General features: G+C 68.3%; 100 protein-coding genes and 1 tRNA gene (2 of these 101 cut by a window edge). 48 read left to right on the top strand and 53 right to left on the bottom strand.

The window, feature by feature from the left end; all coding sequences use genetic code 11:
• The 7 genes from ACVN9Z_RS04370 to ACVN9Z_RS04340 form a co-directional block, all read right to left on the bottom strand.
• Positions 1-631 carry the 5' end (the start) of an ABC transporter permease subunit gene (locus ACVN9Z_RS04370; RefSeq protein WP_150101193.1) on the bottom strand. 830 nt of this gene lie to the left of the window's left edge, so 631 of the gene's 1,461 nt are visible here — the first part of the coding sequence; it begins with the start codon at positions 629-631; its stop codon lies beyond the left edge, outside the window.
• A gap of 10 nt (positions 632-641) precedes the next feature.
• Positions 642-2,030 (bottom strand): ABC transporter permease subunit, encoded by a 1,389-nt coding sequence (locus tag ACVN9Z_RS04365; protein WP_006385729.1) that lies wholly within the window; start codon positions 2,028-2,030, stop codon positions 642-644.
• Positions 2,027-2,737: an ABC transporter ATP-binding protein gene (locus ACVN9Z_RS04360; RefSeq protein ID WP_006385730.1), complete on the bottom strand. Its 711-nt coding sequence runs from the start codon at positions 2,735-2,737 to the stop codon at positions 2,027-2,029. The genes ACVN9Z_RS04365 and ACVN9Z_RS04360 overlap by 4 nt, the downstream gene beginning before the upstream one ends.
• A 232-nt stretch (positions 2,738-2,969) precedes the next feature.
• Positions 2,970-4,280, bottom strand: a complete 1,311-nt coding sequence (locus ACVN9Z_RS04355) for an MFS transporter (RefSeq protein ID WP_064527571.1) — start codon at positions 4,278-4,280, stop codon at positions 2,970-2,972.
• Between the two features lie 32 nt (positions 4,281-4,312).
• Positions 4,313-5,461 carry a galactonate dehydratase gene (gene dgoD, locus ACVN9Z_RS04350; protein ID WP_006391563.1) on the bottom strand — a complete coding sequence of 383 codons (1,149 nt, stop codon included), beginning with the start codon at positions 5,459-5,461 and terminating at the stop codon, positions 4,313-4,315.
• Positions 5,458-6,111, bottom strand: a complete 654-nt coding sequence (locus tag ACVN9Z_RS04345) for a 2-dehydro-3-deoxy-6-phosphogalactonate aldolase (protein ID WP_024070515.1) — start codon at positions 6,109-6,111, stop codon at positions 5,458-5,460. Before ACVN9Z_RS04345 ends, dgoD begins: the two co-directional genes overlap by 4 nt.
• Entirely contained in the window at positions 6,108-7,124 is a 1,017-nt protein-coding gene (locus ACVN9Z_RS04340; RefSeq protein WP_006385734.1) for a 2-dehydro-3-deoxygalactonokinase, read from the bottom strand. Before ACVN9Z_RS04340 ends, ACVN9Z_RS04345 begins: the two co-directional genes overlap by 4 nt.
• 256 nt (positions 7,125-7,380) lie before the next feature.
• On the opposite strand from ACVN9Z_RS04340, the gene ACVN9Z_RS04335 reads away from it, so the two are divergent.
• From ACVN9Z_RS04335 to ACVN9Z_RS04300, 8 genes are all read left to right on the top strand, one after another.
• On the top strand, positions 7,381-8,220 hold the full coding sequence (locus tag ACVN9Z_RS04335) for an IclR family transcriptional regulator (protein ID WP_054439240.1): 840 nt from the start codon (positions 7,381-7,383) through the stop codon (positions 8,218-8,220).
• A 191-nt stretch (positions 8,221-8,411) separates the two neighbouring features.
• Positions 8,412-8,918, top strand: coding sequence for an RNA polymerase sigma factor (locus ACVN9Z_RS04330; protein WP_006385736.1), 507 nt, complete (start codon positions 8,412-8,414; stop codon positions 8,916-8,918).
• On the top strand, positions 8,919-10,010 hold the full coding sequence (locus ACVN9Z_RS04325) for a FecR family protein (protein ID WP_458213163.1): 1,092 nt from the start codon (positions 8,919-8,921) through the stop codon (positions 10,008-10,010).
• A 258-nt stretch (positions 10,011-10,268) separates the two neighbouring features.
• A complete protein-coding gene (locus ACVN9Z_RS04320) occupies positions 10,269-13,535 on the top strand; it encodes a TonB-dependent hemoglobin/transferrin/lactoferrin family receptor (protein ID WP_458213162.1) in 3,267 nt (1,088 codons plus the stop codon).
• Positions 13,536-13,674: 139 nt separating this feature from the next.
• On the top strand, positions 13,675-14,283 hold the full coding sequence (locus ACVN9Z_RS04315) for a heme acquisition protein HasA (protein ID WP_241122934.1): 609 nt from the start codon (positions 13,675-13,677) through the stop codon (positions 14,281-14,283).
• Positions 14,284-14,414: 131 nt separating this feature from the next.
• Positions 14,415-16,337 (top strand): type I secretion system permease/ATPase, encoded by a 1,923-nt coding sequence (locus ACVN9Z_RS04310; RefSeq protein WP_458213161.1) that lies wholly within the window; start codon positions 14,415-14,417, stop codon positions 16,335-16,337.
• Positions 16,334-17,680: an HlyD family type I secretion periplasmic adaptor subunit gene (locus ACVN9Z_RS04305; protein WP_458213160.1), complete on the top strand. Its 1,347-nt coding sequence runs from the start codon at positions 16,334-16,336 to the stop codon at positions 17,678-17,680. Before ACVN9Z_RS04310 ends, ACVN9Z_RS04305 begins: the two co-directional genes overlap by 4 nt.
• Positions 17,677-19,035 (top strand): TolC family outer membrane protein, encoded by a 1,359-nt coding sequence (locus ACVN9Z_RS04300; protein WP_054439189.1) that lies wholly within the window; start codon positions 17,677-17,679, stop codon positions 19,033-19,035. The genes ACVN9Z_RS04305 and ACVN9Z_RS04300 overlap by 4 nt, the downstream gene beginning before the upstream one ends.
• A 130-nt stretch (positions 19,036-19,165) precedes the next feature.
• Here the strand turns inward: ACVN9Z_RS04300 and ACVN9Z_RS04295 are convergent, their stop codons facing one another.
• Positions 19,166-20,101 (bottom strand): LysR family transcriptional regulator, encoded by a 936-nt coding sequence (locus ACVN9Z_RS04295; RefSeq protein ID WP_006385745.1) that lies wholly within the window; start codon positions 20,099-20,101, stop codon positions 19,166-19,168.
• Positions 20,102-20,199: 98 nt separating this feature from the next.
• Here ACVN9Z_RS04295 and ACVN9Z_RS04290 point away from each other — a divergent pair, with 98 nt between their 5' ends.
• From ACVN9Z_RS04290 to ACVN9Z_RS04275, 4 genes are all read left to right on the top strand, one after another.
• Positions 20,200-21,675, top strand: coding sequence for an aldehyde dehydrogenase (locus tag ACVN9Z_RS04290; protein ID WP_458213159.1), 1,476 nt, complete (start codon positions 20,200-20,202; stop codon positions 21,673-21,675).
• Between the two features lie 5 nt (positions 21,676-21,680).
• The gene (locus ACVN9Z_RS04285) at positions 21,681-22,712 is read left to right on the top strand and encodes an NAD-dependent epimerase/dehydratase family protein (protein ID WP_049055069.1); all 1,032 of its coding nucleotides are present in this window, start codon (positions 21,681-21,683) and stop codon (positions 22,710-22,712) included.
• A gap of 107 nt (positions 22,713-22,819) precedes the next feature.
• Positions 22,820-23,779, top strand: a complete 960-nt coding sequence (locus ACVN9Z_RS04280; protein WP_054518149.1) for a tripartite tricarboxylate transporter substrate binding protein — start codon at positions 22,820-22,822, stop codon at positions 23,777-23,779.
• Between the two features lie 188 nt (positions 23,780-23,967).
• Positions 23,968-25,992, top strand: a complete 2,025-nt coding sequence (locus ACVN9Z_RS04275) for a hypothetical protein (protein WP_051429143.1) — start codon at positions 23,968-23,970, stop codon at positions 25,990-25,992.
• Between the two features lie 68 nt (positions 25,993-26,060).
• On the opposite strand, the gene ACVN9Z_RS04270 is transcribed toward ACVN9Z_RS04275, so the two are convergent.
• The 4 genes from ACVN9Z_RS04270 to ACVN9Z_RS04255 form a co-directional block, all read right to left on the bottom strand.
• Complete coding sequence (locus tag ACVN9Z_RS04270) at positions 26,061-26,681, bottom strand: glutathione S-transferase family protein (protein WP_024070498.1); 621 nt, start codon at positions 26,679-26,681, stop codon at positions 26,061-26,063.
• 17 nt (positions 26,682-26,698) lie between these two features.
• Positions 26,699-27,277: a 1,6-anhydro-N-acetylmuramyl-L-alanine amidase AmpD gene (ampD, locus tag ACVN9Z_RS04265; protein ID WP_006385752.1), complete on the bottom strand. Its 579-nt coding sequence runs from the start codon at positions 27,275-27,277 to the stop codon at positions 26,699-26,701.
• Between the two features lie 210 nt (positions 27,278-27,487).
• Positions 27,488-27,754 (bottom strand): PP0621 family protein, encoded by a 267-nt coding sequence (locus tag ACVN9Z_RS04260; protein ID WP_054439198.1) that lies wholly within the window; start codon positions 27,752-27,754, stop codon positions 27,488-27,490.
• A 1-nt stretch (position 27,755) separates the two neighbouring features.
• Positions 27,756-28,598: a cytochrome C assembly family protein gene (locus ACVN9Z_RS04255; RefSeq protein WP_006385753.1), complete on the bottom strand. Its 843-nt coding sequence runs from the start codon at positions 28,596-28,598 to the stop codon at positions 27,756-27,758.
• Between the two features lie 106 nt (positions 28,599-28,704).
• On the opposite strand from ACVN9Z_RS04255, the gene ffh reads away from it, so the two are divergent.
• Positions 28,705-30,111 (top strand): signal recognition particle protein, encoded by a 1,407-nt coding sequence (gene ffh / locus ACVN9Z_RS04250; protein ID WP_006385754.1) that lies wholly within the window; start codon positions 28,705-28,707, stop codon positions 30,109-30,111.
• A 178-nt stretch (positions 30,112-30,289) separates the two neighbouring features.
• Here the strand turns inward: ffh and lysM are convergent, their stop codons facing one another.
• From lysM to trmB, 5 genes are all read right to left on the bottom strand, one after another.
• The gene (lysM, locus tag ACVN9Z_RS04245; protein ID WP_006385755.1) at positions 30,290-30,736 is read right to left on the bottom strand and encodes a peptidoglycan-binding protein LysM; all 447 of its coding nucleotides are present in this window, start codon (positions 30,734-30,736) and stop codon (positions 30,290-30,292) included.
• 46 nt (positions 30,737-30,782) lie between these two features.
• Complete coding sequence (locus ACVN9Z_RS04240) at positions 30,783-31,100, bottom strand: hypothetical protein (protein WP_458213158.1); 318 nt, start codon at positions 31,098-31,100, stop codon at positions 30,783-30,785.
• 250 nt (positions 31,101-31,350) lie between these two features.
• Entirely contained in the window at positions 31,351-31,551 is a 201-nt protein-coding gene (gene thiS / locus ACVN9Z_RS04235) for a sulfur carrier protein ThiS (RefSeq protein WP_458213157.1), read from the bottom strand.
• A gap of 10 nt (positions 31,552-31,561) precedes the next feature.
• Positions 31,562-32,503 (bottom strand): prolyl aminopeptidase, encoded by a 942-nt coding sequence (pip, locus tag ACVN9Z_RS04230; protein ID WP_006385758.1) that lies wholly within the window; start codon positions 32,501-32,503, stop codon positions 31,562-31,564.
• The gene (gene trmB / locus ACVN9Z_RS04225) at positions 32,503-33,273 is read right to left on the bottom strand and encodes a tRNA (guanosine(46)-N7)-methyltransferase TrmB (protein WP_458213156.1); all 771 of its coding nucleotides are present in this window, start codon (positions 33,271-33,273) and stop codon (positions 32,503-32,505) included. Before trmB ends, pip begins: the two co-directional genes overlap by 1 nt.
• Before the next feature lie 179 nt (positions 33,274-33,452).
• Between trmB and ACVN9Z_RS04220 the strand changes: the two genes are divergently transcribed.
• From ACVN9Z_RS04220 to ACVN9Z_RS04195, 6 genes are all read left to right on the top strand, one after another.
• Positions 33,453-34,364, top strand: a complete 912-nt coding sequence (locus ACVN9Z_RS04220) for a LysR substrate-binding domain-containing protein (protein ID WP_458213155.1) — start codon at positions 33,453-33,455, stop codon at positions 34,362-34,364.
• Positions 34,365-34,508: 144 nt separating this feature from the next.
• Positions 34,509-35,702 (top strand): CaiB/BaiF CoA transferase family protein, encoded by a 1,194-nt coding sequence (locus ACVN9Z_RS04215; RefSeq protein ID WP_047991943.1) that lies wholly within the window; start codon positions 34,509-34,511, stop codon positions 35,700-35,702.
• 40 nt (positions 35,703-35,742) lie between these two features.
• Positions 35,743-36,705: a hydroxymethylglutaryl-CoA lyase gene (locus ACVN9Z_RS04210; RefSeq protein ID WP_458213154.1), complete on the top strand. Its 963-nt coding sequence runs from the start codon at positions 35,743-35,745 to the stop codon at positions 36,703-36,705.
• Between the two features lie 61 nt (positions 36,706-36,766).
• Complete coding sequence (locus ACVN9Z_RS04205) at positions 36,767-37,753, top strand: Bug family tripartite tricarboxylate transporter substrate binding protein (protein WP_458213153.1); 987 nt, start codon at positions 36,767-36,769, stop codon at positions 37,751-37,753.
• A 79-nt stretch (positions 37,754-37,832) separates the two neighbouring features.
• Positions 37,833-37,906: transfer RNA gene (locus tag ACVN9Z_RS04200), tRNA-Gly, on the top strand.
• 152 nt (positions 37,907-38,058) lie between these two features.
• Complete coding sequence (locus ACVN9Z_RS04195; protein WP_054446767.1) at positions 38,059-39,114, top strand: DUF72 domain-containing protein; 1,056 nt, start codon at positions 38,059-38,061, stop codon at positions 39,112-39,114.
• Between the two features lie 31 nt (positions 39,115-39,145).
• On the opposite strand, the gene ACVN9Z_RS04190 is transcribed toward ACVN9Z_RS04195, so the two are convergent.
• Both ACVN9Z_RS04190 and ACVN9Z_RS04185 read right to left on the bottom strand, forming a co-directional pair.
• Positions 39,146-40,120 (bottom strand): tripartite tricarboxylate transporter substrate binding protein, encoded by a 975-nt coding sequence (locus ACVN9Z_RS04190; protein ID WP_049054090.1) that lies wholly within the window; start codon positions 40,118-40,120, stop codon positions 39,146-39,148.
• A gap of 28 nt (positions 40,121-40,148) precedes the next feature.
• Positions 40,149-41,354: a mandelate racemase/muconate lactonizing enzyme family protein gene (locus tag ACVN9Z_RS04185; protein WP_020926216.1), complete on the bottom strand. Its 1,206-nt coding sequence runs from the start codon at positions 41,352-41,354 to the stop codon at positions 40,149-40,151.
• A gap of 61 nt (positions 41,355-41,415) precedes the next feature.
• Between ACVN9Z_RS04185 and ACVN9Z_RS04180 the strand changes: the two genes are divergently transcribed.
• Positions 41,416-42,669, top strand: a complete 1,254-nt coding sequence (locus tag ACVN9Z_RS04180; protein WP_131727724.1) for a citrate synthase family protein — start codon at positions 41,416-41,418, stop codon at positions 42,667-42,669.
• 34 nt (positions 42,670-42,703) lie between these two features.
• Here ACVN9Z_RS04180 and ACVN9Z_RS04175 read toward each other — a convergent pair whose 3' ends face one another.
• Complete coding sequence (locus ACVN9Z_RS04175) at positions 42,704-44,248, bottom strand: amidase (RefSeq protein WP_006385772.1); 1,545 nt, start codon at positions 44,246-44,248, stop codon at positions 42,704-42,706.
• A gap of 89 nt (positions 44,249-44,337) precedes the next feature.
• On the opposite strand from ACVN9Z_RS04175, the gene ACVN9Z_RS04170 reads away from it, so the two are divergent.
• Together ACVN9Z_RS04170 and ACVN9Z_RS04165 are read left to right on the top strand one after the other, a co-directional pair.
• Positions 44,338-45,144, top strand: a complete 807-nt coding sequence (locus tag ACVN9Z_RS04170) for an RraA family protein (protein WP_233256815.1) — start codon at positions 44,338-44,340, stop codon at positions 45,142-45,144.
• 110 nt (positions 45,145-45,254) lie between these two features.
• The gene (locus tag ACVN9Z_RS04165; RefSeq protein WP_054500025.1) at positions 45,255-46,301 is read left to right on the top strand and encodes an RNA methyltransferase; all 1,047 of its coding nucleotides are present in this window, start codon (positions 45,255-45,257) and stop codon (positions 46,299-46,301) included.
• A 52-nt stretch (positions 46,302-46,353) separates the two neighbouring features.
• Here ACVN9Z_RS04165 and ACVN9Z_RS04160 read toward each other — a convergent pair whose 3' ends face one another.
• Positions 46,354-47,052 (bottom strand): Crp/Fnr family transcriptional regulator, encoded by a 699-nt coding sequence (locus ACVN9Z_RS04160; protein WP_458213152.1) that lies wholly within the window; start codon positions 47,050-47,052, stop codon positions 46,354-46,356.
• 216 nt (positions 47,053-47,268) lie between these two features.
• Here ACVN9Z_RS04160 and ACVN9Z_RS04155 point away from each other — a divergent pair, with 216 nt between their 5' ends.
• The 3 genes from ACVN9Z_RS04155 to ACVN9Z_RS04145 are packed head-to-tail and all read left to right on the top strand — an operon-like array spanning position 47,269 to position 50,228.
• Positions 47,269-48,492 (top strand): ABC transporter substrate-binding protein, encoded by a 1,224-nt coding sequence (locus ACVN9Z_RS04155; RefSeq protein WP_020926221.1) that lies wholly within the window; start codon positions 47,269-47,271, stop codon positions 48,490-48,492.
• 10 nt (positions 48,493-48,502) lie between these two features.
• Positions 48,503-49,417: a beta-keto acid cleavage family enzyme gene (locus ACVN9Z_RS04150; RefSeq protein ID WP_024070480.1), complete on the top strand. Its 915-nt coding sequence runs from the start codon at positions 48,503-48,505 to the stop codon at positions 49,415-49,417.
• 34 nt (positions 49,418-49,451) lie between these two features.
• The gene (locus ACVN9Z_RS04145) at positions 49,452-50,228 is read left to right on the top strand and encodes an SDR family oxidoreductase (RefSeq protein ID WP_020926223.1); all 777 of its coding nucleotides are present in this window, start codon (positions 49,452-49,454) and stop codon (positions 50,226-50,228) included.
• A 24-nt stretch (positions 50,229-50,252) separates the two neighbouring features.
• Here the strand turns inward: ACVN9Z_RS04145 and ACVN9Z_RS04140 are convergent, their stop codons facing one another.
• From ACVN9Z_RS04140 to ACVN9Z_RS04105, 8 genes are all read right to left on the bottom strand, one after another.
• On the bottom strand, positions 50,253-51,809 hold the full coding sequence (locus ACVN9Z_RS04140) for a fumarate hydratase (protein ID WP_104413527.1): 1,557 nt from the start codon (positions 51,807-51,809) through the stop codon (positions 50,253-50,255).
• A 63-nt stretch (positions 51,810-51,872) separates the two neighbouring features.
• Positions 51,873-53,231 (bottom strand): MFS transporter, encoded by a 1,359-nt coding sequence (locus tag ACVN9Z_RS04135; protein ID WP_173361826.1) that lies wholly within the window; start codon positions 53,229-53,231, stop codon positions 51,873-51,875.
• Between the two features lie 90 nt (positions 53,232-53,321).
• Positions 53,322-53,993, bottom strand: coding sequence for a maleylacetoacetate isomerase (maiA, locus tag ACVN9Z_RS04130; RefSeq protein ID WP_054518155.1), 672 nt, complete (start codon positions 53,991-53,993; stop codon positions 53,322-53,324).
• Between the two features lie 13 nt (positions 53,994-54,006).
• Positions 54,007-55,029 (bottom strand): fumarylacetoacetate hydrolase family protein, encoded by a 1,023-nt coding sequence (locus tag ACVN9Z_RS04125; protein ID WP_458213151.1) that lies wholly within the window; start codon positions 55,027-55,029, stop codon positions 54,007-54,009.
• Positions 55,030-55,088: 59 nt separating this feature from the next.
• A complete protein-coding gene (locus ACVN9Z_RS04120; protein WP_006385783.1) occupies positions 55,089-56,048 on the bottom strand; it encodes an MBL fold metallo-hydrolase in 960 nt (319 codons plus the stop codon).
• A gap of 35 nt (positions 56,049-56,083) precedes the next feature.
• Positions 56,084-56,680 (bottom strand): VOC family protein, encoded by a 597-nt coding sequence (locus tag ACVN9Z_RS04115; RefSeq protein WP_024070476.1) that lies wholly within the window; start codon positions 56,678-56,680, stop codon positions 56,084-56,086.
• A 17-nt stretch (positions 56,681-56,697) separates the two neighbouring features.
• The gene (locus tag ACVN9Z_RS04110; protein WP_006385785.1) at positions 56,698-56,904 is read right to left on the bottom strand and encodes a hypothetical protein; all 207 of its coding nucleotides are present in this window, start codon (positions 56,902-56,904) and stop codon (positions 56,698-56,700) included.
• Positions 56,879-58,579 carry an FAD-dependent oxidoreductase gene (locus ACVN9Z_RS04105; protein ID WP_054508417.1) on the bottom strand — a complete coding sequence of 567 codons (1,701 nt, stop codon included), beginning with the start codon at positions 58,577-58,579 and terminating at the stop codon, positions 56,879-56,881. The genes ACVN9Z_RS04110 and ACVN9Z_RS04105 overlap by 26 nt, the downstream gene beginning before the upstream one ends.
• A gap of 157 nt (positions 58,580-58,736) precedes the next feature.
• On the opposite strand from ACVN9Z_RS04105, the gene ACVN9Z_RS04100 reads away from it, so the two are divergent.
• The 3 genes from ACVN9Z_RS04100 to ACVN9Z_RS04090 all read left to right on the top strand — a co-directional run bounded on the left by ACVN9Z_RS04100 (position 58,737) and on the right by ACVN9Z_RS04090 (position 62,774).
• Positions 58,737-59,522: a helix-turn-helix transcriptional regulator gene (locus ACVN9Z_RS04100; RefSeq protein ID WP_035182042.1), complete on the top strand. Its 786-nt coding sequence runs from the start codon at positions 58,737-58,739 to the stop codon at positions 59,520-59,522.
• 252 nt (positions 59,523-59,774) lie between these two features.
• Positions 59,775-61,076 (top strand): ATP-binding protein, encoded by a 1,302-nt coding sequence (locus ACVN9Z_RS04095; protein WP_006385788.1) that lies wholly within the window; start codon positions 59,775-59,777, stop codon positions 61,074-61,076.
• 162 nt (positions 61,077-61,238) lie between these two features.
• On the top strand, positions 61,239-62,774 hold the full coding sequence (locus ACVN9Z_RS04090; RefSeq protein WP_026383966.1) for an argininosuccinate lyase: 1,536 nt from the start codon (positions 61,239-61,241) through the stop codon (positions 62,772-62,774).
• Positions 62,775-62,860: 86 nt separating this feature from the next.
• Here the strand turns inward: ACVN9Z_RS04090 and ACVN9Z_RS04085 are convergent, their stop codons facing one another.
• From ACVN9Z_RS04085 to ACVN9Z_RS04060, 6 genes are all read right to left on the bottom strand, one after another.
• Positions 62,861-65,332: a TonB-dependent siderophore receptor gene (locus ACVN9Z_RS04085; protein WP_054446777.1), complete on the bottom strand. Its 2,472-nt coding sequence runs from the start codon at positions 65,330-65,332 to the stop codon at positions 62,861-62,863.
• An 80-nt stretch (positions 65,333-65,412) separates the two neighbouring features.
• The gene (locus ACVN9Z_RS04080) at positions 65,413-66,381 is read right to left on the bottom strand and encodes a FecR domain-containing protein (protein ID WP_020926232.1); all 969 of its coding nucleotides are present in this window, start codon (positions 66,379-66,381) and stop codon (positions 65,413-65,415) included.
• Complete coding sequence (locus ACVN9Z_RS04075) at positions 66,375-66,875, bottom strand: sigma-70 family RNA polymerase sigma factor (RefSeq protein ID WP_006385792.1); 501 nt, start codon at positions 66,873-66,875, stop codon at positions 66,375-66,377. The genes ACVN9Z_RS04080 and ACVN9Z_RS04075 overlap by 7 nt, the downstream gene beginning before the upstream one ends.
• A 130-nt stretch (positions 66,876-67,005) precedes the next feature.
• Positions 67,006-68,190, bottom strand: a complete 1,185-nt coding sequence (gene prpF / locus ACVN9Z_RS04070; protein WP_020926233.1) for a 2-methylaconitate cis-trans isomerase PrpF — start codon at positions 68,188-68,190, stop codon at positions 67,006-67,008.
• A gap of 64 nt (positions 68,191-68,254) precedes the next feature.
• The gene (acnD, locus tag ACVN9Z_RS04065; RefSeq protein WP_006385794.1) at positions 68,255-70,873 is read right to left on the bottom strand and encodes a Fe/S-dependent 2-methylisocitrate dehydratase AcnD; all 2,619 of its coding nucleotides are present in this window, start codon (positions 70,871-70,873) and stop codon (positions 68,255-68,257) included.
• Positions 70,870-71,580, bottom strand: coding sequence for a GntR family transcriptional regulator (locus ACVN9Z_RS04060; protein WP_049054780.1), 711 nt, complete (start codon positions 71,578-71,580; stop codon positions 70,870-70,872). Before ACVN9Z_RS04060 ends, acnD begins: the two co-directional genes overlap by 4 nt.
• A gap of 215 nt (positions 71,581-71,795) precedes the next feature.
• Here ACVN9Z_RS04060 and ykgO point away from each other — a divergent pair, with 215 nt between their 5' ends.
• Genes ykgO through ACVN9Z_RS04045 form a run of 3 tightly spaced genes read left to right on the top strand, consistent with a single transcriptional unit; the run spans position 71,796 to position 74,753 of the window.
• The gene (ykgO, locus tag ACVN9Z_RS04055) at positions 71,796-71,936 is read left to right on the top strand and encodes a type B 50S ribosomal protein L36 (RefSeq protein WP_006385796.1); all 141 of its coding nucleotides are present in this window, start codon (positions 71,796-71,798) and stop codon (positions 71,934-71,936) included.
• A 9-nt stretch (positions 71,937-71,945) separates the two neighbouring features.
• Complete coding sequence (locus tag ACVN9Z_RS04050; protein ID WP_223308546.1) at positions 71,946-73,070, top strand: NAD(P)/FAD-dependent oxidoreductase; 1,125 nt, start codon at positions 71,946-71,948, stop codon at positions 73,068-73,070.
• A gap of 30 nt (positions 73,071-73,100) precedes the next feature.
• Positions 73,101-74,753 carry a nucleoside recognition domain-containing protein gene (locus ACVN9Z_RS04045; RefSeq protein WP_458213150.1) on the top strand — a complete coding sequence of 551 codons (1,653 nt, stop codon included), beginning with the start codon at positions 73,101-73,103 and terminating at the stop codon, positions 74,751-74,753.
• Positions 74,754-74,934: 181 nt separating this feature from the next.
• On the opposite strand, the gene ACVN9Z_RS04040 is transcribed toward ACVN9Z_RS04045, so the two are convergent.
• Complete coding sequence (locus ACVN9Z_RS04040; protein WP_006385798.1) at positions 74,935-75,102, bottom strand: hypothetical protein; 168 nt, start codon at positions 75,100-75,102, stop codon at positions 74,935-74,937.
• Positions 75,103-75,302: 200 nt separating this feature from the next.
• Here ACVN9Z_RS04040 and ACVN9Z_RS04035 point away from each other — a divergent pair, with 200 nt between their 5' ends.
• Positions 75,303-75,743, top strand: a complete 441-nt coding sequence (locus ACVN9Z_RS04035; protein WP_054486015.1) for a hypothetical protein — start codon at positions 75,303-75,305, stop codon at positions 75,741-75,743.
• Here ACVN9Z_RS04035 and ACVN9Z_RS04030 read toward each other — a convergent pair.
• On the bottom strand, positions 75,740-77,002 hold the full coding sequence (locus ACVN9Z_RS04030; RefSeq protein ID WP_458213149.1) for an allantoate amidohydrolase: 1,263 nt from the start codon (positions 77,000-77,002) through the stop codon (positions 75,740-75,742). The genes ACVN9Z_RS04035 and ACVN9Z_RS04030 overlap by 4 nt on opposite strands.
• A gap of 1 nt (position 77,003) precedes the next feature.
• Positions 77,004-78,359, bottom strand: a complete 1,356-nt coding sequence (locus ACVN9Z_RS04025) for a dihydroorotase (RefSeq protein WP_458213148.1) — start codon at positions 78,357-78,359, stop codon at positions 77,004-77,006.
• A gap of 101 nt (positions 78,360-78,460) precedes the next feature.
• On the opposite strand from ACVN9Z_RS04025, the gene ACVN9Z_RS04020 reads away from it, so the two are divergent.
• The 13 genes from ACVN9Z_RS04020 (at position 78,461) to ACVN9Z_RS03960 (ending at position 94,934) form a co-directional block, all read left to right on the top strand.
• The gene (locus ACVN9Z_RS04020) at positions 78,461-79,357 is read left to right on the top strand and encodes a LysR family transcriptional regulator (RefSeq protein ID WP_006385802.1); all 897 of its coding nucleotides are present in this window, start codon (positions 78,461-78,463) and stop codon (positions 79,355-79,357) included.
• 216 nt (positions 79,358-79,573) lie between these two features.
• A complete protein-coding gene (locus tag ACVN9Z_RS04015) occupies positions 79,574-80,665 on the top strand; it encodes a DUF917 domain-containing protein (protein ID WP_054499216.1) in 1,092 nt (363 codons plus the stop codon).
• 10 nt (positions 80,666-80,675) lie between these two features.
• Entirely contained in the window at positions 80,676-82,331 is a 1,656-nt protein-coding gene (locus tag ACVN9Z_RS04010) for a urocanate hydratase (protein ID WP_458213147.1), read from the top strand.
• A 50-nt stretch (positions 82,332-82,381) separates the two neighbouring features.
• Positions 82,382-83,722: an MFS transporter gene (locus ACVN9Z_RS04005; protein ID WP_006385805.1), complete on the top strand. Its 1,341-nt coding sequence runs from the start codon at positions 82,382-82,384 to the stop codon at positions 83,720-83,722.
• A complete protein-coding gene (locus tag ACVN9Z_RS04000; protein ID WP_458213146.1) occupies positions 83,715-84,872 on the top strand; it encodes an MBL fold metallo-hydrolase in 1,158 nt (385 codons plus the stop codon). Before ACVN9Z_RS04005 ends, ACVN9Z_RS04000 begins: the two co-directional genes overlap by 8 nt.
• A 71-nt stretch (positions 84,873-84,943) precedes the next feature.
• Positions 84,944-86,617, top strand: a complete 1,674-nt coding sequence (locus ACVN9Z_RS03995) for an HAL/PAL/TAL family ammonia-lyase (protein ID WP_429942121.1) — start codon at positions 84,944-84,946, stop codon at positions 86,615-86,617.
• A 232-nt stretch (positions 86,618-86,849) separates the two neighbouring features.
• Positions 86,850-87,548: a glutathione S-transferase N-terminal domain-containing protein gene (locus tag ACVN9Z_RS03990; protein WP_054516012.1), complete on the top strand. Its 699-nt coding sequence runs from the start codon at positions 86,850-86,852 to the stop codon at positions 87,546-87,548.
• A 255-nt stretch (positions 87,549-87,803) separates the two neighbouring features.
• Positions 87,804-89,156 carry a c-type cytochrome gene (locus ACVN9Z_RS03985; RefSeq protein WP_458213145.1) on the top strand — a complete coding sequence of 451 codons (1,353 nt, stop codon included), beginning with the start codon at positions 87,804-87,806 and terminating at the stop codon, positions 89,154-89,156.
• Positions 89,149-90,048, top strand: a complete 900-nt coding sequence (locus ACVN9Z_RS03980; protein ID WP_458213144.1) for a c-type cytochrome — start codon at positions 89,149-89,151, stop codon at positions 90,046-90,048. Before ACVN9Z_RS03985 ends, ACVN9Z_RS03980 begins: the two co-directional genes overlap by 8 nt.
• A 120-nt stretch (positions 90,049-90,168) precedes the next feature.
• The gene (locus ACVN9Z_RS03975) at positions 90,169-91,095 is read left to right on the top strand and encodes a LysR family transcriptional regulator (RefSeq protein WP_054505298.1); all 927 of its coding nucleotides are present in this window, start codon (positions 90,169-90,171) and stop codon (positions 91,093-91,095) included.
• 145 nt (positions 91,096-91,240) lie between these two features.
• Entirely contained in the window at positions 91,241-92,674 is a 1,434-nt protein-coding gene (gene tcuA, locus ACVN9Z_RS03970) for an FAD-dependent tricarballylate dehydrogenase TcuA (protein WP_020926245.1), read from the top strand.
• Positions 92,661-93,866, top strand: coding sequence for a tricarballylate utilization 4Fe-4S protein TcuB (tcuB, locus tag ACVN9Z_RS03965; RefSeq protein ID WP_006385813.1), 1,206 nt, complete (start codon positions 92,661-92,663; stop codon positions 93,864-93,866). Before tcuA ends, tcuB begins: the two co-directional genes overlap by 14 nt.
• Before the next feature lie 90 nt (positions 93,867-93,956).
• A complete protein-coding gene (locus ACVN9Z_RS03960) occupies positions 93,957-94,934 on the top strand; it encodes a Bug family tripartite tricarboxylate transporter substrate binding protein (RefSeq protein WP_024070460.1) in 978 nt (325 codons plus the stop codon).
• A 39-nt stretch (positions 94,935-94,973) separates the two neighbouring features.
• Here ACVN9Z_RS03960 and ACVN9Z_RS03955 read toward each other — a convergent pair whose 3' ends face one another.
• The 8 genes from ACVN9Z_RS03955 to ACVN9Z_RS03920 all read right to left on the bottom strand — a co-directional run bounded on the left by ACVN9Z_RS03955 (position 94,974) and on the right by ACVN9Z_RS03920 (position 102,344).
• Positions 94,974-95,450, bottom strand: coding sequence for a hypothetical protein (locus tag ACVN9Z_RS03955; protein WP_024070459.1), 477 nt, complete (start codon positions 95,448-95,450; stop codon positions 94,974-94,976).
• A 54-nt stretch (positions 95,451-95,504) separates the two neighbouring features.
• A complete protein-coding gene (locus tag ACVN9Z_RS03950; protein ID WP_054484752.1) occupies positions 95,505-96,224 on the bottom strand; it encodes a hypothetical protein in 720 nt (239 codons plus the stop codon).
• Between the two features lie 103 nt (positions 96,225-96,327).
• Positions 96,328-97,737, bottom strand: a complete 1,410-nt coding sequence (locus ACVN9Z_RS03945) for an aminotransferase-like domain-containing protein (protein ID WP_020926248.1) — start codon at positions 97,735-97,737, stop codon at positions 96,328-96,330.
• Positions 97,738-97,762: 25 nt separating this feature from the next.
• Positions 97,763-97,903, bottom strand: coding sequence for a DUF2474 family protein (locus ACVN9Z_RS03940; RefSeq protein WP_020926249.1), 141 nt, complete (start codon positions 97,901-97,903; stop codon positions 97,763-97,765).
• Positions 97,903-98,910: a cytochrome d ubiquinol oxidase subunit II gene (gene cydB, locus ACVN9Z_RS03935; protein WP_006385823.1), complete on the bottom strand. Its 1,008-nt coding sequence runs from the start codon at positions 98,908-98,910 to the stop codon at positions 97,903-97,905. Before cydB ends, ACVN9Z_RS03940 begins: the two co-directional genes overlap by 1 nt.
• Positions 98,911-98,914: 4 nt before the next feature.
• Positions 98,915-100,351, bottom strand: a complete 1,437-nt coding sequence (locus tag ACVN9Z_RS03930) for a cytochrome ubiquinol oxidase subunit I (RefSeq protein ID WP_054448326.1) — start codon at positions 100,349-100,351, stop codon at positions 98,915-98,917.
• 311 nt (positions 100,352-100,662) lie between these two features.
• Entirely contained in the window at positions 100,663-101,349 is a 687-nt protein-coding gene (locus ACVN9Z_RS03925; RefSeq protein WP_020926251.1) for an alpha/beta hydrolase, read from the bottom strand.
• 131 nt (positions 101,350-101,480) lie between these two features.
• Complete coding sequence (locus ACVN9Z_RS03920) at positions 101,481-102,344, bottom strand: EamA family transporter (protein WP_020926252.1); 864 nt, start codon at positions 102,342-102,344, stop codon at positions 101,481-101,483.
• Positions 102,345-102,487: 143 nt separating this feature from the next.
• Between ACVN9Z_RS03920 and ACVN9Z_RS03915 the strand changes: the two genes are divergently transcribed.
• On the top strand, positions 102,488-103,384 hold the full coding sequence (locus ACVN9Z_RS03915; protein WP_458213143.1) for a LysR family transcriptional regulator: 897 nt from the start codon (positions 102,488-102,490) through the stop codon (positions 103,382-103,384).
• A gap of 32 nt (positions 103,385-103,416) precedes the next feature.
• On the opposite strand, the gene phbB is transcribed toward ACVN9Z_RS03915, so the two are convergent.
• The 7 genes from phbB to ACVN9Z_RS03880 are packed head-to-tail and all read right to left on the bottom strand — an operon-like array spanning position 103,417 to position 112,662.
• Positions 103,417-104,163 (bottom strand): acetoacetyl-CoA reductase, encoded by a 747-nt coding sequence (gene phbB / locus ACVN9Z_RS03910; protein ID WP_458213142.1) that lies wholly within the window; start codon positions 104,161-104,163, stop codon positions 103,417-103,419.
• On the bottom strand, positions 104,153-104,635 hold the full coding sequence (locus ACVN9Z_RS03905) for a hypothetical protein (protein WP_458213141.1): 483 nt from the start codon (positions 104,633-104,635) through the stop codon (positions 104,153-104,155). The genes phbB and ACVN9Z_RS03905 overlap by 11 nt, the downstream gene beginning before the upstream one ends.
• Before the next feature lie 47 nt (positions 104,636-104,682).
• Positions 104,683-105,810 carry an ABC transporter permease gene (locus tag ACVN9Z_RS03900; RefSeq protein ID WP_024070454.1) on the bottom strand — a complete coding sequence of 376 codons (1,128 nt, stop codon included), beginning with the start codon at positions 105,808-105,810 and terminating at the stop codon, positions 104,683-104,685.
• Between the two features lie 3 nt (positions 105,811-105,813).
• Entirely contained in the window at positions 105,814-108,567 is a 2,754-nt protein-coding gene (gene rbbA / locus ACVN9Z_RS03895) for a ribosome-associated ATPase/putative transporter RbbA (protein ID WP_458213140.1), read from the bottom strand.
• Entirely contained in the window at positions 108,567-109,634 is a 1,068-nt protein-coding gene (locus tag ACVN9Z_RS03890) for an HlyD family secretion protein (protein ID WP_006385833.1), read from the bottom strand. Before ACVN9Z_RS03890 ends, rbbA begins: the two co-directional genes overlap by 1 nt.
• Positions 109,631-111,139 (bottom strand): efflux transporter outer membrane subunit, encoded by a 1,509-nt coding sequence (locus ACVN9Z_RS03885; RefSeq protein WP_458213139.1) that lies wholly within the window; start codon positions 111,137-111,139, stop codon positions 109,631-109,633. Before ACVN9Z_RS03885 ends, ACVN9Z_RS03890 begins: the two co-directional genes overlap by 4 nt.
• 2 nt (positions 111,140-111,141) lie before the next feature.
• Complete coding sequence (locus ACVN9Z_RS03880) at positions 111,142-112,662, bottom strand: PHA/PHB synthase family protein (RefSeq protein ID WP_458213138.1); 1,521 nt, start codon at positions 112,660-112,662, stop codon at positions 111,142-111,144.
• Between the two features lie 236 nt (positions 112,663-112,898).
• Between ACVN9Z_RS03880 and ACVN9Z_RS03875 the strand changes: the two genes are divergently transcribed.
• Together ACVN9Z_RS03875 and ACVN9Z_RS03870 are read left to right on the top strand one after the other, a co-directional pair.
• Positions 112,899-113,501 (top strand): TetR/AcrR family transcriptional regulator, encoded by a 603-nt coding sequence (locus ACVN9Z_RS03875; RefSeq protein WP_047991908.1) that lies wholly within the window; start codon positions 112,899-112,901, stop codon positions 113,499-113,501.
• A 99-nt stretch (positions 113,502-113,600) separates the two neighbouring features.
• Positions 113,601-113,875, top strand: the 5' portion of a protein-coding gene (locus tag ACVN9Z_RS03870) for an EAL domain-containing protein (RefSeq protein WP_232295998.1). Its footprint extends 1,309 nt past the window's final position; 275 of the gene's 1,584 nt are visible here — the first part of the coding sequence; the start codon lies at positions 113,601-113,603; the stop codon falls past the right edge of the window.

Raw genomic sequence — 113,875 nt, 5'->3', positions numbered from 1 at the left:
CCAACAGCACCGCCGCGCGCAGGACCACCTTGCCGCTGATCAGGGTCAGCAGCGACAGCGGTTGCGACAGCAGCAAGCGCAGCGTGCCGTCTTCCTTTTCGCCGGACAGCAGGTTGTGCCCGAGCGCGAAGATCAGCAGCGGCAGCAGGTAGACCACCACGAACGCCAGGTCGAAATGCCCGCTGAGCAGGTGCCAGGGGTTCTCGATGTCGTTGTTGTGGATGAAGTTGACCTTGCTGTCGTAGGTCACCTTGAATTGCGACGGGAACAGGTCGGTCTGGCCCAGCGCCACCGGCGCCAGCGGCACGCTCGGCATGATGGCGTAGTGCGCGCCCAGGCCGCCGCCCATGTTGGCGGGGCTGGCGGGGTTGCCGAACGGCGTCGGGGCCTCGCTGCCGTCCATGATGCGCTGCAGCTGCGCCAGCTGGCTGGCGCGGTTGTGCGCATCGGCGCGCGCCAGCGCGGCCTGGGCCTCGTCTCGCTGCGACGTCTGCAGCAGGCCGTTGAAGACCGCGTAGCCCACCAGCAGCAGGAACAACAGGCCGCACAGCCACAGCGCGCGCTCGCGCGTCAGCAGGCGGAGTTCGTGCCGCAGGACCATCCCGAAGCGGCGAAATTGCGTATCGTGCACCGGAAGTCTCCTACAGGGCGGTCTGGCGGGCCACGGCGCGCCAGGCGAAGGCCACGCTCAGCAGCAGCGCGGCGGCCAGCATCAACAGGCTCAGGCGCGCCTGGTGCAATGCCCAGCCGGCCGCGGGCGGCTGGTAGCGGAAGGGCGGCACGCGCGCCCACAGCGACGGATTGGCCTGGTACGAGAAATGCTGGTGTTCCAGCGTGTCGGCGTGCGCCACCAGGTCGGCGCTGACGATGTCCTGGATCACGCGGCGCTGTTGTTCGGCGGCGGTGGTGAAATCGCGGTGGTGCGCAAAGTCGGTGCCGGCCATGGCGGCGGACAGGGCGCGCACCGCCAGCAGCGGCATCAGCCAGCCGGCCGATTCCTGCACGGCCTGCTGCCGTTCCCAGGTGTCCCACAGGTGCCCGAAATGGCGGTCGTAGACCGCGTAGCTGGACTGGTCGTCGAGCTTGAGCGCCAGACCCCATTGGTTCAGCGGTACGTCGCGGCTCCAGCGCTCGGTCGTGCCGAAGGCCTGCATCCAGACGCGGTCCGACGTGGCCTTCAGGTCATCCTGCAAGGCCTGGTTGAATTCGAGGCGCGTGGGGCTGGGATAGAGTCCGCGGGACAGCTCGGCCATGACGCGCGGGGCGATCACCGTATTGGCGATCCACAGCGCCAGCAGCACCGTGATGGCCACGCGCGAGGAGCGGGCGGCGGCCGACACCCCCAGCGTGACGAAGATGAACGCGGCCAGGTACACCGCGTAGCCGCCGGCCAGCACGCCGAAGCGCCACAGCGCATCGGCCCGGCCGCCCGCCAGCCACACCGCCACGATGGCGGCCAGCGCGGCCGGCGCCAGCAGCAGGCCAAGGCTCAGCGCCAGCGCAGTGGCCTTGCCCCACAGCAGGCGCCAAGGCGCCACGCCCAGGCTCAGCGTCTGGCGCAGGATGCCCTGTTCGCGTTCGCCCGAGAAGGCGTTGAAGCCCAGCACGATCACCAGCAGCGGCCCCAGCGCCTGCAGGATCCAGGCCGCCGACAGATCGCCGAAGCGCTGCAGGCCGGTGGCGTCCTGTGCCGGGCGGAATTTCACCTCGCTCTGGCGGTGCGCCTGCAGCCACACGGTGCTGCCGATATACGGATTGATGCCGGGATCGAGCAGCGCCAGCGTGGTGTCGGGCTTGAAGACGTGCATGCCCTGGTGGGCGGCATCGTGCGGATGGCGCGCGCCCTGCTTGAGCCAGTCGCTGTAATCGGTGTTCTGGGCCGCGGCCTGTTCGGCGCGGGCCTCCTGCTGATGCAGGTAGCCCACGGCCAGCGCCGTCATCAGCAGCACCGCGACGATGCCGCCGGCCCAGTAGAGCCGGCCGTCGCGCAGGCGTTCGCGCAGGTCCTTGAGGGCGATCAGGAGGATCATGCCTCGGTCCTCATGTGCGCCAGGTACAAGGCCTGCAGATCGACGTCGCCGATCTGCCGGGCGTCGAGGTTTTCGACCAGCCGGCCGCGTTTCATGATGCCGACGCGGGTGGCGGTCTGACGCGCATGGAACAGGTCGTGGGTGGTGGCCAGGATGGCCACGCCGCGTTCGGCGGCGCGTTGCAGCAGGCGGGTGAACTCGGCGGCGGCCGACGGGTCCAGCCCCGAGGTGGGCTCGTCCAGCAGCAGCGCGCGGGCGTCCTTGGCCAGGGCCACGGCAATCCACACCTTTTGCCGCATGCCCTTGGAATAGGCGGCCACGCGCTTGTCGGCCGCGGCCGGGTCCAGCCCGACTTCCGCCAGCAGTTCCAGCAGCCTGGCGCGCGGCGGCGCCTCGCCCAGCGCCAGCGCGGCGAAGTAGCGCAGGTTTTCCAGCCCGCTCAGGGTGCCGTACAGGTTCACCTGTTCGGGGATGTAGGCCACGTGGCGCTTGCTGGCGAGCGGTTCACGCGTCACGTCCAGCCCATGGATCAGCGCCTGGCCGCCGTCGGGGGCGATGAAGTTCAGGAACAGGTTGATGGTGGTGGTCTTGCCGGCGCCATTGGCGCCCAGCAGGCAGTAGATCTCGCCCGGCTCGATACGCAAATCCAGCGGGTGGAGCGCGATCTGGTCGCCGTAGCGTTTGGTCAGGCCGATGGCTTCGAGCACTGCAAGTCCTTCTTCGTCCGAAGATGCCGGGAAATCAAGGGGAGGGGGCGGAGCGCGGATGACGCCTGGACGGGCCTTCCGGACTCCAGTGGGAATGACTATCGTTAGATATGATATAACATAACGTGATTATATCGCCATCCTCGCGCGGAACTCCGGCAAAAACGACAACCCAAAGCAGAAGGGCGCCCACGTGGGCGCCCTTCGCATTGGCTGCGGCGGTGCGTGCGGATCAGGCCTCGATCCGCTCCACCTTGCCCACCAGCAGGATGTACGACAGCGCGCCCAGCAGCGCCAGCGACGACACGTACACGATGGCCGGCGCGAAACTGTCCTTCGACACCAGGAAGCCGATCACGATCGGCGTGCAGATCGACGACAGGTTGCCCACGAAATTGAACACCCCGCCGGTCAGCCCCAGCAGCCGCACCGGCGCCAGCGCCGACACCAGCGACCACGTGATCGACGCCAGGCCGTTGCCGAAGAATGCCAGCGCCAGGAAGAAGATGACCCATGGCGTCGAGTCGGTGAAGTTGGCCCCGATCATCGACGTCGAGATCAGCAGGCCCAGGATGATGGGCAGCTTGCGCGCCAGGCCCACGGTGGCGCCGCGCCGGATCAGGAAGTCCGACAGCACGCCCGAGCACAGCACGCCGATGAACGCCGCCAGGAACGGCACCGACGCCAGGAAGCCCGACTTGATGAAGTCCATGCCGCGGTACTTCACCAGATAGGTGGGGAACCACGTCAGGAAGAACCACAGCGTCGAGGTCAGGCAGAACTGGCCCAGGTACACACCCCACAGCTTGCGCTGGCTCATCACCAGGCCCAGGTCGTTCCAGTTGAACGGCGCCTTCTTCTCGGTCACACGTTTGTCCAGGTCCACGACGCCGCCGCCTTTCTGGATAAGCTCGATCTCGGCCGCATTGGCGCCCTTGAACTGGCGCGGTTCACGGTAGATCAGGTACCACAGCACGCCCCAGACGATGCCCAGCAGGCCGGTGCTGACGAACACCATGTGCCAGCCGTAATGGTGCTGCAGCCAGGCCAGCACCGGCGTCAGGAACGCCAGGCCGACGAACTGGCCCGAGGTGTAGAAGCCGATGGCGGTGGCGCGTTCCTTTTCGGGGAACCAGGTCGTGACGACGCGGTTGTTGATCGGATAGGCGGGCGCTTCCAGCGCGCCCACCGCCAGGCGCAGCACGAACAGGATCACGAAGCTGCCGGCAAAGCCCATGAAGAACGTCGCCGCCGACCACAGGATCAGCGCGGCCGCGTACAGCACGCGCGGCGACACGCGGTCCACCAGCCAGCCGCCGGGGATCTGCATGGCGGCGTAGGTCCAGCCGAACGCCGACAGTATCAGCCCTTCGTGCACCGTGTCCAGGCCGAACTCGTCCTTGAGCGCGGGCGCGGCGATGGACAGGTTGCTGCGGTCCAGGTAGTTGATGACGACGGTGATGAACAGCATCACCATGATGAGATAGCGGCTGCGCGTCGGCCGCTGGGCGCTTTGCAGGCCCGGGTGGGTGGCGGTGGTCAAGGGGGTCTCCTCTTTCGCTTTTTTCTATCGGCTTACCACTCGGCGAAGCTGCCGTCGGCGTGGCGCCAGATCGGGTTGCGCCAGCGGTGGCCCACCGCCGCGCGTTCTTTCACGTATTCCTCGTTGACCTCGATGCCCAGGCCGGGGCCCTGCGGAATCGCGACCATGCCGTTCTCGTAGGCGAACACTTCGCGGTTGCTGACGTAGTCCAGCAGGTCGTTGGCGGCGTTGTAGTGGATGCCCAGGCTCTGTTCCTGGATGAAGGCGTTGTAGCAACCGGCGTCGATCTGCAGGCAGGTGGCCAGCGCGATCGGGCCCAGCGGGCAGTGCAGCGCCAGCGCCACGTCGTAGGCCTCGGCCATGGCGGCGATCTTGCGCGTTTCGGTGATGCCGCCGGCATGCGACGGGTCCGGCTGGATGATGTCGACGTAGCCGTCGGCCAGCACGCGCTTGAAGTCCCAGCGCGAGAACAGGCGCTCGCCCAGCGCGATCGGCGTGGACGTCAGCGGCGCCAGTTCCTTCAGCGCCTCGTAGTGTTCGCTCAGCACCGGCTCTTCGATGAACATCAGCTTGAACGGGTCCAGTTCCTTCATCAGCACCTTGGCCATGGGCTTGTGCACGCGGCCATGGAAGTCCACGCCGATGCCGACGTTGGGGCCGACCGCGTCGCGCACGGCGGCCACGTTCTCCAGGCACTTCTCGACCTTGTCGAACGAATCGATGTACTGCAGTTCCTCGGTGCCGTTCATCTTGACGGCGGTGAAGCCGCGCTCGACCGCGCCCTTGGCGGCCGCGGCGGTGTCGGCAGGACGATCGCCGCCGATCCACGAGTACACGCGGATGCGGTCGCGCACGTTGCCGCCCAGCAGTTGCGACACCGGCACGCCCAGGTCCTTGCCCTTGATGTCCCACAGCGCCTGGTCGATGCCGGCCAGCGCGCTCATGTGGATGGCGCCGCCGCGGTAGAAGCCGCCGCGGTACAGCACGGTCCAGTGGTCCTCGATGTTGCGCGGGTCCTTGCCGATCAGGTAGTCCGACAGTTCCTCGACAGCGGCGGCCACCGAGTGGGCGCGGCCTTCCACTACCGGTTCACCCCAGCCGACGATGCCGGCGTCGGTCTCTATCTTCAGGAAGCACCACCGCGGCGGCACGATGTAGGTAGTGAGCTTGGTGATCTTCATGCTTGGGTCTCCTGGGCGGGATAGGCGCGTTGCCAGGCGGCGATGAAAGCGCGCGCGTTCTGGCCGACTTCGTTGGCCGACAGGCCGGGTTTGTACAAGGCGGAGCCCAGGCCGAAGCCGCTGGCGCCCGCCTGGGCGTAGGTGGAAAGGTTGTCGGGCGTGATGCCGCCCACCGGCACCAGCGCGATCGGCGGACGCATCACCGCGCGCCAGGCCTTGAGCACGGCCGGGCCGAGCTGTTCGGCGGGGAACATCTTGAGCACGTCGGCGCCGGCGGCCAGCGCGGCGAAGGCTTCGGTCGGCGTGGCCACGCCGGGGCACGAAGCCAGGCCGGCGGCCTTGGCCGCGCGCACCACGGCCAGGTCGCTGTGCGGCATGACGATCAGCTCGCCGCCGGCGTCCTTGATGCGGGCCACGTCATCGGGATCCAGCACCGTGCCGGCGCCCACCAGGCAGTCGGCCGGCAGCGCGTCGCGCATGGCGCGGATGCTGGCCAGCGGCTCGGGCGAATTCAGCGGCACTTCGATCAGGCGAAAACCCGCGTCGTACAGCGCGCGCCCGATGGGCACGGCCTCGGCGGGCGTGATGCCGCGCAGGATGGCGATCAGGCCGCAATGGGCCATGGCGGTTTGCAGTCCGGTATGGGTCATGGTGTGGTCTCGGAAGAAGGCGCGGCGGGCACCAGCCCGGCGCTGACGGCCAGATGCCACAGGCCGCGTTCGGTGGCGTGTTGCGCCAGTTGCGGCGTGCCCAGGCCGTAGTGCCGCAACGCCAGGATGTAGCGCTGGCACAGCGCATCGTCGCCGCACAGCACGATGCGCGGCTGGTCGCCCTGCAGGCGCAGCATGTCGGCCAGCGCGGAGATTTCGTGGCCGATCAGCAGGCCCGACAGGTAGTCGGCCTGCGACACGCCGGCCAGTTCGCCGGTCAGCCCCAGCGCGCGGGTGCTGAAGATGGTCGACAGCACGCCGGCGCGGCCGGCCGGCACGCCGGCCACTTTCAGGCCGCGCTCGAAGGCCGCCATGTCGGACGCCGGCGCCTCGACCATGGTGCGGCCCAGGATGGTGTGGCCGCGCAGCGCGGCATAGACCTCGCCGGTCATGAAGGTATCGAAGTGGGTGACCTGGCCGCGGCGCGCGTTGACCCATTTCGAGTGGGTGCCGGGCAGGCCGATCAGCACGCTGTCGGCGGGATCGCCGGCCTGATCGAACAGCACGCCGAAGACCTGCGTTTCTTCGCCGCGCATCACGTTGGGCAGGCCGTGGCGCTGGATCAGGCCGGGCACGATGTGCACCGGCGTTGCGCCGTTGCGCTCGACGCGCGTCAGCAGGGTGCCGATGCGTGCCAGGTCGACCGGCACGTCGAGGTAGGCGGCTTCTTGCCAGCCCTGCGCGCTGCCGACCATGCCGCAGGCGATCACCGGCAGCTGCGGTTCGGCCCGCAGCCAGTCGCCGCAGGCCTGCTCGAAAGCCAGTTCGAAACCCGATTGGCCGCTCGGGGTGGCGGCGCCGTCCTGCAAGGGTTGGGGCAGGCGCATGATGCCCCACGGCAGGTGGCGGGTATCGAGCGTGCGGCCGGCGCCATCCAGGCGGTAGGCGCGCAACGAAGAGGTGCCCCAGTCCAGCGCTATGAGGGCCGCGCGGGCAGGCGATCCGGTTGTCATCAGAATCTGTCTCGTCTCGGGGCGGCGGCGCGCTGCGGGCGAGGGCGCGCAAAGGGCGCGTCATTCGCGGGCTTGCAGGACCTGGCCGGCCTTGTTGTCGTCAAGCCCGCGATGGCGCCGGAGCGGCGCCAGTCGGGCTGGGAAAAATTCTAGATCAGCGCTTGAAAAATCTCAAAATATAGAATTAAATCCCATATATAGGGAATTCACTTCGATTCCCGCTCCCCATATCCGACTCCCAGCGCCAGCCTTGTCCATGCCCGATTCTTCGACCGTCTCCCCCGCCTACGATCCCGACGCCGCGGCGCCCGCCGGCACGCAGACCCTGATGCGCGGACTGGGTGTGATCCAGGCCGTTGCGGCGGGCGCGCGCGACCTCAAGGACATCTGCGCCCACATCGGCGTGGCGCGCAGCACCACGCACCGGCTCGCCAGCTGCCTGGTGCAGGAGCGCTACCTGCGCTCGTTGCCTGGCGTCGGCTACGTGCTGGGGCCGAAGCTGATCGAACTCGGTTTCCAGGCGCGCGAAGCCTTCCCCATGGCGACGCTGGCGCGGCCGTACCTGGACGGCCTGGCCGCCGAGACCGGCGACACCATCCACCTGGCGGTGCGCGACAACGACGAAGTGCTGTATCTGGAAAAGATCCCCGGCAAGAAGGGGCTGGAGATGCGTTCGCGCGTCGGCCACCGCATGCCCTTGGCCGCCACCGGCGTCGGCAAGGCGCTTCTGCTGGATGCCGACGAACCGCAATGGAAGGCGCTGCATCGCGTCGGCGCGCCGGTGTCGTCGCGCGCGCCCGGCGGCCGCCAGACCTGGGAGGCCTTCCGCGACCGCATGCGCGACTACGCCGCCAACGGCTATGCCTTCGACCTGGAGGACAACGAGCCGTCGATCCGCTGCGTGGCGGCGCCGGTGCGCGATGCCTCCAGCGGCATCGTCGCCGCGATCAGCGTGTCCAGCACGGTGCCGTACATGTCGCTGGAGCGCATGCGCGACATGGTCGACGTGGTCAAGGAGGCGGCGGCGCGCATCTCGGCGGAACTGGGATGGAAGGTGCAGGGCGCGCCCGCCAAGCCGCGCGACGCCGCCACGTAGCGCAGCACGCTGCCCAACAATGGGCGACCCTGGCAAGCGGCGCGCGGCGTCCGCCGGCAATGCCAGCCCCGGTCAAATCTCCGACCAATCCATATGCCGTCGCCACCGGCAGGGCGCCTTATCGGTGCTAGTCTCTTGCTCAATCATCAATGACGCTCATCACGAGTGAGTAGATCCCCGGCGACGAGCAAGTGGCGCCCCAACCTGATGTCGAGCGCCTGTATGCCGCCCATGCCGAGCGGCTGCGCCGTTACCTGTTCCTAAAGACTGGCGAAGCCGAGCTCAGCGCCGACCTGGTGCAGGAATGCTTCGCCCGCATCGTCGCGCAGGAAGACGAGCTGCCGTCCGACAACGTGCTGGCCTATCTGTACGCCATCGCCAACCGCCTGCTGATCGACCATCGCCGCAATCATCACCAGTCCCACACCGATGCTGTGTCGGACGACCTCCTGGAAAATATGCGCGACCTGCGCACCGCGCCCGACGTACACGTGCACGTCCGCCGGCAACTGGCGCGGCTGGCCGCCACCCTGGCGGAACTGCCCGTGCGCACGCGGCAAATATTCCAGCTTTGCCGCGTCGAGGGCCTGAGCCACGCGGAGGCCGCCCGCTACCTGGATATCTCTCCCAGCTCGGTGCAGAAGCACCTGGCGATGGCGTTGGACCTGATGCGCGAACGCTTGGGAGACGACCCTTGAATGCCCGCATCCGCGACTTTTTTTACTGTATTTCGTGGCTGGGCCGTTTATCTTGTTTATGAAGATCCCATCATGTACTCCTTGAGCCGCCCCGGCCGCGAACGACGCCTGCGCCGGCAGGCCAGCCAGTGGGCGTTGCGTCTGGCCGCCGGCGCGCTTGCGCCGGCCGAGCAACGCCGGCTGGACCGCTGGCTGGCGCGCGACGCGCGCCACGGCCCGGCCCTGGCCGATGCCGAGAGGGTCTGGGCATTGGCGGGGGAGTGCCGCGGCCTGCCGTTGTTCGCGCAGCCGGTGCCCCGGCCGCGCCGCTCGCATTGGCGTGCCTGTGCTGCGTCGTGGTGGCGGTCGGAACCCATGGCGCCGTGGCGCCGCGCGGTCGTGATGGCCGGTGTGGCGTTGGTGGTCGCCGGCGCGGCCGGTGCTCCGGATGCCGTGGCGCCCTGGTTGGCCGACTACCGCAGCGCGGTCGGCGAAATCCGCTCCTTCGATCTCCCGGATGGCAGCCATGTGCTGTTGGGCAGCAACAGCGCGCTCGACGTGGAATACGATGCCACGACGCGCCGCGTACGGCTGCTGCGCGGCGAAGCGGTGTTTGCGCCTGCGCCCACGGGCGCGGACGAACCGCGCAGCTTCGTGGTGGCGACCGCCGGCGGCAGCATGACCGCGCTGGGCACGCGCTATGCCGTGCGTCGCCGCGATGCCGGGCATGGCTGGATCGGCGTGTTGCAGCATCGTGTCGAGGTGGCGCTGGATCGTCCGCCCGCCTCGGGCGATGCGCTCGCGGTGCTGGCGGCGGGCGACAGCGCCACTTTCAGCCGCGCCCATGGCATCGAGGGTAGCGCCGTCGCACCCGCGCGCGGGGCGGCCTGGGCCGAGGGCTATCTCGTCTTCGAAGGCGAATCCCTGGAGCAAGTCCTGCAGCGCATCGGCAATTTCCGGCCGGGCCTGTTGATCCTGGCGAACCGCGCCGCGGCGCGCAGGCCGGTGAACGCGCTGTTCCATCTTGATAACCTCGACGGCGCATTGGCCACGCTATGTGGCGAGATGCGGCTTGCGCGGTTGCGGTTGCCGGGGGTGACGGTGCTGTACTGAAAAGCGTCGAGTTCTTGAGTGTCGAGTTCGGCTTTACAACGCCTGGTTTGTAAAGCGGAAAAACAAACGCTGATTTGTATTCGACACCCTTTCGCGCGCCGGCCGCACGATCCAATCGCGGTGCGCGCGCCGCCATCGTCGGGCCCCGAGTAAGACGAAGTCAGGACGCACCCGCGCCGCTCTCCCTCTGGCAACTGTCTTTTCCGAACTTTTTTTACTGTAGTTCGATTCTCAATCGTTAATGGTAATGATGCGCGTTTGCATCGGCTGAAACCAGAGACGAAAGTGAAGATAAGACAGGTGAAGTTCCGTGTTGCGGGTCGCATGCTGGCTGCAGGCGCATTGGCGCTACCTTGCGTGTCAGTCGCGCAAACGCAGGAGCGTGCCTCAGGAATCTCGGCGCCTGCCGATCGGAAGGACGACGAGCGTCAGCGGACGTTTGTCTTCGACATCCCGGCGCAAGCGATGGCGCAGGCCGTGCTGGCATTCGCGCGCCAGGCAGGCGTCGACCTGTACATGAACGACGTCGATCTCTCGGCCTACACCAGTGTCGCCCTCAAGGGCAGCTTCAACGTCGAGACCGGCCTGGCCCGGTTGCTGGGAAACAGTCCCATCGGCTACCGCTATCGCCGGACCGCGGGCGCTGTGCGTCCGAATGTGCAACTGGTCGACAACGGTCCCGGCGCGCGTGCGCGGGTGTACTCGATGGCGCCCGTTGTGGTGCGCGGCAACGATGTCAACGAGCGCGTCTATCAAGCCCCCCGCGCCGTCAGCATCATCACGCGTGAAGAAATGGACCGCGTGCCGGTCCGCCACGCCGCCGAACTCATCCAGGACACCCCCGGCGTCGCCAGCGCCGTCAACCGCCAGAACCCCGGCCTGTCGATCAACATCCGTGGCATGCAGGACTTCGGCCGCGTCAACATGATGATCGACGGCATGCGCCAGGATTTCGTGCAGAACGGGCACATGCAACGCAATGGAGAAATGTATGTCGATTCGGAACTGCTGTCCGAGGTGGAGGTAGAGCGAGGCGTGGTGCGCGGGGTGCATGGCACCGGCGCGATGGCGGGCAGTGTGGATTTCCGCACGTTGGACTTTGGGGATGTGCTGCGCGAGGGCAGGGATATCGGTTTGAAGCTGCGCGGCACGTCCGGGTTGGGATATCAGGGCAACGGTACCAATTTCATCGGCAGCGCGGCGGGCGCGGCGCGCGCGGGTGAAAACCTGGAAGTGCTGGCGGCGGTGTCGCGGCGGTCGATCGGCGATTATCGGTTTGGGTTGCGGGGCGGGCAATCCGACTGGAACAAGGAAGTGGTGCGTGACAGCGACGGCGGGCGCAGCAAGGTGGAATTCAACGATGTGAAATTCGCCGCTCAGGAGCAGGATTCCAGCCTGTTCAAGGTGCGCTGGAAGTTGAATGATGCATCGTCCCTGCAATTGAGTTATGTCGGCACACGGGTGAACTATTCATACACTGCGGAATCCGTACTGGCGAGTCCAGATAAAAGCGGCTCCCCCTGGCGAAAGCTGGGAGTGTCCAAGGCGCAATCCGACAGCTTCGCGCTGGACTACAAGCTCAAGCCGGCGGACAACCCGTGGCTAGACTTGAACGTGAAGCTCTATGCCGTCGATACCCGTGTCAGCAACTACACGGAACCGAATTATCCGAAAGTCTTAACTCCAGGAGGAGGCTCTTGGATAACCGATCCTGTGGCGATTCGAGAGGCCATTCATTTCGAGCACTGGAAGTCCGACGGCACCGGCAAATGTGAAACCGATAATGGGGGGTACGTCTCCGACTACACGACGGACATTTGCAGCCACTACGGCGTCGGTAAGGAAACCCGTTTGCGCACCCGGACCCATGGCGTGCAGGTGGACAATACCTCGCGCTTCCTGCTGGGTACGAACTCGCTGCTCAGTGCCCACTACGGTATCGAGTATTTCTCTGATCGTGCAACTTCGAGCCAACGCTGGAATAACCAGGGGCGTGGAGTCCGGCCTTTTGGCGCGGACGGTAAGGACTCTCTCAACCCGAGAGGACGCCGCAACATGGGAAGCATCTTCGCCGAGTTGAAGCTGGAAGACGATTTCTATACGGTCTCAGCGGGTTTGCGCTATGAACGCTACTGGGTCAAAGGCAAGACACATATGCCTGGAACCGCGCCGTATCACCAAACTTCGTTGAGGACGGCCGAAAAAAACCTTTGCAGCTATACGCACAATCTCCCTGGTGAGGTGGACAAGGCTGAGGTTTATGGGGAAGGCTGCCGCATAGCGAGAAGTGGTGATCTGGCAGCCTTGAAAGCATGGTGGGATTCCAATCCTGCTTATAGCTACTACAAAGCTCTGCACGACCGTGTGCCGGACCCAAAGAAGCCAGGCCGATTTATATACCCCCTTAGGCGTGACCCGGACACGGGCGAGATCATGTACAGCAAAGTACCGACTCGGAAACCCATTAACCTCTCGCGCAGAAAGTTTGAGGATCAATTTATAGACGTTTGGTGGGACGATCAGCCCACCACGTACAAGTACGACGTCGACCGCAGCGGCGGCAAGATGCTGCCGTCGCTGTCCGCCGCCATCCGCCCCGTCCGCTGGCTGGAGTTGTATGGCAGTTGGGGCAAGTCGTGGCGTCCGCCAGCCATCAATGAACTGATGATGGCCGGAGGTCATCCCACGGAAGGCTTCGAAACGATCGTACCCAATCCCTTCCTGAAACCTGAGACCGCCCAAACCTGGGAAGTGGGCGTCAACACCATCTTCAAGGACGTCGTGGTGCAGGGCGACGATTTGTCGTTCAAGGCCGGCTATTTCGACACGCGGGCGGATAACTATCTGTTTTCTTCCATGATGGGTCTGCTGCCGGGAAGCGAGACCAGCCCGGGTGACTATTTCCCGCGGCTGGGTACGACCTTCTTTACCAACAACCTCACTCGTACCCGGTTCCGCGGTCTCGAATTGGAAGGGCGCTATGACGCCGGTCTTGTCTATGGCGCCGCGAGCTATACGCATTACCTCGGGGGACCGAACAAGTTCTGCGAAAACGTATATCCGCTGGGCTCGGGTCCAAACCGGTATGACGTGCCTAAGTCGGACGGCAGCTATCCGAAGTCGCACGACGAAGCGCTTGCGGCAGGGTATGAATCCTGGCGGACCTGGGCCGATGCCTGGACCTCATGCGGCAATTTTGTTTTCAACAGCGCCATCGCCAAGCCGGTCGATAAAGGCATGGTGTTGATTGGCGCGCGCCTGCTGGAGCGCAAGCTGGATACCGGAGTGCGCTTCAACTACAGCGGCGAGGGTTGGTACAACCGCGACACCGGCGGCGCGCAAGTCTGGTTCAAGTACACCACCTGGGACTGGTATGCCAGTTATCAGGCCAACGACAACGTCAAGTTGATGGCGGCGGTCGAGAACATCACCAATCGTATGTACGTGGAAGGCTATTCCGACGCGCTGGCGCGTACGTTCGCTCCTGGCCGCACCGTCACGGTGGGCATGGAGGTGCGCTTTTAAGTCAAGTATTGAGCGGGGCCGGTGTATGGCGGCCCCTCGAAAGAACATGCGAGTGATTCGCATGATTGGCGCCCCGCTTGGCGGGACGTCAAGGGAGCCGGGGTAACCCGGCTGAATCTGTAGTTAATGGAGTATGGAAATGTCTGTATCGATCAGTTTTATCGACCAAAGTCACCTTCCTCAAGGCATCTCGATGGAGGATTCGTTGGAATCCATGTTGATGGTCTTCGAGAACGATGGCGTTGCCGGTGAACACACCGCCGGCAAGAACTATGGAGGCTTTTTCGGTGGCGGCCCCTTCAGCGGCACCGACTACGGCTACGCCAGCAAAAATGTTGCCCACTATGCCTTCGTTGCCTCGGGTGAACTGAACTACTACTTCCCGCCGTACAGCGGGCCCAAGGTCGAAGGCGCGACGCCGCACACGGTCTGGGGCGAACTGGACTCCATTACCTTGAGCGGTGGGGTGGATCAGGCCGGGCATGCAGTCGATCCGCTCATCACGTTTACGTTCGACCTGCCCATCTATGGTGATGTTTCGGACGGACGGGCCAACGATGTGCACGACATCGTATGGGGACTGATGAACGGCCATGTCGATGGCTTGGACGATGCCAAGGCCGGTGTCATGTCCCATGGCGGTCTGTTCGGCGCTCTGGCGCAGAACGACATGGACATCAGCATGTCCATCGCCGACCTAGTCGGCCACAACCTCGCCACCGAGACCGATCTGGCCCTGGCGGCGTAACCCACCCGCGAGTTTCCCCGCGCTTTCTCGGGCGCGTGGGTCACGGTCGCGGCGGGCCTATCCCCCGTCGCGACCGTCTTTTTGTTTCTTCATTCTGCGTGTCCCGGCAGTCATCCGGGCTAGGAAAACCAATGCGGCAAAACCAGACGCGTACAGTTGCGGCACAGGACGTGGGCGCCCTGGAGATCAAATCGCTCCTGGCGCGCTTTCGCACCGGCTGGGTCAGCGTGGCGGCCTTCAGCGTCGCCGCCAACCTGTTGATGCTGGCGCCGTCGCTCTACATGCTGCAGGTGTACGACCGTGTGCTGGCGTCCGGCAATGTCTTCACGCTGGTCATGCTGAGCCTGATGATCGTCGGGCTGCTCGCGTTGATGGGCGCGCTGGATTACGCGCGCGGCGTCGTCATTATCCAGATCGGTGCGCGCTTTGACGCGGCGCTGGCGGGGCGCGTGCATGAAGCGGCGTTCCGGCGCGGCCTTGCGGGTGTGCCAGCCAACGCCGGACAGGCGGTCAGCGACTTGAATACGGTGCGTCAGTTCCTGACCGGCAGCGCCGTGTTCGCGTTCTTCGATGCGCCGTGGTTTCCGCTGTTCCTGTTGGTGATGTTCCTGTTCCATCCCTGGATGGGCACGCTGGCGTTGGCGGGGACCATCATCCTGGTGGCGTTGGCATGGCTCAACGAGCAGGTGTCGCGCAAGCTGTTGGCCGAGGCGGGCGGGTTGTCGGTGCGGGCCGGCGTGGAGGCGGACGGGCAATTGCGCAATGCCGAGGCCATCCAGGCCATGGGCATGCTGGATCGATTGCGCGCGCGCTGGCAGCGGCTGCATGTGGGCTATGTGCGGCGCCAGGGCATGGCCAGCCAGCGCTCGGCGGTGATCGCGAGCGTGTCGAAGACGGTGCGGATGGTCCTGCAATCGCTGGTGCTGGGCCTGGGCGCGTGGCTGGTGCTGCAGAGCCATGTCAGCGCCGGCATGATGATCGCGGGTTCCATCCTGATGGGGCGCGTGCTCAGTCCGATCGATCAGGTGATCGGCGCCTGGCGGCAATGGGCCGGCACGCGGCTGGCGTGGCGGCGCTTGCAGGATTTGCTGGCGACGTATCCGGCGCCAGCCGCGGGCCTGACGCTGCCCGAGCCAAAGGGCGCGCTGCGGCTGGAGGGCGTGACGGTGACGCCGCCGGGCGCGGTGCAGCCGACGCTGGTGAACGTGTCGCTTTCGTTGGAGCCAGGGCAGGTGCTGGGGGTGGTTGGCCCCTCGGGCGCGGGCAAGTCGACCCTGGCCAGATTGGTGGCGGGTGTCTGGCCGGCCCGCCTGGGCACGGCACGCCTGGATGGCGCCGACCTGCGGCAATGGGAGCGAGGGCGGCTGGGGGAGTGGCTGGGGTATGTGCCGCAGGACGTGGAACTGTTCTCCGGGACGGTGGCCGAGAACATCGCGCGCTTTCCCGCTCCGGACAGCGATGGCGAAGTATTGGCCCAACGCGTGATCGACGCTGCCCGCATGGCCGGCGCGCACGACATGATCCTGGCCTTGCCGCGTGGCTACGACACGCCGATCGGTACCGGTGGCCAGGGATTGTCGGGCGGGCAGCGCCAGCGCATCGCCTTGGCGCGGGCGCTGTACGGGACGCCGCGCCTGGTGGTGCTGGACGAACCCAACGCCAGCCTGGACGATGCCGGCGAGCAGGCCTTGCTTGATGCGCTGGGCCGGCTGCGGGAGGTGGGCGCGACGGTGGTGCTGGTGACGCACCGGCCCAAGGTGCTGGCGGCGACGACACACTTGCTGTTGTTGCGCGATGGCCAAGCGCAGCGCTTCGGCGCGACCCATGAGGTGCTGCGGCCGCCGCCTGAGCGCGCGTCAGGGACGATGGCATCACCCTCGGCGTCGACCTCCGCGGCGGGCAACCGCCCGGCGGCGACGGCCAGCACGGCGGGCGCGGCGGCTTCCGGCGGGACAGCTCCACCGGCGCAGGCACGCCCTGGCGGGGCGGTGGCGCAGGTGTATCCCCTGGCCGGCGGCGCGTTTTCAGGGTTGATCTTCGGAGGCAAGGCATGACGGGACGCGCCGGCAATCGTGTGGTGGTGCTGCGGCCCGAGCTGGACAAGGCCGAGCCGGTAGCGGACGCAGACGAGAGCGGCGGCTGGTCGGCCCGCTTCGGCTGGTGGGTGCTGGCGCTGGGCTTTGGCGGCTTCCTGGCGTGGGCGGCGTGGGCGCCGCTGGACAACGGCGTGGCGATGCCCGGCATCGTCGTCGTGACCGGCGAGCGGCAGGCGGTGGACAGCATCGAGGGCGGCGTGGTGAGCGCCTTGCTGGTGGCTGAAGGCGACCCGGTCCGGGCCGGCCAGGCGCTGGTACGGCTGGACGATACCCGGGTGCGTGGCGAGGCGCGGAGCCTGCGCGCGCAGCAGGCGGCCGTCATGGCCCGCGAAGCGCGCCTGCTGGCCGAGCGCGATGGTCGGGATGATCTTGCGGCGCCCGATGCGCAGGCGAATGCCGAAACGGCCGCCGCCTACGCGACGGAGCGCCAACTGTTCGCCAGCCGCCGCGCGGCGCTGGCGGGCGAACTGGCCGGCATCGAGGCCACGCTGGCCGGCAGCCGGGCCCTGGCCGGTGGCCTGGAATCGACGTTGGCGCACAAGCGCACGCAGCGCGCCCTGCTGCGGGAACAGCTGGGCAACCTGCGCGACCTGGCGCGCGAAGGCTACGTGCCGCGCAACCGAGTGCTGGAACTGGAGCGCAGCCTCGCGCAACTGGACGGCGACATGGCCTCGGACCTGGGCGCCCTGGGACAGACCCGCCAGCAGATCGCGGAACTGGCGCTGCGCGGCCAGCAGCGTCGCGACGCGTTTCAGCGCGAGGTGCGCACCGATCTGGCGGAAACCCGCGTGCAGCGCGAGCAGTTGACGCAGAAACTGGCGACGGCCGAATTCGACCTGGCGCACAGCGAGATCCGCGCCCCGGTCAGCGGCACCGTCGTGGCGCTGGCCACGCACACGGTCGGGGGCGTGGTGCAGCCCGGCTCGCGCCTGATGGAGATCGTGCCCGAGGACGTGCCGCTGGTGGTCGAGGGGCGGTTGCCGGTGGAGTCCATCGACAAGGTGCGCGCGGGCCTGCCGGTCGAGCTGATGTTCACCGCTTTCGATGCCAGCAGCACGCCGCGGCTTGAGGGAACCGTGACGCTGGTGTCGGCGGACCGGTTCGAGGATGACCGCAACGGCCGCCCTTACTATCGCCTGCGCGCCGACGTGGCGCCGGGCCAGCTGCGGCGCATCGGCGATGCGCCGTTGCGCGCCGGCATGCCGGTGGAGGTGTTCGTGCGCACGGGCGAGCGTTCGCTGCTGAATTATCTGTTCAAGCCCCTGCTCGATCGCGCGCGGCTGGCGTGGGGTGACGCATGAAGCGCTGGCAGGGCAGGCTCGCGGCGGCATGGATGTTGATGGTGGCGGTGTTCATGCCTGGATCGGGGGCGGCGCAGGCGCTGGATTTTCAGCAGGCGTACACGATGGCGCTGGCGTCCGATCCCACGTGGCAGGCGGCGCGTGCGCGCGAACGGGTCGACGCCGAGGAGGCGGCATTGGGACGCAGCGGCCTGTTGCCGAACTTGAGCTATCACTACAGCCGTGCCCGCAACGATACGACGTCGCGGCAGCAGACGCGCTGGGGCGCGCTGGAGCAGCGCTCGCGCTACGCCAGCTATGCCTCGGGGTTCACGCTGAGCCAGCCGCTGTTCGACGCGGCGGCGTTTGCGCAGTACCGCGCCGGGCGTGAGCGTGCCGAAGCGGGCGGCTTGACGCTGAAGCGCGCGCGCCAGGCGCTTGCCGTGCGCCTGTTACAGGCGTACACCGCCGTGCTGTACGCGCAGCAAGCCCTGGCATTGACGCAGTCGCAGGAGCGCTCGTTGCAAGAGGACGCGCGCCGCAGCGCGCGCTTTGTCGCGGCGGGGCAGGGCACGCGCACGGATCAACTGGAGATCGAGGCGCGTGCGCACGTGGTGCAGGCGCAGGAGATCGAGGCGCGGGACCGGCTGCGCGACGCGCGCAATGCGCTAAGGGCGATTGTCGGGCCGGGGCTGGCCGACAATTTGCTTGCGCCCTTGCAGGAATCAGCCCTGGCCGCGCTGGCGGTGGAGGGACGCGATTTGTCCGCGTGGCGACAACTGGCGCTGGCGAGCAATCCGGAATTGCTGGCCCAGCGCCACCTGCTTGAAGCCAGCCGCCAGCGCTACCAGGCCGCCCGCGCGGGGCACCTGCCCACGGCGCGGCTGGTGGCGCGCAAGCAGCTGACCAATTCCAACGGCGAGAACCAGATAGGGCAGCGCTATGACTCCGGTTCCGTGGGCATCGAGGTCAGCATTCCGCTGTATTCCGGCGGGCGCACGTCGGCGGCCAGCGGCCAGGCATTGGCTGAAGCGGAGGAAGCGCAGCACAAGCTCGACGCCGCCACATGGGCGTTGCTCGATGACCTGGCGCGGCAATTCCACACGTTCGCCAGCAGCCGCGAGCGTATCACCGCTTACCGGCAGGCGGCCGAGGCGGCCGCGCAGCGCGTGCGCGCCACACGGCGCAGCGTGCTCGGCGGCGAGCGCACCAATCTGGATGTGCTGGACGCCGAACGCCAGCGCTTCGAGGCGCTGCGGGACCTGGACCGGGCGCGTTACGACAACCTGCTGGCGTGGCTGACGCTGAGGTGGCAAGCCGGGGTGTTGAGCGACGACGATGTGGCGCGCATTGGCGCGTTGTTCGTGGCGGGCTGAGCCGGCAGTCGGGGGGGGGCGCGTTCGGTGCAAGACCGCTCTAGCGTTTGGCCAGGGGCGCTGTTCGTGGCGGGGTGCACCGGCATGCGGATGCGCGTTCGACCGTCGACGAATGGAGCGCGTCGTCGGATCACTTCACCGGCGGCAGCGGCAGCAGCCGTCGAACGATCTCGTCCATGGCCGTCGCCAATTGCGCCGCCAGCGCCTGCGCGGCCGGCGACAGCGAGCGGTCGCGCCGGTGCAGCAGGCCGATGGCGCGGCGGGCCGAGGCGTCGCACAGCGGCGCGGCGCGCAGGCCGGCCAGGTTCAGTTCCGGCAATGCCAGGCGCGGCAAAACGCTTACTCCCAGGCCCTGGCGCACCATGCCGGCTGCGGTGCCCATGTTGGTGACGTCGTAGCGCAAGGCGGTGGCCGGCGCGCCGGTTTCCTCGCGCACCGCGCGGTCGAACTGCTGGCGCGCATTGGAGCCTTGCGACAGCAGGATCAGGTCGTAGCGCAGCACGTCGCGCCAATGCAGCGGGCCGCGTTTTCTGTCCAGGCGGTGGCCTTCGGGGTAGATGGCGCAAAAGCAATCCTCGGCCAGCGGCGTGAACGACAGGTCCGGCGCCGGCTCGGCCAGCGCGCCGACGGCGAACTCGATCTGGTTGGTGCGCAGCATGGCCACCAGCTCGTCGTTGTGGGCCTCGACTACCCGCACTTTCAGTGCCGGATGCAGTTGACGCAGCGCGCCGACCGCCACCGGCAGCAGCGCCAGCGCGGTCGAGGGCAGGGCGCCCAGCGTCACGTTGCCGCGCCGCACCGCCGCCAGGTCCGCCAGGCTGCGATAGGCTTCTTCCAGGTCGGCGATGGGGCGCTGCGCGCGGGCATAGAAGTCCTGCCCGGCCGAGGTCAGGCTGATGCTGCGAGTGGTGCGCTCGAACAGTCGCAGGCCCAGCACGTCCTCCAGGTCCTGGATCAGCGCGGTGAAGGACGGCTGCGTCACGCCCAGCTGGCTGGCGGCGTGGGTGAACGAACCGGTATCCACCGCTAGCAGGAAGGCCTTGAGCGGCCGGTACTTGATATTCATAGCCATGGGCTAAGAATATAAGAAAAATATCGAATTGTGCCTAATAGTCGACGGGCCGATGATGCGTCTACCGAAGTCCCCTGGATTGCCCGACCCTTATGCACGCATCGAGCCACAAGCCCTTCCGGCTGGGCGCCGACTGGCGCCACAGCCAAGACGGCGACGCCGTCATCACCTCCATCAATCCCGCCGACGGCAGTATTGCCGGACGCGTCACGCGCGCCTTGCCGCGTGACGTGGATACGGCCGTGGCCATCGCCTGGGATGCGTTCCAGCGCCAGCCATGGCGCAAGTTGCGTCCCGACCAGCGCGCCGCCACGCTGTACGAAATCGGCCGCCGCCTGGCCGCCGAGCGCGAGCCGCTGGCGCGGCTGCAGATGATCGACAGCGGCAAGCCCTGGAAGGAATGCCTGAACATGGTCGACAGCGCGGCCGGGCATTTCCGCTACTACGCCGCCGTCTGCGAGACCTGGCAGAACGAGATGACCTCGCCGCGCGGCGAGTACTTCTCGATGGCGCTGGCCGAGCCGTTCGGCGTGATCGCGGCCATCACGCCGTGGAACTCGCCCATCATGAACGAGGCGCAGAAGGCCGCGCCAGCGTTGGCCGCGGGCAACGCGGTGCTGCTCAAGCCGTCCGAGGAAACTCCCCAGCTGGCGCTGGAACTGGCGCGCATCAGCGCCGAGGCCGGCCTGCCCGAAGGGCTGCTGACGGTGCTGCCGGGCCACGGCGAAGACGTCGGCGCCGCGCTGGTCAAGCATCCCGGCGTGCGCATGGTGTCGTTCACCGGCGGCACCGAAACGGGCCGCGCCATCGGCGGCATCGCCGGCCAGCGCCTGATTCCCGTGGGCCTGGAGCTGGGCGGCAAGTCGCCGCACATCGTGTTCGACGATGCCGACCTGGACCGCGCCGTGGCCGGCGTGGTGTCGGGCATCTTCGGCTCGGCCGGGCAAAGCTGCGTGGCCGGTTCGCGCCTGTTCGTGCAGAAGTCCATCTATGGCCGCTTCATGGAGGCGCTGGTGCAACGCACGCGCCAGGTGCGCGTGGGCCTGCCCGATGACCCGGCCACGCAGATGGGGCCGCTGGTGTCGCGCGCGCATCGCGACAAGGTCGCCGGCTATGTCGATATCGGCCGCGCCGAAGGCGGCCGCGTGCTGGTCGGCGGCGCCGCGCCGGATCGCGCCGAGCTGGCCAATGGCTGGTTCTACCTGCCCACGGTGATAGACGGCCTTGGCAATGGCGCGCGCGTCTGCCAGGAGGAGATCTTCGGGCCGGTGCTGGTGGCGCTGCCGTTCGAGGACGAGGAGGACGTGATCGAGCAGGCCAACGACACGCCCTTCGGCCTGGCCGCCGGCATGTGGACCGGCGACTACGCCCGCGCCTGGCGCGTGGCGCGCGAGATCGAGGCGGGCTCGGTCTGGATCAACACCTACAAGCAATCGCATATCGCCACGCCGTTCGGCGGCTTCAAGGCCAGCGGCATCGGCCGCGAGAAAGGCCTGCACGGCCTGCGCCTCTACAGCCAGGTCAAGAGCCTGTACTGGGGCATGCACAATCAACCGATGGGACTTTGAATCACATGACGACAGACAAGAAAAGCGCGGCGCTGCCGCTGGCCGATGCCCGCATCCTGATCGCCGGCGCCGCCAGCCTGGTGGGCTCGCACACCGCCGACGCGCTGCTGGCCGCCGGCGTGCGCGAGGTGATCCTGCTGGACAACTTCGCCTTTGGCACGCCCGAGGCCATCGCCCACCTGCAAGGCAATCCGCGCGTGAAAGTGGTGCGCGGCGACCTGATGCGCCTGCCCGACCTGCTGGCCGCGACCGAGGGCGTGGATGGCGTGCTGCACCTGGCGGCGTATATGACGCTGGGCTTCGCGCAGACGCCGTGGCAGGCGGTGGACGTGAACATCCGCGGCGCGCAGAACATGCTGGAAGCCTGCCGCGCCAACAAGGTGAAGAAGTTCGTTTTCGCTTCGTCCAACGCGGTCTACGGCTACGGCAGCGGCATCGCCGGCGCGCTGGTCGAGAACGGTCCGTTCCATTCCGTCGGCGCGCCGCCCGCGGCGATCCTGTATGGCGCCTCCAAGATCATGGGCGAGCAGCTGTGCCGCCAGTACTACCAGAAGGCCGGGCTGGACTATGTCGTGCTGCGCTACTCCACCGTCTATGGCGAGCGCCAGCACTACCGCGCCGCGAATTCGCTGTACATCATGGAGACCTATGACCGCGTGCGTCAGGGCGAGCGTCCCGTGCTGCCCGGCGACGGCACCGACACCAAGCACTTCGTGCATGTCTCGGACGTGGCGCGCGCCAACGTCGCCGCGTTCCAGAGCGACGCGACCGATGTCGCGGTGAACGTGTCCGGCCCGGCGCCCATCACCACCGGTGAACTGGTGCGGCTGGTGCTCGACTACTGCAAGAGCGACCTGGAACCGGAGATCCGGCCGGACCCTCCGGGCACCGTGCGCCTGACCTCGGGCGGCGCTTTCCATATCCCGCACGATCTGGCGGGACAACAGATCGGCTGGCAGCCGCAAGTGGGCATGGCCGAAGGCGTGACGCGCCTGCTGGCGTGGCGCGAGGCGCAGGAAGGGGGGAAGGTCGGTTAGGGAACAGTTTGACCCGGGGCGGCCGTCGTAGCCGTCCCGCGTGACTGGCCGGCCTGTCCGGCTCATCACAACGCATAACAACAGCACTACCCAAACAGGAGACAACCATGTTCTTTTCACGCAAGGCGGCCGCTCGCGCCGCGCTGTCCGTGGCCGCGCTGTGCGCCGCATGGCCGGCCTGGGCCTGGCCCGACCATCCCATCGAACTGGTGGTGGGTTTCGCGCCCGGTGGCGGCACCGACCTGACGGCGCGTTCGCTGGCGGTGTTCCTGGAAAAGGAGCTGGGCACCACCATCGTGGTGCAGAACAAGCCGGGCGCGTCCAGCGCCATCGCGCTGTCGTACGTGGCGCGCGCCAAGCCCGATGGCTACACGCTGGCCATGACCAACATGCCCGGGCTGGTGTCGCTGCCGATCGAACGCAAGGCCGGCTTCACCACGGCCGACTTCACCTACCTGGCCAACCTGGTGCGCGATCCCAGCGCCTTCAGCGTCGCCGCCGACAGTCCGTACCAGACGCTGGACGCCTTGGTCAAGGCGGCGCGCGAGAAGCCGGGTTCGATCAGCTATGGCTCGACCGGCGTGGGCACCGATGATCACCTGGCGCTGGTGCTGTTCCAGAACCTGACGGGCACCAAGCTCAACCACGTGCCCTACAACGGCGCGGGGCCGCTGCGCAGCTCGGTGCTGGGCGGGCACACCGTGATCGGCGGCCTGAACCTGGGCGAAGTCATGCCCTACCACGGCAAGAACATGCGCGTGCTGGCCCAGGCCAGCGAGACGCGCTCGCCGCTGGGGCCGGACGTGCCGACCTTCAAGGAGCTGGGTGTGAACCTGGTGTTCGCGTCAGAGCGCGGCATTGTCGCGCCCAAGGGCTTGCCGGCGGATGTCGCCGAGAAGCTGCGCCAGGCGCTGGCCAAGGTGGCCGCCAATCCGGAGTTCCAGGCGCAGATGAAGCAGCAGTTCACCGAGATGGACTACCAGGATGGGCCGCAGTGGCAGGAACGCCTGAAGCAGGATGATGGGCGGCTGCGGAAGATCTGGGCGAGCACGCCCTGGGTGGAGTAGCGCGTCAGATGGGGTCTCCGCGATTGCGGCGACATGCTCCGGATCGCGGGACGCGGGCCCGTGTCTGAGAACTGGTCTGAATTGCGGCTTTTTTTTACTGTAAATCGCGGCTCAACCGTTTATGTCTATAGACGGTCGCCCGCGTGCCTGCGGGCGGCTATTGATGATCCGCGATCAGGAGCCGCATCATGCCTACGCCTACGCTTGCCCCCGTCACCGTTTATGGCACTTGGCCGCCGGAGCCGCCGAGTTGGGGCGGTGGATTAGGGTCTGGGCTGTGGGACGGCATCGGCTGGTCTTACTTCTCGACACCACGGATCGTTCCCGCCTGGTACATCGCGCAGATTCTCAACCAAAAAGAAGCGTATTACTTTTCGCACTACAGCCAGGAATCGAGGTATTACCACGATCCGCAGACTACGCGCGGGATGGTGGAACCGTTGGTCAACAAGCTCATTCCGGAAACAGGAAAATTCCTGGGATACGTTCGCGACTTGTTGGAAACCCGGCTGGACAAACAAGCCTTCAAGTATTTGAACGTGATGGCGCAAACGCATGAGAAGTTCATGCAAGGAATTTTCAGCTGGAGCGTCATCCAGAAGGATATTGCTTCAGGCACGCCTCCCAAGGTTGCGATCGGCTCCGAAGTGGCGTCTGTGTGGGGAGGTGCGGCAATAGCGGGTGCGATCGCGGGAATGGGCACTTTGCTCATGGTTGGCGCAGGCATGCCAACGGTTGTAGCCGGCATGGCTATCGTTGCTATCGCTTCATCCCTGCCGGATCTCATCGACCTCAAGGGGGCGGCGGCGAAATTCATCCGAGACGTGCTCGTCAATGAAGGAACGCATATCCCTCTTCATACGGGAGGTATGCCGACGGAGTCATTGCCTGACCAGCAGCCCTCCCACGCTACGCTTTCGAACGTTGACAGTGGCCCGACTGCTGCGGATGTCGCCGCCGCCAATGACGGTGCCAGATTCTCCGACTACCAAATCTACCTGGCGATGCGGGAAATTGCGACACATCCCGCGGACTATCCGGAAGCGGTCGCCATCCTTCCCGAAATTCTGGCGGAAATCGGGAGGGATCATCCGATTGGTGGCGCTGCGGATGCCGAGCGCCCAGCCGACAGCCCGAGCATGCGACCACCACCTGAAGTTGTTTTTTATGCCGACCTGGCGGCGGACAGCGGCGTAAAGTCCTTCACCGCTCAGGATGGAAAATCCTATGTGCTCATCGGTGACAATACTCCCAGTGAAATGGTCGGCGGCAATGCAATCAACTGGTTCATGCCGGGAAGTGACTTTGACTGGTCCAACAAGGTTGTGGGCAATCCGGATGGATACAACGTCCTGGATTTTTCCTTGAACGAGTGGGGCGTCGACATTGTTGTGAGTGGCAACGATCGCATGGACAAGTGGATTGCGGATCGGGCCAGCGCCTTTGGGCTCAAGGACTATGACGTCAATAGTCATTTCCTCACCCATGAAAGCGCCCTGGGTAAACTTCGCGGGTACGGGTACGCATTTGTGGAGTTGAAATCCGGTTCGTGCGGCGAGTGGTGCCAGGGAGAATATCGCAATATCGACTATGTCATTGGCAGCGATTACGACGATATCCTGGTCGGCGACGTGCTTGGGGGAATGACGTTCACCGGCCGTGGTGGCAACGATACCTTCGTCGTGCATGGTGGCGGCAATCGCATCGTGTTCAACGATGGTAATTTCGCCGATCCGGACTCCGGGGAAATCACGACGAAGTTCATCCATGGGTTGACCACGGCTCGCGAAGCGCGCGATTTCAACCTCAAGCACTACCAACCGGCCTATCTTGGGGGATATGGGGGGCTGCGGATCGAGCCGGACGTGCTCGATTTTTCAAACCTGGATGGCGACCTGAATACCGAGGGACATCAGGCCATGCGGTTTATCGGCACAGGAAAGTTCACCGGGCATGCCGGAGAACTCCGGTATGTGACCGAGGACCATCACGGACTGGATTGGCCCGTCACTCATGATGACGAAAGCGGTTGGTGGCGGGCGTCCACCGTAAGCCTGGAGGGAGACAGAACCGGCGATGGGATCGCGGACTTCTTCATCGAATATACGAACTACGCCGATCCTTCCACGCCGAACGGATACGGATACATGATGGCCGGCGTGATCGGCAGTAATTATCCCTATCTCGACAGCGATAATTTCTTCTTCGGCTAAATCAAAATGCGCCCCGAATGCCGGGGGGCTGAAGGCGTGCAGTTGCATGCCTTCGCCTGCCGGGGCTGCTACTCCAACGGCAACGTCAACACCCCCTGCGTCGCCGGCCGCATCATCACGCGGCGGTACCACGCCGACAGCGCCGGCGTGTCCGGTCGTTCGATCGGCAGCCCCAGCCAGCGGTGCGCGGAACACACCAGGGCGATGTCGCCGATGGTCAGGTGGCGGCCGGCGATGAACTCGCGGCCTTGCAGCGCCTGGTCCAGAATCTGCGCGCGGGCGTTGCTGCGCTTGACCGACAGGTCGATGGCGGCGTGGTCGCGCTTGGCTTCGGGGGTGCGGATCAGGCCCAGGAAGGCCGGGACCATGGCGCCTTGCCATTCGGTGGTCTGCCAGTCCATCCAGCGGTCGGCGTCGGCGCGCAGGCAGACGTCCTCGGGCCAGAGGGTGCCGGCGCCGTAGCGCGCGGCCAGGTAGCGCACGATGGCATTCGATTCCCACAGCACGAAGCCGCCGTCGTCGATGGCGGGCACGGTGCGGTTGGGGTTGATCTTGGCGTACTCGGGCGTGTCGACCACGCCGAACGGGCCGCCGGCCTCGATGAAGGTGTGCGGCAGCGCCAGTTCGCGCACGGCCAGCATCACCTTCTGCACATTGACGGACGTCAGCCGTCCCCAGATCTTCAACATAACCGGTCCTTGTAAGGTCAGGCGGGCGGCAATTGCCGCCGCGCAAAGCCGCTGTCGCGCCCGAAGCGCGTCCAGTTGAAAGCGGGCCCCGGGTCGGTCTTGCGGCCGGGGGCGATGTGTTCATGGCCCCAGGCGGCCGCCAGGGGGTAACGCGCGCGCAGCACCGGCGTCAGCCGGCGCAGCGCCAGATATTGCTCGTCAGTGTAGGGCAGGGTATCGGTGCCTTCCAGCTCGATGCCGATGGAGAAGTCGTTGCAGCGCTCGCGGCCAGCGAAGCGCGACACCCCGGCATGCCAGGCGCGCGCATCGGTGGAGACGAACTGCACGATGCGGCCGTCGCGGCGGATGAAGAAATGGGCCGACACCCTCAGGCCGCGCAGGCGTTCCAGCCAGGGGTGCGAGCCGTAGTCCAGCGTGTTCAGGAACAGGCCGGCGACTTCGGGGCCGCCGAATTGGCCGGGCGGCAGGCTGATGTTGTGCAGGACCAGCAGCGACACCTGGGCGCCGTGGGGACGCGCGTCGCAATTGGGGGAGGGCAGTCGGGAAACGCCCGGGGCCGGCGCCAGCCAGCCATGTCGATCCAGAAGCAGGGGCATGGGAGGAAAGCAGGTTGGTATCCAACATGCATTATGCCGTGCGTGTAAAAAGGGAGCGAATGAGGGCGGGGCCCACCGGGGGCGGTGCTGTCGTGCGTCCTGTGATGGGCGAGCCTCTCCTGGCTGGCTAGCTAGCGGGCTGGGCTGGCTGGCGGAATGGCGGGCTGGCTGGCCGGCGAATCCGGACCGGCCAGCCGTTCAGGCCAGCCTTTATTTGGCCGCCGGCCCCAGCCGGGCGTGTTCCTGGCTGCACCAGGTCCGGCCGCCTTGCAGCAGGGCTTCGGAGCGTGGCAGGTGGATGCCGCAGTGGGCGCAGCGCACCATGGCCTCGGGGGCGCCGGCGGCGGGCGGGTTGGCCGTGCCGCGGGGCTTGGCGTCGGCCGGAGGGGCCTGGCGGGCCGCGGCCATGCGGCCGGCGATGCGCGCCACGAACAGCACGCCGATGACGATGACGATCCAGAACAGCAGCTTGCCCACGTCAGCCTCGATGCAGAATGACTTCCAGCACGAACCGGCTACCGGTGTAGGCCAGGATCAGGAAACCGAACCCGGTCAGGGTCCAGCGCAGGGCGACGCGGCCGCGCCAGCCCCAGATGTGGCGCCCGGCCAGCAGCACGCCGAAGGTGAACCACGACAGCAGGGTGAAGACGGTCTTGTGATCGAACGGCAGGATCTGGCCGGTGAGCTTCATGGAGGCGATGGAGCCCGAGCCGACGGCCAGGGTCAGCACCACGAAGCCGATCCAGATGATGCGGAACAGCAGCTGTTCCTGCACCAGCAGCGGCGGCTGCGAGTCCAGCACGCGGCCGATGATGCTGCGCTCGGCGGGGGCGTCCAGGGGACGGTGCAGGTGGCGGTCGAGCAGCGCCATCATCATGGCGTGCAGGGCGGCGATGGTGATCAGGCCGTAGGCGGCCAGGGCGATCAGCAGGTGCGCGCGCAGCCAGGCATTGTCGGCGTGGGGCACGAACTGCCCCTGGGGGAACAGCGCGGCCAGGCCGCTGGCCAGGGTGGCGGCCGGCAGCAGCAGCAATTGCAGGCCGTCGATGCGCACCAGCAGGCTTTCGAGCCAGAAGACGACCATGCCCAGCCAGATGGCGGCCGACAGGGCCAGGGCCCACCCGATGAACAGGTGCGGGGCCCCCAGCATGGATTGTTGCAGCCCGATTCCATGGAGAACCAGGGCTCCCAGCAGGCACAGACGGGCGATCTTGCCCGTTTGTTCGACTTCCCCGGCGCCCGCCAGGCGGATCCAGAGGGATCCCCCCAGCACGGCGTACGCCAGGGCGGCCGCTGTGTGAAATACAATGCCTAGTGACATAGAAACCGTTGTCTGGATGGGGCCTGGGGGCGCATGCCGCCCGACAGTGCGCAATCCGCGCCTGCGGCCACCGTTCAATCAACTAGTTTAAGCGGAAACGCCTCTCATGCTCGATAACCTAACTCAACGCCTGTCGCGCGTCGTCAAGACGCTGCGCGGCGAAGCCCGCCTGACCGAGGCCAACACCCAGGAAATGCTGCGCGAAGTGCGCATGGCCCTGCTGGAAGCCGACGTGGCGCTGCCCGTGGTGCGCGACTTCGTCGCCCGGGTCAAGGAAAAGGCGCTGGGCGAAGAAGTCGCCGGCAGCCTCAGTCCCGGCCAGGCCCTGGTGGGCGTGGTCCACAAGGAACTGACCGCCCTCATGGGCGGCGACCTGGGCGCCGATTCCGGCGAACTGTCGCTGGCGGTGCAGCCGCCAGCCGTCATCCTGATGGCCGGCCTGCAAGGCGCGGGCAAGACCACCACCACCGGCAAGCTGGCCCGCTGGCTGAGCGAAGGCCAGCACACCCAGCACGGCCGCAAGACCGGCAAGAAGAAGGTGCTGGTGGTGTCCGCCGACGTCTACCGCCCGGCCGCCATCGACCAGCTGAAGAGCGTGGCGGCGCAGGTCGGCGTCGATTTCCTGCCGAGCGACCCCAGCCAGAAACCCGAGGACATCGCCCGCAACGCGGTCGACCATGCCCGCCGCCATCATTACGACGTGTTGATCCTGGACACGGCGGGCCGCCTGGGCATCGACGAGGCCATGATGCGCGAGATCCGCGCGCTGCATGACCTGGTCAAGCCGGTCGAAACGCTGTTCGTGGTCGACGCCATGCAGGGCCAGGACGCGGTCAACACCGCCCGCGCCTTCGCCGAGGCGCTGCCGCTGACCGGCGTGGTGCTGACCAAGCTGGACGGCGATGCCCGCGGCGGCGCGGCCCTGTCGGTGCGCCACGTCACCGGCAAGCCGCTCAAGTTCGTCGGCGTATCGGAAAAGCTGGACGGCCTGGAGCCGTTCTATCCCGAGCGCATGGCGCAGCGCGTGCTGGGCATGGGCGACATCGTCTCGCTGGTCGAGCAGGCCCAGAAGAACATCGACATCGCCGAGGCCCAGAAGCTGGCGGCCAAGATCAAGTCGGGCAACAAATTCGACCTGAACGACTTCCGCGACCAGCTCGGCCAGGTCAAGAAGCTGGGCGACATGGGCTCGCTGCTGGAAAAGCTGCCGGCCCAGTTCCAGCAGGCCGCCGGCCAGCTGCAGGGCGGCCAGGCGGAAAAGCAGCTGCGCCGCACCGAGGGCATCCTCAATTCCATGACGGCGGCCGAGCGCGCCAAGCCGGAACTCATCAAGGCTTCGCGCAAGCGCCGCATCGCGGCGGGTTCGGGCGTGCCCGTGCAGGAAGTCAACCGCCTGCTGGCCCAGTTCGAGCAGATGCAGGGCATGATGAAGCAGATGAAGAAGGGCGGCATGGCCAAGATGATGCGCGCCATGGGCGGCATGAAGGGCATGGGCCGCTTCATGAAGGGCTGAGCGGCACGGCAAGGGGGCGGCACGGCCGGACCCGTCTCGTGGGCCTGTCGATGGCCGCCGGCCCGTGCTCCGGGATCTCCGCCAAAAAAATGGCCAGGCATTGCGCCTGGCCAAATCATCGCGGCAGGCAGGGGGTTCTGCGCCGCGATACTGGCCCGCGAGGGCCGGTTCGCATGGTTTACGACAGGGGCGGGATGCGCAGCACCTGGCCCGGATAGATCTTGTCGGGGCTGGTCAGCATCGGCTTGTTGGCCTCGAAGATCAGGGTGTTCTTGGCGCCCTGGCCCTTGCCGTATTGCGCCTCGGCGATCTTCCACAGGTTGTCGCCCTTTTGCACCGTGTACATCTTGGCTTCCGGCGCGGCCTGCTTGACCTTCAACTGGTTGTCCACAGCGGCCACGCCGACGGTGTTGCCCAGCGCCAGCGCGATCTTCTCGGCGGCTTCGGTGTTGGCGGCCTCGCCCGTGACGGTGACCTTGTCGCCGTCCACCGAGATCTGCAGGCCATCGGCGTTCAGGCCGTGCTTGTCGAGCTCTTTCTTCAGTTCATCCGGCGTCGCCGCCTTGGCCTCGCTGGCACCGAAGAGTTTTTCTCCAACGTCCTTGATGAAATTGAGCAGACCCATCGTGTTTCCTTTATCTATGTTGCGGTGAGAAAAAGAGCGATGCATGTCAGGGCGCGCGGCCCACGAACATCTTGCGCACGATGCCGGCGATGAGCGTCAGTACCGCGCCGCCCACGCCGCCGCCGACCACGCTGCTGGCAATCTCGGAAAGATCCATTCCGCTGTTGCCCGCCGCGACGGCGCCGGCGCCGGCGGTGATCATCGGCGCCAGCCAGGAACCGCCGGCCAGGCCGCCGATCGCGCCGGCGATGGTGTTGCCCAGGGGCCCCAGGTTGAATTGCTGAAGCATTTTTCCCAGGCCGTTGCCACCGGCCGCGCCGGCGACAAGCTGGATGATGAGGTTGATGATGACGGCGGTGTTCATGATGCCTCCTCTGCCCCGCAGGGCATTGTGCAACGTTAGAACAACAACACGACAACTTGACGACGACAACGCCAGCAACGACGATTATGACTCGCGCCGTTGCCGCCAGACGAGGGGTTAACGTGTAACAGGTTGCTAGCCCTCCGTCAGATTGAGGAAAAAAGGGCTGCATTGCTGCAGCAAAAAAGGGCTGCATTGCTGCAGCCCTTTTTGCGATATTCGATCTTTCGCAGGAGTTGGCGCGATTGCCTCAGCCTCCGCCCACCGCGACCACGATCTCGACCTGGTCGCCATCGGACAGCGCGGTTTGCGCGTGCTGGCTCTTGGGTACGATTTCGCCGTTGCGTTCCACCGCGACGCGCTTGCCGGCATAGCCCAGCGTTTCGAGCAATTCGTCCACCGTGGTGTCGAGCGGGAATTCGCGGGCGTCGCCGTTCAAGGTGATGTGCATGTCGGTCTCCTCAGCGTTTGGCGTAGGCGTCGGTGGCGGCGATCAGGCGCGCCAGCGTGCCGGGTTCGTCGAAGGCGTGGCCCGCGTCGGGCACGATGTGGAATTCGGCCTCGGGCCAGGCGCGATGCAGGTCCCAGGCGCTGCGCGCGGGCGTGCAGACATCGTAGCGGCCCTGCACGATGGTGCCGGGGATGCCGCGCAGCTTATGGGCGTCGCGGATCAGCTGGCCTTCTTCCATGAAGCCGGCGTGCGTGAAATAGTGGTTCTCGATGCGGGCGAAGGCCAGCGCGGCGCGGTCGGCGGCGTGGCTTTGCTGGTGGCGCGGACTGGGCAGCAGCGTGATGGTGCTGTCTTCCCATTTGCTCCAGGCCTTGGCGGCGCGCAATTGCTCGGCCGGGTCGTCGCCCGTCAGGCGCTTGTGATAGGCCGCCACCAGGTCGCCGCGCTCGGCTTCGGGGATGGGCGCCAGGTACTCTTCCCAGCGGTCGGGGAACAGCCACGACGCGCCTTCCTGGTAGAACCACTGGACTTCGGCGCGGCGCAGCGTGAAGATGCCGCGCACCACCAGTTCGCTGACGTGCTGCGGGTGCGTTTCGGCGTAGGCCAGCGCCAGCGTCGAGCCCCAGGAACCGCCGAACACCAGCCATTTGTCGGCGCCCATGATTTCGGTGCGCAGGCGTTCGATGTCGGCCACCAGGTGCCAGGTGGTGTTGTTGTCCAGGCTTGCGTGCGGCGTCGAACGGCCGCAACCGCGCTGGTCGAACAGCAGCACGTTGTAGCGCTGCGGGTCGAACAGCTGGCGATGCACCGGCGAGCAGCCGCTGCCGGGGCCGCCGTGCAGGAACACGGCGGGCTTGCCCTGCGGATTGCCGCAGAGCTCCCAATAGACCTGGTGGCCGTCGCCGGTATCCAGGATGCCGTGGCGGTAGGGTTCGATCGCGGGGTAGAGCATCAGGCCACTCGCTTGAAGATCAGGTCCCAGACGCCGTGGCCCAGACGCAGGCCACGGTTCTCGAATTTGGTGAGGGGACGGTAGTCGGGGCGCGGGGCGTAGCCGTCCACCGTGTTTTTCAGTTGCGGTTCGTTGCCCAGCACGTCCAGCATCTGCACCGCGTAGTCTTCCCAGTCGGTGGCGCAATGGATGTAGCCGCCCGGCGCGATGCGGCTGGCCAGCAGCGCGATGAACGGCGGTTGCACCAGGCGGCGCTTGTGGTGGCGCTTCTTGGGCCAGGGGTCGGGAAAGTAGATATGGACGCCGGCCAGCGAGTCCGGCGCGATCATGTCGCGCACGACCTCGACCGCGTCGTGCTGGATGATGCGCAGGTTGGGGATGCTGGAATCCTCGATGCGGCGCAGCAGCGAGCCGACGCCGGCGTTGAACACTTCCACGCCCAGGAAGTTGTCGCCCGGGCGCGCCAGCGCGATTTTTTCGGTGGTCTCGCCCATGCCGAAGCCGATTTCCAGCACCGTCGGCGCTTCGCGGCCGAAGGCGGCGGCCGGATCCAGGCGCCGGGCGGCGTAGGGAATCGACCACTTGCCCAGCAACTGTTCGAGCGCGGCCTGCTGGCCCTGGGTGATGTGGCCGCGGCGGTGGACGAAGCTGCGGATGTGGGTGGCGCCCGGGCTGTTGGGGGCGTGCGCGGCGCTGGCCAGCGCGGCTTCGGTCTGGCGGGAAACCGGCGCGGGTGCGTCGGGGTTGCCGGGTGTTGCGGGGGTGTTCACGGGAGGATTCCCAAAGCTGTTCGTTGTCATAGGCGGGATTGTAGTGGCAGCCCCGCCGGGCTGCAGTCCGCCTTGTGGATTAAATGGGGACTTATTGCCCGCGGCCGCCCTGGGGGGGTGACGGGGGCGGGCCGCGCTATAGTGCAGCCGCGGCGCCCGCCTGGCGCCGTCCGTCCGCCATGAATGTCGCCCGCATCGACCTCGTCACGCTCTCGCTTTTCGTCTCGGTGGCCCGCCAGGGCAGCATCTCGGCCGGCGCGCGCCAGTCGCACCTGGCGGTGGGCGCGGCCAGCAAGCGGATCTCGGACCTGGAGGCGGCGCTGGATACCCAGCTGCTGTACCGCAATGCGGCCGGGGTCGAACTGACCGAGGCCGGCCAGGCCTGCCTGGTGCATGCCCTGCGGGTGCTGCAGGAAGTCGAGCAGATGGCCGGCACGCTATCGGACTATGCCCGAGGAGTGCGCGGGCAGGTGCGCATCGCCGCCAATACCTCGTCGCTGACGCAGTTCCTGCCGGAAGACCTGGCGTCCTTCATGGAAGCGCATCCCGCGGTGCGCATCGACCTGGAAGAGCAGAACAGCAGCGACATCGTCACCGCCGTGCTGGAGAACCGCGCCGACATCGGCGTGTTCGCCGACCGCACGCCGGCGGTGGGCCTGGCCACCGTGCCGTACCGGCTCGACGAGCTGGTGCTGATCGTGCCGCAGCGCCATCCGCTGGCGCGCCAGGCCAGCGTGGCGTTCGCCGATACCCTGGCCTACGATTACGTCGGCCTGCCGCCCGCGACCTCGCTGGCCACCCGCCTGGCCGACGAGAGCGGCCGGCTGGGCCGCGACATGCGGCTGCGCATCCAGGTGCGCAGCTTCGACGCCATCTGCCGCATGGTGGCCGCCACGCGCGGAGTCGGCATCCTGCCGCGCCTGGCGGCCGAGCCGCATGCGCGCTCCATGCCCATCCGGCTGATTCCGCTGGCCGACGATTGGGCGCGCCGCTGGCTGCTGCTGGGCGTGCGCGACGCCGATGCGCTGCCGGTGGCGGCGCGGCTGCTGCTGGCGCACCTGCGCGGCGCGCAGGACCCGGGCACGGCCTAGGGCCTGTTCACACTAAAAGGAGCCTCGCACAGGCCCTAGGGCTTTCTCGATCCGGGAATGCCCCCTTCCCGAATCGTCCATTCCGCCCCCGCGGACGATGGCGCACACTCCGCCATCATCGGTTGGATGCGCCCGGGAGGCGACATGGCAGGGCAGATACTCGCCGGCATACGCGTGCTGGAACTGGGACAACTCATCGCGGGACCGTTCGCCGCCAAGACGCTGGCGGACTTCGGCGCGCAGGTCGTCAAGATCGAACCGCCGGGGCAGGGCGACCCGTTGCGCAAATGGCGCCTGTTGCACGAGGGCACCTCGGTGTGGTGGGAGGCCCAGTCGCGCAACAAGCAGTCCGTGTGCGTCGACCTGCGCCAGCCCGAAGGCCAGGACATCGTGCGCCAGCTGGCGGCCGAGGCCGATGTGCTGATCGAGAATTTCCGTCCCGGCACGCTGGAGAAGTGGGGCCTGTCGTGGGAGACCCTGCACGCGTTGAACCCGCGCCTGATCATGCTGCGCATTTCGGGCTACGGCCAGACCGGTCCGAAGGCGCGCGAGCCGGGCTTTGCCGCGATTGGCGAAGCCATGGCCGGCCTGCGCTACCTGAATGGCGAACCCGGCCGCGCGCCGGTGCGCGCCGGCCTGTCGCTGGGCGACACCATCGCCGGCCTGCACGGCGCGCTGGGCGTGCTGCTGGCGCTGTACCAGCGCGATGCCCGTGGCGGCCAGGGCCAGGTGATCGACGCGGCGCTGTACGAAAGCCTGTTCAACCTCAGCGAAAGCCTGCTGCCCGAGTATTCGGTGTTCGGCGCCGTGCGCGAACCGGCCGGCGCATCGCTGCCCGGCATCGCGCCGTCCAACGCCTATCCGTGCCGCGACGGCTATGTGCTGATCGCGGGCAATGGCGATGCCATCTACACCCGGCTGATGGCGCGCATCGGCCGCGACGACCTGGGCCGCGATCCCGACCTGGCGCACAACGACGGCCGCGCGCGCCGCGTCGCCGAGATCGACCAGGCCATCGGCGCCTGGACCGGCGAACGCAGCATCGACGAGGTGCTGCAGGCCATGCGCGAAGCCGACGTGCCGTCGGGCCGCATCTATTCGGTGGCCGACATCGCCCACGATCCGCATTACCAGGCGCGCGGCGCCATTACCCGCCTGGAGGCCGCCAGCGGCATCGCGGTGGACATGCCCGCGGTGTTTCCGTGCCTGTCGGCCAACCCCGGCGCGGTGCGCGAGCGCGCGCCGACGCTCGGCGAGCACACCGACGCGGTGCTGGCGGCGGCGGGCCTGAGTCCGGAACAGCGCGAGGCGCTGCGGGCGCGCGGCGTGATCGCATGAACCGCGCCATTTCCCTTAATCCGGCATCGAGGATGCGCTCATGAACACCGGTTCCCCCGTCCTGGAAATCAACGAGGTCGGCCCGCGCGACGGCCTGCAGATCGAAGCGCGCATGGTGCCCACCGAAGACAAGATCGCCTTCATCGACGCGTTGTCCGATTGCGGCTTCGCCCGCATCGAGGTCACCAGCTTCACCTCGCCCAAGGCGATTCCGGCCCTGGCCGACGCCGGCGCCGTGATGCAGGGCATCCGCCGCCGGCGCGGCGTGATCTACACCGCGCTGGTGCCGAACATCCGCGGCTTGGAGCGGGCGCTGGAAGCGGGCGTCGACGAGATGAACCTGGTCATGTCGTGCAGCGAGACGCACAACCGCGCCAACCTGCGCATGACCCGGCAGCAGTCGTTCGACGAACTCAGCCAGGTGCTGGCGGCCGCCGGACGCGCCGGCGCGCCTTGCAACGTCTCGCTGTCGACCGCGTTCGGCTGCCCCTTCGATGGCGACGTGCCGGCGGGGCAGGTGCTGGACCTGGCCGTCCGCCTGGTCGACGCCGGCGCCCGCGGCATCACGCTGTGCGACACCACCGGCATGGCCTACCCCAGCCAGGTCGGCGAGCTGTGCGCGCAGGCCGCGCAGCGCTTGCCGGGCACAGCGCTCACCGTTCACCTGCACAATACGCGCGGCATGGCCCTGGCCAACGCCGTCACCGCCTGGCAGGCCGGCATCACCCGCTTCGACGCGGCCGCGGGCGGCCTGGGTGGCTGTCCGTACGCGCCCGGCGCCAGCGGCAACGTCAACACCGAGGAACTGGTCCACATGTTCGAGTGCATGGGCGTGCGCACGGGCGTGTCGCTCGAAGCGCTGCTCGCCATCCTGCGCGGACTGCCAGGGCTGGTCGGTCGCGACCTGCCCATGGCGCTGTTGCGCGCCGGGCCGCGCCTGGCCGCGCATCCGCCGCCCGCGTGGCTGGCGGAGCGGTTCGGGCCGGCCGGCGGCGCCGCATAGACTTTCGCTTCACACCATGCGCCTGGGGCGCTTTATACAAAAACAGCAAGGAGACAACCGCATGACCGCATTTCGATCCATTCCCGTTCTACGCGCCTGCGCCATCGCGCTGGGCCTGGCCGCCGCGGGCGCTGCCCACGCGCAGGCGGATTTTCCCAATCGTCCCGTGACGCTGATCGTGTCCGCCGCGCCCGGCGGCACCACCGACATCGCCGCCCGCCTCATCGCCCAGCCCCTGGGCGCCGCGCTGGGACAGAGCGTGGTCGTCGAGAACAAGCCGGGCGCTTCCGGCGGCATCGCCGCCCAGGCGGTTGCCCGCGCCAAGCCCGACGGCTATACGTTGCTGTTGCAGTATTCCGGCTTCCAGGTCATCACCCCGCACGTCACGCCGACCTCCGGCTGGGATCCGATCAAGGACTTCGCGCCGGTGGCCAATGTGCTGTCCGCGCCCCAGGTCGTGGTGGTGCGGCCGGACCTGCCGATCAAGTCGCTGAAAGACCTGGTCGCGTACGCCAAGGCCAACCCGGGCAAGCTCAACTACGCATCGTCCGGCAATGGTTCGTTGCAGCAGGTCGCCACCGAACTGCTCAACCAGATGGCGGGTACGCAGATCACCCACATCCCGTACAAGGGCACCGGCCCGGCGCTGAACGACCTGCTGGGCGGCGCCGTCGACATGACTATCACCACGCCGCCGCCGCTGCTCGGCCAGATCGCCGCCGGCAAGCTGCGCGCGCTGGCCGTCACCGGCAATACGCGCCTGGCGTCGCTGCCGGACGTGCCCACCGCCGCCGAGGCCGGCTATCCCGGCCTCATCGTCTCGTCCTGGTTCGCCATGTACGCGCCCAAGGACACGCCCGCGCCGGTGGTGGCCAAGATCGCCGGTGAAATCCAGAAGATCATGCAGACCGACGCCTTCCGCCAGAAGGCGGCCGAGCAGGGCGCCGAGGCGGAATTCATGGGGCCGAAGGCGCTGGGCGACTACACCCAGGCCGAGCTGGACCGTTGGGGCAAGGTGGTGAAGGCGGCGGGCATCACGGCGAATTGAGGGGGACGGCCTGGGGCGGAAAAACCCAGGCTATAATCTTGGCCTCTGCCCCGGTCTTGTGCCGGGGCACGACACCCGAGCGGGTGTAGTTCAATGGTAGAACGGCAGCTTCCCAAGCTTCATACGAGGGTTCGATTCCCTTCACCCGCTCCATATCGCCAATTTCCCGCATGCGCTCGCTCCGGCAACGTGTGCCTGGTTCCCCGTCGGGGCGTTGCGTCGCATCCCGTCACTCGGTGTACATCCCCAATGCGCTGGTGGGATTCAAGTACCCTATAGCCCATCCCCGCGACCGTACATCAAGCATGCAAGACGATCTTTTCGGTGATGCGCTACCAGTGCCGCCGGCCAACGCCCCGTCGCAGACAGCGTCTCGTGACATCCCCGAGCTTTCCGCTCTCCGGGGCATGGCCAAAGTGCTTCCCGCGCCCGCGGGGCAAGAGTGGCGCGCGCTCGCCCAGCAGTTGCCCGCCCAATTGCGCTTTGGCGTCTCCACCTGGTCGTACCCCGGCTGGGAAGGGTTGGTCTGGGACGGCGAATATGATTCGAGCACGCTGTCCAGGCACGGCCTGGGCGCCTATCATCGGCATCCGCTTCTGCGCACCGTTTGCGTGGACCGCACGTTCTGGCAGCCGTTGACGGCGAGCCAGTACGCCGCTTATGCGGGGCAGGTCGATGAGGATTTCCGTTTCGTCGTCAAATGCCCCGCCAGCGTTACCGATGCCCAGGTGCGTGGCGAAGCAGGCAGGACGCGGCAGGCCAATCCGCTTTTCCTCGACCCGTCGGTGGCGGTCCAGGAATTCGTGCTCCCCGCGCTCGAAGGCCTGGGGGCCAAGCTCGGTGTGCTGGTGTTCCAACTGAGTCCGTTGCCTCTGGGCATGTTGAGCCGCTCGGCATCGCTGTTCGAAAAACTGGGGCGCATGCTGGCCGCCGTGCGGGAGGCATTGTCCGCGCATGATGCCGTGATCGTCGCCGTGGAAGTGCGCGACCCGGAACTGCTGGGTCAGGCGCTGGTCGACACGCTCAAGGCGCATGGGGCCACGTTCTGCCTGGGGCTGCATGGCAAGATGCCACCGATCGACGCGCAACTGCCGATGCTGCGCGCGCTCTGGCCGGGGCCGCTGGTCTGCCGCTGGAACCTGAACCGCGTGTTCGGCGCATACGGTTATGCCGACGCGCAGAAGAAGCATGATCCGTTCAATGCCCTGCTCAGCGAGGATCTTCCCACGCGCGCGGCGCTGGCGCGCACGATCCGCGGCATTACGGGCGCGGGCCAGCCGGCCTACGTGACGGTCAGCAATGACGCCGAGGGCTGCGCGCCGCTGTCCATTCAGCAACTGGCCCAGGCCATTGCGGGGTAGGGCTGGACGGCAGACTCGGCGCCAAGGCCCGTCATTCCGGCTTTATACCCGCTGTCTTGACAGCCTCTCGCCACATCTCGACTTCGCTGGCTACCAGCCCGGCGAACGCCTGGGGCGTGGAGGATTTGGGTTCCAGCCCTTCCCTGGCGAACTGTTCCCGCAGCGCGGGCGCTTGCAACGCCTCGGACAAGCGTGCGTTGAGCAGGCTGACCACCGCGTCCGGGGTTCCCGCTGGCGCCGAGAGGCCATGCCACAAGGTCGCGGAGAATCCTGGAACGCCGGCCTCCGGCGCTGTCGGGATATCGGGCAACAGGCTGCTGCGGTTCTCGGTTGATACGCACAAGGCCGCCAACCGCCCATCGCGGACATAGGGCGTCACCGACGCCGTGCTCGCCAACATGAACTGAACCCGACCGGCCAGCAGATCGGTCAAGGCCAGACCGGTGCTACGGTATGGCACGTGGGAGACCGAAATTCCGGCTCTGCGGGCGAACAGCTCAGTGGCCAGATGCGTCGACGATCCGGTGCCCGAGCTGGCGTAGTTCAGACTGCCGGGTTTTTCCTTCGCCGCGCGCAGCAGATCCGCCAGGCGGGTGAAGCCGGTTTCCTTTCCTGCTACGAGCAACCAGGGACCGGACGCGATCATCCCCACGGCGCTGGTGTCCTTGACAACGTCATAGTTCAGCCGCATTACCGCGCCGTTGGTGGCGTGCGAGGTGGACAGCAGGACCAGGGTGTAGCCGTCGGGCTGCGAGCGTACCACCGCCTCCAGTCCCATGGCGCCGCCCGCGCCGCCGCGATTTTCCACCACCACACTGACGCCCAGCCTGTCCGTCAGGCCGCGCGCCACCACGCGCGCCAGCACGTCGGAGCCGCCTCCTGGCGCATAGGGCACGACCAACCGTATCGGCCGCTCGGGGTATCCCGCAGCCGCCCAGGCTGGCCGTAGCGCAGCGCCAGCCGCCAGGACCATCGTTGTTGTGAGGAATTTGCGTCGTTCGTTCATGTGTGTCTCCTGCACCCTGTCCGGTGCGTCAAGCGAAGCTGGGGTCGAACAGCGACAGCGCGACGTCGCCGGGCGGGTGGCCGTCCAGGATGGCCTCGTCGACGACGATCCCCAGGCCGGGTTCGGCGCTCGCGCGGAAATGGCCGTCGCGCAGCACGGGCGCGTTGCCGCGCACACCGGTCTCGAACAACGGCGACTCGGCGAATTGCTGTTCGACCGCCTCGGTGATGCCGAGCGCCGCGCACACATGCACGGTGTGCGCATGGGCCACCGGGCCCGAAGGGTTATGCGGCGAGACGGCGACATCGTGACCGGCCGCCAAGGCGGCGATGCGGGCGAATTCGCCATAGCCGCCGCAGTACTTGATATCCGGCATGATGACGTCGTACAGCCCTTGCGCCACGAAAGGCAATGCGCCGGCCACGCCGATGATGTTCTCGGCGCCGGCCAGTCGCATGCCGGCATGGTTCGCATGCCTGCGCAACGCGCGGATGCTGTCGTGCCATTCGGGGGACTCCGGTACCGGACATTCGAGCCAATGCAGGCGGGCGTCGGACAAATCATCGATGAAGCGCCTGGCGGCGTCGCCATCGAGGCGCCAGTGGCAGTCGACCATCAGCGGCAGGTCCGGCCCGATCGCGTCGCGCACCGCCAGGATGCGCTGCACGGCGCGCGCGGCCTCCGCCACGCCCTCGGCGGACGATGCCGTCCGCGGCGTCACCGCATCGAACGGCATGATCTTGATGCCCTGGAAGCCCGCGCCGACGGCGGCCTTGCAGGCTTGGGCAAAACCCGCCGGCGTGCGTTCCCTGACACTGCGATTGACGGTCGCGTAGGACCGCAGCGGCGTGCGATCGGCTCGGCCCCACAGATCGCAGATTGGCAGGTCCAGATACTGGCCGGCGAGGTCGAGGCTGGCCTGATCCAGCGCACTGATAACCGCATTGCCCGCGCGCCCTGCGGGCATGCCGGGGTAGGCTTTGCAAAGCGTGGCGAGTTCGTCCAGCGTCAGGTTGCGGATAGACGGCATCAAGCGTGCCAGGATGGCACTCATCGCACCCTCATGGGCGCGCAACGTCAGCTCGCCCCAGCCATGGCGACCGTCGTCCATGATGAGCTTCAGGAAGCTCCAGTTCGACCGCGGCGCGACGCCGGCCACGTGCAGGCTTACGTCCGCGACGCGGGCGGCCGCGCCTGTTTTTCGAGTTTCCAGGATGATTGAATGGCTGCGCATGCCGTGGGCTCCTCCGCCGTGATCGCATTGATGGGACCGAGGCACGAAGCCTCGCTGTGTTGTGTTCGACGATCTTATCGGCCACACTATTCGGGTCAACGTAGATTCGCCGAATCAATGCATGGAAAGCCACATATCCCGCGAAAAAAAGCGGATTCCGCTGATCGGATCCGATGAGGCGGCGAAGTTGCTCGGGATATCCCTGCGCACGCTCTACTCCTACGTCAGCCGTGGCCGCATCGGCCGCGTAATCGATCCCGTCACGGGCAACAGCCAGTACAACAGGGCGGAGGTCGAGGAATACGCGCGCAAGCGCGATCGCGGCCGCAGCGCGGGCAGCGCCGCGCGGGCTTCGCTCAGTTTCGGATTGCCAGTGATGGACAGCCAGGTCTGCGCCATCAAGGCCGGCAGACCGTGGTTTCGCGGCCAGGACGCCATCGCTTTCAGCGCGACCGCCACGCTCGAGCAGACGGCGGCCTTGCTTTGGGACGTGGATAGCCTGCCCGAGACGGGCCGCGCGGATGTGGCGGAGGACGCCGGCGCGGGCGGCGAGCGCTTTCTGCCGCGCTTTCATCAATGGCTGCTCACGAACATGGATCGGCTGCACGTGCGCGAGGCGCTGAGCCGCGACGAGCAGCTTAGGCACGCCAGCCGCATCCTGCGCGCCGGCGCGATCCTCGCGGTTGGCGATGAGCTGCATGGCGCTGCGATACACGAGGCCATGGCGCGCGCCTGGGGCGTGCCGGCCGGCGCGGCCGACATCATCCGACGCGCGCTCGTGCTGCACGCCGACCACGAGCTGAATCCGTCCAGCTTCGCGTTGCGCTGCGTCGCCTCGACCATGGCATCGCCCTATGCCGCCACCCTTGCGGGTTGTTGTGCGGCCAGCGGCGTCAAACACGCGAACTTTTCGGCGGTGATGGCCTTGACTGGCGCGACATTGCGCGGCGAGGAACCAGCCGCGTTGGTGGCCGCCCACGTGGCGACAGGCCAGGCGTTGCCGGGCTTCAACCATCCGCTCTATCCCAAGGGCGACCCGCGCGCGACGGCCCTTCTCGATGACCTCCGGGGCATCGCGTCCGGCCGCGATATGGCGCGCATCGACGGGCTGCTCCATGCTGCCCGCTCCAGTCAGGGCCTGCTGCCCAAGAACGATTTTGCCTTGGCCGCGGTCACGCATCTGCTGCGCCTGCCGACGGACGCGTGCGAGCGCATTTTCGTGGTCAGCAGAATCGTCGGTTGGAACGCGCACGCCCTGGAGCAGTACAGTTCGCCGCTGCTCATCCGGCCCCGGGCGCGCTACGTGCCGGACTAGGTGCCGTTGGCCCGGGAAAGGGCGCGCAGCGCCGTCAACGCCGATCCGCGGTCGGTGGTTTGCGGCGGGCCTGCAAGGTCTGCTCGACGGCCAGCGCCAGCCCCAACAGGCGCACGTCGTCGCCGGGCCTGGCCAGCATGTCCAGTCCGACCGGCAATCCGACTGGCGCGCCAGCGTCGGGTGGCGTGAAGCCGGCCGGCAGGTCGATCGCCGGGAATCCCAGGGCCGATGCGAATATGCCGTTGCGTTCCGGCCTGGGGGCATCGCCCACGGCCAAGGGGGGGCGCTTCTGTGCCGGGTAGACCATGGCGTCCAGCGCCTGGGTGTCCATCAAGTCCAACATCTTGCGGCGTAGTGTGTCGCCGTAGCGCAGTGCCTCGCGGTACTCCGGCATGGCAAGAGGGTCCTGCCAGGCCACGGACTGCTGCAGGAACTTGCTCATCCCGGCGGGATACCGGCCCGCGGCCACATATGCGCGCAGCGAGGCCGGCCCGGCGCCCGTGGGCAGGCGCGCCAGGAACGCCTCGAATAATGGGCCGAACTCATAGTTGGCCACGTTGAGCCGCTTGCTGCCCAAGTCGGAATCGAATTCCGCGTCGTCAATCTCGACGATTTGCGCTCCTTGCGCGCGCAGGGCGTCCAGCGCCGTGCGTATGATCGCATTCACCGGCTCGTGTTCGGGACCTTTGCCGAACAGGTTCGCCAGCACGCCGAAACGCTTGCCGGCCAGGGACGCGCGCGCCGGCGGGCCCGCCCGCAGAGCCGTTGCCGCGCGCGCCGCCTCGGCGCCGGCAGGCCGCGGATCTACCATGACGGCAAGCACCCGCGCGGCGTCGTCCACCGACCGGCAGATTGGGCCGACCACGTCCATGGTCGAGGACTGCGCGATGGCGCCGCGCCGGCTGACCAGCCCGGCCGTGCTGCGCAGCGCCACCACGCCAGCGGAACTGGCGGCGTTGCGCAGTGAATTGACGGTTTCGGTGCCCAGCGCGCACAGGCTCATGCCGGTGGCCACGGCCACCGCTGAGCCGCCGCTGGAGCCGGCGGCAAATCGCGTGGGATCGTAGGCATTGAGCGTCTGGCCGCCCAGCGAACTGATGGTGCTGCCGGCCACGGCGAGCTCGTCAAGGTTCGTTTTACCTATGAACAGCGCGCCCGCGTCGCGCAACCGGCTCAGCGCGTCCGCGTCTTCGCCCGCCACATTGCCATGCAATAGAACGGAGCCCCCTGTCGTGGCCATGCCTTTTGCGTCGAGGTTGTCTTTGACCGCTATCGGTATGCAATGCAACGGCAACACCGTGCCCGCGCGCCGAAGCGCATCCAGCTTCTGCGCGTCCGCGAGCAGGTCCGGGTTGACCGAGATGAACGCCTTGAGTTGCGGGTCCCGCTGCCTGATCGTTGCCAGCGCATTGCGCGCGACGTCTGCGCAACGGATGCGGCCCGCGGCTTGCGCCTGGAGCATTTCGGCGATCGACAATTCGCCCGGGTCCGGCGCGGACGCGGGCGAAGCGTCGGCAGGCGGGATTGGCAAGGCCAGGGCGCATGCCAGGATGGTCTTGATATGGTGGCTCACGGCCATGGTGGTTCTCCCCATTCCCGCGCGGCGGGATCGTTCTGGTTGGATGCAACGCCGGCTCATCATGAGCGCGGCGGCGCGCGGCGTCCAGGTTGATTCGTCGAAGCAACGTTTACGTCGCCTGCGCGCATCGCCATAATTTCCACGCGGTCTCCTGCGCGCCGCCGGCGCGGCGCATTCTTCTTCTGGAATATCGAATGTCACAAGATTCTCCGCGCACATCCTGGCCGACGGGCTACTTGATCAAGCCCTGTGCCGATGCCCTGCCCGACGGTTGTGTCGACTTCTTCCGGGCCGCACCGGCCGCGGTGGTGGCGGACTGCGCCGGCCTGCAGGTTGCCTGTATTGGCCTGCGGCCTTTCCACGGCGCTGCGGGGGCGAAGCTGTGCGGTCCCGCCCTGACCGTTCGCGTGCGTCCCGGCGACAACCTCATGATCCACAAGGCATTGCTGATGGCGCGCACGGGCGACGTCATCGTCGTCGATGGGGCAGGCTACCTGTCCCGCGCGCTGGTGGGGGGACTGATGCGCGCCACGGCGCTGGCGAAGGGGCTGGGCGGGTTTGTGGTGGACGGCGCTATCCGCGATCTTGATGAGTGGGCTGACGGCAAGGTCCCTGTCTATGCGCGCGGCCATACGCCGCAAGGGCCGGAAAAGCAGGGGCCGGGCGAAATCAACGTGCCGGTGGTGTGCGGCGGCATAGACATCGTCCCCGGGGATCTTGTGATCGGCGACACGGATGGCGCGATTGCCGTCCCTCGCAAGGTGCTGCATGGCCTGGCAGAGCGGGTAACCCTGCACCTGCGGCGCGAAGCGAGCATCCGGGAACAGAACGCCGCCGGCCGGCCGGATGCCGCGCGCATAGATGACCTGCTGCGGGCGCGCGGCGTGCCTGTCTAGGTCGGACGCAACTTTTGGAACGCTCCGATTCCCGCGATGCCGGCAAGGCCATGGTCCTTGCCCGACCGCCTGCCGTTGCTTCTGGCCGGGCGCGGTAAAATCCGCTCCCCATGCGCTATTCCGATTTCGACCAACGTCTCGCCGCCCTGGGCGCCCAACCGGCCCATCGCGGCCGGGTCATGCGCGCCTGGCTGACCGGTCAGGCGTTCGACAGCGACACGTGGCGGCGGCGCTTCGACAACTATCTGCCACTGGCGCTGCGCGAGGCGCTGCCCGCCCTGTCCGCGGAGCTGGACGGCCTGGCGCGCGTCCGCTCCGAACATACCGGCCACGATGGCTCGCGCCTGCTGGTCGACCTGGCCGACGGCCAGATGGTGGAAAGCGTGCTGCTGCCGCGCGACGGACTCTGTGTTTCCACCCAGGTCGGCTGCGCGGTCGGCTGCCGGTTCTGCATGACCGGCAAGAGCGGCCTGATCCGCCAGGTCGCCAGCATGGAGATCCTGGCGCAGGTGGTGCTGGCGCGGCGGCAGCGCGCGGTCAAGAAAGTCGTTTTCATGGGCATGGGCGAGCCGGCGCACAACCTGGACAACGTGCTCGAAGCCATCAACCTGCTCGGCACCGAAGGCAATATCGGCCACAAGAACCTGGTGTTCTCCACCGTGGGCGATCCGCGCGTGTTCGAGGCGCTGCCGCGGCAACCCGTCAAGCCCGCGCTGGCGCTGTCGCTGCATACGACCCGGGCCGAACTGCGCGAACACCTGTTGCCGCGCGCGCCGAAGATCGCGCCGCAAGATTTGGTGGAAATGGGCGAACGATACGCCCGTGACACGGGCTACCCGATTCAGTACCAATGGACGCTGCTCAAGGGCGTCAATGACGGCGACGACGAACTCGACGCCATCCCGCGCCTGCTCAAGGGCAAATTCGGCGTGCTCAACGTCATCCCCTTCAACAGCCTGGAGGGCGACGACTACCAGCGTCCCGAGACCGAACGCATCCGCGAGATCGTCCGTATCCTGCACCGCCGCGGCGTCCTGACGAAGGTGCGCAACAGCGCCGGGCAGGATGTGGATGGCGGCTGCGGCCAGCTGCGGGCCAGGGCGGTGGGCGCGGAGCGGGTGGTGCGGTTGCGCCGGTCACGGGGCGCGACCGCCTGACTCGGCCGCGCGGGCGGGCGCGCCGGCTACGCTGCGCGATATGCGCTGAGGCCTACCCCGGCATGTCCGCCGGATGATCCGCCGGCTCGCGGTTCAGTTTCGCGCAACGGTACAGCCCCTCCCGGTCCAGGATCGTCATCCCGCCATAGTGGGTCTGCAGTATGCCTTCCCGCGCCAGCCGGGTCAGGGCGGTGTTGCAGCGCTGGCGCGACACGCCGCACAGGCTGGCGATCTCTTCCTGCGAGATCTTGAGGCGGCCATTGGTGCCGGAATGCTGCTCGGCGTTCAGCTGCGCGGCGACGGCGCGGGCCACGGTGGTGTCGACGTCCAGCAGCACGTTGCCGGTATAGCTGGCCATCAGCCAGTTGACGCGCTGCGCCAGGTGCATCATCAGCGCCTTGGTGAACTCGATATTGTTGTTCCATAGGCGTTCGCAGGTGTCGCGCGGCAGGATCGCGACCTGGCTCGGTCGCAGCGCCACCACTTCGTATTCGAACGGCTCGCGGCGGATCATGGTGGCCTCGCCGAACCAGCTGCCGGTGCTGAAGCCAGCCAGCGACAGCGATTTGCCGTCCGAGCCGCGCGACGACCATTTCACCAGGCCGTCCACCACGCCGTACCAGCCCAGGGACTTCGAGCCCTCGCGGAACAGGCGTTCGCCCGCCTGCAAAGACACCACCCGCAGCTCGGCCCGCACCACCTCGCGTTCGAGCTGCGGCTGGCCGTTGTACCAGGGTACGACGGCCAGCATCCGCTCCACCGGGTCTTGCCTGGCTCGCCGCTTCGGGCTGGCAGGTTCATGGCCGGTTCCGGCCGCTGCTGCGCGCATGGTTGTCCCCGTTCCGCCGTGGTGAGGGCGCCCAGGTAAACCCTAGGGCGCTTTGTCAACATGATGACTGTTCGCATTTGGGGCCGGTCCGAGAATATTCGGGGCCCCAGAGCCAAAAAACCATAAGAGGAGACAGGTATGTTGTCAATGCCACGCAGGTTTTCGCGCGCTGTCCTGGCCGGCGCCATCGCCGGCGCCCTGCTGCACGCGGGTGCGGCCCAGGCGCAGGTGTCCGACGACGTGATCCGGATCGGCTTCATCACCGACATGTCCGGCGTCTATTCGGGGCCGGACGGCCCGGGCGGGGCCGAAGCCATCAAGATGGCCATCGAGGAGATGGGCGGCGAGATCAACGGCAAGAAGATCGAACTGTTGACGGCGGACCACCAGAACAAGGCGGACATTGCGTCGGCCAAGGCGCGCGAGTGGTTCGACCAGCGTGGCCTGGACATGCTGATCGGCGGCACCAATTCCAGCACGGCGCTGGCGATGTCCAAGGTGGCCGCGGACAAGAAGAAGCCGATCATCGTGGTGGGCGCGGGCGCGCCGGCCCTGACCAACGAGCAGTGCACGCCGTACACGCTGAACTATGCCTACGACACCGTGGCGCAGGCGCGCGGCACGGGCGCGGCGGTGGTGAAGGCGGGCGGCAAGAGCTGGTACATCCTGACGGCGGACTATGCCTTTGGCCATGCGCTGCAGGCCGATACCACCAAGGTGGTGGAGGCGGGCGGCGGCAAGGTGGTCGGGTCGGTCAAGCATCCGCTGTCGACCAGCGATTTCTCGTCGTTCCTGCTGCAGGCGCAGGCCAGCAAGGCCGAGATCCTGGCGCTGGCCAATGCCGGCGCGGACGCCACCAACGCGATCAAGGCGGCCAACGAGTTCGGCCTGACCAAGACGATGCGGCTGGCCGGCATGATCATGTTCATCAACGATATCCACGCCATGGGCCTGGAGACGGCCAAGGGCATGTACCTGACCGACAGCTGGTACTGGAACGCGTCGGACGAGACGCGGGCCTGGGCGCAGAAGTTCTACGAGCGCCGCAACGCCATGCCGTCGTCGCTGCAGGCGGCCGACTATTCGGCGGCCATCCAGTACCTGCGCGCGGTCAAGGCCACCGGCACGGACGACGCCGACAAGGTGCTGGCGTATCTGCGCGAGAACAAGCTCGACGACGTGTACATCAAGAACGGCGTGGTGCGCCCGGACGGCCGCGTGGTGCATGACATGTACCTGCTGCAGGTCAAGACGCCGGAGGAATCGAAGGCGCCCTGGGACTACTTCAAGGTGGTGCAGACCATTGACGGCAATGAAGCCTTCACCACCAAGGCCGAGACCCGCTGCGCCCTTTGGAAATAAGAGAACCGCCATGGCAAAACGCAAAGTGATCGTGACCATTGCCCCCACCGGGGGCATGGCGTTCAAGAGCCAGAACCCACATCTGCCGACCCAGCCGGCCGAGATCGCCGAGGATGTCTACCGCTGCTACAACGCCGGGGCCAGCGTGGTCGCGCTGCACGCGCGCCGTCCCGACGACCAGGCCACCTGCGACGCGGCCATCTACCGCGACATGAACCAGCGCATCCGCGAGCGCTGCGACATCGTGCTGAACAATTCCACGGGCGGCGGCGTGCACGGCGACATGGTCAAGGAAACCACGCCGGGCACCTGGGAGATCCTGTGGGAAGAGCGGCTCAAGGGCATGGACGCCGGCGCCGAGATGTGCACGCTGGATGCCACCACGCTCAATCTGGCCTTCGGCGACCGCGAATACCTGATGAACACGCCCTTGACGCGAGCCCGCGAGCTGGCGGCGGGCATGAAGGCGCGCGGCATCAAGCCGGAGTGGGAGGTGTTCAGCCCGACCCACATCCTGCAGGACGCGACCACGCTGATCAACGAAGGACTGGATGAAGAGCCGCATTTCATCAACCTGGTGATGAATGTGCACCGCAACTTCCAGAACGCGATGCCGTTCTCGCCGCGCCACCTGCAGATGATGGTGGACCTGCTGCCCAGGAACAGCATCTTCTGCGTCAGCGGCATCGGGCCGTCGCAACTGGAGGCCAACATCAGCGCGCTGCTGCTGGGCGGCCACGCCCGGGTGGGCCTGGAAGACAACCTGTATTACCGCCACGGCGAGCTGGCGACCAATGTGCAGCTGACCGAGCGCATCGTGCGCATCATCCGCGAGCTGGACATGGAGCCCGCGACGCCCGCCGAGGCGCGCGAGATCATGGGGTTGCCGCTGCGCAGCGGGGTGCGGCCGGAATTCGCGCTGTGAGAGCGGCGCGGCATTTTTCCAAGGATGTAGCCTGATGATTGAATCGTTGAAGGGCAAGCGGGTCCTGATCACCGCCGGCGCGGGGGGCATCGGCCTGGCCATCGCGCGCAAGTTCCTGGCCGCTGGCGCGCAAGTGCACATCTGCGATGTGGCCGCGGAAGCGGTGCAGGCCGCCGTGCAGGCGCACGCCGGCTTGAGCGGCAGCGTCACGGACGTGGCCGACGAAGCCCAGGTGCTGGCCATGTTCGCGGAGTTGGCCGAACGCTGGGGCAAACTGGATGCGCTGGTGAACAATGCCGGCGTCTCGGGCCCCACCAGCCGGCTCGAAGACACGGACCTGGCGGCGTGGCAGGCCACGCTGGACGTCAACCTGACCGGCACGTTCCTGTGCGCGCGCAGCGCGGTGCCGCTGCTGCGCGAGGCGGGCGGCGGGGCCATCATCAATATCTCGTCGGTCGCGGGCCGGCTGGGCTTTTCGCTGCGCAGCCCCTACAGCGCCAGCAAATTCGGATTGGCGGGGCTGACGCAGACCTGGGCGATGGAACTGGGACCGTCCGGCATCCGCGTCAATTCGGTGCTGCCGGGCGTGGTGGCGGGCGACCGGGTCGAGCGCATCATCGCCGCGCGCGCGGCGGCCGGCGGCGTCAGCAACGACGCCATGCGCGCGCAGTTGGTGGAAAAGGTGTCGCTGCGCAAGATGACCCAGCCCGAGGACATCGCCAACCAGGTGGCGTTCCTGTGTTCGGACGAGGGCGCGATGATCAGCGGCCAGAGCATCTCGGTGTGCGGCAACGTTGAATACCTGGGGTAGCGAAGAGGCGGCGGGGCACGCCGGCTATGCCCGGACACTGAGTCCGCGCGCCTCGATGCGGATCGGCGTGCCGATATCGCGGCGCCATTGCGCGGGCCCCGATACGTGCAGGTTGCCGCCGTAGGCGTCCACCGCCACCGTCACCGGCATGTCGACCACGTCGAACTCGTAGATTGCCTCCATGCCGAGATCCTCGAACGCGACCACGCGGGCACGGCGGATCGCCTTGGACACCAGGTAGGCCGCGCCGCCCACGGCGATCAGGTAGGCGGCGCGATGGCGCTGGATCGCGGCGACCGCGTCGGGGCCGCGTTCGGCCTTGCCGACCATGGCGATGAGGCCGGTGTGTTCCAGCATCATGTCCGTGTAGCCGTCCATGCGGGTGGCGGTGGTGGGGCCCGCCGGGCCGACGGCCTCGTCGCGCACGGCATCCACCGGTCCGACGTAGTAGATCACGCGGCCGCGGAAATCCGCCGGCAGCGGCTGGCCCCGCGCCAGCAGCTCGCGGATGCGCTGGTGGGCGGCGTCGCGGCCGGTGAGCATGCGGCCGTTCAGCAGCAGGGTCTCGCCGGCGCGCCAGCGGGCGACCTCGTCGCGGGTGAGCGTGTCCAGGTCGACGCGCCGGGCCGTGGCGGCCTGCGCCGCCGGACCCAGGTCGGGCCACAGGTCGAGCGAGGGCGGTTCCAGGTGCGCCGGCCCGCTGCCGTCCAGCACGAAACGGACGTGGCGGGTGGCGGCGCAGTTGGGGATCAGCGCGACCGGCTTGGCGGCGGCGTGGGTCGGGTAGGTCTTGAGTTTCACGTCCAGCACCGTCGTCAGGCCGCCCAGGCCCTGCGCGCCGATGCCCAGCGCGTTGATGCGCTCGTACAGCTCCAGGCGCAGCGCCTCTTCAGGGGCAAGCGCTGCGCCGCTGGCGGCGCGTGCCTGCAACGTGTGCATGTCCAGCGGCTGCATCAGGCTTTGCTTGGCCAGCAGCACGGCCTTTTCGGCGGTCCCGCCGACGCCGATGCCCAGCATGCCGGGCGGACACCAGCCGGCGCCCATGGCCGGCACTTGCGCCAGCACCCAGTCCACCACGCTATCGCCGGGGTTCAGCATGGCCAGGCGCGCCTTGTTTTCCGAGCCGCCGCCCTTGGCCGCGACGGTGATTTCAAGACGGCCGCCCGGCGCGATCTCGACGCTGGTGACGGCCGGCGTGTTGTCGCGGGTGTTGGCGCGCGCGAACAGCGGGTCGGCGATGACCGAGGCGCGCAGCGGATTGTCCGGGTCCAGCCAGGCGCGCCGCACAGCGGCGTTGACCGCGTCTTCCAGGCTGCCGGTGAAGTCCGCCCATTGCACGTCCATGCCGACCTTGAGGAAGACGTTGACGATGCCGGTGTCCTGGCAGATGGGGCGCCGGCCAATGGCGGCCAGGCGCGAACTGGCCAGGATCTGCGCCATGGCGTCGCGCGCCGGGGCGCTGGTTTCGCGTTCATGGGCGCGGGCCAGGTGCGCGATGTAGTCGGGCGAGTGGTAATGACTGATGTACTGCAGCGCGCCGGTGATGGAGTCGATCAGGTCTTGCTGTCGGATGCGGGTCATGGGCGGGGACGATTGCGCGGGAGGAGCGCCGTCCGGAATCCGCGCGGATCCGGACGGCGGGTGTCATTCGGCGTGCAGGGTGACGCCGGGCCGGTCCTTGACCAGCGTGACGGCGATGAACGAGACCGCGGCCATGACGACGACGTACACGCCCACCAGCCACGACTGGCCGGTGGCGGAGATGATGGACTGCGCGATCATGGCGGCGAAGGCGCCGCCCAGGATAGAACCCAGCGCATAGCCGGCCGACACGCCGGAATAGCGCACGTCGGCGGGGAACATCTCGGCGTAGAGCGCGGCCTGCGGGCCGTAGGTCAGGCCCAGCGGCAACGACAGCGCGGCCAGCGCCAGGGCGAATTGCAGCGGATCGCCCGACTCGATGAAGGTCCACATCGGAATGGCCCACAGCGCCAGCAGCAGGTAGCCGAGCTGGAAGGTGCGCACGCGGCCGATGCGGTCGCCGAGCCAGCCGCCCAGCAGCGTGGTGCCGAGCCAGCAGGCGGCGGCCAGGGTGCAGATCATCAGCACCTGTTGCGGCGGCATGCGCAGGGCGCGGCTGCCGTAGCTGATGAAGAAGCCCACCAGCAGGTAGCCGGCGGTGCTGTTGCCCACGAAGATCAGCGTGGTCAGCGCGATCTGGCGCGGGTGCTTGCGCAGCAGCGCGCCCAGCGGCGCCGAGGAGTGGCTGCGGCGCGATTGCATGCGCAGGAATACCGGCGATTCCTCGACCGCGCGGCGGATGAAGACGCCGACGATGATCAGCGCGATCGACAGCAGGAAGGAGATGCGCCAGCCCCAGGCCATGAAGTTCTCCGCGCCGACCAGGGTGGTGATGCACCACAGCGCGCCCGTGGCGACGATCATGCCCAGCGGCACGCCGATCTGCGGAAAGGCGCCGAACAGCGAGCGCCGGTCTGTCGGCGCGTGCTCGACCGCCATGAGCGCCGCGCCACCCCACTCGCCGCCGGCCGAGAAGCCTTGCAGCACGCGCAAGCCCACCAGCATCACTGGCGCCCACAGCCCGATCTGGGCGTAGGTCGGCAGCACGCCGATCAGGGCGGTGGATACGCCCATGAGGATCAGGGTGGCGGCCAGCACGCGCTTGCGGCCATAGCGGTCGCCAAGGTGGCCGCAGACGATGGCGCCCAGCGGGCGGAACAGGAAAGCCACGCCCACGGTGGCGAACGACAGGATCAGCGACAGTTCGGGATTGTCCTGCACGAAGGGGGCGAAGAACAGCGTGCCCAGCACCAGGCCCGCGGCCTGCACGTAGATGAAGTAGTCGTACCACTCGATGGCCGAGCCGACCAGCGTGGCGGCGAGCACCTTGCGGTCTTCGGCGCTGACCAGCGCCGCGGATGGCCGGCGTTCGCCGGCGGACGCGGGCGCGACGGCGCCCTGTCCGGGGAAATCTGTCTGCATGCGTGTCTCCTGTGGGGGGCGCGGACCGTGCCGCTGTGTTTTTGTTCGAGGGTTGGCCGGAGCGGATGAAGACCCGCTCCGGCCGTCGCGTCAGGCGGCGGCTTGCGCCGGCCGCGGCGCATCGGGCTGGTTCTCGGGACGGGCGGCGTCGAAGGCGGGCAGCGCGGCGCAGGCCTCGACGATGGCGCGCACCTGGGTGAATGGCGCCAGGTCGACGCCGTAGCGCAAGGCGTTGTAGACCTGCGGCACCAGGCAGCACTCCACCAGCGTCGGCGCATCGCCCAGGGCATAGTGGCCGCGCCTGGCGGGCAGGGCGGCCTCGAAGGCGCGGAAACCCTCTTCGCACCAGTGGCGGTACCAGTCGTGTACCTGGTCGTCGTCGGCGCCGAATTGGGCGCGCAGGCGCTTGAGCGCGCGCAGGTTGTTCAGCGGATGCACCTCGCAGGCCACCAGCAGCGCCAGCGCCCGCGCCTGGGCGCGACCGGCCGGGTCGGCCGGCAGCAGCGCGGGTTCGGGGTGGCGGGCGTCCAGGTACTCGATGATGGCGAGCGACTGCTGCAGGCGCAGCCCGTCGATCTCCAGCATCGGCACCAGGCCGAACGGCGCCAGCGCGCGGTAGGCCGGCTGCAGGTGTTCGCCCTGGGCCATCTGCCAGGGCACCTGGCGATAGGGCAGGCCCTTGAGCGCCAGCGCGATGCGCACGCGGTAGGCCGCGGAGCTGCGCCAATAGCTGTGCAGTGTGAGGGAGGATGTCTCGGCCATGGCGCAGTCCCCTTCAGGCCGTGGCGGCTTGCGGCGCCGACCGGGCGGCGGGCAGCGGGCGGGTGCCGGGAATCCGCACCTGCTGGTCGATGTCGCCGAACAGGCTGTTGCCGGCCTCGTCGCGCATGGCGATGCGGACGCGGTCGCCGTGCTTGAGGAAGGGCGTGCGCATCTGGCCGTCGCGCAGCTGTTCGCGCACCCGCGCTTCGACCAGGCAGCACACGCCGACTGCGTCGCTGGCGTTGGAAATGGTGCCGCTGCCCAGGATCGTGCCGGCGCCCAGCCGGCGCGTGCGCGCGGCATGGGCGATGAGTTCACCGAAGTGGAATTGCATTTCCTCGCCGGCCTGGGGCTGGCCGATTAACCGGTCGTTGAGCCACACTTGCATCGCGCGGTGCAGCTTGCCGTCGCGCCAGTAGGGCGCAAGCTCATCGGGCGTGACGAAGACGGGCGACAGCGCCGACGCCGGCTTGCCCTGCAGAAAGCCGAAGCCCTTGGCCAGTTCAGGCAGCACCACGTTGCGCAGGGTGACGTCGTTCACCAGGCCCAGCAGCACCACGTGTTCCAGGGCGGTCGCGGGGTCCACGCCTTGCGGTACGTCGTCGGTGATCACCACGATCTCGGCCTCCAGGTCGACGCCCAGGTCTTCACTGGTGGCGGTGATGGGGTCGCGCGCGCCCATGAAGTCATCCGAGGCACCCTGGTACATCACGGGATCGGTGAGAAACGACGGCGGCATTTCTCCGCCACGGGCGCGGCGGGTCAGGTCGACGTGATTGAGATAGGCCGACGCGTCCAGCCATTGGTAGGCGCGCGGCAGGGGCGCGGCGCAGCGTGCCGGATCGAACGGCTGGCCGTCGCTGGCGCGCAGGTCGTCGTATTCCGCTTGCAGCAAGGGCGCGCAACGGGCCCAGTCATCGAGCGCCTGCTGCAAGGTGGCGGCAATGTGCGGCACCGCCCGCATGCAGGTCAGGTCACGGTTGACGACGACCAGCTGGCCGTCGCGGCTGCCGTTGTTCAGGGTGGCGAGTTTCATGGGTGGCAATTCCGTGGTCAGGCGCGCCGAGACACGCGGCGCGCGATATCGAAAGGGGATCAGGCGGTCAGTTCGGCCCACATCTCGCGGTCGCGCTGGGCGGTCCAGACGCGCGGGTCGGTGATGCCGCTGGCTTCGTCGAAGGCGCGCGAGATGTCGAAGGGAATGGCGTGTTCGTAGATCACGACGTGGCCGAACTCGGGGTCCATCACGCGGCGGGTGTCTTCGTAGACCTGCTTGAGGCCCTTGCCTTCGCTCACGCCCTGGCGGGCGCAGCCGTACAGCGTCTCGACCCAGCGGCGGGTGTAGCCGATGGCCTCGCGGCAGGCGCCGGCGCTGGTGAGCGCGGGGCCGCGGCCGGGCACCATCTGTTTCGGCGCCAGGGCCTGCAACCGGTCGAGCGTGGCCGGCCAGTCCGACAGGTAGGCGTCGCCGGTGTAGACGCCGGCGTTGAATTCGACCAGGTCGCCGGCGAAACAAATGCCTTGCGAGGGAATCCAGACGATGGAGTCGCCACGCGTGTGGCCAGCGCCCAGATGCATCATGCGCACTTCCAGCTTGCCCATGAACAGGGTCAGCTCGCGCTCGAACACGGTGGTGGGCCAGGTCAGCCCGGGAATGGTCTCGGCGGACTGGAACAGGCGCGGGAAGCGGCCGATCTCGGAATCCATGTCGGCCTGGCCGCGTTCGGCGATCAGCTCGTAGGTGCCGCGGCTGGCGTAGGTGTTGACGGCGCCTTCGGCGGCGAAGGCCGACGCGCCCAGCACGCGCACGGCGTGGTAGTGCGTCAGCGCGACGTGGCGGATGGGCTTGTCGGTGACGCCGCGGATGGCGCGGATCAGGTTCCGCGCCATGGCCGGCGTGGCGGTGGCGTCGACCACCATCACGCTATCGTCGCCGATGATGACGCCGGAGTTGGGGTCGCCGTCGGCGATGTAGGCGTAGGCGTTTTCGGACAGGCGCTCGAAGGAGGTCTTCTTTTCCGCCACGTCGGCCTGGGATGCGAAAGGCTTGCTCATCGTGTTCCTTGTCTGGATGAATGAAGGGATTCGGGTCAGTCCGCGCCGCCATGGTGGCGCGCATGGCTGGTGGTGCCGGTGGCGCCGGGCTTGAGGCCGGCGGCCTTGTCGCGGTTCCAGGCGGCCAGTTCCTCGTGGGCGCTGCGGCGCTTGCGCGCCACGTAGTCGGCCACGGGCAGGCGCGCCGTCAGTTCCAGCCGGATGCCGTTGGGGTCGAAGAAATAGATCGAGCGGATGAAGTGATGGTCGGTCGGGCCGACCACCTCCACGCCATGCGCCAGCAGGCGCTGGCGCATGCGCTCCAGTTCGGCCTCGCCGCGGATTTCCATGGCGAAGTGGTTGACCCAGCGCGGCGTGGCGGGATCGGGCTGGCTCAGCGCGTTGTCGCCCAGGTCGAAGAAGGCAATGTGCGAGTGGTCGGCGAATTCGAAGAACAGGTGCACGAAGGGGCAGTGTTCACCGGTGGACGGCACCCGTTCTTCCTTGACCACGTGCACCAGCGGCAGGCCCAGGATGTCTTCGTAGAAGCGGCGGGTTTCCTCGGCATCGCGGCAACGCCAGGCGAAATGGTGCAGGCCCTGGATGGACGGGCAGGCGGCCGCGGGGGCGGGGGAATCGGTAAGCTGCGTCATGGCGCGGTCTCCGTGGGTCAGGGGATGTGCAGGGGGGCGGGTTCGCCGCGCGCCGCGAGGACTTCGTCGACGGCGGCCCGGACGCGGGCCGCGTCGTCCACCGCTTCGATCAGCAGCAGCGACAGCCGCGCCAGGCTGTCGCGCTGGTCGGCGGCGTCGCACTGGTCGGTCAGCGCGATCAGGCGTTCGAGCAGGTCGTCAAGCTGTTGCTGGGATTGCGGCATGGCGCGCGTCTCCGTTTGCGTGGGGGAGGCCGGCGGCCTCGGGTTGGGAATCGATGCCATCGGCGCCAGCCGGTCGCAGCGCGTCGCTGACCCAGGCCGCGAGCGTGGCGGGCGCCAGGGCCTGCGGCCCGCCCGCGGCCATGACGTGCTGGTCCGGCCGCAGCAGCCAGGCGCTGCCGTCCATCGATTGGCCGAGCTGGTGCGCCAGGGCGTCGCGCCCGCGCGCATCGCACAGCGGGCCCACCGCGACCCAGCGCAGCAGCGCATCGTCGCGCACGTCCGGCGGCAACGCGTCGGCGAATACCAGCACGGTGAACCAGGGCCCGAGCAGCGCGTGCAGGGACAGGCCGTCGTCCTGCCGCAGCAGCACGTTGGGCAGGGCGCGGCCGGCGTGGGCGTGGTCGCCGCGCACCCAGGCCGATGCGGGATAGACCGCCGGCATGCAGAGCCGGCCGGTGTTGATCATGCGCGCCGCCAGCGCGTGGCGCGGCGCCAGCGCGATGATGGCGTCGCGCCACAGCGCGGCCGAGCGGGCGGCGCCGGGATAGACGAAACGCGAAGAGCGGCGGGCCTGGCGGATGTTCTCCATGGCGGCGTGCTTGCGCTCGGCGTCGTAGCTGTCGAGCAGCCCGGCGTCGGCGCGGCCCTGCAGCAGCAGCGCCAGTTTCCAGCCCAGGTTGTCGGCGTCCTGGATGCCGCCATTGCCGCCGCGCGCGCCGAACGGCGCCACCAGGTGGGCCGAGTCGCCGGCGAACAGTACCCGCCCGTGGCGCAGGCGGTCTAGGCATTCATGGCGGTAGGCCCAGACGCCGTGCCAGGCGATGTCGAAATCGACCCGTTCGCCCAGCAGGTCCCAGACGCGCTGGCGCATGGCGGCCTCGGTGGCGGCGGCTTCGGGGTCTTCGTCCGGGCGCAACTGGAAGTCCAGGCGCCAGGTGTCGTCGGCCATCTTGTGGCGCCAGACCGCGCGGCCGTGATTGCTGCGGGCGTCGAGCCAGGTCCAGCGTTCCTCGGGCCAGGCGGTGCCGCGCAGCACGATGTCGATGATGATCCAGCGGTCCTCGGTGCGGTCGTAGACTCGCGGACGCAGGCCCAGCAGGCCGCGCACCGCGCTGTTGGCGCCGTCGCAGGCCACCACCCATTGGGCGCGGGTGGCGTAGGCGCCGTCCGGCGTGCGCACGCGCAGCGTGGCCGGGCCGTCGGCACAGGGCTCGATGCCGACCACCTGGTTGAGCCAGCGCAGGTCGGCCAGCGGTTCGCGCCGCAGCGCCTCGACCAGGAAGGCTTCCAGGTAATACTGCTGCAGGTTGACGAAGCCGTTGTGGCGCATGTCGGGCTGGTCCTGCAGCGTGAACGAGGCCACCGCCATGTCGCGGCACAGCACGCGGCCGACGTTCCAGCGCACGCCCTTGTCGACCACGGCGCCGGCCATGCCGAGGCGGTCGAAGATGTCCAGCGTGCGTTGCGCCCAGACCATGCCGCGCGAGGCCAGGCCGCGCACGCCGACGGTATTGTCGTCGTCCAGCACCACCACGGGAATGCCGCGCCGCGCCAGATCCAGCGCCAGCGTCAGGCCGGTCAGCCCGGCGCCGACGATCGCGACGGGGTGGGGGGCAGGGCGCGGACGATCCATCTCGTCCGGCCTGAGGTAGGGGTAGAGGGGAAGCTCTGTCATCGTTTTCCCTAGTGCTCCAAGGGTTCTGCGAGGCATGTCACAGGCACCACTCTAGGAGCGCGGGCGGAGCGCGTCATGTCCTCACGAGAGAGGACACCGGGATCGCCGGGAAGCCCTTAGAATCGGGAAAAACACGCCCGAACGGGGGACGACAACCATGGATGAGACAAGCAAACCCTTGGCCGTGGACGGGGGGACGGACCAGTGGGCGGCGTCCGCCGTCATGGACCTGGGTGGACCGATGTTCCACGCGGCGCTGTTGATGGCGCTGCGCGAAACCGTGGCCGCCGACCACGTGTCGCACGTCTTCTACGGGCACGACGGCTCGGTGCAGTATTCGTCGGCCGCCAGCCTGTTGAACCAGTCGCTGATCGAGTGGACCACCACGGTCTATGTCGACGACCAGTTCTACCGCCGCGATCCCAACTACGCGCTGCTGCGCGACCTGGCCTGTCGACCCGAGCATCATCCGGACCTGATCATCCAGGCCGCGGCGCCCGAGCGCATCCTGGATGCCGAGTACCGGGAACTGCTGTTCGAGCGGCCCGGCTTCGCCAGCAAGATCTCGCTGATCGGCGCGCGCAGCGAAGGCGCCAGCTACATCAACCTGTATTTTTCGCGCTCGCATCCGCCGGGTGTGACCGACGTGATGCGCGGACGCGCCCCGCTGCTGATTGCGCTGGCGCGGCGCCATCACCAGCTGTGCCGGCGCGAGGCCGCGCCCGCGCCGATCTGGTCGGATGGCCTGTCCGAACGCGAGGTCCAGGTGGCGGACCTGCTGCGCCAGGGGCGCACCGCCAAGGAAGTGGGCCGCGAACTGGGCCTGTCGCCGACCACGGTGGTGACCTACAAGAACCGCATCTTCAAGAAGAGCAACGTGGCCAGCCTGAAGGAATTCCTGATCAAGGCGCCGGCCGGCTGCGGAGCGCGCTCCAACGCCTGATCCCTGCTGGCGGACGGCAGGCGCGCGCTTTCACCGTTTTTCACAAAACCCACACAAAAACCGGCGGAACGGGCGCCGGCTCATTCCCTATGATCCGAGGCACCGCGCGCCGGCCGCGGCGCCCGGGCGTCGTGCCGGCCGCGCCATGTCGCGCCGGCTCCTTCTCTTGCCGCTGTCTCTCCGCTCGCTCCGCGGCGCAGGCGTACCCGCCGCGCCGGGCCGGGCCGTGGGCCGCCGGTCCCAAGGCTATTGATGCTTAAATTCCTCGTTCGCGTCGTCATCGTGGTCCTGGTCAGTCTCGGACTGGCCTATCTGTTCGTGGACAAGGGACTGGGGACGCTGCTCAAGCCGATGGTGCAAGAGGTCGCCTTCCAGTCGCTGCGCGGGCAGTTCCACGAGTTGCATGAGCGGCTGGACGCGGTGCCGCCGGCGCAGCGCGACAGCCTGCTGCGCGAGCAGGTGCAGCCGCATTACGGCATCGCGCTGCGAGTGCTGCCCGCGGAGCAGGTCCACCTGACCGAGGACGAGCGCGAGCAACGGCAGGTCTTTGGCGTCGTGATGCGGGATGACTTCGATACGCACCTGGTGCCGTTGCCGGGCGAGCCCGCGCAATGGCTGGAATTGCGGCTGCCCAACGTGTTCGACACCGTGGTCGCCTTGTCCGTGTGGCTCTGCCTGGGCGTGGTGGTGGCGGTCGGCCTGCTGGGGCTATGGGCATTGCCCATGTGGCGCGACATGGATGCGCTGCGCAATGCCGCGCTGCGCATGGGCCAGGGGGAACTGAGCCAGCGCGTGAGGTTGTCGCGCATCGCCGGCATCCGCCATGTCGGCGAGAGCTTCAACCAGATGGCCGAGCGTATCGCCGCCTTGATCGAGAACCAGCGCAGCCTGACGAACGCGGTATCGCACGAACTGCGCACGCCGCTGGCGCGGCTCTCGTTCGAGGTGGACATGCTGGGCCGTGGCGGCCTGCCGCCGACGCATCAACACGTGTTGCGCGACATGCGCGCGGACATCTCCGAACTGGAAAGCATGGTGGCGGAACTGCTGGTGTACGCGCGGCTGGAACGCCCCACCGAAGAGACCGTGCGGCTGGAAACGGTCGACACGCGCGATTGGCTGGGCGAGGCGCTGGCCCAGGTCGCGCACCAGGCGCAGGCGCGCAACGTGGAGTGCCGGGTGGCCGATGGCCATCCACCGCACGTCTGCCTGCATCCGCGCTACATGAGCCGGGCCTTGCTGAACCTGGTGCAGAACGCCGTGCGCTACGCCCACGGCCGCATCGACATCGCGCTGACGCACAGTCCGACAGGGCATTTCGAACTGATCGTCGACGACGACGGGCCGGGCATCCCGGTGGCCGACCGCGAGCGGATCTTCGAGCCTTTCATCCGGCTCGATGAGAGCCGCGACCGCGGCACGGGCGGGGCGGGGCTGGGCCTGGCGATCGTGCAGCGTGTCGCGGCCGGCCACCACGGCAGCATCTGCGTGGCGGACAGTCCGCTGGGCGGCGCGCGTTTCGTGTTGCGCTGGGCGGCGGCATCGGCGGCATAGCGTTCAGCTTGCCGCCAGGGCATCCGGGTCAACCCGGAGACGGCGGCCGCCGCGCCCGGCCTGTCGCGCGCCGGCTTGCATTTTGTGGCACATGGCGCGTGGAAATGGTGTTTGATACAGGGGTTTGTTTTCCCCTCCCTGATAACTCATAACGAGAACACCATGAGACATTTCCTGCCCGCGCTGGGCGCCGCCCTCGTTTTGTCCCTTGGCGCCCAGGCCGCCTGGGGCCAGCAGGCATCCGCCGCCAAGCCGCCGCGCGATCCCTTCTTCTGGCTCGGCGAGATCAACAAGGCCACGGCCGTGATCAATACCGAGCAGGGCCTGCTCGACAAGTCCATGGCGCCGCGGCTGGCGGCGGGCGTGGCCAAGGTGATCAATGACGGCAACCAGCCCGGCGCCAAGCGGCCGGCCAGCGTCATCACCTTCGAGCCGTTGCTGATCAAGGCGGCGGGCGAGGACGTGACGCTGCTGCACGCCGGCCGCTCCAGCCAGGACATGCACGCCACCTATCGCAGCGCCATCCTGCGCGACAAGCTGCTGGATCTGGCGGACCAGCTCAATGCCACGTCGACCACGCTGGTGGAGCTGGCCGCCAAGCACAGCGCCACCATCGTGCCCAACTACACCAATGGCGTGGCGGCCCAGCCGAACAGCTACGGCCACTACCTGCTGGGGCAGGCCGCCGGCCTGGCGCGCGACGCCCAGCGCATCCGCGAAGCCTACGCGCGCATCGACCGTTCGCCCATGGGCACCACCGTGCTCAACGGCACCAGCTGGCCGCTGGACCGCAAGCGCATGGCGCAGTACCTGGGCTTCACGGCGCTGGTGGACAACGCCTACGATGCCTCGCAGATCTCGTCGATGGACCAGCCGGTGGAAGTGGCGTCCATCGTCACCAGCATCGCGCTGCGCACCGGCAACTTCGTCGAGGACGTGATGACGCAGTACGCCCAGTCGCGCCCGTGGATCCTGCTGGAAGAGGGCGGCGGCAACACCTATGTGTCCAGCGCCATGCCGCAAAAGCGCAATCCCGGTTTGCTCAACGACACGCGCAGCGACGCGTCGACCGCGGTGACGCTGGCGATGGGGCCGGTGATCCAGACGCACAACATCACGCCCGGCATGAGCGACCCCAAGGACGTCAAGCAGAACTCGGCGATGGTCGATGCCGGCATCGCGGCGCTCAAGCGTTGGGACCGCGTGCTCAAGGCCATGGTGATCAGCCCCGATCGCGCGCTGGAGGAACTGAACAGCGACTGGACCGCCTCGCAGGAACTGGCCGACGTGCTGATGCGCAAGTACAAGCTGCCGTTCCGTGACGGGCACCACTTCGCTTCCGAGGTGGTGAGTTACGCCAAGACCAACAACATCAAGCCGCTGGATTTCCCGTACGACCAGGCGCGCCGCATCTACGCCGAGGCGATGAAGGGGTCGAAGTATCCGAGCGAGCTGCCGATGAGCGAGGCCGAGTTCCGGTCGACGCTGGACCCGGTCGCCATCGTCAAGAACCGCGCCACCAGCGGCGGGCCGCAGCCGGCGGAAATGGAACGCATGGTCAAGGAGGCGCGCGAACAGCTGGCCTCGCAGGACAGGTGGATCAAGGAACGCCGGGCGCACATCGCCGATTCCCTGGCCAGCCTGGACAAGGACTTCGACGCGCTGGTGGCCAGCGCGCCGAAGGACAAGGGCCGGTAAGCGTCGCGGGCGTGGCATGTGCGGCTCCGTCGATCAGGGCATGGGCTGCGGCCGAGAATACCGCGGCCCATGCCAGGATGCCGGAGTCAGAACCGGTGCGTCAGGGTGACCAGGGTGGTGCGGCCTTCGCCGTAGTAGACCGAGTTGTAGAAGCCCATGGCGCGGTAGTAGCGCTTGTCCGCGAGATTGCGAACGTTCAGCTGCAGCTGGGTCTGCCTGCCGAGATCGTACTGGGCCATCAGGTCGAACAGCGCGTAGGGCTGTTGCTCCACGGCGGCGGATTGTTCGCCGTAATAGCCCACGGCGCGCGTGCGGCTCTGCCAGCGCATGCCGCCGCCGATGACCAGATCGCGCAGCGCGCCGGGCAGGCGGTACGTGGTGCTGGCCTTGAGCATCTGTTCGGGCTGCGTGGTCTGGACCTTCCTGCCGGCGTTGTCCTTGGATACCCGGTAGGTGTAACCCAGGAACAGGTTCCAGCCGGGCGATACCTCGCCGGCCAGTTCCAATTCGAATCCGCGGGTGCGCGTGCCGTCCAGCATCTCGTACCAGGACTCATTGCGGGCGGCGTCGAAGCCGGCGTATTCGGCCACGTCCTTCTGGTTGGTCTGGAACACGGCGAACGAGCCATTCAGGCGGCCCTCCAGATACGAAGCCTTGATGCCGGCTTCGTAATTGTGGCCATACGCCGGACCGGTCATGTTCCAGTCCCGCGTCTTGTACATCTGCGGCTGGAAGATGTTGGTGTAGCTCACATAGGCCGTGTAGGTATCGTCGAGGTCGTAGGTGACGCCCAGGTAGGGCGTTATCTCGGAGTAGCGCTGCGATTGCGACAGCGTGATGGGGGCGGAATCGGGCGACCACTGGTTCCAGCGGTATTCATCGGCTTCCCAGCGCGTCCAGCGCGCGCCGGTCAGCAGGTGCAGGCGACTGCCGAGATTGAAGCGGGCGGTGCCGAAGATGCCGGTCTGGGTGGTGCGCAATTGCTGGTCGGATACCGCCAGGTCCCAGACCGGTTCGGGCCAGTCGCCATGCCAGTCATGGATGTTGGGGACCGGGTAGGTGGCCTGGTCTGAAGAGTTCCAGCCCTTGGTCCGGCTGCGCGTCCTGGAATGCGAAAAGCCCAGGTTGAATTCGTGCGTCGCGCCGAGCAGGCCGAAGTCGCCGGTCAACGATCCGCCATAGACGTCCTGCTTGCTGCGGCCACGGTATTTGCGCAGCGTCGGCGTGCCCGAGAGGTAGCCGGTGTCCGCGTCCACCGGGAAGTCGGCCGCGAAAAGCAGCGACGCGTCGAAGTCGTTGTCCAGTCGCGAGTACGACAGCCGGCCGTTCCAGCCGTTGGCGAAGCCGTGCTCCAGCTGGGCGAAGTACTCGGTCGAGTCGGTGTCCCAGGTGGTCCATTTGGCGCCGACCGTCTGGCCCTTCTTCCAGTCGACCTGATCGCCGTTGGTGTCGAAGATCGGCAGGCCGCCCCACATCACGCCCTTGGGACGCGAGCGCTGCGTCGAGGCGCCGGCGCTGAGGGTGGTGGCCGGCGCGAGATCCGCCTCGACGATGCCATAGGCCACGTCGCGCTTCTTGCTGTAGAAATCCAGTGTGTCGCCGCGTCTTTCCTTGGCTCCGACGATGCGCGCGCGGATCGCGCCGGACGCGGTCAGGGGCGACGACAGGTCGATTTCACCGCGATAGGTGTCGTAGCTGCCGCCCATGGCTCGCAGGCTGCCCTGGAATTCGCGCGTGGGCCGCTTGCGGATGAAGTTCACTGAACCGCCCGGGTTGCCGGTGCCGCTCATCAGTCCGGTGGCGCCGCGGATGATCTCGACGTGGTCGTAGATGACGGGGTCCAGATTGCCTTCGCCGAACTGGTAGGTGCCGTCCAGCGGCTTGACTACGCCGTCGAACTGCATGGTGTCCATCTGGAAACCGCGCGAGTAGTAGCTTAGCCGGTCTGTCTCGCTTTGCTGGACGTTCATGCCGGTGGCGTTCTCCATCACGTCCCGCACGCTGCCCATGGCCTGATCGTCGAGCTGCTGGCGCGTGACGATACTGGTCGATTGGGGCGTGTCGCGCTGCGCCAGCACCAGGCCGTTGGCCGAGCGCATCCAGTCGGCGGTGTAGGCGCCGGTGCCTTCGGTGGTGGCGCCCGCGCCCAGTACGGTGACAGCGGCGAGTTGGCTGATGCCCTCGGCGGCGGCCGCCTCCAACGCGTAGCTGTCGTCGGGCAGGCGCCGCACGCGCAGGGCGGTGCCGGACAGCAGGCGGGCGAAGCCTTCCTCGACGGCGTAGCTGCCGCTCAGGCCGGGCGTCGACAGGCCGTCGGTCTGGGCGGGACGGAACGACAGCAGTACCCGCATGCGCTGGGCATAGGCGGCCAAGGCCGGTCCCAGCGGACCGGCCGGGATGTCGACGGCGCGGCTGTCGGCCTGGAGGGCGGGTTGGGCCAGGGCGGCGGCCGGGCAGAGCATGGTTCCAGCCAGGGCGGAAAGCAGGGCGAGCGCCAGGCCGGCCAGGCGTGGACCGTCTTGTCGAGGGGCGAGGGGGCGCCGTGTGGGAGCGTGCATGTCGATGGATTTCCGGTGAAGAGAAATGAGGCTTCACCTGTATGCCAATCGAGATCGGAAAAGTGACAATCCCGTCGGTGTCAGCGCGCCCTCACCGTGACCCAATAGCGGGTGAGGCGGTCGGCGCGAACCGGCAGCACGCGTTCAATCGCGGCCAGCGCGCGGTCGGTATCGTCCACCGGATAGGCGCCGGAGATGCGCAGGGACCCGACCGCCGGGTCGCAGGCCAGGCGGCCGGGCCGATAGCGCGCCAGCGCCGCCACCAACGCGTCCAGCCGCATGCCGTTCGCATACAGCATGCCGTCGACCCATCCCTGTTGCTGTGGCGGGAAGGCCGTGGGCGCTGTCGCCGAACCGGCGTCGAAAGTGGCTGCCATGCCCGCCGGCACGACGACCGAGGCATGGGTCGCGAGGCGTGGTTCCAGGCGCACCGCGCCCTGTTCGACCGCGACCTGGGCGTGATCGCCCATCAGGTTGACGTCGAACCGGGTGCCAAGCGCGGTGGCGCGGCCGACGGGCGTGCTGACAAGGAAGGGCCGGGCAGGACGCAGCGGATCCGGGCGCGTCTCGATGTGGATTTCGCCACGCCGCAGGATCAGTTCGCGCTTTGCGCCGTCGAATGCCAGGTCCACGGCGCTGTCGGTGTTCATGGTGAGGATGCTGCCATCGGCCAGCTCCAGCCGCCGCCGTTCGCCGGTGGCGGTGCGCACGTCGGCGCCCCAGGCATCCCACGGCAGCTCCTGGGCGGCCAGGGCCCCGCCGCCCGCCACGAATGCCAGCGACAAGGTCTTGAGCAGCTTGCGCCGGCCAGCTGAGCGTGGCCTGTCCAGGGCCGTCAGGCCGGCGCGCGGTTCGATGTGGCCGAATTCCCGCCCCAGGGCTTCGACCCGTTCCCAGGCCTGTTGGTGCAGGGGATCGGACCGCAGCCATTCCTGCCATTGCCGCCGATCGTCCGCGCCGGCGTCTTCCGCGCCCAGGCGCACGAACCAGACGCTGGCGGCCTGGAGGACGGCATCGGGCAGGCCGGCGGCCGCGCGACGGTTCAGCACGACGCCAGGCAATGGCGCATGGCGAGCGCCAGGTATTGCCGCACGGAGCTGACCGATACCTGCAGGCGTTCGGCGATCTCGCCGTGCTTCAGGCCTTCGAGTTGCAGCAGCAGGAACGCGCGCCGCGCCTTGGGCGGGAGGCCATCGAGCAGCCGATCGATTCGTACCAGCGCTTCCAGCGCCAGCGCCCGGCGTTCAGGCGAGGGCCAGGAGGTTTCCTCGCGGGCCGCGAGGCAATCGAGATAGGCGCGCTCGATGTCGCGCCGACGGAACAGATTGACCAGCAAGCCATGCGCGATGGTGACGAGGTAGGCGCGCGGCTCGCGCAAGTCGCGCGCGTCTTCGTTGCGCAACAGCACCTTCATGTAGGTGTCGTGGGTCAGGTCGGCGGCGTCGTAGGGGCAGCCGGTCTTGCGGCGCAGCCAGTCGCGCAGCCACGACTGGTGCTGCGCGTAGAGATCCTCGAAAGACGCATGGGGACTGCTTTGGGTCATGGCCGGGCAGGGGCGGGTAGATCAGACGTTAATAGTAACCATTATCAACATCGATATCCAAGCGCCCGGCATCGGCTGAAATGGCGCGCCACCGCCGGGGGCTTGCCCGGGCGGCGGCGCGGCCCCGGCCTCAGAACCCGGTGGGCGGCACGTGCACCCGGCCTTCCATCAGCACGCGCGCGCTGCGGCTCATGATGGCCTTGGTGACCGTCCATTCGCCGTCGATCAGCTGGGCCTGGGCGCCGACGCGCAGCGTGCCCGAGGGGTGGCCGAAGTTGACCTGGTCGCGCTGGCCGCCGCCGGCCGCCAGGTTGACCAGCGTGCCGGGCACGGCCGCGGCGGTGGCGATGGCGACCGAAGCGGTGCCCATCATGGCGTGGTGCAGCTTGCCCATGGACAGGGCGCGCACCAGCACGTCGATGTCGCCGGCGCCGATCTGCTTGCCGCTGGAGGACGTGTAGGCCTTGGGACGGGCCACGAAGGCCACCTTGGGCGTGTGCTGGCGCGCGGCGGCTTCTTCCAGTTTCTGGATCAGGCCCATGCGCAGCGCGCCGTGGGCGCGGATGGTCTCGAAGCGCGCCAGCGCGGCGGCGTCGCCGTTGATGTCGTCCTGCAACTCGGTGCCGGTGTAGCCCAGCGCCTCGGCGTCCAGGAAGATGGTGGGGATGCCGGAGTTGATCATGGTGGCCTTGAAGGTGCCGATGCCGGGCACTTCCAGGTCGTCCACCAGGTTGCCGGTGGGGAACATCGAGCCGCCGTCGCCTTCCTCGGCCGGGTTCATGAATTCCAGTTGCAGCTCGGCGGCCGGGAAGGTCACGCCGTCCAGCTCGAAGTCGCCGGTCTCCTGTACCGCGCCGTCGGTGATGGGCACGTGGGCGATGATGGTCTTCTGGATGTTGGCCTGCCAGATGCGCACCACGGCGATGCCGTTGCGCGGGATGCGGTCCGGGTCCACCAGGCCGTTGCTGATGGCGAAGGGGCCGACGGCGGCCGACAGGTTGCCGCAGTTGCCGCTCCAGTCGACGAAGGCCTGGTCGATCGAGACCTGGCCGAACAGGTAGTCGACGTCATGTTCGGGGCGGCTGCTCTTGCCGATGATGACGGTCTTGCTGGTGCTGGAGGTGGCCGCGCCCATGCCGTCGATCTGCTTGCCGTAGGGGTCGGGGCTGCCGATCACGCGCATCAGCAGCGCGTCGCGGGCCGGGCCCGGCACGCGGGCGGATTCAGGCAGGTCGTCGAGCTTGAAGAACACGCCTTTGCTGGTGCCGCCGCGCATGTAGGTGGCGGGAATCTTGATCTGGGGGGCATGGGCCATGGGGCAGTCCTGATGTCTTGGGTGGGAAAGGCGGGCGCCGCGGCGCCCGCCATGCGGTGGGGTGTCAGCTGGCCTTCTTGGCCGAACCGGCGGCCGATTCGGCTTCCAGGAAGTCCTGCGCGAAGCGTTGCAGCACGCCGCCGGCCTCGTAGATCGACACTTCTTCCGCGGTGTCCAGGCGACAGGTCATCGGCACTTCCAGGGTCTCGCCGTTGCGGCGGTGGATCACCAGCGTCAGGTCGGCGCGCGGCTTGCGCTCGCCCACCACGTCGTAGGTCTCGGTGCCGTCCAGGGCCAGCGTCTTGCGGTTCACGCCGGGCTTGAATTCCAGCGGCAGCACGCCCATGCCGATCAGGTTGGTGCGGTGGATGCGCTCGAAACCTTCGGCGGCAATGGCCTCGACGCCGGCCAGGCGCACGCCCTTGGCGGCCCAGTCGCGCGACGAGCCCTGGCCGTAGTCGGCGCCGGCCACGATGATCAGCGGCTGCTTGCGGTCCATGTAGGTCTCGATGGCTTCCCACATGCGCATCTCCTTGCCTTCCGGTTCGACGCGGGCCAGCGAGCCCTGCTTGACCGTGCCGTCGGCGTTCCTGACCATCTCGTTGAACAGCTTGGGATTGGCGAAGGTGGCGCGCTGCGCGGTCAGGTGGTCGCCGCGGTGGGTGGCGTAGGAGTTGAAGTCCTCTTCCGGCAGGCCCATCTTGTGCAGGTATTCGCCGGCGGCGCTGTCCATCAGGATGGCGTTGGACGGCGACAGGTGGTCGGTGGTGATGTTGTCGCCCAGCACGGCCAGCGGCCGCATGCCGCGCAGCGTGCGCTCGCCGGCCAGCGCGCCTTCCCAGTACGGCGGGCGGCGGATGTAGGTGCTCTGCGGGCGCCAGGCGTACAGCGGCTCGACCGCGGCGTCGCGCTCGTTGCGCAGGCCGAACATGGGCGCGTAGACCTTGCGGAACTGTTCCGGCTTGACGGCGGCCTTGACCATGGCGTCGATCTCTTCGTCGCTCGGCCAGATGTCCTTCAGGCGGATCTCGCGGCCGCTGGCGTCGGTGCCAAGCACGTCGCGCTCGATGTCGAAGCGGATGGTGCCGGCGATGGCATAGGCCACCACCAGCGGCGGCGAGGCCAGGAAGGCCTGCTTGGCGTAGGGGTGGATGCGGCCGTCGAAATTGCGGTTGCCGGACAGCACGGCGGTGGCGTACAGATCGCGGTCGATGATCTCCTGCTGGATCACGGGGTCGAGCGCGCCCGACATGCCGTTGCACGTGGTACAGGCAAATGCCACGACGCCGAAGCCGAGCTTTTCCAGGTCCGCGGTCAGGCCGGCTTCGTCCAGGTACAGGGCCACGGCCTTGGAGCCGGGCGCCAGCGAACTCTTGACCCACGGCTTGCGCGTCAGGCCGGCGCGGTTGGCGTTGCGCGCCAGCAGGCCGGCGGCGATGACGTTGCGCGGGTTGCTGGTGTTGGTGCAGCTGGTGATGGCGGCGATGATGACGGCGCCGTCGGGCATCAGGCCGGGCTGGTTCTCGACCGTGCCGGCGATACCGCGCTCGGCCAGGTCGGCCACCGGCAGGCGGCGGTGCGGATTGGACGGGCCGGCCAGGGTGCGCACCACGGTCGACAGGTCAAAGCGCAGCACGCGCTCGTATTCGGCGGTCTTGAGGCTGTCGGCCCACAGACCGGCGGTTTTGGCGTAGTTTTCCACCAGCGCAATCTGCTCGTCCTCGCGGCCGGTCAGGCGCAGGTAGTCGATGGTCTGTTGATCGATGGCGAACATCGCGGCGGTGGCGCCGTACTCGGGCGCCATGTTGGAGATGGTGGCGCGGTCGCCCAGCGTCAGGCTGGCGGCGCCTTCGCCGTGGAACTCCAGGTAGGCGCCCACGACTTTTTCCTTGCGCAGGAATTCGGTCAGCGTCAGCACCACGTCGGTGGCGGTGATGCCGGGGCCGGCGCGGCCGGTCAGTTCGACGCCGACGATGTCGGGCAGGCGCATCCACGAGGCGCGGCCCAGCATCACGTTCTCGGCTTCCAGGCCGCCCACGCCGATGGCGATCACGCCCAGCGCGTCCACGTGCGGGGTGTGGCTGTCGGTGCCGACCAGCGTGTCGGGGAAGGCCACGCCGTCCTGCGTGTAGATCACCGGCGACATCCGCTCCAGGTTGATCTGGTGCATGATGCCGTTGCCCGGGGGCACCACTTCGATGTTGCGGAAGGCCTGCTTGGTCCAGTCGATGAAGTGGAAGCGGTCTTCGTTGCGGCGGTCTTCCACCGCGCGGTTCTTGGCGAAGGCGTCGGGATCGTTGCCGCCGTATTCCACCGCCAGCGAGTGGTCGACGATCAGCTGCACCGGCACCACGGGGTTGACCTTGGCGGGGTCGCCGCCCTTGTCGGCGATGGCGTCGCGCAGGCCGGCCAGGTCGACCAGCGCGGTCTGGCCGAGGATGTCATGACAGACCACGCGCGCCGGATACCACGGAAAGTCCAGGTCGCGGCGGCGTTCGATCAACTGCTTCAGCGCGTCGGTCAGCAGCACCGGATCGCAGCGGCGCACCAGGTTCTCCGCGTGCACGCGCGAGGTATAGGGCAGGCGGTCGTAGGCGCCGGGGGCGATGGCGTCCACGGCGGCGCGCGCGTCGAAATAGTCCAGGCGGGTGCCTTGCAGGGGCTTGCGATAGGATTTGTTCATGCCTCGGTGCGCTTCAGGTTGCCCTGAGCGATCTGTTTTTCAATGTTGAGACGGGATGCGCGGATGTGGCGGCGCATCAGGAGTTCAGCCAGTTCGCCATCGCGGTCGGCGATGGCGTCCAGAATGCGGTGATGCTCGGCATACGACTGCCGCGGGCGGTTGGGGGTGGTCGAGTACTGGATACGGTACATCCGCGCCAGCTGGTAGAGCTCGTCGCACAGCATGCGGAACAGCATCTGGTTGCCGCTGCCTTTGACGATACGGTAGTGGAAATCGTAGTCGCCTTCCTGCTGGTAGTAGCCGATGCCGGCCTGGAAGGCTTCGTCTTTTTCGTGGGCGTGCAGCACCTGGCGCACTTCCTCGACTTCCGCCGGCGCCATGCGTTCGGCCGCCAGGCGGCAGGCCATGCCTTCGAGCGATTCGCGGATTTCGTAGAGTTCGGCCAGTTCCTGCGGGCTGAGCGAGACCACGCGGGCGCCGGCGTGCGGCACGCGCACCAGCAATCGCTGGCCCTCGAGCCGGTGCAGCGCCTCGCGCAGCGGGCCGCGGCTGACGCCGTGGATGCGCGCCAGTTCCGGTTCGGAAATCTTGCTGCCCGGGGCGATCTCGCCCTTGACGATGGCGGACTGGATCTTGCGGAAAATCTGTTCCGCCAGGGTCTCGCTGTCGTCGTGCGCGGAGCTCGGCAGCGTCAGCACTTTGCTCATTGTGTCAACAATCGGATGGTTTTTTGGGTGAAAACCCGATAAACAACGCCGTATGGCGATTGATTGTCAACAATTTACCCTTGGTCCGAGATGGGCGCAAGCGTCCTTGGCGCGACTGGCGTGACAACTGTAATGTTATTACATATCATTCAGTATCGCCGGCGGCCCTCGATGGCCATCGCCCCTCGTTCCATCCCCTTGCCGGAGCCTTCCGCATGAAAGTCCTTTCCTCTCTCAAAGACGCCAAGACCCGCCATCGCGACTGCCAGGTGGTCAAGCGCCGCGGGCGCATCTACGTGATCTGCAAATCCAATCCGCGCTTCAAGGCGCGCCAGGGCGGGGCCAAGCACAAGTAGCCGCGCATCGTGTCGTCGAAAGTCCTCGAAGTCGCGGTGGTCGGCGCCGGGCCGGCCGGCGTCGGCATGGCCGTGGCATTACGCCGGCATGGCGTGCGGCGGCTGGCGGTGATCGACCGCCACCAGGTGGGCGCCTCGTTCCTGTCCTGGCCGCAGGAAACGCGTTTCATCACGCCCTCGTTCTACAGCAACCCGTTCGGCCTGGCGGACTTGAATGCCATCACGGAAACCAGTTCGCCGGCGCTGTCGGCGGGCATGGAGCACCTGGACGGGCCCCGCTACGCGCAATACCTGGCCCGGGTGGCGCAGGCGCATGATCTGCCGCTGGCGCCGGGCTGCGAGGTGTCGGCGCTGACGCGCGGCGCGCGCGGCGAATTCCGGCTGCAAACTTCCAAGGGCGTGGCGCTGGCGCGCGCGGTGGTCTGGGCCACCGGCGAATACCAGTACCCCGACCTGCGGCCCTTCGCCGGCGCGGCCGACTGCGTGCACTACGCCGAGGTGGACAGCTGGTCCGCCTTCGATGCCGACGAATACCTGGTGGTCGGTGGCTACGAGAGCGGGGTGGACGCGGCGGTGAACCTGGTCGCGGGCGGTGCGCGGGTACAGCTGCTGGCGCGCAAATCGACCTGGGACCCGGCCAGTCCGCACGACCCCAGCCTGTCGCTGTCGCCCTACAGCCGCCAGCGCCTGTACCAGGCGCTGGACAGCGGCCGGCTGGAAATCGCCTTCGGCGTCAACGTGGTCGAGGCGCGGCGGCGGGACGCCGGGTTCACGGTGCGGGCGGAAGATGGGCGGACCTTCACGACCGCGCAGCCGCCCATCCTGGGCACCGGCTTTCTGCGCGGCGGCGGCGCGCAGGTGATCCGCGACGCGTTCGATTGGACGCCCGACGGTCGGCCCATCTTGACGGAACACGACGAATCGACGCTGATGCCGGGCCTGTTCCTGGCAGGGCCGCAAGTGCGCCAGGAACAGCGCATCTATTGCTTCATCTACAAGTTCCGCCAACGCTTCGACGGCGTGGCGCGCACCATCGCGCAGCATCTGGGGCTGCCGCCGCCTGAGCCGGCGGCGGGCGGCGCCTGGGGCCCGTTCGGCAACGCCGATTGCTGCGACGAGGCCTGCGAATGTTGAGCGCCAGCGCGACGGCGGCGGATGTGTGCAATGCGCTCGGGCCCCGCTGAACCGGCTGGCGCCACGGTGGTGTTGGCCGGGCTGGAGAAAGCCGGCAAGTCGGCCCTGTTCCGCAGCCTGACCGGCCAGGCCGTGGGCGACGAGAGCAACGTGGCCGGCTCCACCGTGGCTTGTCGCGAGGCGGCGCTGCATGGGGCGCCGATGCGCCTGGTGGATACGCCCGGCGTGCGGTTGCGCGGCGACAGCGCCGCGACCCGGCTGGCCATGGCGCGCATGGTGCCGACGGCGGTGGTGGCGGTGGTCATGCGCGCCACCGATGCGCCCGATCTGATGCGCGAGGTGCTGGCCGCGCTGCACGGCGCGCGGCGGATCTGCGTAGTGCTGACCTTCGCCGACAAGTGCGATGACGCGCCCGCTCTGGCGGCGCGCTGCGGCGCGATCCTGGGCGTGCCGGTGGCGATCATCAACGCGCGCGCGCCGGCGGCGCGCGAATTGGCGGCGGTGCGCACCGCCCTGGCGGGCGCGGTGGCCCTGCCCGAGTTGCCGGCCCGGCCAATGCTGTGGCGGCCGGGACCCGCGCGCCGGCCGCAGCGCACGCCCTTCGAGCACGCGCTGCTGGGACCCTGGTGCGCGCTGCTGGCCTTGCTGCTCAGTTTCGCGCTGCCGGTCTACCTGGCCTATGGCCTGTCGGATTTCCTGCAGCCATGGGCCGACGCGGCCCTCATCGAGCCCCTGGACCATGCACTGGCAGGCGCGCCGCCCGCGTTGCGGACATTGCTGCTGGGCGGCTATGGCGTCGTCAGCCTGGGCTTGTATTCATTCATCTGGGCCTTTCCGGTGGTGGCGCTGATCGGCCTGGCGATGGCACTGACCGAGGAAAGCGGCATCAAGGACCGCATGACGGCGGCGCTGGATCCGGCGCTGCGGCACATCGGCCTGAGCGGGCGCGACCTGGTGCCGGTGCTGTCGGGTTTCGGCTGCAACGTGGTGGCGACGTTCCAGAGCCGGAGCTGCTCGACCTGCACGCGACGCGCCTGCGTCAGCCTGATCGCTTTCGGCTCGGCCTGCAGCTACCAGATCGGCGCGACGCTGTCGGTGTTCGGCGCGGCAGGGCGCATGGGGCTGTTCGCGCCGTACCTGCTGTTGCTGTTCGTGGTGGGCGCCGTGCACACGCGGCTCTGGCACGGCGCGTTGCGCGCCGAGGACGCCGCGCCGCTGGCGGGCGTGGCGTATCTGCAATGGCCGTCCTGGCGCGGCGTGGCCTGGCGCCTGCGGGCGGTGCTGGCGCAGTTCCTGAAGCAGGCGATGCCGGTGTTCCTGCTGATCTGCCTGGTGGCTTCGCTGCTGGATGGCGCGGGTGCGTTGCAGGCGCTGGCGGCATCGCTGCGCGAACCAATGGCGGCGCTGGGCCTGCCGGCGCAGGCGGCGGCCGGGGTGGTGTTCTCGGTGTTGCGCAAGGACGGCCTGCTGGCGTTGAACCAGGGGCAGGGCGCCTTGCTGGCGCAACTGGATGCGGCGCAGGTGTTCGTGCTCGTGTGGCTGGCATCGACCTGCTCGGCGTGCCTGGTGACGCTGTGGACGGTGGGCCGTGAACTCGGCGCCCGCCACGCCTGGACCCTGGCGGCCCGCCAGGCCGCGACCTCGGCGGTGACGGCCTGGCTGTTGGCGTGGCTGTTGATCTGAAAGGAGAATTTCGCCGGCTCTATGGCGAGGCGCACTGGCAGCGGGTGCAGCGGTGGTTCCGGCTGGCCAATGAGCCGCGCGCCGCGTTGGACGCGGCCCGGAGCGCCTAGCGCGGGCATCGACAGTCAACAGTACCCCGCGCGGGCCGGCGGATGGCGCGTGCGAGGCGATCCGGCCTGTTTCAGGGACCGGTGTCCGGATAGTTGGGGCCGGCATCATGGAAGCCGCCGCTGCTGTAAGGATTGGCGGCGCCCGGGTGCGGCGGGCCGCCGGGACCCAGCGAGGAACAGCCGCCCAGGATCAGCAGGGCGGCCAGCAAGGCAAGTGCGCGTGTGGTGGTGGCATGCATGGTCATCTCCGGCGGCTGCCCCTCGGCAGCCGCGTGCAGCGTATGGTGCTGTTGCCAGTTTACGCCCGGCGCGGCGGGGCGTGGTTCTTGCGGCTCGGGGGCGGGGTGCCGGGGAACGCGCCCCGGCCGCCGTATGCGCGGGCGACGCGAGGCGGCTTTGTGGCATGCTGCGGGCTGCCTGCCGTTTCCCGACCTTTCCCATGCCCAGATTGCTGTCGCGCCTGCGCGATTTCCTGCTGTTCTTCGCCACGGCGTCGTTGTTCGGCGCCTGCCTGACCGCCAAGCTGCGCACGGGCAGCTATGGGCTGGAAATTCCCCAGGCGCCCTATATGTACGAGCGCGCCGATTTCTTCCTCGATGCGATATTCGCCGGGCTGGTCGCGACGGCGGCCCTGGCGCTGGCCGAGCGGTTGTGGCGGGCCAGGCTGTCGGCGCCGGGGCGCGCCGCGCTCGTCGCCGTGGCGGCGTTGCTCGCCATCTATCTCGGGCCGCCCGACCCCCAAGTGTTCGGCAACACCTGGGCGCGCGGGGAGGCGACCTTCGAGTTGTTCCTGGACCAGTGGGATATCGCGCTGCCGCTGGCGCTGGCCGCCGCGGTTGTGCGCGGCGTCCTGCGCCGGACGGCCGGATCGCGGCGCTAGCCGCGCAGCCTGCGATCCAGTTCCAGCACGGTCTGGTACAGCACGCGGGTGCCGTCCAGCAGCTGCGCCGGCTCGATCCACTCCTCGGGGCAGTGGCTGCGCCCGTTCAGGCAGGGGATGAAGATCATGCCGATGGGGCCGGTGGGCGCCATGTAGACGGCGTCGTGGCCGGCGCCGCTGGGCAGGCGCATGCTGGCGTAGCCGAGCTGGTCGGCGGCGGCCTGCACCGCGTCCATCACCAGCGGCGTGCAGTCGGTGGGCTGGGCCCGGCTCAGTTGCACGAAGCCGGCGGTCAGGCGCAGCGCCTTCAGGTCGGCGGCCACGCCGGCCATCAGCGTTTCGGGGAAAGCGTCCAGCACGGCGTTGCTGTCGCTGCGCATTTCCAGCGTCAGTTCGACGCGGCCAGGCACGGCGTTGGCGGCGTTGGGCGTCATGGCGAGCTTGCCGACGGTGGCGACCACGTAGTGCGGCTTGCCGCTGGCGGCGCTGGCCTGGCGGCTGGCGGCGTCGATGATGCGGGCCGCGCCCACCAGGGCGTCGCGGCGGATGTCCATGGGCGTGGTGCCGGCGTGATCGGGCTGGCCTTCGACCGTGATCAGCACGCGGCGGATGCCGACGATGTTGGTGACCACGCCGATGGGCAGCTGGCGGCTTTCCAGCACCGGGCCTTGCTCGATGTGCAGTTCGACGAAGGCGGCGGTGCCGTCCGGGCCGCGCAGGGGCTGGGTCAGCGCGGTCGGATCGCCGCCGATGCGGGCGATGCCCTGCGCCAGCGTCTCGCCGTCGGCGTTGCGCGCGGCCAGCATGTCGGCGCTGAGTTGGCCGCTCAGGGCGCGGCTGCCGACGCAGGAGATGCCGTAGTCGCTGGGTTCTTCCGACAGGAAGTCGATGACCTCGAAGGGATGCTCCAGTTCGATGCCGTGTTCCCGCATGGTGTGGGCGACCTCGATGCCGGCCAGCACGCCGATGATGCCGTCAAAGCGGCCGCCGCTCATCACGGTGTCGCAGTGCGAGCCGGTGGCGATGGGCTGGCGTTGCGCGTTGCGGCCGGCGCGGGTGCCGATGAGGTTGCCGCCGGCGTCCAGGCGGGTGGTCAAACCCGCGGCCTCGAATTCACCGCGCAGCCAGTCGCGCGCTTCGAGGAACAGCGGCGAAAAGGCGCGGCGGGTCCAGGGCTGGTCGGGCAGGGTGTAGCGTGACAGGGTCTCGACACGCTGCCAGAGGCGCTCGGCGTTCAATGGGGGCAAGGACATAGCCATTTCACGCCTTGCGCGGACGCAGGAAGCGGCCGTCGCCCTGGTTGTTGACGATGCGGCGGCCGTCGTAGACCTGCTGGCCGCGGCACCAGGTGCCGGCCACGCGCACGGTGAACTCGCGGCCCTCGAACGAACTCCATTGCACCGCCGACAGGCTGGTGGACGGATCGTAGGCATGGCGCTCCGGCGTCAGGATGACGATGTCGGCGTCCTTGCCGACGTCCAGCGTGCCCTTGCGGTCGTCCAGCAGGAAGTGGCGCGCGGGGTTGTCGCACAGTTGGCGCACCACCATCGACGGCGAGATGCCGTGTTCCTCGCAACCGGTCCAGAAGGCCGGCAGCAGCGTTTCCAGGCCCGGGCCGCCGGACGAGTTCTTGAAGACGTTGGGGTTCTGTTTGCGCTCCAGGCCCCAGCTGACGTGATCCGACGACACGAAGGTGCATTCGTCGTTGGCGATGTGGGTCCACAGCAGGTCGACCTCGGCCTTGGGGCGGATCGGCGGGTAATGCTTGGTCTTGGCGCCGAAGCGGCGCGTGTGTTCCTCGTGGTTCAGCATCAGGTACTGCACGCAGGTCTCGATGCTGGCGCGGTGGCCGTTGCGGCGGTACATGTTGCAGATCTCGAAGCCGCGCGAGGTCGACACGTGCACCGCGTGGGCGCGGGCGCCGGTTTCGGCGCCGATCTCGTAGATCAGCGCGGTGGCCAGGTTCTCGATCAGGGGCGTATGGGCGCGCATGAAGGCGTCCCAGCCGGTGTCGTCGGCCTCGATCAGGCGGGCGATGTTCTTGCGCGTCATCTCCTGCATCTGGTTGTGCACGCCGCACACCAGGCCGGACGGCGCGATCAGGCGGAAAGCCTCGTACAGGTCGTCTTCCTCGATACGCGGGAAGCGGCCGGGGGTGGCTTCGAAGGTCGAGAACTTGAAGGCACAGACGCCGCCTTCGATCAGGCCGGCGGCGGCCGCCAGGCCGTGTTCCTTGTTCAGGGTGCCGAACAGCGCCACGTCGACGTGGCAGTCGCGCTCGACCTCGGCGATCTTGGCGTCCAGGTGCGGGCGCGAGGCGACCGGTTCGGGATCGTCGTAGGGCATGTCGACCATGACCGTGACGCCGCCGGCGGCGGCGGCGCGCGAAGCCCAGCCCAGCCCTTCCTGGTTGGCCTGGCTGCCGGAGTGCACCTGGCCGTCGACCACGCCGGGGATGATCCACTGCCCGCTGGCGTCGACGCTGTCGCGCGCCGCGGGGGCCGCGCCGGCGCCGCGCGCGGCGATCCTGCCGTCCCGCACGGCCAGCCAGCCGTTTTCCACGATGCCGTGCGGATCGACGATATTGCCGCGCACCACCCAATCGAAATCGCTCATGACCCCTTCCATCCAATGAAGAACTGAAGGGCAGTGTAGTAAGCGCGATTCAAAACGTCTTATGCTTATATGTGCATGGGAATTAACATCAGGTTAAGCATATGAAATTGAATCTGCGCCAGATCGAGGTCTTCCGCGCCATCATGTTGAGCGGCTCGATCAGTGGCGCTTCCAAGCTGCTGTTCGTGTCGCAACCGGCCGTCAGCCGGCTCATCGCCTACACCGAGCAGCGCCTGGGCCTGATGCTGTTCGAGCGCATCAAGGGGCGGCTGTACCCCACGCCGGAAGCGCGGCGGCTGTTCGTCGAAGTGACCGCGCTCTACCAGAACGTGCAGCGCGTCAACGAGGTGGCCGACAACCTGGCCGAGAACCGCGAGGGCCAGTTGCGCCTGTCCTGTAGCCCGAGCCTGGGCCAGTCGCTGCTGCCGCGCGCCATCGCCCGCTTTCGCCAACTGCATCCGGAAATCCGCATCGTGCTGCAGACGCTGATCCCGGCGGTGATGGAGCAGTCGCTGCTGACCCAGCAGGTGGAGCTGGGCGTGGCCTACATGCCGGTGAATCATCCCAGCCTGGCGACCCGGCCGCTGTACGAGAACCGCATCGTGGCGGTGCTGCCGGCCGGCCATCCGCTGGCCGCGCGCCGCCAGGTGACCGCCGCCGAACTGGCGCGCGAGCCGTTGATCGGCTATAGCGCCGACATTCCCTTCGGCATGCTGGTGCATAAGCTGTTCGGCGCCGAGGACGCGCAGCCCGAGCCGCGCATCGAGGTGCAGCAGGCGCACGTGGCCTGCGCCCTGGTGCAGGCCGGCGCCGGGGTGGCGCTGGTGGACGAGATCACCGTGGCCGGCCCGATCTGGTCGCAGGTGGTGACCGTGCCGATCGCCGATACCGTCAGCGCGCCGGTCAATGTGTTCCACCTGCAATTGCAGCCGTTGTCGCGCTTGGCGCAGGCCTTCATCGACGTGCTGCTGGCGCTCGACCAGCCCGTTTCCCTCTGAGCTTTGCGCCGGCGGGCGCCTGGGGATATCCCTAGGTGCCCTTTGCGCCCGGCCGGTCGCTCCCTCGGGGCGCGCCCCGCTATTAACCCAATGTTATGAACAAGGCATAAAAGGTAATACGACATTAACAGGATTGGTTCCTATGATGCCCTCGTCCATCCAGCGCAAAACGCCGCTGGAGCCGCTAAACGCAATCGGGAAAGGAAGGGCGCAGCAATGGGAAGAATCTTGACGATGCAGGATGTCGAAGCCGCGGTCAGGGGCGGTTCGGTGTTTGCCTGTGGCGGGGGCGGCTGGGCCGAGCATGGCCGCGAACTGGGATCGCTGGCCGTGACCATCGGCCGGCCCGAGTTGGTGTCGATGGACGAAGTGCCCGATGACGCCTGGATCGCCACCGCCGCCGCCATCGGCGCGCCGGGCGGCCTGACCGACTGGCAGATGCTGGGCATCGACTACGTCAAGGCGGCCGAGCGCCTGCAGGACGCGCTGGGCGAGCGCCTGTATGGCCTCATCATCGGCCAGAACGGCATGTCCAGCACGCTCAACGGCTGGCTGCCGTCGGCGGTGCTGGGCACCAAGGTGGTGGACGCGGTGGGCGACATCCGCGCCCATCCCACCGGCGACATGGGTTCGCTGGGCCTGGCCGGCAGCCCCGAGCCGATGATCCAGTGCGCCGTGGGCGGCAACCGCGCCAACAACGCCTATATGGAACTGACCGTGCACGGCGCCACCGGCAAGGTGTCGCCGGTGTTGCGCAAGGCCGCCGACATGGCCGGCGGCTTCATCGCCAGCTGCCGCAATCCGATCCGCGCCTCGTACGTGCGGCGCCACGCCGCGCTGGGCGGCATCAGCCGCGCGCTGGCGCTGGGCGAAGCCATCCTGGCGGCGCAGCCCAAGGGCGGCAGCGCCGTGATCGACGCCATCTGCAAGGCCACGCAGGGCGAGATCATCGGTTCCGGCAAGGTGGTGCGCAACACCCTCAAGTACACCGAGGAAGCCTTCGACATCGGCACGGTCGAGATCGGCGAGGGCGCGGGCAAGCGCGTCATCCACGTCATGAACGAGCACATGGCCGTGACCGACGCGCAGGGCGAGCGCATCGCCTGCTATCCGGACGTGATCACCACGCTGGACGCCGACGGCAATCCGGTCAGCGCCGGCAAGCTGCGCGAGGGCTTGCAGGTGTCCATCCTGCACGTGTCCAAGCAGCGCATCCCGCTGTCCTCCAGCGTCACCGACGCGTCGGTCTACCCCATCGTCGAGAAGGCGCTGGGCATGGACTTCACCGGCTACGCGCTGGGTCGCTGAGGGGGCGCTGATGAAACGTGAATTCAAGGTGCCGGGCGGCGCCACGCTGCGTTGCAAGGGCTGGCGCCAGGAAGCGCTGCTGCGCCTCCTGGAGAACGTGCTGGCGGTGGGCGAGGATCCCGCCAACCTGGTGGTGTACGCGGCGCTGGGCCGCGCCGCGCGCGACTGGCCGTCGCACGACGCCATCGTGCGAGCGCTGACGACGCTGGAAGAGGACCAGACCCTGATCGTGCAGTCCGGCAAGCCCATCGGCGTGCTGCGCACCCATCCGCAGGCGCCGATCGTGATCATGGCCAACTGCAATATGGTGGGGCAGTGGGCGCATGCCGAGAACTTCTACCGCATGCAGGACGACAACCTGATCTGCTGGGGCGGCCTGACCGCCGGCGACTGGCAGTACATCGGCTCGCAGGGCGTGATCCAGGGCACCTACGAGATCTTCTCGCGCATCGCCGAGCGCCATTTCGACAACGACCTGCGCGGCCGCTTCATCCTGACCGCGGGCATGGGCGGCATGGGCGGCGCCCAGCCGCTGGCGGGCCGCATGGCCAACGCCGCCATCCTGACGGTCGAGATCGATCCGGAACGCATCGAGAAACGCATCAAGGCCGGCTTCCTGGAGTGCCGTGCCGACTCGCTGGACGAGGCGCTGGCGCTGATCCGCGACGCGCAGGCGGCGCGCCGTCCGCTGTCGGTGGGCCTGCTCGGCAATGCCGCCGACGTGTATCCCGAGATCCTGGCGCGCGGCATCGTGCCCGACATCGTCACCGACCAGACCTCGGCGCATGACCTGGTCTACGGCTACGTGCCGGCCGGCCACACGCTGGAGCAGGTGGCGCGCATGCGCCGCGACGACATGGCCGGCCTGATGGACGCCAGCCGCCGCTCGATCGTGCGCCACGTCACCGCGATGCTGGGTTTCAAGGACCGCGGCGCGGTGGTGTTCGACAACGGCAACCTGATCCGCACCCATGCGAAGCAGGGCGGCGTCGAGCGCGCCTTCGAGATCCCGGTGTTCACCGAGGCCTTCCTGCGCCCGCTGTTCGCGCGCGCCATCGGCCCGTTCCGCTGGATCGCGCTGTCCAACGACCCCGGTGACATCCGCAAGATCGACGACTTCCTGCTGCGGCGCTTCCCCGACAACCTGATCGTGTCCAACTGGATCCGGCTGGCGCGCGAATCGGTGCCGTTCGAGGGCCTGCCCGCGCGCATCGCCTGGCTCGGCCACGGCGAGCGCACGGAACTGGCGCTGGAGGTGAACCGCATGGTGCGCGCCGGCATCCTGGCTGCGCCGGTGGCCTTCACCCGCGACCACCTGGACGCCGGCGCCATGGCGCATCCGAACATCATGACCGAGAACATGCGCGACGGCTCCGACGCCATCGCCGACTGGCCGCTGCTGAACGCGATGATCAACTGTTCGTCCAGCGCCGACCTGGTGGCGATCCACTCGGGCGGCGGCGGCTACAGCGGCTATATGACCAGCGCCGGCGTGACGGTGGTGGCCGATGGCACCGACGCGGCGGCGCAGCGCCTGTCGCTGTCGCTGACCAACGACACCGCCAGCGGCGTGCTGCGCTATGCCGACGCCGGCTACGAAGAGGCGCTGGACGAAGTGGGCAGGAAGGGTATCGACCGTATCGACACGACGGCGACGCAGGTTTGAAAGGCAATACATAACAGCCCCGGATACGGGGCGAATCAACGGGAACGTCAATGAAAAACATCGCAATCAACCCGGGCGCGGGGATGGTGGGGGGCAATGCCGCCCACGCGGGCGCCGACGAGCACAAGGGCGCCAAGAAGGCGGTCATCGCCGCTTCCATCGGCAACGCCCTGGAGTGGTACGACTTTTCGGTCTACGCGCTGTTCGCGGTGTACATCGGGCAGAACTTCTTCCACAACGAAGATCCGACGGTGCAGCTGATGGCCTCGTTCCTGGCCTTCGGGCTGGGCTTCGTGGTGCGGCCCCTGGGCGCGCTGATGCTGGGGGCGTACGGCGACCGCGCCGGCCGCAAGGCCGCGCTGACGCTGACCATCATGCTGATGGCGCTGGGCACGCTGCTGATCGCCATCGCGCCGCCGTACGCCGCCATCGGCGTGGGCGCGCCGCTGCTGATCGTGTGCGGCCGCATGCTGCAGGGGTTCTCGGCCGGCGGCGAAGTGGGCGGCGCCACCGCCTTCCTGGTCGAGCATGCGCCGGCCGGCAAGCGGGGCCAGTATGCGTCGTGGCTGCAGGCCAGCATGGGCATCTCCAACCTGCTTGGCGCGCTGGTCGCCACGCTGGTGACCACGCTGCTGACCGAAGACCAGGTGGGCGAGTGGGGCTGGCGCATTCCGTTCATCGTCGGTCTGTCGATCGCGCCGGTGGGCCTGTGGATGCGCCGCACGCTGGACGAGACGCCGCATTTCCGCGAAGAGCAGCAGCGCCAGGCCGCCAGCGGCAAGCCCGTCAAGGCGCCGCTCTTGAGCGTGCTGCGCGACTATCCGCGCGAGCTGTTCACCGGCCTGTGCATGTCGGTGCTGTGGGCCATCGGCCCGTACGCGCTGATCATCTTCATGCCGATCTACGTGCAAAAGAGCATGGGTTTCACCAGCTCGCAGGCCTTCCTGGGCGCGCTGATCGGCAACCTGTTCCTGATCGGCGGCTGCTTCTTCTCGGGCACCCTGTCCGACCGCTATGGCCGTCGCACCGTGTTGCGGGCCTCGGCGCTGTTGCTGCTGATCGCGGTGTATCCGCTGATGATGTGGCTGCAGGCCAACCACACCCAGTTCGCGCTGATCGTGGTGCAGTCGTCGTTCTGCCTGCTGGTGGCGCTGTACGTCGGCACCGCGCCGTCGGCGCTGTCGGAAGTGTTCCCGACGGCGGTGCGCTCGTCCGGCATGTCCCTGGCCTACAACACCGCGGTGACGGTGCTGGGCGGCTTCGCGCCGGCCATCCTGACCTGGATCACCTACACCACCGGCGTGGCCTTCGCGCCGGCGCTGTACGTGATGGGCGCCTGCGTGGTGGCGTTGGTGGCGTTGACCGTGCTGCCGCAGAAGAATCATGTCTGAGGCCCACATGCGGTTCGCGGATGTGGCGCCGGCAAGCTTGCCGGCGTGCCGGTTGGCCGCCGGCGGCCTGCGCCGCTGGTTCGGCCGCGCCGCCGCTGCGCTGGGCGTGGCGGCGATGCTGGCCGCGCCCGCCGCGCCAGCCGCGCCGGCGGCGGAGGGCGCCGAACTGGTGCTGCTGGGCGTGGCCGGCGGCCCGACCTGGTACGGCAATGAGGCGCCCCACGGCATCTCATCGGCGCTGGTGGTGGACGGCAAGGCCTACCTGGTCGACCTGGGCTCGGGCGCCTACCGGCAATTGCGCCGCGCCGGCATCAAGCCCGGCGCCGAGCAGGCCGTGTTCCTCACGCACCTGCATACGGACCACATCATCGACCTGGCCAGCCTGCTGATGTACGACCCCAGCGCGCGCCGCCGCGCCAAGGCGTCGTTGCAGATCTACGGGCCGGGCCGCCGCGGCGCTTTGCCGCCGCTGGCGCCGGGCCTGGCGGGCGATCCGGTGATCCATGCCGAGAACCCCGGAGCCGGCACGGCGGACCTGGTGGACTCGATGGTGGCGGGCATGGCCGCCGACCTGAACATCCGCGTGCGCAGCGAAGGCGTGCCGGATGTGCGCGGTTTCTTCCAGGCCCACGACATCGTCGTGCCGGCCGGGGTGGTTAAGGATCCGAACGTCGATCCCGCGCCGCCGATGGAGCCCTTCGAGGTCTGGCGCGACGAGCGCGTGACGGTCAGCGCCATCCTGGTGCCGCACGGGCTGGTGTATCCCAACTTCGCCTACCGCTTCGACACCGCGTCGGGATCGGTGGTGTTCTCCGGCGACACCGCGCTCAGTCCCAACCTGGTCAAGCTGGCGCGCGGCGCCGACATCCTGGTGCACGAGGCGATCGATCCCGCCTGGGTCGACCACATCGTCGGCCCCAAGCCATGGGATGCGCGCCAGCAGGCGCTGGCGCGGCAGCTGCTGGAGGCGCACACCACGCCGCAGCAGGCGGGCGAGGCGGCCACGCGGGCCGGTGTGCGCAAGCTGGTGCTGTCGCACCTGGTGCCAGGCGACGCGCCGGCCGAGCATTGGCTGCATGCCCGCGAGACCTTCAAGGGGCCGGTGGTGCTGGGCCAGGATTTGATGCGTATTCCCGTGAAGCAACCGTAAGCATCGTCGGAGGCGAGATGAAGTCTTTGTGTGTTGATACCCACCGACGCGCGGCGCGCGCGTGCGGCCGGATGGCGCTGCTGGCGTCGCTGATGTTGGCCACGGCCGCGCAGGCGGCAGCCGATTGCAGCGTGACGCTGGACGGCAAATCGCTGACCGCGGCGCAGGTGCTGGCGGTGGCGCGGCAGGATTGCGCCGTCGCCATCGCGCCGGCCGCTGCCCAGCGCGCGGCGCGCGCCTACGACCTGCTGCTGGCCTACGCGCGCCTGGACAAGCCGGTCTATGGCCTGAACCGGGGCGTTGGCCTGAACAAGGACCAGACCATCTTCCAGGGCGGCGAGATCTCGCCCGAGGTGCGGCGCCTGTCCGAACAGTTCAACCGCAACCTGCTGCATTCGCACAGCGCGGCCTATGGCGCCGAGGCGCCGCGCGACGTGACCCGCGCCGCCATGCTGATCCGCCTGAACACCGCGCTGTTCGGCGGTTCGGGCATGCAGCCGGCCGTGCTGGAGCAATACGCCGCCTTCCTGAACCGCGACGTGACGCCGGTGATGCTGGGCGAGGGCTCGGTCGGCCAGGCCGACATCACCATCCTGCCGCAGATCGGGCTGGTGATGATGGGCGAGGGCGAAGCCTGGCATGGCGGCCAGCGCATGAGTGCCGCGCAAGCCTTGCGCGAGGCCGGCCTGGCGCCGGTGCGCCCATTCGGCAAGGACGCGCTGGCGATGGTCAGCTCCAACGCCTACGGCGCCGCGCTGGCGGTGCTGGCCGCGCACGATGCGCGCGCGCTGCTGGCGCAGGCCGACGCCGTGGCGGCCTTGTCGCTGGAAGGCCTGGACGGCAACCTGGCGCCGTTGTTGCCGCCGGCCCAGGCGCAGCGACCCTACGCCGGCCAGCGTCAGACCGCCGAACGCATGCTGGGCCTGCTGCGTGGCAGCGCGCTGTGGCGGCGCGATGCGCAGCGGCCGCTGCAGGATCCGCTGAGCTTTCGCACCGTGAGCCAGGTGCATGGCGCGGCGCGCGACCTTTTGGCGTTGCTGGATCGCCAATTGCAATTGCAGATCAACAGTTCGGATGACAATCCCACCGTGGTGCTGGACGCCGCGCCAGCGGCCGACGCATCGGACTACGAAACGCAGTACTACGTGACCGACGGACCGGTGCGCGGGGCGGTGATGCCCAGCGCGGGTTTCGACCCCAGCGCCTGGGTGCTGCCGCTGCAAGGCACCGCCGTCGCCCTGTCGCAGGTGGCGCAGTTGTCGGCGCAACGCACTCTGCGCCTGACGGACCCGGGCTTCACGCGGCTGCCGCGCTTTCTCAGCCCGGGCAATGGCGCCATCGGCTATGGCCCGATCCAGAAGACGGTGTCCTCGCTGGCGGCGGACGTGCGCGCCCTGGCCGGACCGGTCGTGACCGATGTGCAGCCGCAGGCCGGCAACATCGAGGACGTCGGCACCAACGCGTCGCTGACCGGGCTGCGTGTGAGGGGCCAGATCGTCGCGCTGACGCGGCTGCTGGCGGTTGAACTGATGCACGGCGCCCAGGCGGTCGACCTGCGCTATCCACAGGGGCCGGCCGCCGCGCTGGGCCAGGGCACCGCCAGCCTGTGGCGGGATTTCCGCAAACAGGTGCCTTACATGGCCGAAGACCGGCGCAATGATACCGATGTCATCACCGCCACGGCCTTTCTGCGCCAGGCGCGTGGCGGCGAGTCGGCCTGGGCGCGCGCCGATACGGCGCGCTGAGCGGCGGTCAGCGGAAATCGGCTCGCGCCCGGCGGAAATGCCCCCGGGCGTGCGCGCGGTTTTTCCCGTGGAACAGTGCGTTGCGCCGCCACCGCCCGCGCGGTGGCCTGGAGGCGCTTTGCGGCGGGCGATTTGCGCTACATTTGCCCGACGCGCGCGGGGCGCCAGCCAGGCGCCGCGCCTGTCACAATCGTCATCCCTTACCGCCACCGGATCTCCAGGAGCTCCCCGCATGTCCTCCCTAGACTCGTTCGCCATCACCCGGAAATGGCCCGCCCGGCATCCCGACCGCATCCAGCTGTATTCGCTGCCCACGCCCAACGGCGTCAAGGTGTCGATCCTGCTGGAAGAGCTGGGCCTGCCCTACGAGCCGCACCGGGTCAGTTTCGATTCGCAGGACCAGTTCACCCCGGAGTTCCTGTCGCTCAGCCCGAACAACAAGATCCCCGCGATCCTCGATCCCAATGGCCCGGACGGCAAGCCGCTGGCGCTGTTCGAGTCCGGCGCCATCCTGGTATACCTGGCCAGCAAGACCGGCCAGTTCATCCCCGCCGACACCGCCGGCCGCTTCGAAACGCTGCAGTGGGTGATGTTCCAGATGGGCGGCATCGGCCCGATGTTCGGCCAGCTGGGCTTTTTCCACAAGTTCGCCGGCAAGGACTACGAGGACAAGCGCCCGCGCGACCGCTACGTGGCCGAATCCAAGCGCCTGCTGGGCGTGCTGGACAAGCGCCTGGATGGGCGCGACTGGGTCATGGGCGAGCAATACACCATTGCCGATATCGCCATCCTGCCGTGGGTGCGCAACCTTATCGGCTTCTACGGCGCGGGTGACCTGGTCGACTTTCCGCAGTTCAGGAACGTGGCCCGCGTGCTGGAAACCTTCGTGGCGCGTCCGGCCGTGGTGAAGGGCCTGGCGATCCCGGCCTGACGGCCCCCAATTGATGCCGGTCCGGCGGCTCATCGCGGCCCGCCGGAGCGGCCCGATCCGCGCATTCAGGAGATCGTTCCCCTGTTAATTAGTCTGAGGGATCGGGCCGGTTTGCGCCGCATCAAACAACGCCGATACTTTCATTCTTTTCGGTCATATGCTTATTACCAAAAAGCGTAAGCTGCCTCCATAAGCTGGACCACGCAGTACGAACACCCCGACGTGCGCGCTGGCCGGCAGCAACGGAGGGATGGAATGAAGCACTTCGGGATCAAGGCGGTGGCGCTATTGGCGCTGGCGGGCCTGGGCGGCGGTATCGGCGGCGCCCACCTGTTGACCACCGTCCGCAAGACGGACAGCACGGCGGTCGTCGATCCGCAGGACCGCCGGCTGGCCGAAGCCGGCGCCTACATCGCGCGCACCGCCGACTGTATTGCCTGTCATAGCGCGCCGGGCGACAAGCCGTTCTCGGGCGGCCTGGCGATGCAGACGCCGGTGGGCACCATCTACTCCTCCAACATCACGCCCGACAAGCGCACCGGCATTGGCGCCTACAGCTACGCCGACTTCAAGAACGCGGTGCAATACGGCATCCGCAAGGATGGCGCCACGCTCTACCCGGCCATGCCGTATCCGTCGTACGCCATCATGCCCGACGCGGACATCCAGGCGCTCTACGCGTATTTCATGTCGCAGGTCGAGCCCGTGGACAAACCCAGCGCCGACTCCACCATTCCGTGGCCCTTGAACATGCGCTGGCCCATGGCCTGGTGGCAGCTGGTGTTCGCCGGCAAGCGCGACTTCGCCGCGCCGGCGGGCGCGGACGAGCAGGTCCGGCGCGGCGCGTACCTGGTGGAAGGTCCGGGCCATTGCGGCGCCTGCCACACGCCGCGCGGCCTGGCCTACCAGGAAAAGGCGCTGTCCATGGCGGACGGCGACGCCTTCCTTTCCGGCGCCGTGATCGACGGCTGGCGCGCCAAGAGCCTGCGCGGCGAAGCCCGCGGCCTGGCCTCCTGGAGCGCGGACGACATCGCCCTGTTCCTGAAGACCGGCCGCACCGACAGGGTCGCGGTGTTCGGCGCCATGGCCGACGTGGTCGAGCACAGCACGCGTCACTTCACCGATGACGACCTGGCCAGCATCGCGGCCTACCTGAAGCAACTGCCGCCGGTGCCGGGCAAGGCGCCGGTGTTCCCCGCCAAGGCTGACAACACCACGGCGTCCCTGCTGGCTGGCCGCTACGACTCGCGCGGCGCGGTGATCTACATGGAGCATTGCGTCATCTGCCATCGCGCCGACGGCCAGGGCATGCCGCGCATCTTCCCGGCGCTGGCGGGCAACTCGGCGATCTTCGCGCAGAACCCCCAGTCCATCATCCAGATCACGCTGGAAGGCGGCAAGATGCCCGAAAGCGACCGCGATTCCATGGCTTTCGCCATGCCGCGCTTCAACCACCTGAGCGACCAGGACATCACCGACGTCATCAACTTCATCCGCACGGCCTGGACCAACCAGGCGCCGCCGATCGCCAGCGACGAGGTCGCGCACATCCGTGGTTTCCTGGCCAGCAAGAAGCCGAACATCGTGTCGGGAGGCAAGCATGAATAAGCTGTACAAAATCGCCGCCACGGTGGCGCTGATGGCCGGGGGCGGCATGGCCGCGCTGGCGGCGCCGCCGGCGCCGGCCGGCGAGGCCAAGACCTTCGCGGTGCTCGACAAGGACGGCAAGCGGCTGCCCGACTACACCATCCCGTCCGACACCTCGATCGACAAGGAACCCAACGCCGAACAGATCCGCTACGGCCAGCGCCTGCTCAACGAAACCCGCCGCCTGTTGCCGAACAACACGGGCGCCAGCCTCAATTGCAGCAGCTGCCATGTGCAGCAGGGCAAGAAGCCGCTGGGCGCGCCGTACATCAACTCGGTCAACTCGTTCCCGCAGTTCAATCCGCGCTCGGGCCGGGTCGTGTCGCTGGCGGACCGCATCAACGGCTGTTTCCAGCGCTCGATGAACGGCAAGCCGCTGGACAAGGAATCGCCCGAAATGCTGGCGATGCTGGCCTACATGAAGTGGCTGGCCCAGGACGTGCCGCACGGCGCGCAAGTGCAGATCAAGAACGCCTGGCCCATCGACACCAAGCTGGTGCCGGATGCGGCGCGCGGCAAGACCCTGTACGCGGCGCAGTGCGCGGCCTGCCACGGCGCCAATGGCGAAGGCAAGCGCGACCGCGCCGGCAACATCGTGTTCCCGCCGTTGTGGGGCGACGAATCATTCAATATTGGCGCCGGCCTGGCGCGCACCTACAAGGCAGCCGCCTTCATCCGCAACAGCATGCCGATGGGCGTGAACACCCATGGCAACTGGGGCGAGGGCAAGGTGCTGTCGGACCAGGACGCGGTGGACGTGGCCGAGTACTTCACGCACATGCCGCGCCCGGATTTCCCGCCCAAGGACAAGGACTGGCCGAACGGCAAGAAGCCCAAGGACGCGCGCTATTGAGCAACCGAGCCGGACGCGCGGGCCGGTCCCGTCTGGGGCGGCCCGGATCCGGGCCGGGCGATGGCGCGCTCCACGCCCTACAATCGGCGGGTCTTCCCTCGTGATCGTCCCCGGCCCGCCATGGAACTGCGCCAGCTTCGTTATTTCGTTCGCGTCGTCGAAGCCGGCAGCATCGGCCGCGCGGCCATGTCGCTGGGCATGGTGACGTCCGCGCTCAGCCAGCAGATCAGCCGGCTCGAAGGCGAACTGGCCACGCGGCTGCTGCAACGCAGCGCCAGCGGCGTGGTGCCCACCGACGCCGGGCTGGCGTTCTTCCGCCAGGCCCAGTTGGCGCTGCGCCATGCCGACGACGCGGTCCAGGCCGCGCAGCAGGCGCGCCTGGCCGGTCACGTCAGCGTCGGCCTGCCATCCACCACCGCGGCCATCCTGGGCGCGCCGTTCGTGCAGGCCATGAACCAGCGCTATCCCGATATCCGTCTGCATCTGGTGGAGGCATTGTCCGGCCATCTGGCCGACATGCTCAACGGCCGCCAGCTCGACCTGGCCATCGTGTTCCATGCCGAGGCGGCGCGCCGCTGGAGCGTTATGCCGCTGCTGGACGAACCCCTCTATCTATGCGCCCGGCGTGACATGCCGGGACTGCCCGCCGGCCCCACCACACGCCTGGACGAGATCGCCGGCCTGCCGCTGGTGCTGCCCGGCGGCCGCCACGGGCTGCGCGCCTCGGTCAACCTGGCGTTTCAGCAGGCGGGCCACGTGCCGCGGGTGGTGGCCGAGGTCGATGGCCTGGCGCTGCTGATGGACGTGGTGCAACTGGGCTACGCCGCCACCATCCAGCCCAGCTCGGCCACCGCGCGCATCGCGCCGGGCCAGTTGGCGATGGCGCGGATCGACGAGGCCGACCTGTTCCGGCCCAATCTGCTGGCCAGCCTGTCGGACGACGAACTGTCGCCGGCGGCGCTGGCTGCGCGCCTGGTGCTGGCCGACGTCTCGCGCAGGTTGGCGCGAGACGGCAAATGGGCCGTTACCGCGCTGCATGAGTCGTGAACGGGTGTCGCTTGCCGCCCATGAGCGATGCCGCGCGCAGGCGGCATACCGCTCTTCACGAATCATGAAGACCCGTTGACGGCGCGCTGATATCGCGGCGGGCGGCGCCGGCCTACAGTCCGTTCCTTGATCCGGGAACGATGACATGGTCGATGTATTGGTGATAGGCGGAGGCAATGCGGCGCTGTGCGCGGCCTTGATGGCGCGCGAGGCGGGCGCCAGCGTGTTGCTGCTGGAGGCCGCGCCGCGCGCATGGCGCGGCGGCAATTCGCAGCACACGCGCAACCTGCGCTGCATGCACGACGCGCCGCAGGACGTGCTGGTGGACGCCTATCCGGAAGAGGAATACTGGCAGGACCTGCTCAAGGTCACCGGCGGCCAGACCGACGAGAAACTGGCGCGGCTGGTGATCCGCGAGTCCGCCACCTGTCGCGACTGGATGCGGCGCCATGGCGTCAATTTCCAGCCGCCGCTGTCGGGCGCGCTGCACGTGGCCCGCACCAACGCCTTCTTCATGGGCGGCGGCAAGGCGTTGGTCAATGCCTATTACCGCAGCGCCGAGGCCCTGGGCGTGGGCATCCGCTACGACGCGCCGGTGGACGCGCTGGAACTGGAGAACGGCCGCTTCAAGGCCGCCCGCATCGGCGCCGAGCGCATCGAGGCGCGCGCCTGTGTGCTGGCGGCCGGCGGTTTCGAGTCCAACCGCGAATGGCTGCGCGAGGCCTGGGGCCGCAACGAACGCGGCGAGTGGCCGGCCGACAACTTCCTCATCCGCGGCACCCGCTACAACCAGGGCGTGCTGCTCAAGTTCATGCTGGACGCCGGCGCCGACCGCATCGGCGATCCGTCGCAGTCGCACTGCGTGGCCATCGACGCGCGCGCGCCGCTGTACGACGGCGGCATCTGCACCCGCATCGACTGCGTCTCGCTGGGCGTGGTGGTCAACCGCGACGCGCAACGCTTCTACGACGAGGGCGAGGACTTCTGGCCCAAGCGCTACGCCATCTGGGGTCGCCTGACGGCCATGCAGCCCGGGCAGATTGCCTACTCCATCATCGACGCCAAGGCCGTGGGCCGTTTCATGCCGCCGGTCTTCCCCGGCGTTACCGCAGATTCCGTGGCGGAACTGGGGCGGCGCCTGGGACTGGACCCGGTGGCGTTCGAGCACACCATCCGCGAATACAACCAGGCCTGTAGAACCGGCACCTTCGACCACACGACGCTGGACGACTGCCGCACCGAGGGCCTGGCTCCCGCCAAGACCCACTGGGCCCGGCCCATCGACACCGCGCCGTTCTACGGTTACGCGCTGCGGCCGGGCATCACCTTCACCTATCTGGGGCTGAAGGTGGACGAGACCGCCGCCGTTCGTTTCAACGGCGCGCCCAGCGACAACCTGTTCGTGGCCGGCGAGATGATGGCCGGCAACGTGCTGGGCAAGGGCTACACAGCGGGGGTGGGCATGTCCATCGGCACCGCCTTCGGCCGCATCGCCGGCGCCCGCGCCGCGGCAGCCGCCCAGCGCATGCATCGTACCCCCGGCACCCACCGCAACGGAGCACAGCATGCGGCAGCTTGAAACCCTGGCCCGCGAGGCTCAATCGTTTGCGCGGACGGCGCCGGCCATGGAGGAACGGCCGGTGCGCTGGCATGGCCGCGGCGCGGCCGCGCTCAGTCCGCAAGAAACCGAAGTGGCGCGCGTCATGCAGATCTGCAACGCCTGTCGCTACTGCGAAGGCTTCTGCGCCGTCTTTCCGGCCATGACCCGGCGCCTGGAGTTTGGCAAGGCCGACCTGAACTACCTGGCCAACCTGTGCCACAACTGCGGCGCCTGCCTGCACGCCTGCCAGTACGCGCCGCCGCACGAGTTCGCGGTGAACGTGCCGCAGGCCATGGCCAAGGTGCGATTGCAGACCTATACCGAGTACGCGTTTCCAGCGGCGCTGGGCAAACTGTACCGGCGCAACGGGCTGGCGCTGTCGCTGGCCACGGCGGCGGGGCTGGCATTGTTCCTGGCATTGACGGTGATGCTGACGGGCGGGTTGTTGCACGCGCCGATGGCCGGCAATTTCTACGCGGTGTTCCCCCACAACACGCTGGCGCTGATGTTCGGCGCGGTGTTCGGTTTCGCCATGGTGGCGCTGGCCATCGGCGCGGCGCGTTTCTGGCGCGACGTCAGCCCGGGCACGGCCAGCGGCGCGGCCGTGGCCGAGGCCGCGCACGACGCGCTGCGCCTGCGCTACCTGGATGGCGGCCATGGCAAGGGCTGCAACAACGCCGATGACGCCTTCACGCTGTGGCGCAGGCGCTTTCACCACTTCACGTTCTACGGCTTCATGCTGTGTTTTGCCGCCACCTGCGTGGCCACGCTCTACCACTACCTGCTGGGCGAACAAGCGCCATATCCGTTCTGGAGCGCGCCGGTGCTGCTGGGCACGGCGGGCGGCATCGGCCTGCTGATCGGGCCGGCGGGCCTGCTGTGGTTGAACTTGCGGCGCCATCCGCTGCAGGGCGACGCGGCGCAAAAGCCGATGGACCGCGGCTTCATCGCCTTGCTGTTGCTGACCAGCGCCACCGGCCTGGCGCTGCTGGCCGGCCGCGATACCGGCGCCATGGCCCTGCTGCTGGCGGTGCACCTGGGCGTGGTGATGGCGCTGTTCCTGACCTTGCCCTATGGCAAGTTCGCACACGGTATCTATCGCTCGGCCGCGTTGCTGAAGTGGGCGATCGAGAAGCGCCAGCCCGACAAGCTGAAGTTGGGCGCCGACTGAGCCGCGCCGCCGCCGCGGTCCCGTGGCGGTATGCGCGCATGACGGCGCCCTCGAAGGCGCCGCGATTCCAATATCCTTCAGGAGACTTGCATGTTCCCTCATCGCCTTGCCCGCGCGGCATTCGCCGCCGCCTGTCTGCTGCCGGCCCTGCCGGCCGCGCAGGCGCAGCCCTTTCCCGCCAAGCCCATCACGCTGGTCGTGCCGCATTCGGCCGGCGGCACCTCCGACATCCTGGCGCGCACGGTGGCGGCCGAAGCCGCCAGGTCGCTCGGCCAGACCATCGTGATCGACAACAAGGGCGGCGCCAACGGCACCATCGCCGCCAAGCAGGTGGCTTCGGCCGCGCCCGACGGCTACATGCTGCTGCTGGCGACCGCCAGCACCCATGGCATCAACCCGTCGCTGTACTCGCGCATTTCTTATGACGCGGTCAGGGATTTCAAGCCGGTCACGTTGCTGGCGACCGTGCCCAATGTGCTGGTGGTCGGCTCCAACGTGAAGGCCGCCAGCGTGCCGGAGCTGATCGCCTACATCAAGACGCAGGGTGATCGCATCAACATGGGTTCCGCGGGGGCGGGCACGCCCGGCCACCTTGCCGGCGAGATGTTCAAGCGCGCGGCGGCCTTGCAGTTCACGCACGTGCCGTACAAGGGAGGCAGCCCTGCCATCACCGACCTGATCGGCGGCCAGATCGACTTCATGTTCACCACCATTCCGGGCGTGCTGCCGCACGTCAAGGCCGGCACCTTGCGCGCGCTGGCGGTGACCTCGCCGCAGCGTTCACCCGCCTTGCCCGACATTCCCACGATGGCGGAGTCGGGCCTGGCGGGCTTTCAGGCCCTGTCGTGGCATGGGGTGGTGGCGCCGGCCGGGACGCCGGACGCGGTGGTGGCGCGGTTGAATGAAGCCTTGGGCGGGGCCTTGGCGGCGCCGGCGGTCAAGCAGCGCCTGATGGAGGAGGGGGCCCAGGCATCGACCCTGCACACGGCCGCCTTCGGCGCGTTCATCGACAAGGAAATCGCGGCCTGGGCGCAGGCCGTGAAGGACTCCGGCGCCACCGCGAACTGAGTGCGTTGCCGATGCGCGCCGCGCATCGGCGATGGCCGTTCAACCCGCCTGGTAGGCGTCGCACAGGGCCAGGTACTCGTCGCCGCTGATCTCCAGCGCCATGGCCGGGATCAGCACGCGCTTGCGGTCCGGCAGCGAGGTCTTCAGCTGGATCTGGCGGCCGATCGGAATGCCGACGTAGGTCTGGTTGACGTAGGTGTTCTCGTTGACCGCCTGCCAGGGAATCACCGTGCCGTCCGTCAGCCGCAGGCCGTCGCGGGTGAAGGTGATGACGGGCTTGGCGGGGCCGAAGGCGCGCATCAGGCAGCGGATCACCAGCCAGACACCGATGGCGGCGATGGCGGCGAAGAACGCCATCCCGCCGATGTTTGCGCGGGCACGCGCGGCCAGCACGCCGAACGCCACCGCGGCCACCGTCCAGATGACGGCGCCGGCGATGAGGCGGTTGCGGGAGTAGTACACGGGGCGATCGGCCAGGGTCTGGGCTTGGTGCGAGGCGGAGCTGTAGATTTCCATGTTCGGGTTGCGTGCAAAGGATGAGGGGGCCGCCACGCGGGCGGGATTTCGGAGTCAGGCAGGCAGGTAGTGCCGCAGGCAGGCCAACAGCACCGGCTCGTTGTCGATGCCGGAGCGGTCGATCCTGTGGGTCTTGCCGCGCGCGACGACGATCAGCGTCTCGTCGGTTTCCATGCCTTCGCTGTCGGATTGGGTGCGGATGGTGTCGATGCTTGCCCACGGGATCTGCTGTCCCTTGTGCACCAGGCCGGCGGCGTTCATGCCCACGGCGCCGAAGGCGACGGTGGCGCCGGCGTCGATGCGGCGCCTGGCATCGGCTTCGAGATTGCCGCCCACGCGCGCCTCCAGCAGGTCCAGCAGCGCATCGGCATCGCCCCAGATGGCCAGGCGCAGCCGCAGGCGTCGGCCGTCGGCCAGCGTGAGCAGCAGATGGTCGCGATTGTGGCGATGACGCATCGAGGCGATGTCGGCATAGGGTACCGCCAGGGGACCCAGGCGCAGCGCCCGCTCGTCCAGCGTCAGCGCGGCGGGCGCGCGCCACCACGCGACCAGGTCCGAACCCCGCCACAGCAGGTAGCCCACGGTCGGCAAGGTCAGGAAGAAGACCAGCCACATGGCGCGATAGCGCAGCATCTCGACCAGCAGGCGGCGCGGCAGCAGCCAGATGTCAATGGCCGCCAGCAATTGCGCGGAGAACAGATACAGCAGCGCCGCCGCGCCCAGGTAGCAACCCAGCGCGTAGCGCGGCAGAATACGGGGAAATGAAGCCGTCATGGAAACCGGCCGCGACGCGGCACCGTTCTGGAATTTGAAGGCTTGGCACTCTAAGGCGATGTCCGGCGAGGCGGGGTTTCCAACTGTATCAATATTGCGGATTTCATGTCGCCATCAGCTTGCCCAGCGTCGCCATGCCCTGTTCCATCGCGTCGCTCCAGGGATGTCCGCAGTTCAGCCGCAGGTAGTTGCCGAACGCGCCGGAGGACGAGAACAGCGGCCCGGGCGCGATGCTGATGCCGTGGTCGAGCGCCGCGCGATGCAGTCGCAGGGTGTCGATGCGCGCGGGCAGTTCGACCCAGGTGAAGTAGCCGCCGAGCGGCCGCGTGGCGCGCGTGCCCTTGGGAAAGTAGCGCGCCACCGCCTGCAGCATCTCGCCCTGCTGCAAGGCCAGCGTCTGGCGGAACTGGCGCAGGTGGCGGTCGTAGCCGCCCTGCGACAGGTAGGCGGCAATCGCCGCCTGCGTCGGCGCGGCGGTGGCCAGGCTGGTGGTGAGCTTGTTGCGCATGATGGCGCGGGTGTAGCGTCCGGCCGCGACCCAGCCGACCCGGTAGCCCGGCGCCAGCGTCTTCGAGAAGGACGAGCAGTGCATCACCACGCCCTCGTGATCGAAGGCCTTGGCGGGCCGCGGCCGATTGGCGCCGAAGTACAGTTCGCCGTACACGTCGTCCTCGATCAGCGCGACGCCATGGCGCGTCAGCAGCTCGACCAAGGCTTCTTTCTTGGCCTCGGGCATCAGGCTGCCCAGCGGGTTCTGGAAGGTCGTCATCAGCCAGCAGGCGCGCGGCTGGTGTTGCTGGATGGCCCGTTCCAGCGCCTGCAGGTCGATACCCTCGCGCGGATGCGTCGCCACTTCGATCGCGTGCAGCTGGTTGCGTTCGAGCGACTGCAAGGCGGCGTAGAAGGTGGGCGATTCCACGATTACGGCGTCGCCGGGCCGGGTGACCGCGCTCAGGCACAGGTTGAGCGCGTCGAGCGCGCCGTTGGTGATGATGATGTCGTCCACCGGCACCGTCAGCCCGTCGGCCAGGTAGCGCAGGGCGATGGCGCGGCGCAGGGCGGCGTCGCCGGGGCTGAGGTCGTCGATGGAACCCCACGGGTCCAGCTGCTGCACGGTGGCGGCCATGAATTTCGCCAGCCTGCCGTACGGCAGCAGCGACGGGCTGGGAAACGCCGAACCGAACGGCAGCATGTCGCGCCGCAGGGTGGCGTTGAGCACCTGCAGCACGTTGTCGCTGACGTCCACCGGATGGCGGCCGGCGGCGGCGCTGGACAGATCTTCGGGCTCGGGCAGGCTGGCCTGCGAGGCGCGCAGCACGTAGTAGCCGGAACGGTCGCGCGCGCGGATCAGCCCACGCGCTTCCAGCAGGTAGTAGGCCTTGAACACCGTCGACGGACTGACGCCGCGGCTGGCGCTGGTCTGGCGCACCGAGGGCAGGCGGTCGCCCGCCTGCAGCAGCCCTGACAGGATCGAGGCGGTGATCTCTTCGGTCAGCCGTTCGTAGCGTTTCATGAGGGGATCCGGAGAAGACGGCGTTTCAGGTTGACATGCCGAGGGCGCGCATCACCAGCCGCAACGCGCCGGCGGCTAGGCCCAGCGACGCCACACCGCCGGCCCAGATCAACAGCAGCCACAGCAGCCGGCTGCGCCAGGAGGGCAGGGAGCTCGGCGCGGCCATCAGTGAAACGCCTCGCCGGTGCGCACCTTGCCGCGGAACACGTAGTAGGACCAGGCGGTGTACATCAGGATAATCGGAATGATGGCGAGCGCGCCGACCAGCGCGAAGCCCAGGCTCTGCGGCGGCGCGGCCGCGGTCCAGATCGACACGTCCGGCGGAATCACGGCGGGCCAGATGCTGATGCCCAGGCCGCTGTAGCCCAGGAACACCAGGCACAGCGCCAGCACGAACGGCCCGGCGTCCGGCTTGCCGCGCACGCGCCGCATCAGGTCGATACCGGCGGCCGCCACCAGCAGCGGCACCGGCAGGAACCAGAACATGTTGGGCAGGCTGAACCAGCGCTGCGCGATATGCGGCTGCGCCAGCGGCGTCCACGCGCTGATCGCGGCGATCACGGCCAACAGCGCCAGCGTCAGCGGCCGCGCCAGCGCGCACATGTGGCGATGCAGGCGGCCCTCGGTCTTCATGATGAGCCAGGTGCAGCCCAGCAGCGCATACGCCACCACCAGGCCCGCGCCGGTGAACAGCGAGAACGGGCTGATCCAGTCCCACGGTCCGCCCTGGTAGGCGCGCTCGACCACCGGGATGCCCTCGATGTAGGCGCCCAGCGTCACGCCCTGGAAGAAGGTGGCGCAGAGCGAGCCCAGCACGAAGGCGCGGTCCCACAGCGGGCGGTGGCGCGGGTCGGCCTTGAAGCGGAACTCGAAGGCCACGCCGCGGAAGATCAGCCCCAGCAGCATGAACACCAGCGGCAGGTGCAGCGCGCTCAGGATCACCGAGTAGGCCAGCGGAAACGCGGCCAGCAGCCCCGCGCCGCCCAGCACCAGCCAGGTCTCGTTGCCGTCCCACACGGGCGCCACGGTGTTGACCATGGCGTCGCGTTCCTCGGCGTCGCCGACCAGCGGAAAGAGGATGCCGATGCCCAGGTCGAAGCCGTCCATCACCACGTACATCATCACGCCGAACAGGATGATGACGGCCCATATCAGTGCAAGGTCGATGCCCATGGTGTCAGGCTCCTTTGAATCCAGGTTGCGCGGACGGGGCGTCCGCCGAGGTGGAGGCGGCCGACAGCGGCCGCGACGGCTGGCGCGGTTCGCCCGGGCCGCCGGACAGCGGCGCATGGCCGGGCGCCGGGGTCGGGCCCATGCGGATCAGGCGCAGCATGTACGACACGCCCGCGCCGAACACGAACAGGTACACCACCACGAACAGCGCCAGCGTCAGCGTCAATTCGCCCAGGCCGTGGCGGGTGGCGGCGTCGGCCGTGCGCATCACGCCGTAGACGATCCATGGCTGGCGGCCGATCTCGGTCACGTACCAGCCGGCCATGATCGCCACCAGGCCGGAGGGCCCCATCCACAGCGCGAAGCGTTGCAGCGCGCGCGACTGGTACAGGCGGCCGCGCCAGCGCGCCCACAGCGCCCAGCCGGCTAGCAGGATCATCAGCATGCCCAGCCCCGCCATCATGCGGAACGACCAGAACACCACGGTGGCGTTGGGCCGGTCCTCGGGCGGATACGACTTCAGTCCGGGGAACTGGCCGTCCCAGCTGTGCGTGAGGATCAGGCTGCCCAGGCGCGGCACGTTGAGCGCGTAGCGGGTCTCTTCGCGTTCCATGTCGGGGATGCCGAACAGCGTCAGCGGCACGCCCGCGCCCGGCTCGTTTTCCCAATGGCCTTCGATCGCGGCGATCTTGGCGGGCTGGTGCTTGAGCGTGTTCAGGCCGTGGAAATCGCCCACCACCGCCTGCAGCGGCGCCGAGATCGCCAGCATGGCCATCGCCATCGCGAACATCTTTTTCACCGCCGGGCTGCGGTCGCCGCGCAGCAGGTGCCAGGCGCCGGACGCGCCCACCATCAGCGCGGTGGCCAGGAACGCGGCGATGCCCATGTGCGCCAGGCGGTAGGGGAACGAGGGGTTGAAGATCACCGCCAGCCAGTCGGTCGGCACCACCCGGCCGTCCAGGATCTCGTAGCCCGCGGGAGTCTGCATCCAGCTGTTGGAGGCCAGGATCCAGGTGGCCGATACCAGCGTGCCCAGCGCCACCATGATGGTCGAGAAGAAGTGCAGCCCCGGGCCCACGCGCGACCAGCCGAACAGCATCACGCCGAGAAAGCCCGCTTCAAGAAAGAATGCGGTCAGCACTTCGTAGGCCAGCAGGGGCCCGGTGACACTGCCGGCGAAATCGGAGAAGAAGCTCCAGTTGGTGCCGAACTGGTACGCCATCACCAGGCCGGACACCACGCCCATGCCGAAATTGACGGCGAAGATCTTGGTCCAGAAGTGGTAGAGGTCGCGGTAGACGGTGTTGCGGGTGCGCAGCCAGCAGCCTTCGAGCACGGCCAGGTAGCTGGCCAGGCCGATGGTGATGGCCGGAAAGATGATGTGAAAGGAAATGGTGAATCCGAACTGTATTCGGGCAAGCAGTAGCGCGTCGCTATCCATGGCGGGTGATTCCTGACTTCAAGGCCCGCGCGATCCTGCCGCCACCGGGCGGCGCGCGCGGACAGGCCGATGCCTGTAGCGCCAAGATAGGCCGGTGGCGCTGCGCAGTACAGATTCAGAAACGTCAGGAAAAAGCGGATCAGTTTGCTGGCCTTCCGCAAGCGGCATGCCTCTCGCCATAGGGAAAACTGGCTCTTCGCAAGAAAAGGGCCAGATCCCGTCGTTACAAAAAAAGCAGCACAGCGAAAGCGCTGTGCTGCCTGATCCTGCCGTCATGGCGGGGCAAGGGTGGATGCCGGCCCCGGCCGGGTTCAGGCGCGCGCGGCCTCGTCGATCAGCGCCGCGACCTCCTGTGCACGGGAGGCCAGCGACGCGTGGCTGGCGTCCAGCTTCAGCACCTTGCGCGGCTGCATCCGGGCCGACATCCTTTCCTGGTTCGCCGGGGCGATCATGCGGTCCTCGGTGGACAACTGATACCACGACGGCTTGTGGCGCCAGGCGGGGTCGCTGACCTGGTCGGCAAAGGTGCTGGCCAGCGGCGCCTTCTGCGTCACCGCCATGACCAGCGCGTCGTCGGCATCCAGGTCCTGGCAGAAGCTCTCGTGGAATTTATCGGCGCGCAGCCATAGATAGCCATCGCTGTCGGGCGCCAGGTTGGGTGCCGCGACGGGCGGATGCTGTTCGGTGATGCCGCCAGGGCTTTCGCCGGCATCGGGCGCGAACGCGGCAATGTAGACCAGCCCGGTCACGTTGGGCTGGTTGCCCGCTTCGGAGATGACCGCGCCGCCGTAGGAGTGGCCCACCAGCAGCACCGGGCCCGCCTGTTGCGCAACCATCTTGCGGGTGCGTTCGGCGTCGTCGGCCAGCGAGGTGAGCGGCAGTTCCACCGCGTGCAGATCCTTGTGTCCCAGTTTGGCCAGGGCCAGGATGACCCGGCTCCAGTGGGCGGCGCCGCCCCAGAATCCATGCGCCAGAATGATGGTCGGTGTGCTGCCCATGGTGGATCTCCCGAAGTAGAGGAGCCACGATCATGCTACGGCGCGGGGCGCCCCGTCACGGGATTTCGCGCGTTTGTTATCGATGGATACCACTATGTCGATTGTGAGGCTGGCAGGCGTTGAGCGTATGGTCAGGGCGTTGCCAGCGCCCGCCGCTGCACCCGCTGGCTCAGCCACACGCTGCCCACCACGATCACCATCCCCGCCATTTGCGCCGCGCTCAGGCGTTGGTCGAGCAAGGCCCAGCCCAGCAGAACGGCCGATACCGGGCTCAGGAAGCCCAGCGACGACACCACCGCGGGTTCCAGCCGCGCCAATCCCCGGAACCAGATCACATAGGTCAGCGCCGCGCCGATGAGCCCCAGATAGGCAATGCCCAGCACATTCAGCGTGGTCACCGGCGGCAGCGCCGGCTCGGCCAGCAAGGCGACGGGCAGGAGCAGCGCGCCGCCGGCGGTCAATTGCCAGGAGGTGAAGGCCAGCGCCGACACCGGCGGCTGCCAGCGGCGGCTCAGCACGGTGCCCAGCGCCATCGACGCGGCGCTGGCCAGGCCTGCGGCCACGCCCACCGGATCCAGCGCCGCCTTGGGGCCCAGCACCAGCAGCGCCACGCCGCCGATGCCGGCCAGCGCCGCCAGCACCGCCAGGCCGCGCACGGGCGTACCCAGCAGGGCGCGCGCCAGCAGGATCACGATGAGCGGCTGGATCGCGCCCAGCGTCGCCGCCACGCCGCCCGGCAGGCGGTAGGCGGCCACGAACAGCAGCGCCCAGAAGATGGAGAAGTTCAGCGCGCCCAGGATCGCGCTGCGCAGCCACCAGATGCCGTGCGGGATCTGGCGCACCGCCAGCAGCAGCAGGAGGCCGGCGGGCAGGGCGCGCAGCATCGCCACGGTCAGGGGATAGCCCTGCGGCAGCATCAGGGTGGTGACGACGTAGGTGCTGCCCCAGATGGCGGGGGCGGTGGCGGTCAGAAGCAGGTCGGTGCTGCGGCTCATTGCGGGTTCCTGGTGGCCGTCGGTCGCCACGATGGCCGGCCGACGACTTCGAAACCGACAGGCTAATTGATTAGCGCCGATACGATAATATCCATTCTGATGGTGACATCATTCACTGCTGGTAAACAATAAACGGCCCGTTCATGGACCACCTCACCGCGCTCAGGGTCTTTCGCCACGTGGTCGAGCAAGGCGGCTTCGCCGCGGCCTCGCGCCAGCTCGGGCTGTCGCCCGCCGCCGTCAGCAAGAACATCGCCGAACTGGAGGCGCATGTGGCGGTGCGCCTGCTGAACCGCACCACCCGCCGCATGAGCCTGACCGAGGCGGGGAGGCAGTACTACGAGCAGGTCGCGCGCATCCTCGACGACCTGCACGATGCCGACATGTCGATGGGGCCGCTGCAGCAGGAACCCACTGGCACGCTGCGGGTCAGCGCGCCCATGTCCCTGAGCCTGACGCTGCTGGCGACCGCCATGCCGCGTTTCCTGGCGCGCCATCCGCGCCTGTCGCTGGACCTGCACCTGGAGGATCGCCGCATCGACCTGATCCGGGAAGGCTTCGACGTGGCCATCCGCGGCAGCGACAGGCTGGAGGAATCCAGCCTGGTGGCGCGCAAGCTGATGACGCTGGAGCATGTGCTGTGCGGCGCGCCGGCCTACCTGCGCCAACATGGCGAGCCACAGGCGCCCGCCGACCTGCGGCGCCTGGAATGCGTGCGTTTCACCCTGTCGGGGCATGCCGACGAATGGACCTTCCAGCGCGCCGGCCAGGTCGAACGCGTGCAGGTGCGCGGGCGCTACAAGGTCAATTCCAGCCTGGCGGTGCGCGACGCGTTGCGCGCCGGCCTGGGCGTGAGCCTGGTGCCGCGGGTCTACGTGCAGGCCGACCTGGAGATCGGCGCCTTGCGCCAGGTGCTGACGGATTGGACGCCGGTGGAGACGGACGTGTACGTGGTGTATCCGTCGCGGCGCCACATGGTGGCGAAAGTGCGGGCGCTGGTGGACTTCCTGGTCGAGGAACTGGCGCCGCCGGCGGCCTGAACCGCCGGCGGCGCCGCAGCGCGCGATCCGCGTCAATACATGTGCTGTCCGCCGTTCATGGCGACATTGCTTCCCGTCATGAACGCCGCCGCATCGCTGCAGATGAACGCCACCAGCGCGGCGATTTCGTCGGGCTGGCCCAGCCGGCCCAGCGGAATCTGCGGCAGGATCTTCTCCTTGAGCACGTCTTCCGGCACGGCCTCGACCATGCGCGTGGCCAGGTAGCCCGGCGACACCGTGTTGACCGTGACGCCCTTCCTGGCCAGTTCCAGCGCCAGCGATTTGGTGAAGCCGTGGATGCCGGCCTTGGACGCGGCGTAGTTGGTCTGCCCGAAGGCACCCTTGGAGCCATTCACCGACGAGATGTTGACGATGCGTCCCCAGCCGCGGTCGGCCATCGGCCCGCACAGGGGCTGCGTCATGTTGAATATCGAATCGAGGTTGCTGCGCAGCACGTCGTTCCAGTTCTCGTAGCTCATCTTGCGCAGGCTGGCGTCGCGCGTGATGCCGGCATTGTTGACCAGGATGTCGATCTGGCGGCCGTCGTCGGCCAGGCGCCGCGCCAGCGCCTGGCAGGCGTCGTAGTCGGCCACGTCGACCTTGACCATGTCGTAGCGGCGGCCGGCGGCCGCCTCCTCGTCGAGCCATTCGCGCGTGGCCGCTTCGCTGGAGTGGCACGTGACGATGACGTCGTGGCCGGCATCGAGCAGGGCCCGGGCGATGGCGCGGCCCAGGCACCCGGTGCCGCCGGTGACGAGCGCGGTGCGTTTAGTCGCCATGGCGCGCTCCGAACTGGCTCGCTTCGCGCATGGCCGAGCAGGCCGAGGTCATCTGGTCGCAATACGACGACCACATGCGCGTCAGCGGCGAATCGGCCAGGCCGCCGCTGGCCGCCGCCGAGGCGTTGCGCAGCCAGCCGCTGACGGCCTCGCTGACGCCGGCGGCCAGCGCCGCCTGGTCTTCCAGCGCGGCATGGGTGATGGCCTGGCTGGCTTCGAGTTGGCACTGCCATTGCTTGCGCGTGACCTCGCCCAGCGCGGGGGCGATGTTCTGCCAGTTGCCGTCGAGCTTGAGCGGCGCCAGCGTCGACAGGTACTGGCCGGTGCCGTCGCTGGTCAGGCGCTGGCCCAGCTGCAGCCAGCGCTGCTGGCTTTCACGCGCCAGTTCAGCCAGGCGCTGGCAGTAGGCGGCGTTGGCGCCCGCGAGGTCCTGGGGCGTGGAAGCGGTGGTCTTCCCGGTGGTCTTCTTCATGATGCGTCCTTTTAAGAGAGTGGTAAGGGGCAACGAATGCACAGGCCTCACGCCATCTGGCTGAGGGTCTTGCGGAAACGGGTCAACGAGAAGGCGAACAGGACGCTGCCGATCAGCGCCAGCGCCAGGAACGGTTGCCATACGACGCCCAGGCCGGCGCCGCGAAAGAGAATCGCCTGGCCGAGTTCCACGAAATGGGTGGTGGGGGCGGCCAGCATGATGTTCTGCACGAAGTCCGGCATGCTTTCGCGCGGCGTGGTGCCGCCGGACAGCATCTGCAGCGGCAGCAGCACCAGGACCAGCAGCATGCCGAACTGCGGCATGCTGCGCGCCAGGGTGGCCATGAAGATGCCCATGGAGGTGGTCGCGAACAGGTGCAGCGCCACCCCGGCCAGGAACAACGCCACCGATCCCTCGACCGGCACGTGCAGCAGGCCACGCACGACGAATGTCAACGATAGCCCAGCCGACACCAGGACCACCAGCCCCATGGACCAGACTTTCGCCAGCATGATCTCGGTCGGTGTTACAGGCATGACCAGCAGGTGCTCGATGGTGCCGTGCTCGCGCTCGCGGATCAGCGCCGCGCCCGTCAGGATGATGGACAGCATCGTGACGTTGTTGATGATCTCCATCAGGCTGCCGAACCAGGCCTGCGTCAGGTTGGGGTTGAAGCGCATGCGCACCGCCAGGTCCACCGGCAGCTCGGTCGGCTTGCGGTAGCGTTTGACGAATTCGTTGATCTCGTCGGTGATGATCTGCTGGATGTAGCTGCTGCCGGTGAACGCCTGGCTCATGCGGGTGGCGTCCACGTTCAGCTGGATCTCGGCCGGCCTGCCGGCCAGCACGTCGCGCTGGAAGTTCGGCGGCACGTTGACCACGAAGGTGTAGCGCCCGGCGTCCATGCCGGCGTCGGCCTCGGCCGACGTGACCATCGCCGGCCGGGTGAAGTGCGGCGGGTAGAACGCCGAGGTGATGCGGGCGGACAGCGGCGAGACGTCCTCGTCCACCACCGCGATGGCCGCGTTGTGCAGCGACTCGGGCACGGCGGTCGCGGCCGTGTAGATCATCAGCGTGAACGACACGAAGATCAGCACCAGCATCATCGGGTCGCGCGCCAGGCTCCACAGTTCCTTGACGCCCAGGCGGAAGATATTGGCGGCATGTCGCGGCATGGTTCAGGTCTCCTGCTTTTTCAGAAGCAGCGCCGAGGCGCCCAGGATCACCGGAATGGCGATCAGCAGCGGCCAGAACGAACCCTGCAGGTTGGAGAAATCCAGCGCCTTGCTGAACACGCCGCGGCTGATCGTGAGCATGTGGGTGGCGGGGTAGACCTGGCCGATCAGCTTGCCGGCGCCTTCCAGCGAGGACACCGGATTGAGCAGGCCGGCGAACTGCACCGCCGGCACCAGCGTGCCGATCATGGTGAAGAACAGCGCCGCGATCTGGCTGCGGGTGAAGGTCGAGGCCAGCAGGCCGATGGCGGTGGCCACCACGTTGTAGATCAGCGCGGCCGCCAGCAGCGTGGTGAAGCTGCCGGTGATCGGCACGCCGAACAGCGTCACCGCCAGCAGCGTCATCAACAGGAAGTTCAGCATCGCCAGCGCCACATAGGGCGCCTGCTTGCCCAGCAGGAATTCCAGCCGCGTCACCGGCGTGACGTACAGATTGATGATCGAGCCCAGCTCCTTCTCGCGCACCACCGCCAGCGCGGTCAGCATGGCCGGCATCATCAGCAGCAACAGCGGGATCACGGCCGGCACCATGGCCGGCAGGCTGCGCACGTCGGGGTTGTAGCGAAAGCGCGTCTCGATGCCGACCGCCTGCGTGGCGGCGGCGCCCAGCCGTTCGCGCGCCTGCTGCTGCAGCCAGCCCTGGTGCATGCCGAGCACGTAGCCGCGGATGGTCTCGGCGCGCTGCGGCATGGCGCCGTCGATCCAGACGCCGACCTGCGCGTTGCGGCCGCGCTCGGCGTCGCGCGCGAACCCCTGCGGAATCTCGATCGCCAGCGACAGCTCGCCGCTGCGCATGCGCGCGTCCATGTCCTGGTAGCTGCTGATCGGCGGCTGCTCGATGAAGTAGCGCGAGCCCGCCAGGTTCAGGCTGTAGTTCTGGCTCAGCGTGGTCTGGTCGCGGTCCATGACCGCGTAGCGCAGGTCTTCCACGTCCAGGCTGATGCCAAAGCCCATCACGAACATCAGCAGCAGCGAACCGGCCAGCGCCAGGGTGGCGCGCACTGGGTCGCGGCGCAGCTCCAGCGCCTCGCGCCACATGTAGCTGAACATGCGCTGCATGCTGAAGCCGCGCGGCTCGTGCGCGGCTACCGGCGGCTGCGCGACAGGCGCCTGCTCAACATCCCGCGCCGCGTCGGGTGCCGTGCCCGCGCCCGCATCGACCAGGTAGGCGATGAAGGCTTCCTCCAGCGTCTTGGCGCCGCGCATCCGGGTGATCTCGTCGGGCGAGGCGCTCACCAGCACCTTGCCCGCGTGCATCAGCGACATGCGGTCGCAGCGCTGCGCCTCGTTCATGAAGTGCGTCGAGATGAAGATGGTGACCTGGTCCTGCCGCGCCAGCGCGATCAGCAGGCGCCAGAAGTTGTCGCGCGCCACCGGGTCCACGCCCGAGGTCGGCTCATCCAGGATCAGCAGTTCAGGCTTGTGCACCATGGCCACCGCCAGCGACAGGCGCTGGCGCACGCCCATCGGCAGGTTCTCGGGCAGTTCCTCCAGCGCATCGCCCAGGCCGAAGCGCGCCGCCATCTCGGCGACGCGGCCGGGGATGTCGGCCTCGGGCACATGGAACAGCCGCGCGTGCAGCACCAGGTTCTGCCGCACGGTCAGTTCGCCATAGAGCGAAAACGCCTGCGACATGTAGCCGACGCGGCGGCGCGTGTCGATGTTGCGCGGGTCGACTTCGGCGCCGAACAGCCAGGCCTTGCCTTCGCTGGCCGGCAGCAGGCCCGTCAGCATCTTCATGGTGGTCGACTTGCCGCAGCCGTTGGATCCGAGAAAGCCGAAGATCTCGCCCTTGCGGATGCGGAAATTGACATGGTCCACCGCGACGAAGTCGCCGAAGCGCATGGTCAGGTCGCGCGCCTCGATGGCGATGGTGGCGTCTTCGTCCAGCGCCAGCGGCGTGATCTCGACGGGTTGGTGGCCGCGCCGCTTTTCCTCGGGCAGCAGCGCGATGAAGGCGGCTTCCAGCGAGCCGGTGCCGGTGCGCTGGCGCAGTTCGTCAGGGGTGCCGGTAGCCAGCACGCGGCCTTCGTCCATGGCGATGAGCCAGTCGAAGCGCTGGGCCTCGTCCATGTAGGCGGTGGCGACGATCACGCTCATGCCCGGGCGCTCGCGCCGGATCTGGTTGATCAGGTCCCAGAACTGCGCCCGCGCCAGCGGGTCGACGCCGGTGGTGGGCTCGTCCAGGATCAGCAGGTCGGGATCGTGGATCAGCGCGCAGCACAGGCCCAGCTTCTGCTTCATGCCGCCGGACAGCTTGCCCGCCGGGCGCGACAGGAACGATGCCATGCCGGTGCTGCGGGTCAGGCTGTCGATGCGGCGGCGGCGCTCGGCCTCGCCATGGCCGAACAGGCGGCCGAAGAATTGCAGGTTCTCTTCCACCGACAGGGTGGGGTAGAGATTCTTGCCCAGGCCCTGCGGCATGTAGGCGATGCGCGGGCAGACGTCGTCCCGATGGCGCTTGCTGGCCATGTCGCCGCCCAGCACCTCGATCGTGCCCTCCTGCACCGCGCGCGATCCGGCGATCAGCGCCAGCAGGCTGGACTTGCCCACGCCGTCCGGCCCGATCAGGCCGATCATGCGGCCGGCGGCAATGTCGAGCGTGATGCCATCCAGCGCCAGCGTCCTGCCGTAGCGCAGCGACACCCCCGACAGCTTGACCACCGGGGCGGGGGAGGCCGTCGTGGTCGCGGTCATTACGGCACCTTGACTTCAAGGTTGGCGGGCCATTGCGCGTCGGCGTCCAGCTTCAGCCAGGCCACGCCCGGCAGGCCGGTCTTGACCTGGCGCAGATGCTGGCGCAGCAGCTCGGGCGCGATCTGCGCCTTGACGCGGAACATCAGCTTCTGGCGCTCGGTGGCCGTCTCGACCGTCTTGGGCGTGAATTGCGCGGTGCTGGCCACGAACGACACCTTGGCCGGAATCACATACTGCGGCGCCGCGTCCAGCACGATGCGCACGTCCTGGCCCAGGGCGACGCGGCCGGCCGCCTGCTCCGGCAGGAAGAAGGTCATGTAGACATCGGCCAGGTCGACCATGTTCAGCACCTTGCCGCCCGCGCCCAGCACTTCGCCGGCCTGCGCCACGCGGTACTGCACGCGGCCGTCGCGCGGGGCGCGCAGTTCGCTGTCGGCGATGTCGGCCTCGATGCGGGCGATGGTGGCCAGCGCGGCGTTGACTGCGGACTGGGCGCCAACCTGGGCGGCCTTGGCGGCGTCGATGGCGGCCTGTGCCGCCTTGACCTGGGCGCGCCCGGCGTTGACGGCGGCCTGCGCGCTGCGCACCCGGGCGCGGTCGTCGTCCAGCTCCTGGATCGACGAGGCGCCTTCGCGCGACAGCGTCTCGGAACGCGCCAGGCGGCGGCGCGCCGCGTCCAGCTCGCTTTCGCGCTGCACCACCACGGCCTCGGCGGCCAGCTTGTCGCTTTCGCGTTGCGCCACCTGCGCGCCGGCGCTGGCGGCATTGTTGACGGCCTGCTGGTGCTGGGCGCGGGCTTCCTCGCGCTGCGCCTGCAGCGTGTCGATCTGCATGCGGGCCAGCGGCTGGCCGGCGCTGACGAAATCGCCTTCGGCCACCAGCACGTCCTGCACCCGCCCGGCCAGCTTGGTGGCGACGTCGACCTCGGTGGCTTCGATGCGGCCGTTGCCGCTGACGAAGCCCGCGCCCGGGCCGGTGTCGGACAGCATGCGCCAGCCGTAGTAGCCGGCGGCCGCCACGGCCACGATCGCGAGCAGGGGAATCAGTTTTCGGGTGGACAGCTTCATGATGCGGATCCTGTGTTGAGCGGCGCGGGAGCGGCGGGGGCGGGCTGGGCTCCGGGTGGGGCGGGCGGCGCGGCGCGCGCCTGCGTGCCCCCGCCCAGCGCGGCGTACAGGCCGACACGGGCCGACAGCAGCGCGCGGCGGGTCTGCACCAGCGTCTGCTGGGCGGCCAAGAGGTCGCGCTGCGCGTCCAGTACCTCCAGATAGGGCGAGGCGCCGTGGTCGTAGCGCAGCTTGGCCAGCCGCGCGCGTTCGCTCTGCGCGTCCACGGTGGCGCGCAATACCTGCACCTGTTCGGCCAGCCAGCGGCGCGCCGACAGGGCGTCCGCGACATCCTTGAAGGCGCCCTGGATGGCGCGTTCATAGCTGGCCACGGCCTGGTCACGCCGCACCTCGGCCAGGTCGAGGTTGGCGCCGCGGCGTCCCGCGTCGAAGATCGGCAGGTTGATGCTGGGCGCGAAATTCCAGGCGCGGCTGCCGCCGCCGAACAGGCCGTCCAGTTCGGCGCTGGCGCTGCCGAACGCGCCCGTCAGCGTGATGCGCGGAAAGAAGGCGGCGCGCGCCGCGCCGATGTTGGCGTTGGCGGCACGCAGCTGGTGTTCGGCGGCGACGATGTCGGGCCGATTGGTCAGCAGGTCCGACGGCAGCCCGGCCGGCAGGTCGCGCATGACGCTGTCGTCGTCCAGGCCGGCGCGCGGCAGCGGCTGCGCCAGCGGCTGGCCGGTCAGCAGTTCCAGCGCATGGGCCTGCGTGGCGCGGGCCTGTTCCAGGTCGGCGCCAAGCGCGCGCGCCTGTTGCCAGAGCGTCTCGACCTGGGTCAGGTCCAGCTTCGAGATCGAGCCTACCTCATAGCGCCGGCGGAAGATGCGCAGCGACTCCTCGCGCGAGGCGATGGTGGCGCGCGTCAGCGCCAGCCGCTCATCCAGTTCGCGCAGCGTCAGGTAGCTGTCGGCCACTTGCGCAATCAGGCTCAGCGTGGCGGCTTCGGCGGCGGCGTCCGAGGCCAGGTAGTTCTCCAGCGCGGCGTCCTTGAGGCTGCGCACGCGGCCCCAGAAGTCCAGTTCCCAGGCCGCCATGCCCACGCCGACCTGGTACTGGCTGGCCACCTGCGGCTGGCCGGTGAGGTTCAGGTCGCCGGGCGTGCGGCCGCGGCTGCCGTCCGCCTGCGCGCCGATCGTGGGGAACTGGTCGGCGCGCTGGATGCCGTAGAGGGCCCGCGCTTCCTCGACCCGCAACAGGGCCGTGCGCAGGTCGCGGTTGTGCGCCAGGGCGTCGCCGATCAGGCCTTGCAGCACGGGATCGGTGAAGTAGCCGCGCCAGTCGACCCGCGCCGCGCTTGGCAGCGAGGCGTCGGGCGCGGCGGCCTGGCCGGGATAGACGGCCGCCACTGGCGCCGTGGGCCGGACGTATTGCGGCGCCATCGACACGCAGCCTTGCGCCAGCAGTACGGCCAGGGCGGCCGGCGCCAGCCGGGCGGCGCGCCATCGCGCAAGGGGACGGCGGGTCATGCTCATTGCTCCATCACATAGGTGCCGGGCGCGTCGCCCAGCGCGGGGTAGCCCTTGCGCGCGGCGCCCATCGAGGGGGGGCTGGCCGGCTTGCCGGACAGCCCGTCCAGCCAGGCGCGCCAGTGCGGCCACCAGGAACCGTCGTGCGGCGTGGCCGCCGCCAGCCAGGCGTCCGGGGCCAGCGCCGGCTGACCCGCCGCGCGCAGCAGGCTGCGAAAGCGCCGCCGCGGATGGCCCGGTTCGCTGACGATGCCGGCGTTGTGACCGCCGCTGGTCAGCACGAAGGTCAGCGCGGCAGGCGACAGTTCGTGCAGCTTGTAGACCGAACGCCATGGCGCCACATGATCGGTCTCGGTGCCGACGCAGAAGGTCGGCAGGCGCAGGTCCTGCAGCCGCACCGGGCGGCCGTCCACGGCGTAGCGGCCGGCGGCCAGGTCGTTGTCCAGGTACAGGTGGCGCAGGTATTGGCCGTGCATGCGCGCCGGCATGCGGGTGGCGTCGGCGTTCCAGGCCTGCAGGTCGTTCATGGGGCGGCGCTGGCCCAGCAGGTATTCCGAGGTCATGCGCGACCACACCAGCTGCTGCGCGCGCAGCAACTGGAACGCGCCGCTCATCTGCCGCGCCGGGAAATAGCCCAGCGCCGCCATCTCGGCCTCCATCAGCGCGACCTGGAACGCGTCGATGAACAGGCCCAGCTCGCCAGGCTCGCTGAAGTCGGTTTGCGCCGCCAGCAGGCTCAGGCTGGCCAGCCGCGAGTCGCCGTCGCGCGCCATGGCGCTGGCGGCCATGGCCAGCAGCGTGCCGCCCAGGCAGTATCCCGCCGCGTGCACCGCCGCGCCGGGCACGATCGCCGCGATCGCTTGCAACGGCTCGCGCACACCCAGGCGCAGGTAATCGTCCAGCCCCAGGTCGCGGTCGGCGGCCGTGGGGTTTTTCCACGACACGCAGAACACCGTATAGCCCTGGCCGACGAGATAGCGGATCAGCGAGTTGTGCGGCGACAGATCCAGCACGTAGTACTTCATGATCCAGGCCGGAACGATGAAGATCGGCTCGGGCCGCACCTGGCGGGTCGCGGGCCGGTACTGGATCAGTTCGGCCAGCGGATTGCGCAGCACGACCTTGCCGGGCGTGACCGCCACCTCGTGGCCGGGACGGAACTGTTCGGCGCCGGCCGGCGGCAGGCCGCCCAGCTGGCGCAGCCCGTCTTCCCAGGCGGCCTGCGCGCCGCGCAACAGATTGGCGCCGCCTTCTCGCAAGGTCTGGCGCAGCACCAGCGGATTGGTGCATGGGTTGTTGTCCGGGGCCCACCACTCCAGCCATTGGCGCACCATGAACGCGGCCAGGTCGCGCTGGTGGCGATCCGCCAGCGGCAGGGCGCGGACGTAGGCGTCCCAGTTGCGCTGGGCCTGCTGGAAGCCTTGGCTCCACAGGGCATAGGGCCATTGGCGCCAGGCGTCGTCATCGAACCGGCCCGCGCGCAGCGCGGTCTGCGGGGGGGCTGGCGGGTTCCGTTTCGGCATGATGGCTCCAGGGCGCGCGGGCGGCGGGAATGCCGCTCGCGAGGCCGGATCGTCGCGCATCCGGGCTTGTGGCCCGGTGTCGGACCAATCCGACTCAAACGTCTTGAAAGCATTGTGCCGCCGCGGTGGTGATCAATCCTTGATCAGAATCAAGTTAGCGACTGACTGGTCGGTTTTTAATGGTGCTGTTGGCGGGCGGCGGCGCTGCCCGCCAATCCGCAATGGGAGCAGGGGTGATGAGTTCGCAACGTCAGCGTCTCCCTCCTACCGTGCGCGTCGGGCAGATCCTCGATGCCGCGCTGCAGGAGTTCTCGGCCGCCGGCTACACCGGCGCCCGGATGGATGACATCGCCTTGCGCGCCGGTCTGTCCAAAGGCGGCCTGTACGCGCATTTCGCCAGCAAGGAGGAAGTCTTCGAGGCGCTGCTGGCGCGCTACCTTTGCCCACCGCGGCTCGACGCCCGCGCCCTGGTCGAGGGCTCGGCCACGCCGCGCCACCTGGCCGAACGCCTCGTCAACCATCTCTATGCCAGCCTGGCCAATCCGGCCATGATCAGCGCCATGCGCCTGCTGCTGGCCGAAAGCCTGCGCGTGCCGCACCTGGCGCGGCGCTGGCGCGAACAGACCGCCGACGCGCACCAGGCCGACATCGCCCAGCTGCTGGAGCTGGCCCGCGCGCGCGGCCTGTGCGGCGATGGCGCCGCGCTGCGGCATCCCTGGCTGCTGCTGTCGCCGGTGGTCCACGCCATCTTCATGGCGATCCTGCTGGGCCCGGACGAGCGCCTGAACCTGCCGCAGCGGCGCGAAGCGCACGTGGCGCTGATCTGCGGTTTGCTGTAGCCGCGCGCCTGCCTTCGGCGGCGGCGTCGCCGTGGATGCGCGGGGCCGCGCCGCCCTGTATCCTTGCGACACCCCCATGACTGACGCTGCGAGGAAGATGTGCCCACCTCAGGAATGACGGTCCGCGTGCCGTCCTGGCGCTATTTCCCGGTGGCACTGGCCCTGGTGCTGCCGGTGCTCGGTTGCATCGGCTGGACCTGGTTGCACGCGCTGAGCACCGAGCGCGCCGAAGCCGCCACGGCGGGCCGGATCGTGCGAGTGCAGACCGGCCAGATCATGGCTCGCGCCCTCGACATCCTGCCGCGGGTCACGGCCCTGTCCGCGCAGTCCTGCCAGACGGCGCGTCCCGACCTGTACCGCTGGGGCACGCTCAA

The organism is Achromobacter sp. KK8 (assembly GCF_054188005.1).
The sequence above is the reverse complement of the archived record's forward strand: the minus strand, read 5'-3'. Positions and strand labels throughout refer to the sequence as shown.

Coding starts and splice junctions, on each gene's coding strand:
- ACVN9Z_RS04335 (WP_054439240.1), top strand. CDS start 7,381: ATGCCCGATTCTTCGACCGTCTCCCCCGCCTACGATCCCGACGCCGCG.
- ACVN9Z_RS04020 (WP_006385802.1), top strand. CDS start 78,461: ATGAAATTGAATCTGCGCCAGATCGAGGTCTTCCGCGCCATCATGTTG.
- prpF (WP_020926233.1), bottom strand. CDS start 68,190: ATGGCCCATGCCCCCCAGATCAAGATTCCCGCCACCTACATGCGCGGC.
- ACVN9Z_RS04005 (WP_006385805.1), top strand. CDS start 82,382: ATGAAAAACATCGCAATCAACCCGGGCGCGGGGATGGTGGGGGGCAAT.
- ACVN9Z_RS04270 (WP_024070498.1), bottom strand. CDS start 26,681: ATGTTGAAGATCTGGGGACGGCTGACGTCCGTCAATGTGCAGAAGGTG.
- ACVN9Z_RS04085 (WP_054446777.1), bottom strand. CDS start 65,332: ATGCACGCTCCCACACGGCGCCCCCTCGCCCCTCGACAAGACGGTCCA.
- acnD (WP_006385794.1), bottom strand. CDS start 70,873: ATGAACAAATCCTATCGCAAGCCCCTGCAAGGCACCCGCCTGGACTAT.
- ACVN9Z_RS04255 (WP_006385753.1), bottom strand. CDS start 28,598: ATGTCACTAGGCATTGTATTTCACACAGCGGCCGCCCTGGCGTACGCC.
- pip (WP_006385758.1), bottom strand. CDS start 32,503: ATGCTCTACCCCGCGATCGAACCCTACCGCCACGGCATCCTGGATACC.
- ACVN9Z_RS04160 (WP_458213152.1), bottom strand. CDS start 47,052: ATGCTGGCCGTCGTACCCTGGTACAACGGCCAGCCGCAGCTCGAACGC.
- ACVN9Z_RS04275 (WP_051429143.1), top strand. CDS start 23,968: ATGCCTACGCCTACGCTTGCCCCCGTCACCGTTTATGGCACTTGGCCG.
- ACVN9Z_RS04365 (WP_006385729.1), bottom strand. CDS start 2,030: ATGATCCTCCTGATCGCCCTCAAGGACCTGCGCGAACGCCTGCGCGAC.
- ACVN9Z_RS04090 (WP_026383966.1), top strand. CDS start 61,239: ATGAGACATTTCCTGCCCGCGCTGGGCGCCGCCCTCGTTTTGTCCCTT.
- ffh (WP_006385754.1), top strand. CDS start 28,705: ATGCTCGATAACCTAACTCAACGCCTGTCGCGCGTCGTCAAGACGCTG.
- ACVN9Z_RS04030 (WP_458213149.1), bottom strand. CDS start 77,002: ATGGCTATGTCCTTGCCCCCATTGAACGCCGAGCGCCTCTGGCAGCGT.
- ACVN9Z_RS04120 (WP_006385783.1), bottom strand. CDS start 56,048: ATGAGCAAGCCTTTCGCATCCCAGGCCGACGTGGCGGAAAAGAAGACC.
- phbB (WP_458213142.1), bottom strand. CDS start 104,163: ATGGCGACTAAACGCACCGCGCTCGTCACCGGCGGCACCGGGTGCCTG.
- ACVN9Z_RS04165 (WP_054500025.1), top strand. CDS start 45,255: ATGCGCTATTCCGATTTCGACCAACGTCTCGCCGCCCTGGGCGCCCAA.
- ACVN9Z_RS04210 (WP_458213154.1), top strand. CDS start 35,743: ATGAACACCGGTTCCCCCGTCCTGGAAATCAACGAGGTCGGCCCGCGC.
- ACVN9Z_RS04185 (WP_020926216.1), bottom strand. CDS start 41,354: ATGCGCAGCCATTCAATCATCCTGGAAACTCGAAAAACAGGCGCGGCC.
- ACVN9Z_RS04025 (WP_458213148.1), bottom strand. CDS start 78,359: ATGAGCGATTTCGATTGGGTGGTGCGCGGCAATATCGTCGATCCGCAC.
- ACVN9Z_RS04110 (WP_006385785.1), bottom strand. CDS start 56,904: ATGCCGCAATCCCAGCAACAGCTTGACGACCTGCTCGAACGCCTGATC.
- ACVN9Z_RS03960 (WP_024070460.1), top strand. CDS start 93,957: ATGTTCCCTCATCGCCTTGCCCGCGCGGCATTCGCCGCCGCCTGTCTG.
- ACVN9Z_RS04310 (WP_458213161.1), top strand. CDS start 14,415: ATGCGGCAAAACCAGACGCGTACAGTTGCGGCACAGGACGTGGGCGCC.
- tcuB (WP_006385813.1), top strand. CDS start 92,661: ATGCGGCAGCTTGAAACCCTGGCCCGCGAGGCTCAATCGTTTGCGCGG.
- ACVN9Z_RS04075 (WP_006385792.1), bottom strand. CDS start 66,875: ATGACCCAAAGCAGTCCCCATGCGTCTTTCGAGGATCTCTACGCGCAG.
- ACVN9Z_RS03995 (WP_429942121.1), top strand. CDS start 84,944: ATGGCGCTGCTGGCGTCGCTGATGTTGGCCACGGCCGCGCAGGCGGCA.
- ACVN9Z_RS04010 (WP_458213147.1), top strand. CDS start 80,676: ATGAAACGTGAATTCAAGGTGCCGGGCGGCGCCACGCTGCGTTGCAAG.
- ACVN9Z_RS04240 (WP_458213158.1), bottom strand. CDS start 31,100: ATGAACACCGCCGTCATCATCAACCTCATCATCCAGCTTGTCGCCGGC.
- ACVN9Z_RS04340 (WP_006385734.1), bottom strand. CDS start 7,124: ATGACAACCGGATCGCCTGCCCGCGCGGCCCTCATAGCGCTGGACTGG.
- ACVN9Z_RS04190 (WP_049054090.1), bottom strand. CDS start 40,120: ATGAACGAACGACGCAAATTCCTCACAACAACGATGGTCCTGGCGGCT.
- ACVN9Z_RS04315 (WP_241122934.1), top strand. CDS start 13,675: ATGTCTGTATCGATCAGTTTTATCGACCAAAGTCACCTTCCTCAAGGC.
- ACVN9Z_RS03945 (WP_020926248.1), bottom strand. CDS start 97,737: ATGAAACGCTACGAACGGCTGACCGAAGAGATCACCGCCTCGATCCTG.
- maiA (WP_054518155.1), bottom strand. CDS start 53,993: ATGGCCGAGACATCCTCCCTCACACTGCACAGCTATTGGCGCAGCTCC.
- ACVN9Z_RS03955 (WP_024070459.1), bottom strand. CDS start 95,450: ATGGAAATCTACAGCTCCGCCTCGCACCAAGCCCAGACCCTGGCCGAT.
- ACVN9Z_RS03930 (WP_054448326.1), bottom strand. CDS start 100,351: ATGGATAGCGACGCGCTACTGCTTGCCCGAATACAGTTCGGATTCACC.
- ACVN9Z_RS04105 (WP_054508417.1), bottom strand. CDS start 58,579: ATGACAGAGCTTCCCCTCTACCCCTACCTCAGGCCGGACGAGATGGAT.
- ACVN9Z_RS04220 (WP_458213155.1), top strand. CDS start 33,453: ATGAATGTCGCCCGCATCGACCTCGTCACGCTCTCGCTTTTCGTCTCG.
- ACVN9Z_RS04175 (WP_006385772.1), bottom strand. CDS start 44,248: ATGGCCGTGAGCCACCATATCAAGACCATCCTGGCATGCGCCCTGGCC.
- ACVN9Z_RS03875 (WP_047991908.1), top strand. CDS start 112,899: ATGAGTTCGCAACGTCAGCGTCTCCCTCCTACCGTGCGCGTCGGGCAG.
- ACVN9Z_RS04300 (WP_054439189.1), top strand. CDS start 17,677: ATGAAGCGCTGGCAGGGCAGGCTCGCGGCGGCATGGATGTTGATGGTG.
- ykgO (WP_006385796.1), top strand. CDS start 71,796: ATGAAAGTCCTTTCCTCTCTCAAAGACGCCAAGACCCGCCATCGCGAC.
- ACVN9Z_RS04000 (WP_458213146.1), top strand. CDS start 83,715: ATGTCTGAGGCCCACATGCGGTTCGCGGATGTGGCGCCGGCAAGCTTG.
- tcuA (WP_020926245.1), top strand. CDS start 91,241: ATGGTCGATGTATTGGTGATAGGCGGAGGCAATGCGGCGCTGTGCGCG.
- ACVN9Z_RS03985 (WP_458213145.1), top strand. CDS start 87,804: ATGAAGCACTTCGGGATCAAGGCGGTGGCGCTATTGGCGCTGGCGGGC.
- ACVN9Z_RS04195 (WP_054446767.1), top strand. CDS start 38,059: ATGCAAGACGATCTTTTCGGTGATGCGCTACCAGTGCCGCCGGCCAAC.
- ACVN9Z_RS03990 (WP_054516012.1), top strand. CDS start 86,850: ATGTCCTCCCTAGACTCGTTCGCCATCACCCGGAAATGGCCCGCCCGG.
- ACVN9Z_RS04155 (WP_020926221.1), top strand. CDS start 47,269: ATGTTGTCAATGCCACGCAGGTTTTCGCGCGCTGTCCTGGCCGGCGCC.
- ACVN9Z_RS04345 (WP_024070515.1), bottom strand. CDS start 6,111: ATGACCCATACCGGACTGCAAACCGCCATGGCCCATTGCGGCCTGATC.
- ACVN9Z_RS03900 (WP_024070454.1), bottom strand. CDS start 105,810: ATGCCGCGACATGCCGCCAATATCTTCCGCCTGGGCGTCAAGGAACTG.
- ACVN9Z_RS03890 (WP_006385833.1), bottom strand. CDS start 109,634: ATGAAGCTGTCCACCCGAAAACTGATTCCCCTGCTCGCGATCGTGGCC.
- ACVN9Z_RS04100 (WP_035182042.1), top strand. CDS start 58,737: ATGGATGAGACAAGCAAACCCTTGGCCGTGGACGGGGGGACGGACCAG.
- ACVN9Z_RS03905 (WP_458213141.1), bottom strand. CDS start 104,635: ATGAAGAAGACCACCGGGAAGACCACCGCTTCCACGCCCCAGGACCTC.
- ACVN9Z_RS03920 (WP_020926252.1), bottom strand. CDS start 102,344: ATGAGCCGCAGCACCGACCTGCTTCTGACCGCCACCGCCCCCGCCATC.
- ACVN9Z_RS03880 (WP_458213138.1), bottom strand. CDS start 112,662: ATGCCGAAACGGAACCCGCCAGCCCCCCCGCAGACCGCGCTGCGCGCG.
- ACVN9Z_RS04115 (WP_024070476.1), bottom strand. CDS start 56,680: ATGACGCAGCTTACCGATTCCCCCGCCCCCGCGGCCGCCTGCCCGTCC.
- ACVN9Z_RS03975 (WP_054505298.1), top strand. CDS start 90,169: ATGGAACTGCGCCAGCTTCGTTATTTCGTTCGCGTCGTCGAAGCCGGC.
- ACVN9Z_RS04040 (WP_006385798.1), bottom strand. CDS start 75,102: ATGCATGCCACCACCACACGCGCACTTGCCTTGCTGGCCGCCCTGCTG.
- ACVN9Z_RS04140 (WP_104413527.1), bottom strand. CDS start 51,809: ATGACCCGCATCCGACAGCAAGACCTGATCGACTCCATCACCGGCGCG.
- ACVN9Z_RS04150 (WP_024070480.1), top strand. CDS start 48,503: ATGGCAAAACGCAAAGTGATCGTGACCATTGCCCCCACCGGGGGCATG.
- ACVN9Z_RS03940 (WP_020926249.1), bottom strand. CDS start 97,903: ATGGCCGCGCCGAGCTCCCTGCCCTCCTGGCGCAGCCGGCTGCTGTGG.
- ACVN9Z_RS03885 (WP_458213139.1), bottom strand. CDS start 111,139: ATGACCCGCCGTCCCCTTGCGCGATGGCGCGCCGCCCGGCTGGCGCCG.
- ACVN9Z_RS03915 (WP_458213143.1), top strand. CDS start 102,488: ATGGACCACCTCACCGCGCTCAGGGTCTTTCGCCACGTGGTCGAGCAA.
- ACVN9Z_RS04135 (WP_173361826.1), bottom strand. CDS start 53,231: ATGCAGACAGATTTCCCCGGACAGGGCGCCGTCGCGCCCGCGTCCGCC.
- ACVN9Z_RS04015 (WP_054499216.1), top strand. CDS start 79,574: ATGGGAAGAATCTTGACGATGCAGGATGTCGAAGCCGCGGTCAGGGGC.
- ACVN9Z_RS03950 (WP_054484752.1), bottom strand. CDS start 96,224: ATGACGGCTTCATTTCCCCGTATTCTGCCGCGCTACGCGCTGGGTTGC.
- ACVN9Z_RS04215 (WP_047991943.1), top strand. CDS start 34,509: ATGGCAGGGCAGATACTCGCCGGCATACGCGTGCTGGAACTGGGACAA.
- cydB (WP_006385823.1), bottom strand. CDS start 98,910: ATGGGCATCGACCTTGCACTGATATGGGCCGTCATCATCCTGTTCGGC.
- ACVN9Z_RS04280 (WP_054518149.1), top strand. CDS start 22,820: ATGTTCTTTTCACGCAAGGCGGCCGCTCGCGCCGCGCTGTCCGTGGCC.
- ACVN9Z_RS04045 (WP_458213150.1), top strand. CDS start 73,101: ATGCGCTCGGGCCCCGCTGAACCGGCTGGCGCCACGGTGGTGTTGGCC.
- ACVN9Z_RS04060 (WP_049054780.1), bottom strand. CDS start 71,580: ATGAGCAAAGTGCTGACGCTGCCGAGCTCCGCGCACGACGACAGCGAG.
- ACVN9Z_RS04305 (WP_458213160.1), top strand. CDS start 16,334: ATGACGGGACGCGCCGGCAATCGTGTGGTGGTGCTGCGGCCCGAGCTG.
- lysM (WP_006385755.1), bottom strand. CDS start 30,736: ATGGGTCTGCTCAATTTCATCAAGGACGTTGGAGAAAAACTCTTCGGT.
- rbbA (WP_458213140.1), bottom strand. CDS start 108,567: ATGACCGCGACCACGACGGCCTCCCCCGCCCCGGTGGTCAAGCTGTCG.
- ACVN9Z_RS04290 (WP_458213159.1), top strand. CDS start 20,200: ATGCACGCATCGAGCCACAAGCCCTTCCGGCTGGGCGCCGACTGGCGC.
- ACVN9Z_RS04285 (WP_049055069.1), top strand. CDS start 21,681: ATGACGACAGACAAGAAAAGCGCGGCGCTGCCGCTGGCCGATGCCCGC.
- ACVN9Z_RS04205 (WP_458213153.1), top strand. CDS start 36,767: ATGACCGCATTTCGATCCATTCCCGTTCTACGCGCCTGCGCCATCGCG.
- ACVN9Z_RS04145 (WP_020926223.1), top strand. CDS start 49,452: ATGATTGAATCGTTGAAGGGCAAGCGGGTCCTGATCACCGCCGGCGCG.
- ACVN9Z_RS04295 (WP_006385745.1), bottom strand. CDS start 20,101: ATGAATATCAAGTACCGGCCGCTCAAGGCCTTCCTGCTAGCGGTGGAT.
- dgoD (WP_006391563.1), bottom strand. CDS start 5,461: ATGAAGATCACCAAGCTCACTACCTACATCGTGCCGCCGCGGTGGTGC.
- ACVN9Z_RS03980 (WP_458213144.1), top strand. CDS start 89,149: ATGAATAAGCTGTACAAAATCGCCGCCACGGTGGCGCTGATGGCCGGG.
- ampD (WP_006385752.1), bottom strand. CDS start 27,277: ATGCCCCTGCTTCTGGATCGACATGGCTGGCTGGCGCCGGCCCCGGGC.
- ACVN9Z_RS04095 (WP_006385788.1), top strand. CDS start 59,775: ATGCTTAAATTCCTCGTTCGCGTCGTCATCGTGGTCCTGGTCAGTCTC.
- thiS (WP_458213157.1), bottom strand. CDS start 31,551: ATGCACATCACCTTGAACGGCGACGCCCGCGAATTCCCGCTCGACACC.
- ACVN9Z_RS04035 (WP_054486015.1), top strand. CDS start 75,303: ATGCCCAGATTGCTGTCGCGCCTGCGCGATTTCCTGCTGTTCTTCGCC.
- ACVN9Z_RS04125 (WP_458213151.1), bottom strand. CDS start 55,029: ATGAAACTCGCCACCCTGAACAACGGCAGCCGCGACGGCCAGCTGGTC.
- ACVN9Z_RS03925 (WP_020926251.1), bottom strand. CDS start 101,349: ATGGGCAGCACACCGACCATCATTCTGGCGCATGGATTCTGGGGCGGC.
- ACVN9Z_RS04325 (WP_458213163.1), top strand. CDS start 8,919: ATGCCCGCATCCGCGACTTTTTTTACTGTATTTCGTGGCTGGGCCGTT.